Here is a 115,343-nt window from a genome sequence, read left to right on the forward strand (position 1 = left end):
TTTCTCAGCCCTCCCCGTCTTCGACCCCTCCCTTTCGCGAAACAAGATGGCGCTTACCTTCGCGTGAGCACGCGCTGCGCGGGTATCTTGCGCCAGATGAAACGGTGGATCGTCCTGGGGCTTGCCTTGCTTTCGGCAAGCGCCATTGGCGAGCGCATCCTCCTCATCCCACTCGACAGCCGGCCGGCGGCAGGCCAGTTTGCCCAAATGATCGGCAAAATGGCCGGTGTTAGGGTCGAGCTGCCTCCCGCGGAACTTCTGGGGCGTTTCACGACACCCGGGCAATCCGACGCCATCCTCGATTGGCTTCGCGACCAGGACTATTCGGACGTGATCGCTACCGTCGTCAGCACCGACATGGTCGCCTATGGCGGGCTCATTGCGAGCCGCGTCAACGACGTGCCGCTCGAAACGGCCACCAGGCGCATTTCCCGCCTCGCCATCATCCGACAGCGCCATCCAGACACCGCCTTCTACGGGTTCTCCTCGATCACGCGCCTCTGGCCGACTGCCACCAAAGCCGCAGCAGCCTGGCGGCTGCAACTGGCCAAATACGAGGAGATGAAGGACCGCTATCGGAGGACGCTTTCTGAGGACGCCCGCCGTTCGATGGAGAACCTCCAGGCCAAGATCCCGCCGATCGAGATCCGTAACTACGAGGCCACCCGCGAGCGCAACCACCTGCTCCAGCGAACCCTGCTCGGTCTCGTAAGGGATAAGGTCCTCGATTACCTGGTGCTCGGACAGGACGACGCCCAGCCTTACGGGCCGCACGTTCCCGAGCAGCAGCAGCTTCGCACCCTCTGCCTACGCTACGCCATCAACCACAAGGTCTACCTTTGCGAGGGCATCGACCAGCACGCCAATGTGCTCACCAGCCGCGCCCTGCTCACCCACTACAATTGGGCGCCAAAGGTCCGAATCGTGTACTCAGACTCAAAGGGCGTGACCAAGGTCGCGAACTACGAATCCAAGATTGTCGCTCAGAGCCTGCAGGACCAGCTCTTCGCAAGTGGGGCGACCCCAGCGCCCGCGGGCACCGATTACGACTACTCGCTCTATCTGAACACGCCGGACCCCGACCCCGACGAGCGCCAGAAGTTCGTCACCGAGCTCCAGCAAGAGATCGATCAGGGCTTCCCCGTCGCGGTCGCCGACATCAATCTGGCTCGCGACGGCACCGCCGACCCCGTGCTTTTTTCAGCGCTCTGGGAAAAGACCCGAATTATGAAGCTGCTGGCCTATGCCGGATGGAACACCGCGGGCAACACGATGGGCACGGCGATCCCGGCGGCCAACGCCTATCTCTTGGCGCGTCGGCTGCGAAGCGACCCACAAGGCCGCGAAGTGGCGCAACGAGAGTTCCTGCTTCACCGCATCGTCAACGACTACGCTTATCACAAGTTCACGCGGCCGGAGGCCTATCGCATGATCGACAGCACCCTCCGTGCCAGCCGCGACGAGATCTACGATGCAGACTTCCAGCGGGTGCAAACCCTGGTGCAAACCAGCCTGACAAAGCACCTTCAGGAGTACTTCAAAACGCAGTTTCTTGGGAGGCGCTTCTTCGCTGGAACGAGCCAAGCGGAGATCACGGGCCTAGAGGACGTCCGCATATTCCTTCCTTGGCCGAGGGCGTTTGAGGTTCAGATTGAGTTCACCATGCGCACCGCGCCGGTCGGCGGCGGTTAGGGGCTTCCTTTGAGGGCTCGATCTCGCCTCACTGCATAGGGTGCAAGAGGATGCGCGAGGGTGAATGAGGGTGAGAGGGAGAGGGGGCGCGGGCGAGTGAAGGGATGATGGGATGAGGAGTGGGACCCTCCCTTGGTTTTGCGAATCGAATCGGAGGCAAGTTTGGGGGTGAGAGGCAATGCACCCTTTGTGGCTCCGGCCGCCTTTGTGTCTTTGTGAGAGGTAACTATGGTCGCCCACACGGAACTGTTTTTCTTTGGGCAGGCTTGGCGGTTACCGTTCCCCTCATCCCATCATCCCATCATCCCTTCTCTAGATCCAGTCCCAAACAACGACAAAGGGCAGGTTCCTGAAAGCAGGAACCTGCCCTTTGTCCCTCGGTCCCTCCGTCTACCTATAGACCTTGAAAGCGGCCTGGTCGGTCGTGAACTCCCAAAGGGTGGTCACGTCCGAGAGATAGTCGATCAGGTCCACACGCGCGCGGAGCTTCAATGTCCCTGCCTGGATGAACCTGAGAAAATTCGAGGTCAGCGTCACGGTCTTTGCGGTCTCTGAGAGCGGGGCGGCGCCTTGGAACACCTGCTCGAACTTGTTCAGATCCCAATCAAAGAAGAAGATCCGCATCAGCCGCCCGTCCACGTTCACCCTTGAAGTGAGCAGGAACTCCAGCTTCGTCGGGTTCGAAATCGGGGACGTGCAGTCCACACTCAAACGGACCGGAGGAATCAGGTCCGCGCCGGCCGAAACCTTCAACTTCATGCGGTTCGCATCCACCGCCGCCAGCGAAGCCAGGTCGCCAGAAATAAGGTTGCCAAGCTTTGAGAAGGCCGTGGGTGGCAACACCTTCGAAGGCCAGAGCACGTTCAGGTTCTGGCTCTTGACAACGCTCCTGAAGGTCGCCCGGATCGAGGATGAAGCGTCGCTGGCCACGTTGAGCGTCGTGATCGCAAAGGCCGCCGTGCTCGCGCCGGCAGGCACCGTAACCGTCGCTGGGACCGTCGCCGCCGCCGTGTTGGAACTGAAAAGCGCCACCACGTAGCCTCCCGGTGGGGCGTTGCCGCTCATATTCACATGCCCCGTCGTACCCGCGTTGCCGATTACGGTCGTCGCGTCGAGCGTCACCGAGTTCAGCACCACGGGCGTGGTGACCGTCCAGCTTTGAATCTCGACGTTCCATCCTTGACTGCCGTCGCACACCATGGCGCAGCCCCAGAAGGTCGTGTCGTCGTTGGGATCTACCGTGACGGCGAAGTAGTCTCCCCATCGGTTGTTGGTGTTGTTGCCATAGACCGAGCCTGCCCCACTGGTCAGAAGGAAGGGCGTTCCCATCGTTCCGGCAGCGTCGGTGGTCTTCCGTCCAGTTGCCATCATGTCGGCCACGATGGACGAAGAGCACCTCGTGAACAGCATCGAGATGTCGTTGAACTCGTTCGTGAACACCGCCGGCATGATGTAGTGAACGCTGGTGCTCGCGTTCGCTACGTTGCCCGATTGCGCCAGCGTCGGCGACGAAGACGGGTAGTTGTTGGTGTTCACCTCGTACCAGCGGCTGCGGTACTGAGGGTTCGAATAGGTTCCCTGCGAAAACACGAGCTTCCCACCGCGCCAAACGGCAGTGAGGATGCGCCCGTCGAGAGGATCGAGCCTATGCCCGCCGGCGCTCTGCGCGTATCCGGGCGGGTAGCCGTACGATGGCACGGAGAGGCTGGTCTTGGTGATCGTGGGAGTTCCCAGGATGTCCGTGAGAACGTGAATGCGCATCGACGACGTATTGATGTCGCTCGCCATGTAGATTCGGTCCGCATTCGGATCCATCATCTGGGCCGGCTGAACGCCGAAATTCGCGGTGTCGATCGTGAAGTAGCTCACGGTCGCGGCACCGCCGCTTAGCACGGAGCTCTTTCGCACCAGGATGTGCTCGACGCCCAGGTAACCGGGGTCCGTGGAGGGACCGGTCAACTGGAACAGGTTGCCACACGAGAGGTAGCCATCCTTGTTGTAGCCGACACCCGGATAGTCGAGCCAGTAAGTCGAGGAGCTAAAGGAGACCCTTGCTTCAAGGCGATACGCGTACCACGTCCCGTTCGGATCGTTGTTGTCCGAGACCGCGAGCAGCAGCTTCGAGATCGACGAGCCAGTCTGCTCGAGCGCGACCACCACAAAGCGGTTCGCCAGCTTGTCGTAATAGCACTTCGGGTCAAAGACGAAAGAGCTGCCGGTCACGCCCGTCGAAGCAAAAAAGGTCGTGAGGTCCTGCCTAAGCTGCTCGGTGCCGCCCTTAGTGTAAAGGCCGATATCCGTGTTGGTCGTGACCACAACGTGGTTCGGCCCAACGGCCAGCGTGGGGTCGGCGGGGACCCACCCGGTGAACGTGATCGAAGTCCATAGCGCGCCACGCCCCGACAGGCCGGCATAGTCCTCGACTTCACCGGCTTGGATCGAGTTCGAATCGGTGGATTCCAGACGCCATGGCGGCCGGAACCGGTTCCCGACGGGCCTTTCCATGGGTGCAAAGTTGCGAACGATGGGAGGGAAGAACTGATAGGTGGAAAACCTGGACGCAGGCACCTTTTCCGTGCGCGTGACACGGAGCACCTCGTCGTCTTTGGTGGGACCGGCCAGGGCAAGCCCAACCGCACACGCCGACAGCAACGAAGTCAAAGAGAGTCTTAAGAGCATACAGAACCTCAATTCAAATAAAGATAAGCATTTGGGGCGAAACGAATACGCGCCCGTCGAGGGAGACCTTTCATTATGGACCGCAATTCTCCCAGCCCCCAAGAAGTCGCCAGGCAAAGACGCCGCGCCTCGTAGTTTTGCGGGGCGATCCGGGTGCGGCAAGCGTCCCATGGATTAGGGTAAATGTTGAGGCTGAGCGCGGCTCTGCTCGCGCGCTTGGTCCTTGTGGGGAATGGCCATCGAGCGATCGGTGGGGACCGGCGTGAGGGCGCCTCGCAAATAGATCGATCCCGGAACCTACTTATGGCCGCCGTCGCTCAAGAAACCACCGTCAATCTCACGATCAACGCCGTCGAAATTGCCGTTCCCAAGGGCGAGCTGATCGTCGAAGCCGTCAAGCGGCTGGGGCTTGAAATCCCCGTCTTCTGCTACCACCCCAGGATGAAGCCGGTGGGCATGTGCCGAATGTGCCTGGTCGAAGTGGGTTTCAAGCAGCCGGACGGCTCGGTCCGCATGATGCCCAAGCCCCAAGCCGCCTGCACTTTGCCGGCTTCCGAAGGGATGGTCGTCCTCACCGACAGCGAAGCCGTCCACCGCGACCGCAAGGGCGTCCTTGAGTTTCTGCTGATCAACCACCCGCTGGACTGCCCGGTTTGCGACCGTGGCGGCGAGTGTCCCCTCCAGAACAACACGATCTTTTATGGGCCGGGCACCAGCCGCTTCGTCGAAGCCAAGCGCAACGCGCACAAGGCGTACCCGCTCTCCGACTACGTGACCCTCGACCTCGAACGCTGCATCCAGTGCGGGCGCTGTGTGAGGTTCACCGAGGAGATATCCGGCGACGGCGAGTTGGCCTTTCGCTTCCGTGGCGCTCAGATGCAGCCCTCGACCTTCGGGCTCAAGAACTTCGACTCCAAGTTCAGCGGCAACGTCATCGAGATTTGCCCCGTGGGCGCGCTGACCAATTCCAAGTACCGCTTCCGAGCCCGGCCCTGGGATCTGCAGACGTCGCCGGCGATCTGCACGCTCTGTTCCAACGGCTGCAACGTGTGGATGGACTGGCGGGTCGGGCAGATCATGCGCATCAACGGCCGCACCCATGAAGGCATCAACGAAGAGTGGACCTGCGACCTTGGCAAGTTTGGGCATGACCGGTTCAACGCAGACAGCCGGCCCACCCAAGTTCTGATTCGAAACAGCGACCACCTGGCGCCAAGCAACTGGGGACCCGCCTACAAAGAGATCGAAGCCGCCTTTGCCAAAGGCGGCGCCAAGGTGGCGGCTTTGGCAGGCGGCATCCTCTCGAACGAGGATAGCTACCTCCTCCAGAAGCTCTTTCGCCAGACTTACATGAGTGCAAACCTGGACCACCGCTTCACAGCAACCTTGCAGAAGCCCGAAGATCGTCTGGAATCCAAGCTCGGCATCGCCCAGGTTCAGGATTCCATTGCGAGCTTCGAGTCCAAGTGCGCAGTGTTGATCTTTGGCTCCTCCCTTGCCGACGAGGAGCCGATCCTCTTCCTCAGGGTCCGCAAAGCGTGGTTCAATAACGGCGCGAAGGTGATCGTTGCGGGTTCGCAAGCCACGGACGCCGACAGCTTTGCGCACCTGGTGCTGCGCTGCAAGCCGGGAACCGAATCGGCCCTCGCCAACGGTCTGCTTTCGGCGGCCATCGAGAGCGGCAATGCCAAGGTCCCCGATGCCACCAGGAAGGCGCTTGCCGAATTCACACCTGAAAGGGTAGAGGCTTTGACGGGGGTCTCCGCCGCGAGCCTCCGCGAAGCGGCCTCAATGATGGGCCCGGGCGCGGCCGTGGTGACAACCCACGGACTCTTCAACCTGGACAACGCGCAGGGGGCGCTCGAAATCCTTGGCGGGCTCGCGATGACGACGGGAGCCAGCTTCAACTGCTGTTCCCGCGAGGCCAACCACGAGGGTCTCGTATGGATGGGAGTGCTACCCGACAGGCTCCCCGGAGGCGCGGCTATCCCCACATCGGATCGGGGGCTGAACACCCACGAGATTCTCGATGCGGCGGCCTCGGGAAAGCTCAAAGCCCTGTGGCTGGCTGGGGTGGACCCGTTCAAGGCCCATCCGGACCGAAAGAAGGTCGAAAAGGCGCTTGAGAACGTGGACTTTCTGGTGGTGCAGGACTGCCTGGACAATGAAGCGATCCCCTATGCCTCGGTCGTGCTGCCGATGGCGGCCCCAGCCGAAACCGAGGGCAGCTATGTGAGCATGGAGCGCCGGGTGCAGGCATTCGGCCCGGTCCTGACACCCAAGGGAGATGCCAAACCTGCATGGAGGGTCTTCGCCGATCTTATACTGAGGGCCACGCCCCAGAGGCCGAGCTTCGATGCGCGGGAGATTCGGGCCGCCATCGCCGAAGAGGCTCCTGCGTTCGCCGCCGCGATCGACATCGCCGATGAGGGAGTGATGCTGGGATGATCGAAGCCATTTCCAACCTGGATCCGCTTCTGCAAGCCCTGATCCGGGCGCTGCTTTTCGTAGTTCCAACCTTGTTGATCGTTCCCGGCTTCATCTGGTGGGAGCGAAGGCTGCTTTCCTGGATGCAGGACCGTTGGGGGCCGAACCGGGTGGCGACTTTTACTTTCGGCAAGAAGTTTCCCATGGCGGGCCTTCGCGGCAAAAAGCTGAAACTCTTCGGATTGCTTCAGCCCATCGCCGACGGCATCAAGCTCTTTACCAAAGAGGATTTCACCCCCAAGGCGGTGGACATCCTCATCTATTTCATCGCGCCTGCGGTCGCGCTCTTCCCCGCGTTCGCCCTGGGAGGCACCATCCCCTGGGGTCCCACTCATGACCACGCTTACATGGTCCTCACGCCCGTCGCCGACGTAAGCATCGGGGTGCTCTACGTGATGGCGGTGAGTTCGCTCGGAGTCTACGGCATCGTGCTTGGCGGCTACGCGGGCAACAACAAGTACTCCCTGCTTGGTGGCTTACGCTCCAGCGCGCAACTCATCAGCTACGAGCTCGCGATGGGCATGGCGCTCGCGGCGATGGTCACCGCCACCGGCTCGCTCCGCATGACCGAAATGGTCAAGGCGCAAGAGGGGCCGCTGTGGGGGTTCATCCCGCAGCTTCAAAACTGGTTCATTCTCACGCCGTTCGGGTTCATTGCGGCCATCATCTTTGGCATCTGCATGGTCGCCGAGACGAACCGTGCGCCGTTCGACCTGCCTGAAGCCGAAAACGAGCTGATCGCCGGCTATCACACCGAGTACAGCTCGATGAAGTTCGCGGTGTACTTCATGGGTGAATACGCGGCGATGTTCGTGTTCAGCCTAATGTTCGCCGCGGTGTTCCTGGGTGGTTACAACCTTCTGCCGGTGAACTTCCATGAGCTGTCGGCCAGCGTGAGTCATGTTGCATTTCTGGCATGGCTCTCTCCCATTCTCGATTTCTTGGGAGAGATGAATCCGACCCTGGCCCCCCTCTGGTTCATCGGCAAAGGCTTTTTCGGCATCACGATCTACATTTGGATTCGCGCGACCCTCCCAAGGCTGCGTTACGACCAGCTCATGAACCTGGGGTGGAAGGTGCTTCTGCCGGTGGGCCTCGCCAACTTCTTGATCGCGGCGCTCTGGACGATGGTCACCTCGACCCGGGACGTCAAGACCGGCTGGCTGGCCTGGCTGGCCGCATTCGCCGGGTGTTTCATCCTCTATCACGGCCTCAAACGCGCGTTTGCGAAGAATTTGGAATCCAAATACGGCAAACGGACGATTCGCCTGGTCGACCAGAAGCCCGGGGCGGTGGAAGGATGAGGCGATTGCGGATTGCGGATTTCGGATTGCGGATTTTGGGTCGCGATGGGCGATGCGCGATGCGCGATTGGGACCCGGCCATCCTAATGCCTAATGCCCTAATGCCTAATGCCTTAACGCCTCGCCCTTCGCCCTTCGCTTCTCTAGGAGTTCCCAATGCCCTTTGAGATGACCGGCCAAAACATGATGGCGCTACTGCTCGCGCTGATAGCCATGGCGAGCTCCGCCGGCGTCGTGCTTATCGGCAACGCCATTCGATCGGCGCTCTGCCTGGTCGCCAGCTTCTTCTGCCTCGCGTTCCTCTATTTCATCCTGAACGCCGAGCTTCTCGGCATCGTGCAAATCGTGGTCTACACCGGCGCGATCATGGTGCTGTTCTTGTTTGTGGTCATGCTGCTTGCCATTGGAGGGCCGGACGCCCTGACTGAATCGAGAGACCTGAAGCGGCTCTTGGCGGCGCCGTTCGGCGCGGCCCTGTTCGTGCTCGTGATGATGCAGGTGGTCCTACCGCTCCAGGCGGTCGCGGAAGTCGAGCCTTTAGCGAATGCCGGCACGCCCGAAGCGCTCGGCAAGGTGCTCTTCACCCAGTATTTCTGGCCCTTTGAAGTGGCGAGCATCCTGCTCCTGATCGGCATCGTCGGCTCCATCCTGCTGGCGAAGAGGAAGATATGAGGGGAGAGGCATTAGGCGTTAGGGCATTGGGTGTTGGGTGTTGGGTGATGGGTAGTCAGGTGGACCCCGGTTCCCCATCGCGCATCGCGCATCGCACATCGCACTCTGGCATCAGGGCATTGACCCCGCCTTCGCCCTTCGCGCTTCGCCCTTCGCCTCCGAAGTCAGGCTTTGAGGCATTAGGCATTAGGGGGACCGTATCCCCTTCGCCCTTCGCCCATCGCCCTTCGCGGAATGTAATCCGCACTTCGCGTTTCTCAATCCGCAATCCGCAATCGCCAATCCGCAATCCGGAGGTCCTGCGTTGAGTCCCCTAGTCATCTACCTCGCTCTCGGCGCATGGATGTTCATGTGGGGTGTGATCGGCGTCGTTTCGCGCCGGAACCCCATCGTGATCTTCATGTGCATCGAGCTCATGCTGAACGCGGTGAACCTGACGTTCCTGGCGTTCGCCCGCTATCAGCCCTCGATGATGGCGACTCAGGCCAACCAGGTTTCGGGCCATATGGCCGGCCAGATGATGGTCATCTTCGTGATGGCGGTCGCCGCCGCAGAAGTCGCGGTGGGCCTTGGCATCATCATGGCGATCTTCAGGCTGCGCGACAGCGTGGACGTGGACGAAATGAACCTGCTGAGAGGATAGGAAGAGAATGGAGAACTTTTCGCTGATCTGGTTCGTGCTCTTCCTCCCGCTGGCGGGGTCGCTCTTTCAGGCGCTCTTCGGCGGACTGGTGTGCAAGATCCGCCCGAAAGACGGCAAGCAGATCATGGGCGCCATCGCGGTGCTCTCGATCGCCGGCGCGTTCGCCGTCGGCGCTTATCTGACCTACCAATTGGTCCAACTCCCCGCCGAACAACGCACGATCCAGCCCCAAGTGCTCTTCGATTGGATCGATCTGCTCGGGCTCAAGGTGCCGTTTGAGGTGCTGATCGACCCGCTCTCGATGACCATGGTGCTGGTCATCACCGGCATCGGCGCGCTGATCCACCTCTATGCCACCGGCTACATGGCCGAGGAGCGCGATTACACCCGGTTCTTCACCTACCTGAACCTGTTCATCAGCGCCATGCTCATCCTGGTGCTGGGCAACAACCTGCTCCTGATGTTCATCGGCTGGGAGGGTGTGGGCCTCTGCAGCTACCTGCTCATCGCCTTTTGGTATAAGGACATCAATAACGCCAAGTGCGGCAACAAGGCGTTCATCGTCAACCGCATAGGCGACTGGGGACTCACCCTGGGCATCTTCCTCCTGGCCTGCGCGATGACCGGCGAATTCGCCCACCGCGGCGAGGGCGCCGCGAGTGGACGCTGGCTCAGCTACGACGTGATCCTGAGCGCAGGCGAGCAAGTGCTCCGCAACCAACCCGGGCTCGCCACCACGATCGCGCTGCTGCTCTTCGTCGGCGCGTGCGGCAAGTCGGCCCAGTTCCCGCTCTACTTCTGGCTGCCCGACGCCATGGCCGGCCCGACCCCCGTCTCGGCGCTCATCCACGCAGCTACGATGGTCACCGCCGGCGTGTTCCTGCTAAACCGCATGCAGTTCGTCTTTGTGATGGCGCCGGCCGCCATGGGCATTGTTGCGGTGGTTGGAGCGTTCACCGCCCTCTTCGCCGCGCTCATCGCCTTTGGTCAAACGGACATCAAGAAAGTGCTCGCCTATTCGACGGTGTCTCAACTCGGGTTCATGTTCGTGGCCTGCGGCGTCGGCGCGTTCTGGGCGGGCATGTTCCACGTCATTACGCACGCGTTCTTCAAGGCCCTGCTCTTCCTTGGCTCCGGCGCGGTGATCGCGGCGATGGCGCACGACCAGGACATGCGCCACTACGGAAACCTCGCCAAATACATCAAAATCACCTCGTTCACGATGATCGTCGGCTGGCTGGCGATCGCCGGTGTCTCGATCCCAGGCATCTTTGGCTTGGCGGGCTTCTATTCCAAGGAAGCGATCATCGGTTCGGCGATCCACCACTCCGAGGCGACGTTCTTCGGAACTCCGGTTGCGCCCTACCTCGGCTGGGTGCTGCTGGCTGTGGCGGGTCTCACGGCGGCCTACATGACCCGCCTCATCTGGCTCACGTTCTTCAGTGGCGAAGAGCGCTGGCGGCAGTTGGCCCCTGCGCATGGCTCGCACGATCTGCACACGGCGCACGCGGCTCACGCCTCCCATTCGTCTGACATGTCCGACCTGTCTGACTCGTCCGACAAGTACCACGGGAACAGCCACTCCCACGACGATCCTCACGGCTTTTTCTACACCGACGAGGAGGTTGCAGCCCGCGAACTCCATGAGCACCACCACGCGCTCGACGCCGAACACGTGCCCAAAGAGGTGTATCCCAGCATGTGGATCCCCCTTGTCGTGCTGGCGATCCTCTCCGTAGGTGGCGGCTACGTCCTGAACCCGATCCTCGAAGGATGGCTCTACGGTGGCGCGACGGGGGCCGAGCATGAGGGCTTCCCGAGCCACATGACGCTCGTTCTCATGTCCACCGTTGTGGCGCTCTCCGGCATCGTGTACGGCATCTTCGTCTACCGCAAGGGCCTTCCGAAGAAAGAGGGCGACGAGAAGGACTGGAGCCGGTTCCGCCGCTCCGCAGGCGCGCAGTTCGGCTATGACGGGCTGGTCATGGAGGCAGGAATTGACGGAGGCGGCGCCATCGCCAACTGGTTCTGGCGCTTCATCGACGCGACGGTCATCGACGGCTTCTACAACGCCACGGGTTGGCTCGCCTCGCAGGTGGGATATACGCTCAGGCTGATACAGACTGGCGCGGTTCGCGCCTACGCGCTGCTGATGCTCGTGGGCGCAGTCGCAATCCTCAGCTCGTTCTGGTACGCACTGCAGCAGATGGGAGGACCGAAGTGAACGAACCTAACGGATTTGGCATCCTCACATTGCTCACCTTCCTTCCCCTGATCGGCGCACTGATCATGATGGCGATGTCGGACAAGAACGCAAAGGCGCTCAAGTACTTTGCACTGTTGGTCACGGCGGCAACGTTCGGCGTTTCGATCAAGGTCCTTCTCGAGTTCAAGGTCGGCAGCTTCCACTTCCAACTCACCGAGTTCGTCAAGTGGATCGATTCGCTCGGCATCCACTACCGGATGGGCGTAGACGGCATCAGCATCTGGCTGGTGGTGCTCACCACCTTGCTCAGCTTCCTGTCGGTCTGGTTCAGCTTCTATGTGAGCAAGCGCGTGAAGCAGTACCTGATCGCCATGCTCATCCTCGAAACCGCCATGCTGGGCGTGTTTCTCTCGCTCGATCTGATCCTCTTCTACACGTTTTTCGAAGCGTCCCTCGTGCCCATGTGGCTGCTCATCAGCATCTGGGGCGGCGAGCGAAGGATCTACGCGGGCCTCAAGTTCTTCCTGTTCACGTTCGCCGGCTCGATCTTCATGCTGATCGGCATGATCGCGCTCTACCTCTTGCAGCGCGACCACGCCGGCATCAACAGCTTCAGCCTGCTCGACATTCAGCAGAACGTGGCCAATGGCCGCATTTGGGCCGGGGCGCTTGCCATCCAGCCATGGATCTTCTGGTCGTTCGCGGTGGCCTTTTTGGTCAAGTGTCCAGCATTCCCGTTCCACGTGTGGCTCCCCGATGCTCACGTCGAGGCCCCCACCGCCGGTTCGATCATCCTGGCCGGCGTGCTGCTGAAGATGGGTACCTACGGGTTCCTCCGGTTCGTGATCCCGCTCTTCCCCGACGTCCTGCCCCAAATGGTGCCCTACATCATGACCCTGGCGGTCATCGGCATCATCTATGGCGCGATCGTCTCTGCCGTCCAGCCGGACGTGAAGAAGCTGGTCGCCTACTCCTCGGTCTCCCACATGGGCTTTGTGTTGCTTGGCATCTTCTCGCTCACCCATTCGGGCATGATGGGTGGCTCGATGCAGCAGCTCAACCACGGCATCAGCACGGGTGCGCTCTTCCTTCTCGTTGGGCTCATCTATGAGCGGCGGCACACGCGCCTCTTCAGCGAGTTCGGCGGCCTAAAAGCCCAGATGCCGATCTATGCGGCGATCTTCCTGATCGTCATGCTCTCCAGTGTGGGACTCCCAGGCACCAACGGGTTCATCGGCGAAATCCTGGCAATGTACGGCGCCTTTGAAGCCTGCTTCTTCGGGCAGTTCGGCCTGAGCCTCCCCTACGCGGTGATCGCCGGCACGGGCGTGATCCTGGCTGCGGTCTACCTCCTCTGGATGTTCCAAAAGACCTTCTACGGCAGGGTGGAGAACCCCGCCAACAAGAAGCTCAAGGACATCAAGCCCTGGGAAATCGCCCTCTGCGCGCCGTTCGTCATCCTTATCTTCTGGTGCGGTTTCTTCCCGACCTCCGTGCTCAAGCCGATGGAGGCCAGCATCGCGGCCACCCGCATGATGGCGCTGAACGTGCCCGGCGAACGGCCCGTGTGGAACGAGACCGACAAGGACATCGACGACAAGGGCAACCTGCGTAAGGTCACCTACGACTACAAGGGTGAGCCCACCTGGGGCAAGATCATCGCAGTCGGCAAATATCACTTCGGCAACGAGGATCGCCCCGGAACGGGAGAGAATCAGCCAGGCAAGATCGAGGGTGAAGGCACCGCGCCGCAAGGGGAGATACACGCGCAATCCGGCATTGGAGGCAGTCAGTGATCCCTGAATCCTGCATCGCGAGTTTCGCGCAAAAGGATCCCGCCACCGAGCGCTTCTTCCTGAAGTGGCCCGGCGAGACACCCGAGGGTGTGCGCGTCGTGGTGAACCCGTTCGGCAAGGCGCTTGCCTCGGGCATCGACCTCAACGTCCGAGTCGAGGACCCCTCCGATACCACTCTGGCGTCGCTCTTCGAGGCCACACGCCAAGAACTCGCTGAGGCCATCGTCGACGACACCCGCGCCGTCCTCTACGTGCTCTTCGGGGCAGCCGAGCAATGGTGTACGCCGATGCAGTTCGGCGGGCACTACCTTGAGGTCGAGCGCGAATTGCTCGCGCCCACCTTTCAGAAGGTCCCAGTGTTGCTCTGGATCGTCGGCGAAGAGGGCACGTACCTCGACTTCGTCGCCGACCTTCCGACGTGCTTCATCGGGTGGGACATCCAGGCCACAGGCTTTCCGATCAGCGCCATGCGCGCCGTGCGGTCTGGGGCAATCTTTGCCCAAGGCAACGAAGCCGAAATCGAACTGCATCCCCTGACCGGAGGTCGCACCATCACCGAATTCCTAACCTTGGAGGTTCAGCATGCCGCCTGCCGATAGTCTCGGCGCGCCATTCGAGGGGTTCCAGCCGCCCATCGTCACGATGGAATCGCTGGAGCCGGTGATGCCTGTCATCATCCTCTTCGTCGCCGGAATCATTGCGTTCCTGTTCGAGATGGTCCAGCGCAAGCGCAGCAACACCGGCGCGATCGCGGTGAGCCTGCTCGGCCTGGCCTATGCGGCGGCGGCCATCGCCAAGCAGTTCGACACCGAAGATGTCGAAGCGCTTTTCAGCATGGCGATGAGGGACCGGTTTGGTCTGGTTCTCCAGCTCATTATCGTGGGCTCCACCTTCACGGCGTTGCTCTTCAGCGAGGGGTACCTGCGCCAAAAGCGAATCAATTACGGAGAGCTCTATCCCCTTTCCCTCTGGGCGGCGGCGGGCGCGATGGTCATGGTGACCACCACCAACCTCCTCATGATCTTCCTCGGCCTCGAGGTGCTCTCTATTTCGCTCTACGTCCTAGCCGGCCTCAGCCGAAGCGAATCCAAATCTGAGGAATCCGCGCTGAAGTACTTCCTTCTTGGGGCCTTTGCCAGCGCATTCCTCCTCTATGGCATGGCTCTGTTCTACGGGGCGACCTACAGCTTGGATTTGCGGACAGTAACAGCGGCTCTTGCCCAAGACGAATCGGTCACGCGGGGCATCTTGATCGCTGGGCTGGGCCTAAGCATCATCGGGCTCGGATTCAAGAGCGGACTCTTTCCCTTCCATCAGTGGACCCCCGACGTGTATCAAGGCGCGCCCACCAGCGTGACCGCCTTCATGGCCGCCGTATCCAAGATCGCCGCCATCGGGGTGCTCTACCGTGTTCTTGACGCTTGCTCGGCGGTCTCGGACATTTGGATGCCGACGATGTTCTGGATCGCGATCCTGACGATGACCGTCGGCAACCTGGTGGCTCTGGTCCAGCGCGATGTAAAGCGTGTGCTCGCCTATTCCAGCATCGCCCATGCGGGCTACCTGCTCGTCGCCGTTCTGGCGCACGCGCGCAAGCCCGAAGAGATCGGGTTCGGCAGCACGGCGTTCTATCTGCTGGCCTATAGCGTGATGACCGTTGGCGCGTTCGCCGTGATCTCGCTGGTCGCGAAAGACGGCAAGGAGGGCACGCGCGTCCAAGACCTGAACGGCCTGTGGAAGCGCTCGCCGGGCCTCGCGGTTGCGCTCGTGATCTTCATGATCTCACTGATCGGCGTGCCGGGCACCGCTGGCTTCATCGGAAAGCTGCAAATCTTCCAGGACGCCGTGGACGCCGGCCTCACCCCGCTCGCCATTGTGCTTGGTGTGAACTCCCTGCTCAGCATCGCGTATTACTTGCGCATCGCCCAGGCAGCCTTTGTCACCGAGGAGATCGAGGAATCCGCGCCGGTCGCCCAGCCCACCACGGGCCTTTCGGTCGCGACCTTCCTCTGCGCGGCGAGCGTGGTTCTGGTCTTCGTGTTCGTGTCGCCAATCTCGTACATGATCAACGGCGCGGGGGACGAGGGCAAGATCGTCTCACCCGAGCACCGCAAAGCCCCCATCCGGCCAAGCGGGTTTCAGGAATAGGCCCGGACGGGCGCCCGCAACGAAGCGCCCGATGGTGCCCCCAATGGAGCGTCCAATGAAGCGCCCCGATCTTCGGGGCACCCCGGTCCGCTGACATCCCTGTCCGCGCGCCCAATCGGGAACACCATCGCCCCCATATTCGTCTTTTGCATAAGGCGCGTTCGCGCTGCCTGCGGCGCATGCGCCCCAAGAGGGTAGCCATGGAAGCTGCGTCCTGGGTCGATCGTAAGTTGTATCCGTTCGAATCCCATTGGTTTCAGTGGGAGAGGTACAAGCTCCACTACGTGGATGAGGGCGAGGGCGAACCGATCGTATTCGTCCACGGCTCTCCTGGCTGGAGCTTCTCCTTCCGCGATGCGATCAAGAGCCTGTCGGGTTCCTACCGCTGCATCGCTCCCGATCATCTTGGGTTCGGGCTTTCCGACAAACCCCCTGGAACGACCTTTCGGCCCGAGCGCCAAGCCGAGATCTTCGAGAGTTTCCTCCACCGCCTCGACCTGAAGGGCATCACGTTGGTCGTGCACGGCATGGGTGGGCCTATCGGCCTTTCCTATGCGCTCAAGCACCCGGACAACGTGCGCCATTTCGTGGTGATGAACAGCTTCCTTTGGCCGCTCGACACCCGACCTGGCATCCAGAAGGCGGTGAAGTTCGCCAAGTCCGGCCTGGGCCGGGTGCTTTATCAGAAAGCAAACTACGCTCCTATCGGCGAGTTGTTCCTGATAACCAAGGACCGCCAGAAATTCACGAAGCAAGTCCGCTCCCAGTACAACCGTCCCTTCGCCGACAAGCGCCAACGCGACGCCCCTTATGCCTACACGAAGGCGCTGCTCGATTCCTCCGGCTGGTTTCAAAGCCTCTATCAGCAGCGCGATGTCCTAAAGGACAAGCCGGCCCTGATCTGCTGGGGTTCGCTCGACCCTTGGCTGACGAACGACGACTTGGAGCGCTGGACCTCGATCTGGCCCGAAGCCGAGGTGCATCGCCTGAGGCACACGGGCCACTATGTCCCCGAAGAGCACGGCGCCGACGTGGCAGCCTTCATGGACCCGTTCCTGAAGGACTTGGCCACCTGGAGCCCCACAAGCGTGATGCTGTAGGACGGGTATCGTTCTCGCATGGCCAAGGAGGGACACGCCGCGCTGGATTCGCCGTCCGTTGCGATGCTTGGCGTGCTCACCTTCGTCGGTGAGTGCACGCTCATCCTTTGGGACGTCCTGAAGCGCCTCTTCCGTCGGCCCGTAGAGTGGCGCGAGACCGTCAGCCAGATGGCGTTCATCGGCGCGGCCTCCGTGCCCATCGTGCTCCTCACCTGCTTCTTCTCCGGCGCGGTGCTCGCGCTCTACACCTCCGAGTTCTTGCTCAAATACAACGCACAGCAGTTCGTCGGGGGCACCATCGGCCTCGCGGCGGCCCGCGAGATCGCGCCGGTCATGGCGGGCATCATGGTCGCGGCCCGCGCGGGCTCCGCCATGGGCGCCCAGATCGGCACGATGGCCGTGACCGAGCAGGTGGATGCCCTGAAAATGCTCAGCGTCCACCCCACCAACTACCTGGTCATCCCGCGCGTGGCGGCCTCGGTGCTCATGCTGCCGGTCTTGGCGCTGGTGGGCATGTATGCGGCAGTCGGCGGGGGGCTCTTGGTGGGCATCTCGTCGGGCGTCTCTTCGGGGACGTTCCTCCAGTCGCTCCAGCAATACGTGATCCCGCACGACTTCGTGGGCGGGCTGATCAAGACCCCGTTCTTCGGGCTGATCATCGCCGTCGTCGCCTGCCAGCAGGGGCTGAGGACGGCCAACGGCGCAGTCGGCGTGGGCCGCGCAACCACCAACACGGTGGTCATCTCGATGGTCCTGGTCTACGTGGCGAACTATTTCCTGGCTGCGGTGCTGTACTAATGAGTGTTGGGTGAGTAGGACTTACTCATGGTATACTCACTCCGTGAGCAAGCGACTGCAGGTGTTGATATCGGACGAAGAAATGGCTCTCATCAAGCGTAGGGCGGAAGGAGAGCATCTTCCGGTGGGCCAATGGGTTCGCAAGTCACTGCGCCAAGTCGCCGAACAGAGGAGCTCCAAGACCTATGAGGAGCGTATGGCCGCTCTTGAAGAGGCCTCCAAAGTCAACGCCCCGACCTGTGACATCGACCAGATGCTCCGCGAGAGCGAGAAAGGCTACAAGATTGACCTTCCTGGACTCTAATGTTCCGATGTACCTGGTAGGTGCGCCGCACCCCAACCAGGTTGCTGTTCGCCGCATCTTGCAGGGGCTCGCCGCACGGCAAGAGAGACTCGTGACCAACGCCGAGGTCTACCAGGAAGTACTGCACCGATTTCGGTCGATCAATCGCATGGAGGTGGTACCACATGCCTTCAAAGTCCTCTCGAAGCTGGTGGACGAGGTCTATCCCATTGAGATCGAGACCGTTTTGACGGCCAGCGAACTGGTCGTTCAGTACCCCGCACTTTCGGCTCGGGATGCGATCCACCTCTCGGTGATGACATTGAAAGGAATCGAATCGATTGTCTCATTCGATTCAGGCTTTGATTTGGTGCCAGGAATCCAGCGGCTTTCGTAAGGGAGGGCTTCGCAAAAGCGCCACACGAGAGACCTGCTATGATGCCATGAAGAGGGGCCTCGATGGTCTGTCCGTGTTGCTCTGAACCCATTGCATACCGCCAAGTCTGGTGGCGGCTCGGCAGATTCCGCTGCCCAAAGTGTGGATGCGATCTGAAAAAGGAGCTGAATATCCCGATTTGGGTTCGGGTATTGTCACTTACCTTGCTGCAAGGCCCACTGTTCCTGGCGATCTTCCTACCTAGCCAAGCCACCCGGACAGCTTTTGTCTGCGGATTTCTCTTGTCCCTTGCCATAGCTACCTGGGCTGACAAAGTCTATCTATCACTCAAGACATTCCACTAGACCGGACACGTCCCCTTCGGACTCCGCCTCACCATCGGCACCTCGATCTTCCTTCTGCCGCTCAGGTAATCCGCCGTCACCGAGTTCTTCGCCTTCATGACCTCTTCCGGTGTGCCCTCCGCGACCACCCAGCCGCCGTGCTCGCCCGCGCCGGGACCCAGGTCGATCAGCCAGTCGGCCGCCATCATGGTCTCCTCGTCGTGCTCCACCACGATGACCGTATTCCCCAGATCGCGCAGGCGCACCAGCGTATCAATGAGCTTGCGGTTGTCGCGCTGATGCAGCCCGATGCTCGGCTCGTCGAGGATGTAGAGGCAACCCATCAGCCCCGACCCGATCTGGGTCGCCAACCGAATACGCTGGGCCTCGCCGCCGGCCAAGGTTCGCGCGTTCCGGTCGAGGGTCAGATAACCCAGCCCAACATCCAACAGGAACTTCAGGCGCTCCAGAATCTCCTTGATCGCGCGCTCGCCGATCGCCAACTGGCGCTTCGTCATGCGCTTCGGCAGTGAATCGAAGAACGTCACCGCGTCCTCGACCGACATCCGGCTCACCTGCGACACGTCCTTACCGCCGACAAACACGCTCAGGCACTCCGGCTTCAGCCTCCGCCCTTCACAGGTCGGGCAGGGCTTGGTGGACATGTACTGCGCCAAGTCGTTCTTCACCCACTCGCTCTCGGTGGTGTCCAGGCGCTTCCTGAGCGAGGCCAGCACACCCACCCACTCCGTCTTGAACTTCCGCTCGCTGCGGCCCCAGTGCATATGCACTTCGATCTGCCCCGGCAGACCCTCCCAGACCGCCTTCATGCCCTCCTCAGGAATCTGCGAAGCCGGCAGGCTCGCGTCGAAGCCGACGGTTCGCCCCACCGCATCCAGCATGTCCGGCCACCACTCCTTCACCTCGCCGGACTTGTAGACGAACGGCACGATGGCTCCATCCCTAAGAGGCTTCGAAAGGTCCGGGATGATGAGCATGGGATCGAACTCGGTCTTGGTGCCCAGGCCGGTGCAATCGGGGCATGCGCCATAGGGCGAGTTGAACGAGAACATCCTAGGCTCGAGCTCCGGCATCGAGAACCCGCAGACCGGGCAAGAGTAGGATTCGGAATAGGTTCTTTCAGTTTGGGAGTCCGTTTGGGAGTGCGCGAGCTTGCTCGCGCTATCCTCCTCTGTTCCCGATTGCGCGAGCTTGCTCGCGCTTTCTCCATCTTGGGGCTGGCCCGCTTCGGGCATAGCGCGAGCAAGCTCGCGCACTCCCAAAGTACCGTCCGCACTTCTTCCTTCCCAACTCAGCGTCACCAGACCCTTGCCCATCTTCAGCGCCGCCTCGACCGAATCGGAAAGCCGCTGCTGGATGTCTTCCTGCACGATCAACCGGTCCACCACGACCTCGATCGTGTGCTGCTTGTAACGGTCCATTGGGATGTCGTCGGTGACCTCATACATCACCCCGTCCACGCGCACCCTCACGTAGCCCGAGCGGTTGATCTCCTGCAAGATGTGCTTGTACTCGCCTTTTCGCCCGCGCACCACCGGCGCAAGAACCTGCAGCTTGGTGCCGACAGGCATCTCGAGCACCGAATCCACGATCTGGTCGGTGCTCTGCCGCTCGATCGGGCCGTGGCCGTTCGGACAATGCGGCACACCGGTTCTCGCATAGAGGATGCGAAGATAGTCGTAGATCTCGGTGACCGTTCCGACTGTGGATCGCGGGTTGCGGCTCGCGCTCTTTTGGTCGATCGAGATCGCCGGTGAGAGGCCCTCGATATGGTCCACGTCGGGCTTGTCCATCTGCCCCAGGAATTGCCGGGCGTAGGCACTGAGCGACTCGACATAACGCCGCTGGCCCTCGGCGTAGATCGTGTCGAACGCAAGAGAGGACTTCCCCGACCCCGACAATCCGGTGATGACCACCAGCTTGTCCCTGGGGATCTCCACCGTAATGTTCTTCAGGTTGTTTTCCCTGGCCCCGATGACGACGATCTTGTCATGCGACATGAGGCTCCATTATACGCAGGATGGGTAGACAGGTGTGCGGCTGATCGCAAATGGCGTGAGAATTGTGATTGTGGTGAGGATGGTGAGAGTTGCCCCGGACCATCTCACACTCTCACCAGTCTCACCATTTTCACCCTATCGCCATTCTCACCACTCTCACGATCCCGGCCCATAATCACCTCATACCAATGGACCTGCCCCCTGCACTCTTCCAAATGCTTCCCCTGCTCGCTGCCGATACCGGAGGCTCCGCCCCCAATCTCACGGCATCCTGGGTTGGCATCGCCTGCATCGCGCTGTTTGCGGTGGCCTATCTCATGGTGATCGGCGAGGAAAGGCTGCGCCTTCACAAGTCCATGCCGGTGCTGGTGGCCGCGGGGCTGATGTGGCTGATCATCGGCATCGGGGTTTCCATGACTGGCGACTCAGAGGCCCTGGAAGCACCCATCAAGCGCTACCTCCTGGAGTACGGCGAACTGTTCCTGTTCCTGCTCGCGGCGATCACCTACGTCAACACCATGGAAGAGCGCGGCGTCTTCAGCGCACTCAAGTCCTGGCTGATCTCCAAGAACCTCTCCTTACGAGCGCTCTTTTGGGTGACTGGCGGTTTGGCGTTCGTGATGTCGCCCGTCGCCGACAACCTCACCACCGCTCTCGTCCTGGGAGCCGTCATGGTGACGCTCGGAAAGGGCCATCCCAAGTTCGTCGCGCTCGGCTGCATCAACATCGTGGTCGCCGCCAACGCCGGCGGCGCGTTCAGTCCGTTCGGAGACATCACCACCCTCATGGTGTGGCAATCGGGGAAGGTCCTCTTTCACGAGTTCTTTGCGCTCTTCTTGCCGTCGCTCGTAAGTTGGCTTATCCCGGCCGCCCTCATGACCCTAGCCTTGCCGAAAGAGCGGCCCGAACCGGCCGCCGAATCCGCCCGCATGAAGCCCGGAGCGCGAACCGTAGTGGTCCTGTTCCTGGCCACCATCACGATGACCGTGCTCGGGCACAATTTCCTCCACCTTCCATCAGCAGTCGGGATGATGGCAGGTTTGGGCATGTTGAAGGCCTTTAGCTATCTACGAAGTCGAACAGTCGCCCGCGCGCATACCGATTCCGACGATCCGAGCCTCCTATCGGAAATCGACGAGGACCGCCGCAGCGCGGCAACGTTCGACTCCTTCAAGCAGATGGAGCGCATGGAGTGGGACACGCTCATGTTCTTCTATGGCGTCATCCTTTGCGTCGGCGCGTTGAACACCCTGGGCTACCTTGCAGGGCTTTCAAACGGCCTTTATGGAGGGCTGGGGCCAACCCTGGCCAACTCCGCGATAGGCGTCATCTCCGCCCTCATCGACAACATCCCCGTCATGTTCGCCGTGCTTTCCATGAACCCGGAGATGTCCCATTCCCAGTGGCTCCTCGTGACCTACGCCGCGGGCGTGGGCGGATCGCTGCTCTCGATCGGAAGCGCCGCTGGGGTCGCCCTTATGGGTCAAGCGAAGAAGGAATACACCTTCGCTAGCCACCTAAAATGGACCTGGGCGATCGCACTGGGCTACCTGGCGGGCATCGGCGTGCATCTGGCCCTGAATGGGCGATAGAGGCGTCGCAATCCTGTGCGGATCTTTCTTTCGCAGCCTCGATACGTAGTATAGGACGGATAGGTCATATTCGCTCTATAGCCGACTGATTGACCCATGCCGCGACCCCTGAAGCCCACCGACTCCGTCGCCGAGAAGCTGAAGAAGCTCCCCGGCAACCCGGGCTGCTACATCTTCAAGGACGAAAACGGCTCCGTGCTCTACGTCGGTAAGGCGGTGGTGCTCAAGAACCGCGTCCGCAGCTACTTTCACCAGTCCACCAAGCACGCCATGCGCATCGCCCGGATGGTCGCCCGCGTGCGCGACCTGGAGTGGATCGTCGTGGACAGCGAGGTCGAGGCGCTCGTGCTCGAGTGCAACCTCATCAAGCAGCACCGGCCGCCTTATAACGTGCTGCTGCGCGACGACAAGAGCTACCCCTATGTGGTCATCACCAAGGAGAAATTCCCGCGGGTGCTCTTCACGCGCCGCGTGAGAAAAGACGGCTCGAAGTACTTCGGACCTTACACATCCGCCTACACCGTCCGCGAGACCCTGCAGATTCTCCACAAGGCGTTTCAGCTCATCCCCTGCGGCAAGAGCTGGTCCGGTGAGCCGGTTCAACGGCCTTGCCTCTACCATCACCTGGGCCAGTGCATGGCGCCGTGCGCCGGCATGGCCGACCGCAAGGCGTACCAAGTGGTGCTGGACCAAGTCACTCAGGTGCTCTCTGGCAAGGGCGAGGCCCTCATCTCCAAGCTGCGGTCTGACATGTCGGACATGTCAGACCGAATGGACTTCGAACGAGCTGCCGAAGTGCGCGACCAGATCGTGGCGATCGAAAGCATGATGCAGAAGCAGAAGGTGCTCGACACCGACCAGATCGACCGCGACGTGGTCGCGGTGGTCAAAGATGAACGCGGCTCGGCGATCCAGATGCTCTACGTTCGCGGAGGGAAGCTCATCGGCCAGCGGCAGTTCTTTCTCGACCGCTCGACCGAAGCCTCGCCGACCGAGGCCGTGCAGGAGTTCGTCAAGCAGTACTACGCCGACGCCCCCGAGGTGCCCCGCGAGATCCTGTTGCCGGTCGAAATCGAGGAACGCAAGATCGTCGAGGCGTTCCTCAGAAACAAGAAGGGCTCGGCGGTGCGCATCGAAGTTCCCGGCGGCGGCGAGGGGCTGGCACTGGTCGAGATGGCCGCTGCGAACGCCGAGCAAGCCTTGAGCGCTATGGCGTCGGAAATCAAGCAACAGGAACAATGGGCCGAGGAGGCGATCGTTGAGTTGCAGGAGGCGCTCGGCCTCCCCACGCCGGCTGAAAGGGTGGAGGGCTACGACATTTCCAACATCCAGGGCACGGCGCCGGTGGGTTCGATGGTTGTGGCGATCCACGGCACGGCAGCCAAAGCGGAGTACCGCCGCTTCAGGATCAAGTGGAGCCCCGAAAGCCCCAACGACTTCGCCATGATGAAGGAGGTCATCCTTCGCAGGCTTCGCGCCTATCTCGATGGGCAACCCAAGTTCGCCACTCTGCCCGACCTCATCATGATCGATGGCGGAAAAGGACAGTTGTCGGCGGCGCTGGAGGCTCGAGATTCGCTCGGCCTCACGGTGCCCATGGTCGGCTTGGCGAAGAAGATGGAACTGCTGTATGTTCCGGAGGATTTTCTGCAACCCCATTCCGACATATCGGACTTGTCAAGCGCGTCCGCCCTGTCTGACCCATCTGACCCGTCCGACACGTCCGACTCCGCCAAAGCACCAAAGCAGCTCCGCTTCCGCGAGATCGAACTCCCCCTCATGTCTCCGGGCCTGGTACTGCTCCGCCGCCTGCGCGATGAGGCCCACCGCTTCGCCGTCAGCTTCCACCGTAAGGTTCGCGACAAGCGGCTTTCGGCATCGGCCATCGAGGAAATCCCTGGAATCGGGCCCCGCCGGAAGCGCCTGCTGCTGCGAACCTTCGGCTCCCTGGAGGGTGTCCGCCGCGCGACGGTTGAGGAGATCGCCTCGGTCCCGACGATGACCCAAAGGCTCGCCGAGCAAGTCAAGGAATTCCTGGCGGAGGCGTGAGATCAGTTATGTTAAGTGGATCGAGTCAGAGCGTCAATCGAGATTCCAGAGATCGACTCGCAGATTGCCTATTGCTCTGGATGGAAAGAAGGGTGGGAAGTTACTGGCTCGATGACCAGATGACTGGCGAAGAGCTTTGGTTTCCGGAACCTCATGACGACGGTTACGAGCTTTGTTGGAGAATCGTCTGGGCTACCTATGACGACTTTACTGACCACGTTCTAGTGGCGGATGTCCCATCGCAATGGGAGCTGTTCTTGCGTGCCCTAGCTTTCCTCAGGTCGGACGTTAAGACGGGCCGCATTGCAGAGCGCTCGTGGTTCAGGTGGCCCGCGGAGGACAACCCAATCTGGCAGTGCCAGCCCTTCGAGACCCCAGAGCAATGGGCCTCACACCGGCATCTCGTTGCGGAGGAATCCAGGTGGGAGCCACCAATCGCGCTCAGTCGGTCTGCCGCAAAACAGTTAGCTCTTGCCCTGAAAGCCAAGTAACAGGCATCGCAGCTTCCGGCTTACGAAGCGGTAATGCCTCGTTGGCATGAAGCAGTACAATCCTCCGAATGGCACAAATGCACGACTATCCGGTTTCGGTTCGTTGGAGCGGCGGCAAGGACGGGGGCGGATCGGCCTCCTGCGGCAACACGGGAACCCAGTTCCCCCTCTCGATCGGCAAAGAGTTCGGAGGCCCCGGGGCGGGCACCAACCCCGAAGAGCTGCTCACCTCTTCGATCGCGGCCTGCTGGGCCATCACCTTCGGCCTGATCGCCGCCAACCGCAAGCTCCCCGTGGCAAATATCGAAGCCAACGCCGTCGGGCACGTCGAGCAGAACGGCATGCAGTTCACCTTCACAAAGATCACGCTCCGCCCCAAGATCACGCTCGAACCCGGCGCCACCGACGAGCAGGCCGCCTTGGCCTCCGACATGGCTCACAAGGCCGAATCCTACTGCATCATTACGGCTGCGGTCCGCGACAAGGTCGCGGTGGAACTGGAAGTCGAAGTGGTCAGGACGTAATCCGGCGCCCCCTCAACCGGTTCGCTTCGTTCACCGGCCTCTCCCCCTGGGGAGAGGTGGAGTGGGCCCCTCCCTTGGTTTTGCGCAGCGAAACTGAGGGAGGGGTTGGGGAGGGAGACTCCGGCGATCTGGGAACTGAAGACTAAGAGGACGGAGCAAAGGCGACCTATGGAGGTATCTCGCCAAGGTGCAAACGTGCACCAATGAGACCCAGCGAACCCATGAGCCAGACGGCGCCGGTCCTCGCGGTTCTCAAGGCAGACCAAGAGTCTGACCCACGTGTCTGTTTGACACAGGTTCTCGCCCACTCACTCACCCTCTCACCGGCTCACCGACTCACCCTCGTCCTCACGCATCCTCCATCGCCTTCCGCACTTCTGCCCCGGTCCGTTCGACTGCAAGGCCGCGCTCTATCGACTTCAGTGCGTCTAGCGTGTGGCTCCCCAGTCTCGCCTCACGAAGCCAGCCTTCGGCGAACTTGCCGCTTCGGATGCTCTCAATCGTTTCGCGCATCGCCTGGCGCGTCTCGTCGGTCACGATGCGGGTCCCTGCGGTCAGGCCGCCCCATTGCGCGGTGTCGCTGATCGCTTCGCGCATCCCCGCAATGCCGCGCTCGACAATCAAATCCACGATCAGCTTTGTCTCGTACAGGGTCTCGAAATAGGCGATCTCCGGCGTGTACCCCGCCTCCAGAAGCGTCTCAAACGCCGCGGAAATCAGGTTTGGGATGCCGCCGCAGAGCACCACCTGCTCGCCGAATAGGTCGGTTTCCGTCTCCTCGCGAAAGGTCGTCTCCATCAAGAGTGACCGCCCGCACCCGATCCCCCAAGCATAGGCGAGCGCCAAGTCCCTTGCCCGCCCGGAAACGTCCTGGTGCACCGCCACCAGTCCCGGCACCCCGGACCCCTCCTCATACTTGCGGCGAACCCCCGTGCCCACTCCCTTCGGGGATACCAGGACCACGTCGACGTCTTCCCTTGGGCAGATCATTCCCGACAGAATCGCGAACCCGTGGGCAAACAGCAGCGCCGACCCAGGCCCCAGCGCAATGCGCACAAACCCTTCATAGGCCTCCGCCATCTTCATGTCGGGCACGAGCATCGCGACAATATCCGCGCCCGCCACAGCCTCCTCGATCGGAAGAACCGAAAGCCCCTCGGCCTCCGCCGTCCCCCGATGGGCGCTGCTTTCCCTGAGTCCGACCACCACCCGCGCACCCGAGTCTCGCAAGTTCAGGGCCTGAGCCCGGCCCTGGTTGCCGTAGCCCACGATCGCCACGGTCCGATCGAGCAGCAATTGAGGGTTTGGAACGAGCGAACTGCCCACCTGTCAAACCTACCTCAACACGTTTCTTGGAAATTCTTTCAATCTCCGTATCGCCAAGGGCAGGCGTGCGTCGTATCATGCGAATACGCCCCCAATGCAGGACGCACAGGAGGGCAACCAACCTTGATCACAACCTATTTGCCATGGATCGCCATTGCCGCGGGAATCGCGGCCCTGTTCTCCCGAGATGGGCTCAAAGCCCCCCCTGAATCTCCACCGAAAAGTCCCCCGAATCGCTTGGTTTGGGCCATCCTTGGCCTTCTGGCGGCCGTGGCTCTCTGGGCGGGGTTCACCTACGCCAAACAGGCTGAGGACGTCAAGGTCACCGCAATCGGCTTCGTTGTCGGTCTGGCCCTTGCAGCAGCTTCGAACCAGATCGGCGGATCGGGCTTTCAGCGAGGCGCTTCACTGGCCGGACCCATCGGCTTGGCCGCGATCGCGCGTGGGCTGGGGTCGTTAGCGTTTGTGCCCGAGTGGCTGACTTCGCACGAGGTCGGACTGGGCGTCGGCGTCGCCGTAGGCGCATGGTTGTTGGCCAAGCCGTCAGATACCGGTTGGGCATGGAAAACCGCGGCCATCCTTGACGGAACTCTTCTGGTCGACTTGTTGGGTGAGGCCGGTCCCGGTGACCGCGCCGCCCACGCCGGCTTGGCGCTTCTGGTTGCCGGCTGCGTCCTGGCTTCGGCACTGCCGACCCTTATCACGGCCTCAAATCTGAAGAACAAGCTCAAAGAGAGCGGTACGGGCATCCTATTTGCCGCCGTGTTCTCCGGATTTGCCGTTCTCATCGCCACGCGGTATGTATGGATCGGCCACGTATGGCACATCGCACTCATGGCATCCGCATTGGCGTTGGTCGTGCATTGGTTCACCGCATCGGACAATGAGGGCTCCCCATACACCAGCCTGCTTGGGATGGTGATCTGGCTCGGAGTGGCGACGCTCGCGTTCGGGCTCTTGCGCGGGTTCGGCATGTCCATCGCGCTGCTAACGGCGGTGCTGGTCTTTCTAATCCTCGGCGATGTGCGCTCGATCGCCTCTCTCAGCCCGCTCGCGGCCATGACGGTCTACCGGGTCTTCAAAGAGTGGCACCAGAGCGCCGCAAAGACCCTGGACATCGGCCAGCACTATGAGCTGATCGGCTTCATCGCCGGGATGGCGCTGATCGCCCTGGCGCTCGAAATGCGCCAGCGGCGCCGCGAGCATCCCATCGCCAGCGGCGCGATGGCCCTGATGCTTATGGCCCTGCCCATTCTCACGGCGATCCTCCTCGGCGCGAAGGGCACGGTCGGGTTGCTCGTCGGATCCGGATTCGCCTATGTGGTCCTGGGATCGGCCCTGCATGGGCTCGCGCCGTTTGTGCTCCAAATGGGCTTGGGGCTGCTGATCGCGGGGACCTATGACTGGTACGCCTCGCTGATCGATCTGACCCGCGACCAAAAGGTCTTCGCCCTGGAAGTCGCCGTACCTATCGTCGCAGTCCTTCTTCTTTTGATTGGCTTCCTCACCAAACCGGTTGAACAAGCCCGGGCAGAGGCTTCGTAATGGCTACCCTCAGCGTGTTTGCATCGCGCCTGATGGCGCTCATCGTCGGCCTCGTCGTCTGCGTCGGGCTCCTTGCTGCCGGCATCAGCCGCGAAGTGCCCCGTGGCGGCCTTGATGGCAAGGTGGTCATGAGCGAGAACGGCAGGCCGCTCTCCGACCTTCGAATCATCCTTCGGGAAGAGAACCCCTATGACTGGGACACCCTTGAGCGGCTCCCGGATGAGGACAAGCCCAAGAGCTACGTCGAGTGGACCGACGACGAGGGTCGGTTCACCTTCCGGAATGTGAAAGCCGGCAACTACGAAATCGAGACCTACGCTGTGGCGCACGAGCTCAAGCCGGTCAAATTCGCGATCACCGAAGGCAAAGCGCAGCAGCTCGACCTCGAGATGAAGCCGGTCGCGCCGTATTTGAACCTCTACTCGAACCAGCACGTGTTCCGGACCGATGAGAAGGTCCAGGTGCAGCTTCACGGCTTCTCGCCCGAAGAGCAGATCCGCTTCACGGTCACCCAACTCAAGATGGAGATGCTCCCCGCCAAGGGTGCGCTCTACAACGCGATCGGCGGCCTGAAGAGGCAGGAAGCCGCGGCCAGGTCGATGCTGGGCGCCCAAGTCAGACAGGTAACCAAACCCATCAGCGAACGAACCCCTGAAGGCACGTTTGAGCAGTTCTTTGATCTCGGCGACCTGTCTGAGGGCGATTATTTCGTCGAGTGCCAGGTCGGGGCGCTCCGGACGAGCACCTGGATCAACGTGAGCCGCATCGCGATGGTCGCCAAGACTTGGGATTCGGGAGCCCTGTGTTTCGTCACCGACATCAAGACTGGTTCCCCGATCTCAGGCGCGGCGATCTATGCGCCCAAGGGCGGCCGTTTCGAACTCGCCGCCAAGAGCGGGCCGGACGGCCGCGCATCCATCGCGCTCAAGGGCCCTTCCGACAACTCGATGCTCCTCGCCAGGCAGGGCAAATCCACGGCGATCGTGGGCTTCTATGCCTCAGGAGGGGAGGGGGACGGCTCCCACCGCCTTTCGCTCTACACCGACCGCCCAATCTATCGCCCAGGCGACGAGGTCCAGTTCAAGGGTGTCGTGCGACAGCTTTCTGGGGCTCGATATGCCCTCTCGAAGGCCAAGGAAGTCCAAATCGAGATCCGCGACTCCAGCGAGACGCTAATCCAGAAGCAGACCTTGGCGGTTAACGCGATGGGCTCCTTCTCCGGCCACTTTGCCACCAGCAAGGAGGCCGAGCCTGGCGTCTACGGCATCAGAACTCAGATCGGGGAAGAGAAGCTCCCCACCAAATGGGTCTCCATCGCGGCCTACCGAAAGCCTGAGATCTCACTCACCGTAAAGCCCGAAAAGCCCAGCTACCAACGCGGCGACAAAGTGCGCTTCTTGGTCGAGGCGAAGTACTTCTACGGCTCGCCGGTGGCCGGGGCCGAAGTCACCGCCAACATCGGCCGCAGCCCGCACTGGGAGTGGTTCGGCGTGGATGCCGAAGAGGCAGACGAGTACGAGGAATACAACGACTCCTACGGCCACCGAGAGATGGGCGGCGAGTACCTCTCCGAGCTGAAAGCCACCACGGACTCGGAAGGCAGGGCCGTCATCGAGGTGGACACTTCGGATGAAGAGCAGTTTGGCCCTCAAGACTGGACTCAAGCCGACTCGATGGACCTCACGGCCTACGTGAGCCTGAACGACGGGGACAAATACGCTGACGCGACAGCAAAGACCCAGCTTTCCCAGGGCCTGGTTCGGCTTCACGTCGACACGCCTAGCACCCTTGCCGAACCCAGAAAGCCGATCGAGGTAGCCGTCCAGGCCGCCGAGTCTTACGGCGGCAAGCCCTCTGCCGGGCTTCGCGTCAAACTGGTTGCGGGCTATGAGGTGTGGACTGGAATTGAGTCCGTCTTCAAAGTGCAAGACACCCTTTTCGCCACAACGGGTTCCGACGGAAGGGCCCGGTTCCAGATAACTCCGAAGCACTCTGGAGACATGTCTCTTCGCGCTGAAGCACAAGACACAAGGGGAAACACCATCCGAACCTCCGAATGGATGTGGCTCTATGGCGGCGCGAGCGACGATCTTGGAAGCCCGAGGCAAGAACTCCAACTCCAACTGGAGAAGAGCCAATTCAAGGTCGGTGAATCGGTCAGGTGCCTGATTGTTTCGGAGGGTACGGGACAATCGGCGCTGGTCACTGTCGAGGGCGACCGTGTGTACAGTTCGCAGGTTGTTCAACTGGCGAACAAAGTGACCGAAGTTCAGGCGCCGGTCCTTGAAGAGCACCGGCCCAATGTGTTCGTAAGTGTCTGCTTCGTCTCCAACAAGAGGCTCCTTCAGACCGAACGCAGGCTCAAAATCGACCTTGCCCAACGGACGCTCGGCATCGCGATCTCGACGGACAAGCAGGTCTACAAGCCCGGCGACAAGGCCACCTATACGGTCCGCACAACAGGGCCCGACGGGCGCCCAATGCCGGCCGAGGTGTCCCTTGGCGTTGTCGACGAGGCGATCTACGCGATGGCGGCAGACACAACCGACCTGCTCCGCGACTTCTATCCCAAGCGCTACAACTCGGTCCAGACCAGCTACTCGTTCGAAGAGGTTTACCTGGACGGCGGCGACAAGGCGCCCGGCGATATCCAGATTCGAGAGGTGTTCAAGGACACCGCCTATTGGAACCCGGCGATCCAAACCAACGCCCAGGGTCTCGCCACCGTCACGCTCCAGCTCCCCGATAACCTGACGACCTGGCGGGCGACCGCAGTAGGCGTAACCTCGACAACCGAGGTCGGCATGGGCGTCGCCAAGGTCCGCGCGAAGAAGGACCTGATGGTGCGCCTGCAAGTGCCCGCCTACCTGGTCCAGGGAGACTCCCAGCGGCTCTTGGCGATGGTGACCAACGACACCGACCGAGACCAAAACGTCAACGTCCAGTTGGATTCGCCTCCGCTGCCCGTGCGCGGCGACCTCAGGCAGTCCGTCCACGTTCCGGCCGGTGAGACGCGGCCGGTTGAATGGGTCCTCAGCACCCCCGAAGCGGGTTGGAAGACCCTGACCGCCAAGGCGTGGACCGACTCGGCCTCCGACGGCGAGCGCAAGACTTTTGAAATCCGGCCTCACGGCAGAGAGTTCGTCTCGACGGCCGCAGGCGAAGTGCGCGGCAGCGCAAGCTTTCTCGCAAGCGTTCGCCCAGGCGCCGACCCCAACACGGGAAGGCTGAAGATCACGCTTTCGCCCACACTGGCCTCGGCGGTGGTGCAATCGCTGGGCGAGCTGATCGACTTCCCCTATGGGTGCGTCGAGCAGACCATGAGCAGACTCTTGCCGACCGTCGTCGTATCAAAGGCGCTCCAGGATTCCGGCCTTCCCCCAATCCCGCAGCTCAAACGCGTGCCCGCGATCGTCTCGGATGGGTTCACCCGGCTGAAGGCGATGCGTCACGATGACGGCGCCTGGGGCTGGTGGGAGCACGACGATTCAAACACCTTTATGACCTCGCTGGTCCTGGAAGGCCTTCACCACGCGGCGGAGGCAGGCTATCCGGCTCAAGGCATCGACACCAAACGAGCTCTGGACTGGCTCGCTCAGGCCGTGATGAGCCCGTTCCGCGATGGCCGCGACTGGTGGTATTTCGACGACGTCACGAGCCGCCTGTATGCCAACTACGTGCTCGCGCTCTATGGGCGCGACAAAGAAGCGCTGCAAGGACTGGCCTACGTGCCCATCAAGGACATGGGCCCCTACGAGACCTCGTTGCTAGCGCTGACCTATGGCGCGCTTGGCAAGGGGTACGAAAAGCTCCACGCCGATGCGCTCAAGGTGCTGGTCGGACAGGCGATCGAGGCCAACGGCGTGGCGCGGTGGCCCGAACGGTATTGGGGCGAAGAAGCCGGCGCCCGTTGCCTTCTGGCTCTCGCGTCGGCCCAGCCCAACCACCCCCTGATCCCGAAGGTGGTTCGGGGGCTCATGCTGAGCCGCAAGGGAGACATGTGGACCAGCACTCGCGACACCAGCTACGTCGTCGTTGCGCTCACCAAGTGGTGGCGCGCGACGGGCGGGGCTTCGCCAACGGGTTCGGTCAGCGTCAAAGTCAACGGCGCCATCGTGCAGACCCTCCAGCTCACCGCGTCTTCCATTATCGAGCCGGACCTTCAGATCACGGTCCCAATGGCTCAACTCCGTGCCGGAGATAACAGGGTCGAAATCGCTTCTACGGGAAGCGTCTGCTATTACTCTTCCGAGATGAAGCAGACGGTGATCGAGAAGAACCTCGCGCCGGTGAGCACCGACCCGGGCTTCTCTGTCCAGCGGGAGCTCTATCTGATGTCCGCGCAACTCCAGGATGACGGCAGGTACAGGGTCGCCCCCGGAAAACACCCCGTGACGATCGCCTCACGCGGCGACGTGCTGGAGTGCCAGGTCACGATCAAGAATGCCAAGGCGATGCAGTTCGTGATCCTGGAAATCCCGATCCCCAGCAACTGCGACGCGACGGCTCGGACGGAAATCGATCGCTGGGAAGAGTGGAGCTACGACTTCGATCAGCTGCAAATCAGTGACAACAAGGCAGCGCTCTTCCTTAGGCGGCTGGAACCCGGCGAGCACACCTACAAGTTCACCCTGCGCGCCCAAGCGCCGGGCGCCTCTTCGGCTCTGCCGGTTTCGGCGTACAACATGTACGATCCAACCGTTAGGGCGTACTCGGCCGAGACGCCCCTGGAGGTGCGAGGGCGATGAGGCGCGCACTTCACCTCAAATGGCCCCTTCTGGCCTGGATTGGGCTCCCAGCCCTCGTTGGGATCGGCTTGGCAAAGCAGCCTCAAGGCGAGGTCTGCATGGGCAGGTTCATGACCGTGCTGGAGGGACGAACTCCTAACCAGCGACACAACGCTCGTCTCGCCACGCGCGCGATCGACGGCGTGACCGTCCCCCCAGGAGGCGAGTTCTCGTTCAATGAACGGGTCGGAACCTGGTCGCGCGACACCGGCTATCGAAAGGCGCCGGTCAGCTTCAACGGCCAGCTCGTCTTGGCTTGGGGTGGAGGGGTGTGCCAAGCCTCCAGCACCCTTTACAACGCCGCCCTTCTCTCCGGGATGGACGTCACCGAACGGCATCAGCACCGCCACGCCCCGGGTTACGTCGCTCCCGGGCGCGACGCGGCAGTTGCCTTTCATGGGATCGACCTGCGGTTCCGCAACCCCAACCCGTTCCCGGTTCGGATTCGGGCGGCATTGAACGAGAACCGATTGGAATTCGGAGTCTTTGGCGAGCGTGCCCCTGAACACCGGGTCCGCATCGTTACCCAGGTGCGTTCGCTCGCTCTGCCCCGGACGATCGAGTCGGGCGGCGACGGCCCGTTTGCGCGGATTCGCAACGGCGGCAAGGCGGGCTTCGACGTGGCGACCTATCTGGTGAGTGGTGACCGTCGCAAGCTCCTTTCCACCAGCAGCTACCCCTCGATGGCACGGATTGTAGAGTACAGCGAGTGAAGGAGCCCCTCCCTTGGTTTTCACGAAGTGGAAACTGAGGGAGGGGTTGGGGAGGGAGACTGCGGCTTGGGAAAGATGAAGGGATGATGGGATGAAGCGATGTGGTGAGAGTCCCATCCCATCATCCCTTCATCTCTTCATCTCCCGCGCCCTCCACCGTCGGCACAAGCACCGCCGCCGCCATGGAAGACGCTGCTGCCAAAGCATACGGCAGCCAGGGCCTCACATCAAAGAGTACGCCCCCAAGGATCGGCCCGACAAAGAACCCCGCCGACCTCGCCGCCTGCAACAAACCGAACAGCTCGCCCTGGCGTTCCGACGGTGCGAGCACGCTTGCCGTCGACATCACCGTAGGATTGGCGATGCCCGTGCCAAACGCATAAATCGTGCTTGCCAGCATCAGCGCGATGAACCCCCTAAGGTCGTACGAGACGCCAATAGGAATCAGATTGCTCGCTATGAAGGGTGCCAGGGGGTTCAACCCAAGCCCGACGCTCTGCATCACGTAGCCCAGCCGCACCGTGGCACCTGCGCCCACGCGCCTTGTGATCCACGCCAAGAACACGCCCGTCGCCGCACCGAGCAACGACTCGTAGCCGAAGATGTAGCCAAACTCCCGCTGCCCGAAGCCAAAGAAGGCCTGGATCAGGCGCCCGAACGTCCCTTCGAGGCAGGCTAAAGAGAGCCAACCCGCCGAATAGACGAAGAACAGGCGGCGAATCTTCCCTTGCTCCGCAAGCAGCCCGAACCCGAACGCCCGCCGCGATCCTGGGCTGCGCATCTCCGCCACCGGCATCGAACGGACCCCGACGACGATCCACAACAGCGACGCCGTCGAGGCCGCCGCTGCGGCAAGCCCCATCAGGTAGTTGCCGCCCCTTGCGGCCAGTTCGCCGCCGATTGCTGGACCGCTGACCAAGCCGAGCAGGATCGCCGAGTTGACGCGGCCCATCGTGGCGCGCCGCTCCGATTCCGGCGTGATGTCCGCCAGATAAGCTTGGCCTACGACGACGTTGGCGGCGGCGAGCCCCGAAAGCAGGCGGCTAAACAAGATGATCCAAACGTTGTCAGCGTACGCGTACACCACCATCGAAAGCGCGGAGAGTGCCGTACAGGCCAGAAGCACGGGCTTCCTGCCGATTCGATCGCTAAAGCGTCCCCACTGTGGCGAGACTACGAACTGCGTCACGAAGTAACTCGAAAGGAGCGCCCCAATGAGCCAACCGGGCGCGCCAAACGCCTGCGCCCTAAGCTGGATGTCCGGAAACGCCATCCCGAACCCGACCAGGTCGAGAAAGATCGCGAGCAATAGGGGGAGTTCGCGCTTGGGCACGGATGGGAGCATTCTGACGCCTTCCCGCTGTCCCTCGCTTTTTTTTGGGATTGCTTGCGGAAAATGAGGAGTTGCGTTACAATGCCGCTAAGAGCTTTCGCCGAGGAGCTGCGTAGGTTCCGCTGGCAAAGAGGACGGCCATCGCCTGACCGGTTCTTCGACGTAAGTGGAGGACGCGATGCCGATTCATGGCCATCACATTTCCTTCAACAGAGGGAACATCCTGAACCTCACCACGGAAGAGGGAGTCTACGAGCTGTTTTCCGATGAGGCCATCTACTTTGGCCAGAGCGAAGACGATCCACGGGGCATTCGAGGACGGTTGGAAAGGCACCTCTCTGGCGAGTTGTCACCTGGACCGGAGATTGTCCGGGATTTTCGATTCGAGGTCAACTCGAGGCCGGATCACCGCGTCGCCGAATTGATCGAGGAGTACGTCCACGAGCACGGAGAGTATCCCCGGTTCAACCCGCCTGCCGAGGCGGAGAAGGTGGCTTGAGGCAGAAATGGGACTTATCGGCCCAAAGCGGGCGATAAGTCCCATTTCCTTGGCGCGGAAAGCGAAGCCTACTTGACTTCGACCTTGCCGCCGACCTCTTCGATCGCTTTCTTGATCTTGTCGGCCTCGTCCTTGGGCACGCCCTGCTTGATGGGCTGCGGGGCGCCATCGACCAGGTCCTTGGCTTCCTTGAGGCCAAGGGCGGTGAGCTCGCGCACGACCTTGATGACCTGGAGCTTCTGATCGCCGGCGGCTGCCAGGATCACGTCGAAGTCGGTCTTCTCTTCGGCTGCCGGAGCGGCTTCGCCGCCGCCGCCCATCATCATGGGCATGCCCATCATGGGGGCCGCGGCGGTGACGCCAAACTTGTCTTCGAGCGCCTTCTTGAGCTCGGAAAGCTCCATGGCGGTCATTCCTGCGATGTCTTCAACGATTTTTTCAACGGTGGTTGCCATTTTCTTGGGGACTCCTTAGTTCGTGGGCTCTTCGGCCGGGGCTTCTGCGGCGGGCTCGCTAGTGTCGGACTCGTCTGACACGTCAGACACGTCGGACACTGGGGGCTCAGCAGGGGTTTCCGCGGCTTCGGGCGCGGGTTCCGCGGAGGGCGCTTCAGCGGCCTCCGTCGACTCTGAGGAAGCTTCCGGTTGGGGGGCGTTTGTTGCTTCGTCTGACGCGTCAGACTTGTCCGACACGTCCGCCGGGGCCGCTTCCGCCGGCGCATCAGCCGTCGGCTCGCCGAACTTGTCGGCGACCGCATAGATCGTGCGGATCGGCTCGGCCACGAGGGCGTCGATAACGCCGACGAGTTGGGTCAGCGGCGCGACGATGGTCCCGATCACCTGGGCGATCAGCACATCCCGCGGAGGCAGCTTGGAAAGCGCCTCGACGCTCTTGGCGTCCATGACTTTGCCGCCAAACATGCCACCCTTGATCGTCAGACTCTTGTGGGTTTGCGCATAGTCGAACAGGGCCTTGCAGCAATCGCTCTCGTTTTCATAAACGAACGCGACCGCCGTGGGGCCGTTGTGGAACTCGTACGGCAGCGTATCTGCGGCCTCGCCCGCGGCGCGGCGAAAGAGCGTGTTTTTGACCACGTGCAGCTCGCCTCCCTTCGCCTTAAGGTTCTGGCGAAGCTGCTGCATCTCTTTCACCTTCAGCCCGCGGTAGTCCGCAAACACGAGGCCAGACGACTTGGAGTACCACTCCTTGGCCTGCTCGATCGTTTGCTCTTTCTGGGCAGTAGGCATAAGTTTCGTTTCCTTCGGAGACGCTTTGGTCAGTTCTGATAAGACCTATAGGTCCCATAGGGCCTATGAGTCCAATCCCGCTTGCGGCGCTCCACCCAAAAAGCACCTCGGGGCTTCCGCCAACCCAGTTGGCGAAAGCCCCGAGACGCATCCATCGATCCGACGGCCGACGCTGAACCCACAGGCCCAATCGGCAATCGTCAATCGCAAATCGTCAATTGACCTCGCCCCCTCGGCTGGCAGGACCCTTGCGGCCCTTTATGGCTTCACACCACCGGCTGTCTCCGGAGACAAGCGAGATTATGGCACTGGAGCGTCAAGCAAAGCAACTACGGCAAAGGCAGACCCATCGCCCCGAGCCAGCTCTTTAACTTCTGAATCCGGTTCGGGGTGCTGAAGTCCACCGAGAACGGCCGGCCGCGCGCATCGATCATCAGGCCGACCGTCCCGCCGATCAAGTTCGTCGTCTGGCTCCTCTGGCCCCGCGTCGCGTCGAACCGCTTCACGTTCACCGCGTTGCCCTTGCCCGCGCCCACGTCGAAGTTCTTCGCCGGCGTCACCGTCAATTCCGCCACTTCATCGGGCAACGGCACGACCTTGATCTCGCCGAAAGGCACGCTCACGTCGATGCCCTGGCCCTTCACGCTCACACATGGCTCGCCCTCTTTCGCCACCCCCACCGGCGCGATGCAGGTTCCCACGCGCACGATGCAATCGCGCTCGAACACCTCGCGCGCGGCGTCGTAGAAGTGCTCGGAAAGCACACCCAGGTGGGGCATCATGAAGATCGAGTCCACCGTCATCATCGTGATGCCCTCGGGCTGATAGGCGTCCATCATCATCAGCGCCGACTGCGCTCGGCTGGGAGCGTGCGAGAGCACCCCTCCGCTGCCGATGATCATGTCGAGCGCCATCATCTTGACCAGCGTCTCGCCGCCCGCCTTCTGGTCAAAGATCTGCCCCACGTCGCGCTGCTGCTGCATGCCCGTCAGGCCTCTCGCCAGGGACTTGTGGTGGATGAACGCCAACCTCAGCGCCTCGCGCGCGACCGCGTGCTCGATCAGCAGGTCTTCATAGGTCTGCGGGATCGTTGTCGGACGGATCATCTTGTTGCGAAGGCGGTTGCGAACCTCGGCGGGGTCGATCTCGAACGGTACCCACCGCGCGATATTCTCGATCCCTGCTTCTTTCAGCACGTTGCAGATCGAGTAGCTCATGCCGAGGTTTGCCGAGACTGTTCGGTTGTAGGTGCCACCAAACACGCTGAACACGTCGGTGGTCGCGCCGCCGATGTCCACGCCCAGCAGGTTGATGCCCTCCTGGTCGGCGTAGGCCTTCATGAGCTTCCCAACCGCGTTCGGCGTGGCCATCACCTCTTCGCTGGTCCAATCCAGCAGCTTGCTATAGCCCGGCGCTTGCTGCATCACGTGCTCAAGGAACATTTCGTGGATCTCGTCGCGGGCAGGGTCCAGGTTTTCGCGATCCAGCGTCGGCCGGAGGTTGTCCACGGCGTGCATGGCGATGTCCGCGCCGAGCACCTTCGAGACGTCTTCGCGAGCCTCCTTGTTGCCCGCGTAGATGATCGGCAGCTTCATGTCGCCGAAGCGCGGTTTGGGGTCGGCGCGGCGCACCACTTCCGCCATCTCGATCAGGTGGCTCTTCGTGCCGCCGTCGGTCCCGCCGGACATGAGGATGATGTCGGGGCGAAGCTCGCGTAGGCGCTTGACCTTCTGGTAGTCCTTCCGGCCGTCGTCTACGGCCAGCGTGTCCATGAGAATTGCGCCGGCGCCGAGGGCCGCGCGCTCGGCGGATTCCGCGCTCATGGCTTTGACGACGCCCGCGACCATCATCTGCAAGCCGCCACCGGCCGAGGACGTGCTGACGTAAAGGTCTGCGGCCTCCAGCGCGTTGCCGCGCGTGTCGGTGGTCTTGCCTTCCTTCTGAAGCCGCCAGATGTGGCCGTCCTTCATCAGCTTTCGGCGGCCCTTCGGGAAGCCCTCGGGAACCTCGGTTTCGGTGATCTCCTCGAGCTCGGTCACGGAGTTGAGCACGCCGATCGTGACGTCCTCGAACGGCTTTTCGACGGTCGTCGGGGCCTCGCCGCGCGCGGCTAGGCGGTACTCGCCGTTGGGTCCGCGCTCGATGAGGATGGCCTTGGTCGTGGTCGAACCGCAGTCGGTCGCCAAGATGCGCTGAATGTCCTGGGGCATAGAGCCTTATTATGGCTGGTGCGAAGGGCGAAGGGCGAAGGGCGAAGGGCGACGGGCGACGGGCGACGGAGGTGGAGACGGAGCGCTCCGATCATCGGAGCACCCCGGACCGCGGACATCCCTGTCAGCGAGCCGAATCCGTTCTCGACAGGCGTAGAATGGCAAGAGGAAGGGACCTGAGATGAACGCCCTCTTGCTATCAGCTTGCGCTTGCTTTTTGGTCAGAGATGATATGACTGGCAAGGAAGCACTCGCACTCATGAGCGCCAGAACCGCTTTGGCCCATGCGACCTACGACGTCCCTGAGAGTGCTTTTCATTTCGGCGGCGGAATGGACGTGTTGTTTCCCGTCGGAAGAGCTGATCGCATGTACATCGTGGCCGAGGAGTACCCTCACATCGATCTGCCCAACCGCCCCCTCGTGCTGATTAGTTGCTGGACGTTCCAAAAGAAGAAGCTCCACCGAGAATGGAAGGTCTGGTTCAAGCCTACCGTTTCCAAACCCTGGAAGCCGTTCAAACCCAGGCGTCCTTCCGCGGTGCGGCCGCGAGGCACCCTATCGCTGATCGCCGATGGTTGCGGTGTCGATGCTGGAAGTGGGACGAAGACCGGCCACTTTGTCGCTGACACGAAGTCCAAAGACTGGAACCTCGCACGTGTTGAACTGAACTACGCACAGACTCTGATCTGCTATGACTTCGCGGACTCCGTCGCACCCTACTATGGCAATGGCTATCTGGTCTTTCCGGACGGCAAACCGGGGGATCAATTGCCCGAGGCGAACGTGATCGAGACCAGCGAGCCCCTGCCCATGACACGCGCCGAACTCGACATCATCAACGCGCGACGCCGCAAGAAGTGAGCAGCGCCTGCATAGCTCTTCGCCCCTCGCACTTCGCCCTTCGCCTCTCCATCAGCAGGAACCCAGTTCCCACCCGTCGAACCTAATCTCAAGCTGCAAATCCCCAATCCAGGGAACCCGCACGACGCGGTGCACGCGGTAGGTTATACTGTCCGCACCGAGGGTTTTTTCGGCCCATTTGGAGTGTCAATCGCGCATGGCAGGAGTCGCCTTTAAGAACGTCACCAAGGTCTTTGGCAAAGACGTCATCGCCGTCAACGACCTGAATCTCGCAATCAAGGACAAGGAGTTCATGGTGCTCGTCGGGCCCTCCGGCTGCGGCAAGACCACCGCGTTGCGCATGGTTGCCGGCCTGGAAGAAGCCACCGGCGGCGACATCCTGATCGGCGAGGGCCGCGTGAACGACGTGCCGCCAAAGGACCGCGACATCGCGATGGTCTTCCAGAACTACGCGCTGTACCCGCACATGAACGTGTACGACAACATCGCGTTCGGGCTCCGGCTCCGCGAGCTCAAGGGCTTTTTCTGGCAGCTCGCCAACATGGCCGAGGCCAAGAAGATCAAAGAGGACATCGACAAGCGCGTGAAAGAAACCGCCGCGATGCTGGGCATTGAGAAGCTCCTGCACCGCCGCCCGAAAGAGCTTTCCGGAGGCCAAAGGCAGCGCGTCGCGCTGGGACGGGCGATCGTTCGCAAACCCAAGGTCTTCCTCATGGACGAGCCGCTCTCCAACTTGGACGCCAAGCTCCGCATCCAGACCCGCGCCGAGCTCATCCGGCTGCACCGATCCCTCGGGATCACCACCATTTACGTCACGCACGACCAGGTCGAGGCCATGACCATGGGCCAGCGCATCGCCGTCATGAAAGATGGCCTGCTCCAGCAGTGCGACGAACCTGAGACGGTCTACCGAAAGCCGGCGAACAAGTTCGTGGCGGGCTTCATCGGCGCGCCGCCCATGAACTTTATGGACGCCAAGATCGAGGTCTCTGGAGGCTCTACGTGGGTGGACGCAGGCGATTTCAAGCTTCCCCTGAACGGCGACGCGAAGGGCAAGGTGAAGGACGGCCAGGCGGTCACGCTCGGCATTCGGCCCGAGGCGATTTTCGATGCGGCGATCCCCGGCCACGTGAAGAAGGGCGAGCACAACGCGATCACCATGAAAGTGGACGTGATGGAGCCGCTCGGCCACGAATACACGGCCTACCTGAACATCGGCAGCCACAACATCATCGCCACGCTGGACCCCTCGACGAAGATCGAAGAGGGCAAGAGCTTCGAGTTCCTGGTGAATCTGGACGAGGTCCACGTTTTCGACGCCGAGACGGAAGTCGCGATTCGGTAGGGGGCGCTCATGCTTCGAGCCGGATTGCTGGTCTTGCTCGGAATTGTCCTGATCGGAATCTCGATCAAGCAAGGCTTGATCGACCAAAGAATACTGGGACGCCGTAGCTGGTCTTCAAGAGCGCAACGGCCCGAAGCGACGGGCTCCGACGCGAAGATAGGTGGGATCGTTGGCATTGGCGCCGGAATCGCAGCGATCGGACTGGGCGGCCTGGAGTTCACAAGGCTCAAGGCAGGCAGACCGTCACTCTTCCCAACTAAGAAACTGTATTGAAGTGGTTGCCTCTTTCATCAGGCAGCTGCCCATGTGCCGTAGAAGGTTCATATGCCCCTCGACAAGAACCAGATCAGAGAATTGCGCAAGGCGTACCTTGCACATAACCGCGAAGTGCTCGAGGAAAACCGCGCGGCCACCATCGAAGAGCGCTGGCGAAATATCTCAGTTGTTGAAGAGATGTGGGAGTCTCTTGGAAAGGAACGGCAGTCTCGAGACGACTCAGCCGTTCGCGAACGATGGCTCAAGGCTAAGCGGCGACTGCATGGATGACGAAGTCCAGCTTTCGCGGCTTTAGAGAGCTGCAATCAAAACTTAGCGATTCCTTGATGCGGCCAACTGTCCTTGTGCCTTTATTGGCGGGTTCGCCGTCGGACTTCAAACCGATTGCAGAAGCACTCGGGATGTGGACGCCCTGATAGGCGGGGAATCGCTTGACCTACGCAGTTTCTTGGAGCTGGCAGGCGAGTTTGGATTGAAGTCGAGGGTGCCGGATATTGAAGCTGATGCGCGTTTGATCTTGGTTTTGCGCCTGGTTGACGTTGAAACGAACGTTCCCGTTGACCTCTCAATGTCGTACACACCTTTCGAATTGGGCGCAATCGATGCAGCTGAGGACTTGCTTGTCTCCGGGGTCACGCTGAGGGTCGCTCGACCGGAAGACCTCATCATCATGAAGGCAATAGCCCACCGGCTTCACGACCTAAGCGATATGAAGCAGCTTCTGGATCACTATCCGACGGTTGACTTCAAAAGGCTTGAATACTGGATTCGACAGTATGGGGAGGCGCTCGATGAACCGGATCTTTGGGATAGGATAGAGCCCTTACTTAGGGACGTAAAGTGATTACAGCGGAAGCGCGGAAATCCAGTGGCCCGATTCCCTTCCTCTCCTGTCAATCATCTACCTTCCTGGCTGCCAACGCCTGCTCGCTCCAGGTAAACAGTGACGATGGATCCCAAAGACCTTCTCGCCAGGCATCTGGGCCAAGCCTCGCCGACTCCCGACGCCGACACCTCGTTCTATGCCGACGACGTCGTGGCGGAGTTTCCCTACGCACCACCTGACCACACCCGCAAGTTGGAGGGCGTCGAGGCGGTCGTCGCTTTCATGCGCCGGATCCCCACCTTTGCCGAGGACTTCGAACTGGGTGAACCGACGATCTACCCCACAGCCGATGGCTTCGTCGCCGAATACCACGGCGAGGCGACCTTCAAGTCGACGGGCCTGCGCTACGCCCAGGACTACGTCTCCTTCTTCACCGTCCGGGACGGCAAGATCGCGCGGATCAAGGAGTACTACGATCCGCTAAGGGTGCTCAGGGCGATGGGGGAAGTGGAGTGAGGGCATTAGGCATCAGGCATTAGGCATCAGGCATTAGGCATCAGGCTGAGGCGCACAACGGGGATAGGCAGATTAACCCAGACCCAACGCCTAACACCTGATGCCTACAAGCAAAAAAGCCCCAAGCCACGAATGACTTGGAGCTCTTTTCTTGAAAGCTCGTGACGCGAGCGATAAGTCGACCTTGAGTTGTCTCCGCTTCCGTGAAGCAGAGAGTTCGTACTCTTTAAGGAGGTGATCCACCCACACCTTCCGGTACGGGTACCTTGTTACGACTTAGTCCCCCTTACCCCCCTCACCTTCGGCCGCTCCCTCCTTGCGGTTGGGCCACGGACTTCGGGTGAAGACAATTCAGGTGACTTGACGGGCGGTGTGTACAAGACCCGGGAACGTATTCAACGCAGTATAGCTGACCTGCGTTTACTAGCGATTCCGACTTCATGTAGTCGAGTTGCAGACTACAATCTGAACTGAGGACGTATTTTTGGGATTAGCTCCACCTCGCAGTATCGCTGCCCTTTGTTGCGTCCATTGTAGCATGTGTGAAGCCCCAGGCGTAAGAGCCATGCTGACTTGACATCATCCTCACCTTCCTCCGGCTTACACCGGCGGTCTCTCATGAGTTCCCGACTTTACTCGCTGGCAACATAAGACGAGGGTTGCGCTCGTTGGCGGACTTAACCGTACACCTCACGGCACGAGCTGACGACAGCCATGCAACATCTGTTTTTGAGTCTCCTTGTGGGAGAGGGCCACATTTCTATGGCTTTCTCGCAATGTCAAACCTGGGTAAGGTTCTTCGGTTAGTATCGAATTAATCCACATGCTCCACCGCTTGTGCGGGTCCCCGTCAATTCATTTGAGTTTCAACCTTGCGGCCGTAGTCCCCAGGCGGGATGCTTAATGCGTTAGCTGCGACACAAGGGGGGTCGATACCTCTTACGTCTAGCATCCATCGTTTAGGGCGTGGACTACCAGGGTATCTAATCCTGTTTGCTACCCACGCTTTCGCGCCTCAGCGTCAGATAACGCCCAGTAACCTGCCTTCGCTGTTGGAGTTCCTCCCGATATCAATGCATTTCACCGCTACACCGGGAATTCCAGTTACCTCTGCGTTCCTCAAGCTCGCCAGTATGCGAAGCAGTTTCCGGGTTGAGCCCTGGAGATTTCACTTCACACTTAACGAGCCGCCTACGCGCCCTTTACGCCCAGTAAATCCGGACAACGCTCGCCCCCTACGTCTTACCGCGGCTGCTGGCACGTAGTTAGCCGGGGCTTATTCGCTGGGTACCGTCCTAAGTCTTTCCCAGCAAAAGGAGTTTACAGACCTAGATCCTTCGTCCTCCACGCGGCGTCGCTGCATCAGAGTTTCCTCCATTGTGCAATATTCCAAACTGCTGCCACCCGTAGGTGTGTGGGCCGTGTCGCAGTCCCACTCGGGGGGATCATCCTCTCAGACCCCCTACCCGTCGTAGCCTTGGTAAGCCGTTACCTCACCAACAAGCTGATAGGACATAAGCCGCTCCCAAAGCCGGTTGCCCGGTTTAATCCTCTGATGATGCCATCTGAGGGCCACATCTGGTATTACCCGCAGTTTCCCGCGACTATCCCAGTCTTTGGGGCACGTTGCTTATGCATTACTCCGCCGTTCGCCGCTAGGGCCGAAGCCCTCGCTCGACTTGCATGTCTAAGGCACGCCGCCAGCGTTCGTCCTGAGCCATGATCAAACTCTCCGAAAAAAGCGTTGCTTCAGTCCCGATCGAAACCGGGACGAAAAACCTTTTTATCGGCCGCACCGACATGGTCATCGGTGCATTTGACCGCTTTCAATTGATCTTTGACGAGGACGCTCATCCCTCAGCCACTTCTGACCGAGCAACGGCGTCTCGTAATAAACCTTACCGAACGCGTCACTATTGAGCTTTCAAGGATCTGCGGCCCCAGGCTGGGACAGCAATCGATATTATAGGCACGCCCCTTCACGGATGTCAAGGGTGAAAGGCGGGTTTTCCCACATTTTTGTGGTCTAGACCGGTTCGTCTGTCTTGAAACAGGGCTCCAAGTCCATTCCTCAAGGCTCTTGGCCCAGAGGTATGTCCAGTGATCGCTCGGCGTTCCGAGATATATTGATCCCGTGCCCAAAACACGGCTTGCCATTCTGATCGGCCCTAAGGGCCGAGGCACCAACCTGAAGGCGATTGCCCGGGCCTGCCAGGATGGGCGGCTCGAAGCCGAGGTGGCCGTCGTCATCTCGCCGGCCGGCGATTCGCCCGCCGCCCAGTGGGTGCGCGAACAGGGACTGACCCTGGAGCTCGTTTCGCCAAAGGCAGAAGCCTATGGCGGGGGCCTTCTGGCGGTTTTGCGCGCCCACAGCGCCGAATGGGTGTGCCTCGCAGGCTACACCCGCCTACTGCCCACCGAAGTGCTCAACGCCTACGCCGGCAGAATTCTGAACATTCACCCGGCGCTCCTCCCGAAGTACGGCGGCAAAGGGATGTATGGCTCGCACGTTCACGAGGCCGTGGTTGCGGCGGGCGAAACCGAGTCCGGTTGCTCGGTCCACCTCGTAACGGAGCGCTACGACGAGGGACCGATCATCTTTCAAGTCAGGTGTCCCGTCGAACCAGGCGACACTCCGGAGACTCTCGCGGCCCGCGTCCTGGAACTCGAGAAGCAGGCCTATTGGCAGGCGATCGCCCAGGCCATCAAGCGGCCACATTCGGCCTAACTGAATCCCCGGGGCGCCTTCTATAGTGCTTCGTTGCGGAAATCCCATAGGACTCTTTCACAGACTCCTCCGGCATGGCCCCGGAACGTTCAAAGACTGCTCTGAGACCACCTCGTAACGTTAGCGAACTTCGCTGCGATGACCCCGAAGGGCCAAAGACTGAGAGCCGGTTGTCGAGGACACCGGGCCAAACGGCCAATTCGCATCATCAAGCGCCCTGGAGGAATGCCAGAATCACGAAGCCGTGGTTTCTATGCGCCCCTGTTAAGATCGGAGCAACTCAACGCATGGACGATCCTCAGCCCGAAAGCAATGACATCGAACTGCAGAGCCCCCTGTTTGGGCTGCTCGGGCTTCCTTTCTGGCGCTTCGTCGCCAGGGTGATGCTCTTGGTGCTCGGCCCATTGAGGGTACGAAACAAACGCCAGATCCCCGGAGCCGGAGGCCTCCTCATCCTCTCAAACCACCTTGCAGACGTGGACCCCGTCGCGATCCAAGTCGGGTGCCCGCGCGCAATCTACTTTATGGGAAAGAGCGAGCTCTTTGAAATGCCCTTTCTGGGCCGTTTCCTTCACTGGTTTCGCGCGTTCCCGGTCAAGCGGGGCGAGCCGGACCGCACAGCGATCAAGAAGGCCGTCGCCTATTTGAAGGCGGGCCAAGCTGTCTGCGTCTTCCCGGAGGGCGAGCTCAGCGAGAGCTCCGCGCTTTTGCCCCTCAAGCCTGGCGTCGCCCTTATCGCCCGGATGGCCGATGTGCCCATCATCTGCGCCGGGATCAACGGAACCAACCGCATCCTCCCCTACGGCAGATTGCTCCCCAAACCCGCGTTTGGCGGCGTCTCGCTTCGCTGGGGAGAGCCGCACAAGTTCGAGAAGGGAGCGAGCGCCGAGGAGATCATGGGCTGGGTTGAACAGCAGCTTAGGTCGCTGACCGATCAGCCTCTTGTCAGTTCGCCCAATCCCTAGTTGATTTCAGGCACAAACTTGGCATAGGTTCGCTCATACGCCACCTCGAACCCGCAGGCCAGCATGTTGCGGCAGGAGTAGTTTGGGCTGTCCGGTTTGTCGGCGCCCGTCTCGCTGGTCACCCATTCACAACCTTCAGCCGCCGCTTTGCGAATCCGCGCCTCGATCAACGCACGCTGAAGCCCCTGCCCCCGAAAGTCCGGCAAGACGCAGCCCGCGCCGAGCCATCCGACCCCCTCGTAGGTGTAGAGAAAGGCGGTGCCGGCGGGCTGACCCAGGAGTTCGGCAAGGAAATAGTGGCAATGCTCGTCGGGGACGTCCGCCAGAAACCACTCCAGGGCAGCGGGAGGCATTTTGAACGCCTCGACGGCGACGCGGGCAAAGGTACTGAAATCCAGCACCGAAAGCTCGCGAACACGGGGGTCGGGCTTGGGCAAGGGCACGGATGTGGACCGGATGAACTTGGGATAGTCTTCACCCCGCACCATGCCTCGACGCCAAAGGCGTTCCTCATCGACGCCATGGGCGATGGGAGCGATCTCGACCGCCCAGTTCTGGTTGCCGAAGAACGCCGCGAGCTGGTCGAACTCCTCGTCCCCAAAGGTTTCCAGAAGCCCCAGCCCGTTGCACCGGTTGTAGAGCGGGTCATTAAGCGCATCACACTTTCCTGCCCAGGTGGAGCCGATCGGCAGCAGCCCCACGCCGAGCTTCTTGGCCACTTCGGGGCGGGTGTTGCGATAGATGGAAGCAAAGGCGGCAGCCTCGGCCATTTCGCACCGAATCAGGGTCTCGCGATCCATCGGGAGTGATTATGGTTGACAAATCTCAGCCAATCCTCGATACTTCGTCAATGGACAGTCGGTCCTTCGTTGTCGTCGCCCTGTGCGTGCTGGCGTCCTTGGGCTGCGGTGGCCAATCAGACATCGTAGGAAGCTGGACCTGCGAAAGCGAGATTGTGGTCAAGGACTCCACCTTTCCGGTGAAAGGCATCGACACATTCTCGATGGACGGAAGCTACCGGAGCGTCGCGCGTATTGAAAGTGCGCGTGGCCGCACTTTGGTGAGCAGCCAGACGGGCACTTGGACCCTGACTGGAAACAAGCTTACTGAAACGATCACGGACGTTCACTGGGACGTGGAGGGTGTCGTCGCAGGAGCTGAAGCGATCAAGGCAAGGCTCATGAAGAACCGAGATCAGATCATCAAAGAAGCAAACGATAACGGGCACTACGTGATCACTTGGGTCACCAAGAACTGCTTCTCTTATGTCAGCAACAAGAAAAAGTACGTCTACTACAGGAAGCAGGACTAGGCGCCATCGCAACAAGGTCGCTTTAGGTTGCCGTCGACGGAAAGCGGGACCTGGCTTCAACCCACAAACGGCCTTTGGAGCCAAGGAGCGCGAGTCTCCAGACTCGGCCCGGTGGCCGATCTTGGGGTTGGTTCAGGTGTAGCTCAATGGCACGTTACAGGGAAGAACGATCAGCCTACAGAACTCGGATTGAGAACTCCCCGTAGCATTGATTGATGGCTACCGCGACGAGGCTCCCGTCACCGTTTTCCGTGCCCCAAGCGCCCGATGGCGAGGCCTTCGAAGCGTGCATCCGCCGCCAAGGCACCCCGCAGCGCGTCCACATCGTCGAGCTGTACCTCGACTTCGAGGTCCAACAGGAGATCGCCCGCCGCTACGGCGTTTGGGACGGTCTCAGCCCTGAAGACCCCTACTATTGGCCTAAATGCCAGATCGCCATCCAGCGCTTCCTGGGCTACGATTACGTCACCTGGGGCCTCTGGCAAGACTGGAAGGTCCCGGGCCAGGTGGCCGAAGACACCGCGGGCCTAAAGAGGGAAGCAGGCCGCCGCTTCACCGACCATCAGCACGGCCCAATCATGAGTTGGCAGGACTTCGAACGCTTTGATTGGCCCGACCCCTCCAAAGCCGACACGTCGAGCCTCGAATGGCTGAACGCGAACCTCCCCGACGACATGTGCCTGATCGCAGGCGTGACCGGCCACTTTCTGGAGCAGCTTACGGCGCTCATGGGCTACGAGAACCTTTGCTATGCCCTGGCCGACGATCGCGCGCTGGTCAAAGCCATCGCCGACAAGGTGAACGACTACTACCTGCACCTTTACCGCACGGTGGTCCAGTTCGATCGAGCACGCATGGTCTGGGGAAGCGACGATTTGGGTTTTCGTACGGGCACCCTGATCTCGCCGGCCGACCTTCGCGAATTCGTGCTCCCCGCCCACAAGGCCGCCGCCGAGATCTTTCACCGTGCCGGCAAGCTCTACCTGCTCCACTGCTGCGGCCAAGTGCTGGACATCATGGAGGACTTGATCGAGGACGTCAAGGTCGACGCGAAGCACTCATACGAAGATACGATCCTCCCGGTCACCGAGGCCAAGCGCCTCTTTGGAGGCCGCATCGCCGTGCTCGGCGGGATCGACATGGACTTCCTGTGCCGGTCTACTCCAGATCAGGTTCGCGCTCGCGTGCGCGAAACGCTGGACATCTGCCAGCCCGGCGGCGGCTACTGCCTCGGCACCGGCAATACCGTCGCCAACTTCCTCCCCGTCGACAACTACCTGGCGATGCTGGATGAGGGGAGAAGGTGGGGAGATGAAGGGATAAAGGGATGAAGCGATGAGGGGAAAGCCCTTCGCCAATCGCTCTTCGCCCTTCGCCGCCGCCCTCTCCAAGCGCTACCGCGCAAGCTTCCGGGCGCTGCGCTCCCGCTTCAGATAGACGGTCACCGTGGCCGACTTTCCCGACGACGAAATAGCCGTCGTGAAAGTCATGCCTTCGCTTGAAGTCGGCACCAATTCGGAGGACATGCTCATGCCGCTCTCCGACCGCGCATAGCGGCCGACTCCGGTCTGGAGCGGACTCGCAGCCATCTTGTCCAGCACGAACTTTTCCGCGTCGCCGATGCGCTCTGCCCCGTGGAATTCCTGGAGCTCATAGGTCATGTCCGCGCTCTGGCGCCGGATCTGGAACTTCGTGTCGAACGGGAAATAGCCAAGCTCCTCGCGCGCCGCAGACGCCTCCAACGAAGTCATTCCCCTCGTGCTGACGTTCGTTTTGACAGGCCGCCAGGTACCCAGAAAGGCCGTATCGCGGAGCAGCGGCATGAACGATACGGGCCGCCAGAGCTGGTTCTGCTTGGCGTAATCGTACAGCTGGCTTGGGGTGTGCAAAGGCCACCAACTGGTGTCCAGGTCGATCTGGGCGCCCTTCCAGTAAGCGAAGTGTGGAAGGGAGATACAGTCGAGCTGAAGTCCGGAGCCATTTGCCGCCCGCCGCAGGATTTCGCCGACGTTCGTCGCCGCAAGCTGTCCGTGCTTGTCGTCATAGGGCACATGGGCGAGCGCGCACTGAAGGCCGATCTCAACGATCTTCCAGCGCCGAGAGTCCTTGTCCGGCAGCGAACTCCACTTGAGCGCCAGCCCCTTGTCGTTCTCAAAGCGCAGCGCGCCTGCAAGATCGAAGGTGGATAACCTGGGATAGTAAGCGTTGGAGCCCCCGTTGAAGTCTGTGAACTGCTCCACCATCGACGCCACCCTGACGCCGCGCCCCGGCATCGAATCGATCACCAAATAGCTGTCGAGCAGTTCAAAGCAGCCGCTTCGGATTGCCGCCTCTTCAAACGCCTTGGCATACCGCTCCTGCAGGTCACGGGGCATCATGCTCCAGCGTCCGATGTAGAGTCCCGCGTGCCCAGGACCGTACTCAGTCAGGTTGTCCACGACCACATCGCCAGGGACCATTCCGGTCATGTCGGCGTGTATCGACGCCGGGATAGTGAGCAGAATTAGCGCCAAAAGATGGCTGTACCCTCGCCTCATAGGGGTCTGCTTCCATGATTCCGTTGTCGCTGGACTTGGTATTGTTGCGGGGACCTGAGGCTCCCCACCCACCCAGCCACCCCAACTTCCACCCTACCATCCGTCCACCCTCCGTCCTTCCGCCCCTTGGTCCCTCTGTCCCTCGGTCCCCTTTTGCCTCCGCCCCTTTGTCCCTCCGCCACTCCACTCGAGCAGGAGCTAGTGGCAGCGAGCCAGAACCTAATGCCATGGCGTTCCTACCCGCCCTCCTGCTCCTCGGTGCCTATATGTCCTCAACCACAGTTCCCGGCCCCGCCTTGCCCTCCTTGTTCCCCCTGCCCCAAGAGATACAAATGCTCGCCGGCGCGCCGTTCGTCTTCGACAAATCCACGCGCGTCTACGACGCCACAGGCGACCACGCCTCCAGATTCCTCAAAGCCCTGGTCAAGAACGCCTCCAACATCGACCTCAAAAGTACTGAAGATCGTTCCGCCGTCGGCCAAAAGGGAACCATCGCCTTCGTCCCCGCCATGCCCGAAGACGGTGTCAAGCCCGAGGGATACAAGCTCACGATCAAGAACGGATCGGCAACCGTCAAGTTCGTCGACGACGCCGGCGCCTTCTACGCCGTTCAAACCCTCCGCCAGCTTCTCCCCAACTCTGTCGAAACCAGGTCTGCAACCGGCAATCCGCGACCTGCGACCCGTCTTGACCTCCCCAACCTCACCATCACCGACTACCCCCGCTTCTCCTGGCGCGGTATGCACCTCGACGTCTCCCGCCACTTCTTCCCGCCCGACTTCATCAAGCGCTATATCGACTTCATCGCCCTGCACAAGATGAACCGCTTCCATTGGCATTTGATCGACGACGGCGGATGGCGGATGGAGGTCAAGAAATATCCGAAGCTCACCGAAGTAGGGGCTTGGCGCACGGATACCGGCGAGGTTTGGCCCGGTGGCGCGTGGAACATGGGTGGCCTGGAGTTCCCGGGCAAGAACAGCGGCAAGAAGCTCTACGGCGGCTTCTACACCCAAGAGGAGATTCGCGACATCGTCAAATATGCCGCCGACCGCCACGTCGAAGTGATTCCCGAAATCGAGATGCCCGGCCACAACCTGCCGGCGATGATCGCTTATCCCGACCTAGGATGCGACCTTAAGGGCGCCGACACGGGCATGCCCAAAACCAACGTGTTCTGCGCGGGAAAGGACTCGACGCTCCAGTTCCTCGAGGACGTGCTGAAGGAGACAATGGACCTCTTCCCCACCAAATGGATCCACGTCGGCGCGGACGAAGTCTGGAAGGGCTTTTGGCAAAAGTGCCCCGACTGCCAGGCGCGCGTCGAGAAGGTCGGACTCAAAGGCGACCGAGCGACTGCAAACGGGTACCGCGCGGATCACAGCCCTGAGGAGAACCTCCAGAGCTGGTTCGTGCGCCATTACGAGAACTTCCTGTGGCGGAACGGGCGAACGCTAATCGGCTGGGACGAGATCCTGGAGGGCGGCCTCGCTCCCGGCGCGACGGTCATGAGCTGGCGCGGCATCGATGGCGGCATCGCTGCGGCCAAATCAGGCCACGAAGCGGTCATGTCGCCCACCTCGCACTGCTATTTCGACTACGGCTACGAGGGCACGAGCACCAAGCACGTCTATGGTTGGGAGCCGGTCCCAGACGTGCTGAATGCCGACGAGTCGAAGTTCATTCTCGGTGGGCAGGCGAACGTATGGACCGAGTGGATTGCGACTGAAGCGCGCGTCGAGTACATGATCCTCCCGCGCATGCTCGCGACCGCCGAAGTCCTCTGGCTCGACCCCAAAAAGAAGGACTGGGAGAGCTTCAGCAAGAGGATGGGGCCCTACTTCGGGCGGCTCGACGCACTCCAATGCACGTATCAGATGCCTGCGCCCGAGGTCCAATACGGCGCGGTCATCTTCAGCGACTCCGCCGAAGTGCCCGCCAAAGAGGTGCCCGGCATCCCGTTCAGCCTGCGCTACACCACCGACGGCACGAGCCCGGACGGGAAGTCGCCCGAGTACAAGGGGCCGATCCAGGTGAAGGCAGACACTCTGGTCAGCTTCGCTTATGTGAACAGCCAAGGCAAGCCCGGAGACGTCGCGCGCGTCTCCTGCAAGAAGTTTGTGCCGACGAACGACAAGTCCGAATTGCTGCAGGGCCTGAACGTCGAAGGCGTAAAGGGCGACTTCTCCAAGGTGCCCGATTTCGCCAAGCAGACGATTGCCTCATCGGGCTTTGCTTCCGTGATCAGCAACGCGGCTCTCGGCTTCGACCACGAGTACGCTTTGCGGTTCACCGGGTTCTTCGAGGCGCCTGCCGATGGGCTCTACACCTTTGCCCTCAGCAGCGACGATGGGTCGACCTTCAAGCTGGCGGGCGCGATGGTGGTGGACAACGATGGCTTGCATGGCATGGGTGAGAAGTCGGCGTCGATCCACCTCAAGAAGGGGCTCTACCCCATCGAATTGGGGTACTTCGAACAGCGCGGCGGCAAGGGCCTGAAGCTGATCGTCGAAGGCCCCGGACATCCTAAAGGCGAAGTCCCGGAAAGTCTGCTCTGGAGGAAGGGGCAGAAGCCTAAGCGGCAGGGGTCATAGATGGTGCCGCGACCCCGCAAGGGTCAGCAGAGAGTAGCCAGGGGTTGAGGCCCCCGGGCCGACACCCCTGGAGAACGCCACCCCCTTCCAATCATCCGGGACCCCGATAGGGGTCAGCAGAGAGTAGCCAGGAGTTGAGCGGAGCGAAACCCCTGGTAAGCGCAGGCCCTAAACCCCTCTGCACCCCGCAAGGGGTGCCACAATCCGCCATGCCCGCCACCTACGCGAGCCTCTATTTCCACCTGATCTTCGCCACCAAAGGCCGTGCACCCCTTCTACAACCTGAAATCCGTTCGCGCTTGCATGGCTATCTCGCCGGTTGCGCCAAGAACCTCGGAGCCGTGCCTCTCGCTATCGGTGGTGTCGAAGACCATGTCCATCTCCTGGTCTCAACCAAGACAACACACTGCATCGCCGACTTTGCACGTGACTTGAAGAGATCGGCTACGGTCTGGATGCAGCGCGAAATGGGGATGCCTAGCTTTGCATGGCAAGAGGGCTATGGGGTGTTCACTGTTGGGTTCCGTGGTTTGGACAGGGTCAGGGAATACATAGCGAACCAGGAAGAGCGCCACAAAACCGTTGATTCCCGGTCGGAGCTACTCTCGATCTGCCGCGAACTGGGTGTCGAGGTGGACATGAGATATTTCGAATAGGCTGTAGCACCCCTTGCGGGGTGCGGTTCCGTTTGGCCCGCCACCAGGGGTTTCGCTTCGCTCAACCCATGGCTACTGTCTTCTGACCCCTGTCGGGGTCGCGGGCTGAACCCAACCGCTAGCTCCGGTCTTCTGATCCCTGTCGGGGTGGCGCCAGACCGGTACGAAGGATGTGCGCCCTCATTCGAACTCGCGATTGCTAAGCAATTGAGTGATATCGAGGAGATCTTAATCGTCGATCAGCCATCAGAGTCGGTGCGATGGTTGGCTGATGGCTTCTGCTCGCAGTCGTCTTCAAGTTTGTCGTGAGCCTCATCCCAGAGCTGGCGTCTCACGCCATTCCGGATGGCATCAACCAGTGAGATTGAGAGCTTTCTCTTGGCTTGTTCATACACCGGCCCCTGTTCCTTGACTCAGCCTGCAGTTTCTTGAACGCTTGACTTCCTCCAGAAAGACGAGAACCCAACAGCGAGAGCCTTGCGGCGGCCGCGATAGCTAGAAATCCGCCAATGCAAACTACGTAGACCGACTTGGTGGGAAAGACAAGGGTTACTACCCAAACTGGAAGGAGGAACACTATGGCAAAAAAGAGCACCGCCAAGAGGAAGATGACTGCTTCTGCGATGTAATAGGGTTTCATCGGAAGTTCCCGGCTACGTGCGAATTCTATCTGAGCCATTCCTCCAGTCTTTGCTGAGCTCGCAAGCTACTTCAGCTTACTCCCTCGCCTCGCCAAACCCGCCTTCCCGCTTGGGCATGCGCTCCATGAGGAGCGTGACAGCCTCCAACGGCTTCATGCGCCCTTGAAGCACGGCTCCAATCCCCTCGAAAACCGGCATCTGGACCCCGTTGCGGCGTGCCAGCACCATTGCAGCTTCGGCCGTCGGCACGCCTTCGGCGACCTGGCCGATCTCGCCAAGCGCCTGCTGAAGTGTCCTTCCTTGCCCGACCGCCAGCCCGACGCGGTAGTTCCGACTGAGCTTGCTCGCCGCCGTGGCGAAAAGATCTCCCACGCCGGCGATGCCCAGAAAGGTATCAAGCTTGCCGCCAAGCGCCATACCCAGCAACGTCATTTCTCTGAGGCCGCGCGCAAGGAGGGCGCCCTTCGAGTTGTCCCCGAAACCCAACCCATCCGACATCCCGGCGCCGATGGCCAACACGTTCTTGAGCGCCCCAGCAAGCTCAACGCCAATGATGTCGTCGCTGATATACACGCGAAACGTGCGGCAGTTGAAGGTCCAGGCCACCTTTTCTGCGAGCTCTTCATGGGCGGAGGCGGCAACGGCGGCGGTCGGAATGCCACGCGCAATCTCAAGCGCCAGGTTCGGGCCGCTTAGCGCCGCGACTTTGGCTCCGGGACGCGCCTCCAGCACCGCATCGCTCAAGAGCTGGTTGGTCCCCACGGCGAGGCCCTTTGCGACGATCACGACGTTGCCACCCGACTCCGGAAGCATCTGCGCCGCGGCTTGGATACCGGCGGCGGGTGTGGCGAGCAGCCAGATATCGGGCGCACCGAGAGCGCCGGCTTCGAACACGATTTCGATCTCCTCAGGAAGGGCGAATCCGGGAAGGTGGCGCAGGTTTTCCCTCGCCGAGGCCAGCATCTCGAGGTGCTCGCGGTTCCGGCCGTGCAGATTGACCTGGTGGCCGTTCCGCGCCAGCAGAATCGAAAGGGCCGTGCCCCAGCTTCCCGCCCCGATCACCGCAACGTTCATTGTGTCGGATTATGGGCGATCCTCTGTCTCCCACCCCAACCCCTCCCTTCCCGACACGTCGGGACTCGGAGGCATTTTCCGCTTCGCGAAACACAGGAGAGGGGCACTCCGCCTCTCCCCTCGCGGGAGAGGCCGGTGAACGAAGCGAACCGGGTGAGGGGGGCTCAGACCCCTTCCTTCGTCAGCACCCCGTTCACCGTTCGCCAGATACCCTTCTCGTTGGAATTCTTGAGTTCAGGCGGCAATAGCTCGGCAGGAGCATTCTGGAAGCAGACCGGCCTCGCCCAGCGAAAGATCGCCGCTGTTCCGACCGACGTGAACCGTGAATCGGTCGCCGCCGGATAAGGTCCCCCATGTTGAAGCGAGGGGCACACCTCCACTCCGGTCGGAAAACCGTCAAAAACCACCCGCCCGGCTTTGTGCAGGAGCTCGGCCAGGAGGCTCTTCGTCAGTTCGCTTGCAGCGGGGCCGTGGATCGAGGCCGTCAGTTGCCCCTCCAGGCTCGCGGCCGCCTGGAGCATCTGCTCGGCAGACGCGCAGACCACCAGGATCGCGCAGGGCCCGAAGACCTCATCAGCCAAGCTGGAATCAGCAAGAAACGCCTCGGCAGTAGTCGAGAAGAGTGCCGGCGTCGCTTGGTGGGGCTCGCCCAAGGACCCGGCGCCCTTTGCCTCCAACCGCAGTTTGTCGTGCCCAAACAGCCTCTCCGCGCCCGACTGATAGGCATGGCAAATGGCCTCAGTAAGCATCGTCGCAGGCTTAACTTCCGCCAGTTTGGACTCCACTGTTTTCAGGAAGCGGGCAAGTCCCTCGCCCTGGACCGCAAACACCAGGCCCGGGTTCGTGCAGAACTGACCGACTCCCAATGTCAGCGAAGCCGCATAGCCCTCACCGATGGCTTCCGCTCTCGCCTCGAGCGCTTCCGGGTGCAGAAAGATCGGGTTGACGCTTCCCATTTCGGCGAAGCAGGGAATCGGTTCCTCCCGTGCGGCGCACACGTCGAACAGCGCTCGACCGCCACGCTTTGAACCCGTAAACCCAACCCCTTTGACCTCCGGGCGCCGCACGAGATCTTGGCTTCCGGCTTCGTCAGCATGGACCATCGAGAACACGCCCTGCGGCATTCCCGTGGCTTTCGCCGCACGCAGAACCGCCTGCGCCACCAACTCGGACGTGCCCGGGTGAGCCGGATGGGCCTTGACGATGACCGGGCAGCCCGCCGCAAGCGCCGAAGCCGTGTCGCCGCCCGCCACCGAAAACGCCAGCGGGAAGTTGCTGGCCCCAAACACCACGATCGGCCCGAGCGGCGCAAGCATACGGCGGATGTCCGGCTTGGGAAGGGGCTGCCGGTCCGGCTGGGCCGTGTCGATTCGGGCGTCCACCCAGGAACCCTCGCGGATCAGGCTGGCGAACATCCGAAGCTGGTTGGTGGTCCTTGCGCGCTCACCCGTGAGCCTGGGAATGGGAAGGGCCGTCTCCAGGTTCGCCCGTTCCAGCAGGGAGTCGCCCAGCGCGTCGATCTCCTCGGCGATCCTATCGAGAAACTCGGCACGACGCTCTGCGGGCAGTGCGGCGAACTCGTAAAACGCTTGGCCGGCCCGGTGCGCGGCGAGCGCACGTTCGTCAAAGGTCGAGAGCGCGAACGCAGGCGCCAGCTGCTCGCCCGTCGAGGCGTTGACGGCGTGTAAGCGATCCGCTCCCTCGCTGGAGGTGGCGAATCCTAGGTAGTTGCGTCCGGTAAGAAGGGTGGTGTCAAGCATAGCGTTCTGGGTCCATGAGTTCGAGCGGGATTTCGGGTTTCTGGCGAGTCAGGATCTGTGCGATGAGCCTGCCTGTGATGGGTCCGAGGCTCAGCCCCATCATGCCATGTCCCGTGGCGAAAAGGAGGTTTGGGAGGCGCTTGGTCCTCCCGATGAACGGCATGCCGTCGGACGAAACGGGCCGGTTTCCGCTCCAGACCTCGACGCCCTGGAACGCGGTGGGCGGGTAGGCGGGCAGATAGCGCTGGACCGACTTCCGAATTCCTGCGACCTTGGCCGCATTGATCGTCGAATTGGGCTTGCCGATCTCCATCGTGCCGCCAAAGCGCAGGCCGTCCGACATTCCAGTCACCGCGACCCGCGCTTCCTTGAGCAGGAGTCCACCGACAGGCATTTCTGTCGGCTTGGGTAGAGTCATGCTGTAGCCCTTTCCCGCAACCACCGGGAGATCGATACCGACCCGCTTCGCGAGTTCAGCACTCCAGGCCCCGCCGCAGATCACAAACTCGTCGGCCCCAAGCTCGCCCCGATCGGTCTGGATAGCCCGGACCATTCCTGATTCCGTTTTGAGCCCGGAAACCCGTGCTCGAAACTCGAAAGCGACCCCCATCTCTCTCAATCGGGCCCGCAGCCCATCCAGCACCAGTCCAGGCGTCAGGTTGGCGTCGTCGGGATAGCGGACGGCGCCCTTGACGGTGACCCTCAGGTTCGGTTGGCGCTCCTGAGTCTCATCTCCGGTGAGAACCTGGGCGCGGACCCCAAAACGTGCCGCGGCTTCCGCAACGTTTCTCTCGGCGCGTAGTCCCTCCTCGGTGGCGCAGAGCATCGCCATGCCGTGTAATTCCAGTCCGATGCCCCCCGGAATCTCCCTGTGCAGGTCCTCAAAGAGCGCCTTGCTGGCAAGGTGCATTTGAGCCAGCACGGGCGCGCACCGCTCCACGTGCACCTTCGTCCCGGCCCGCCAAAAACGATAGGCCCACTGAAGCAGGTCGCGGCCCGGACTGAGCGAGAACGAGAATGGGCTCTCCCGGCTCAGCATCATGCGCACGCCCATGCCGACCATTCCCGGCGCGGCAAGCGGCTCGAAATGGCTGGGCACGATCATCCCCGCGTTGCCCCACGAGGCGTTCTTGAAGCCCTCAGGTTCGTGGTCGATGACCTGCACTTCGAGTCCTTCGCGAGCGGCGTAGTAAGCCACAGAAAGCCCCACCACGCCGGAGCCGACAACAATTACTTTCGGCGAGTCCGCCATTCAGGTCCCCCTCAACGGTGTAGGAAGCCCGTCGCGAATGGGGTCGCTCCGGTCGAGCAAGAGATCGCCCTCAGCGGTCACCCACGCCCGGCCGGTGACGGTAGGGATGACTCCGTTACTGCGAGACCCGGAACCTCCATCCCCAACCCCTTCCCCCTCTCGCTGCGCTCCAAGGGGAAGGGGCTTTCGAACCTTGCCCCTGAAGACGCTGCCCGTGATGCTCTCAAGGACAATTTCCTCCCCTTCGGCGATCTTGCCATCCTCAAAGAGGCAGGCCAGCTTGGCGCTGGTGCCAGTGCCGCACGGCGACCGGTCATAGGCGCCGCCTGGGCACAGCACAAAGTTCTTGGCGAGGACACCCGGATGAGCCGACGGTCCGAGCAACTCGATATGGTCAATAAGCCCACCCTCAGCGCCGGTGACTCCTTCCCTCTCCAGGGCTTCGCGAACCTGCCAGCAAAACTCGGTGAGGGCGGCGGCGCGGCTCAGCTCAAGGACTTGCCCGTGGTCTTGGCACAGGTAGAACCAATTCCCTCCCCAAGCGATGTCGCCGGTGACGGTCTGCCCGGACGCCAGCCTCACGGGCACTGCTGTGCGGTGACGGTACGAGGGGACGTTCTCGAACGAAACGTCGCCCGATTCGTGAAGAGTCGCTACTACACGGCCCACGGGTGTGTCGAGCCCGATCGGGCCGGGTTCCACGCGCCCCAGGTGGCGCAGGGTCTCAACGACCCCGATCGTCCCATGGCCGCACATCCATAGTGTCCCAACATTGTTGAAAAAGATCACTCCTGCGACCGAATCCAGAGAAACCGGTTCTGTGAGCAACGCCCCGACCAACACGTCGGATCCCCGTGGCTCGTTCACGACCGCACTGCGAAACGCGTCAAACCGAGCGGCAAAGTCGGCACGCCGCGTTTCCATCGTCGCGCCGTCGAGGTCGGGTCCGCCATTGACGATCACTCGCGTGGGCTCCCCGCCCGTGTGAGAATCGACAAACCGAATCCGGCGAAGCGCTCCCATGCCCCTAGGCCGAGGCGGGCTCGGGGACCGTCGGCCGGTTCTCCATGCCGTGCCGAATGATCTTGAGCACGCGCTCGCGCTCCTCGCCAGAAAGAACCAATCTCGGCAGCCGGACCCACTCGCTTCCGAGCCCGGCCTCCTGGATTGCGAGCTTTATGTTCTGCACGAATTTTACGCCGACGTCGAGGTGCAGCAGCGGGGTGTACCAGCGATAGATCGTCCGCGCCTCCTCCCAGCGCCCCGCCATCATCAGTTCCCACAAGGCCTGGTTCTCTTTTGGGAAGGCCAGGCCAATTCCGGCGATCCAGCCCTCTGCGCCGAGCATCGCGCACTCGAGCGCTAGATCGTCCACTCCGGCAAAAAGCGTGTAGCGCCCTTTCAGTGCGTTCGCCAGATCGGTGAACCGCCTTGGGTCTCCGCAAGACTCCTTGACGGCCACCAGATTGTCCTGGTCCGCCATTTCGAGGAGCGTCTCGGGCAGCAGGTCCACATAGTAAGCGATCGGGTTGTTGTAGACGATGATCGGGAGCCCAGTTGAGCGGGCGACCGTGAGAAAGTGCGCCTTGGCTTCCTCGGCATCCGCACGGTAGGCCATTGCCGGCATCACCATGAACCCGTCAAGACCTGCTTTCTCTCCAGCTCGCACGTACCGACAAGCCTCCCCAGTTGAAAGCTCCGAAACGCCGCTGAGGACCGGCACCCGGCCACGAGAAGCTTCCATCGCGCAATGCGCCACCTGGAGCTTTTCTTCGTGGGTCAAGGCGTTGTTTTCGCCCAGCGACCCCAGCATCACCAGCCCAGAGACCCCCGAGTCGATCAGCGCCTCGATGTGCCGAGCCGTGCCCTCCAGATCCAGCGTGAGGTCTCTGTGGAATTGGGTTGTCACCGCCGGGAAGACTCCCTTCCAATTCACCTGCATACCCGTCAGTTTAGCGTCCCAGCCTCCGATCTGTCTTGCGGAGCTACGTCAAGGCCCCGCATAGGTCGCCCGCAAGGGGTCTGAGGAGAGGACCCTTGCATCGCCCATCGTTCTGACCTCGACAGGGGTCACAGTAGATTGGCCAGGAGTTGTAGCCGCAGGCCGACACCCTTGGACCGGACTCCTCCCAACCCCGCACCCCGCAAGGGGCGCCACATTCCGGCCCAGCGCCAAACGAGACCGCCGTTCGGGCTGATCCGCTCCCTTTTTCATATCGCGCCCGTCTCTACTTGTGCCAAAGGAGTGGCGGGCGCAACGGCCAGGACGGCCATCCACTTTGGAGGGGGAAGCAGCACTGATTTCGGCGGCCGGTTTGCCTCGGCCGCGCCCCTCTTTCATCAGATCGTCGCCGGATCCGGCCCTTATTCCCCTGCATGGACTCCGCCGGAGCACCATAATTCCACCATGTCGCTCGCTTCCAAGTGGTTCGGTTTTGGGCAGGACCCGCTCTTCGATCAGGGCGTTCGCGCCATGACGTCGAGCGACTTCGACACCGCCATCGAGTCCTTTGAGGCGGTGCTCCAGCGCGAAAAGGATCCCGGGCGCATGCAAACCATCCTGCGCAACCTCACCGAGTGCCATTCCCGCGTAGCCGACGCGGCCCTTGCGGTTGGAGACGCAGCCTCGGCGCTGGCCGCCGTTCGCCGGGCGCTTCGGCTCCACCCTTCCTACCCCGACCTGCACCTCAAGGCCGCCAAGGCCGCGTTCCCCGCGGGCGACTTAGAGGCGGAATCGGCATCGGTAGAGCAGGCGCTCAGGCTCAATCCCCGCTATGCCGACGCTTTGCTCTATAGGGCCGCGATGGCGATGCGGTCCGGCGACGCTTCAGCCTCCAAGGTTCACGCAAGCTCCGCTCAGGACGCTCAGCCGGCCTATGCCAACGCCGTGCGGGAGGCGATGGCGCTGGCAGAGTCCGGGGAGCTTCCAAACGCCGCGGCGCGGCTCTTTGCGGCGGTCGGCGCGGCAGCGGGAGATGCCAACACTCGCGCCATGGCTGCCGACGCACTGAGCAAAGACCGGCGCTACGAAGAGGCGGCCCGCGAATATGAGCTGGCCCTGCAACTGGCCCCGAATTACGCGGATATCCGGTGCAAGTTCGGCCAAACGCTTCTGGAACTGGATCGCGTGGAGGAGGCCGAACATGCCTTTCGCCAGGCGCTCGAGGTCAACCCGCGCTATGCCGAGGCCTGGGCCCAGTTGGGGATCGCGCTCAAGCGGCTCTCCAAGTCTGAAGAAGCCAAGACCGCGTTCACCGAAGCCCTCAAGCTCGACCCCACCCACCCGATTGCCTCAATTGAGGGCTCAAGACGCCGGTAGTCCCGCGTGCCTTCCTGAGCGGATTCCATCCCTTTTGAGAGCGGGAGGTAGAGCCTGGTAACCTTCCCTTCCCGCCGATGGTATTGCTCATCTCGACGACTCATAGGCCTGCAACCGACCTGGGGTACTTGCTTCACAAGAACCCCGGGCGCGCGCACAGGTTTGAACTGGGCGTTGGCGTCACGGCCGTGGTCTTTCCGGAAGCGACCAATGATCGCTGCACGGCAGCGCTGGTCCTTGAGGTCGATCCCGTCGGCCTTGTCCGAAACCGCCAAAAACCGAGTGGCGATGGCGGGCTGTTCGACCAATACGTGAACGACCGCCCCTACGCCGCCTCATCCTTGCTCTGCACCGCGATGGCCAAGGCCTTTGGTACCGCGATGACGGGCCGCTGCAAGGAAAGACCAGAATTGGCAGAAGCGGAGATTCCGCTCGAAGCGAGACTTCCCGTCGTGGCCGCACGTGGCGGGGAGACCTTTCTCAAAGGACTCTTTGAACCGTTGGGCTACGAGGTCGAGTGCTCGCGGCTGCCACTCGACGCCAGCTATCCTGAGTGGGGCGAAGGAAGGCATTTCGACGTCACGATCAAGGGTGTCAAGCGGATCAAGGATTTGCTGCAGCACTTGGCGGTGCTAATCCCTGTTCTAGATGATCAGAAGCACTACTGGGTCGACGAGCAAGAGATCGACAAGCTCCTGCGTAAGGGGGCCGGCTGGCTTTCCGCGCACCCCAAGAAAGAGGAAATCGCTCGACGATATTTGCGCCGACAGCTTCACCTTACGCGGGAGGCCCTTGCCCGACTGGTCGATGAAACCGACGATCCCGATCAAGAGGAAGAGGAGCGCGCCAGCGAGGAGCAGAAGCTGGAAAGGCCGATTTCCCTCCACGACCAGCGGCTGTCCGCCGTCCTAAGCACCCTAAAGGAGTCGAAAGCCAAAAAGGTGCTGGACATGGGTTGCGGCGAGGGCAGGCTGCTACAACTCCTCCTAAAGGAGCGCCAATTCGAGAAGATCGTCGGCATGGATGTGTCGTACTCCGCGCTGGAGAAAGCCCACCGGCGCCTCAAAGTCGAGCGCCTTTCGCCGAACCAGGCAAAACGGCTCGAACTCATCCAGGGCTCCCTGATGTATCGCGACAAACGCCTCGATGGCTATGATGCGGCGGCCATCGTGGAAGTGATCGAGCACCTGGATCCTCCTCGGTTGGCGGCTTTCGAGCGGATCGTCTTCGAGTTCGCTCGGCCCCGTACGGTCGTGATCACTACTCCAAACCGGGAATACAATGCCCTCTTCGAGAACTTGCCAGAAGATGGCATGCGACATCGGGACCATCGCTTCGAGTGGACCCGAGGGGAGTTCCGCGCCTGGACGGAAGGGGTCGTTGAGCGGCACGCGTATGGAGTGAAACTGCTCGAAATCGGCCCGCAAAACGCAAAGCACGGCGCGCCCACGCAAATGGCGGTGTTCGAGCGTTGAGAATCGAAATCCCCGATCCGTGCATGGTGGTGCTCATTGGCGCCTCGGGAAGCGGCAAGAGCACGTTTGGCAGAGTGCACTTCAAGCCAACGGAGATCGTGTCCTCGGATGGCTGCCGCGGGCTGGTCAGCGACGATGAGAACGACCTCTCGGCGACCACGGACGCTTTCGAGTTGGTTCACTTTTTGCTTTGCAAACGGCTCACGCGGAACAAGCTGACCGTCGTCGACGCGACGAATGTGCAGTTTGAGGCTCGCCGACCGCTGCTGCGGATCGCGCACGATTGCCATGCGCTTGGCGTCGCCATCGTTTTCAACGTTCGCGATGAGGTTTGCCACGAGCGCAATAGGTCGCGTCCGGACAGGCAGTTCGGACCTCACGTCGTGCGAAACCAGAACCGAGACCTGAGGCGGTCGCTTGGCCGTTTGCGCAAGGAGGGTTTCCGGCACATCTACATCTTTGATTCTCCTGACAAGATTGGCGACGTCGAGATCGTCAGAACGCCGCTCTGGACGGATCGAAGGCAGGAGCTAGGGCCGTTTGACATCATTGGCGACATCCACGGCTGCTATGAAGAACTGGCCGAGCTCCTTTCCGAGTTGGGATATGCGATTCAAACCGATTTCGCTTCGGAAGGTGAAGGGCCTGTTTCAGTCACGCCCCCTGCCGGCAGGAGGGCCATATTCCTGGGTGACCTTGTGGACCGCGGCCCAGACTCGCCGTCCGTACTGAAGCTTGTGATGTCCATGGTCGAATCCGGCGCGGCGTTCTGCGTGCCGGGCAACCACGACGTCAAGCTTCTTAGAAAGCTCTCCGGTAAGGACGTCCAGATCGCGCATGGCCTAGCTGAAACCCTAGAGCAGCTCGCAACCGAACCGCCGGAGTTCATCGAAAAGACCAGAACCTTTCTGGACGGCCTCGTGAGCCACTTCGTGCTCGATGAGGGCCGCCTGGTCGTCGCTCACGCGGGAATGCGCGAGGAGATGCAGGGCAGGGCCTCCGGCAGAGTTCGCGATTTCGCGCTGTTTGGTGAAACGACGGGGGAAACCGATGACTTTGGACTCCCCGTGCGCTTCGATTGGGCATCAGAGTATCGCGGAAAGGCACGCGTGGTCTATGGACACACACCTGTTCCAGAGGCCGAGTGGCTCAACCACACGATCAACATCGACACCGGATGCGTGTTTGGGGGGAAGCTGACGGCGCTGAGATACCCCGAGATGGAGTTGGTCTCGGTACCGGCGAAAAGGGGCTACGCAGAGTCCAAGAAGCCCTTCCTAGTTGCGCCCGTGGCCATGTCGGGACAACAGGCCCATGACGATGTGCTGGACATGGCTGATGTGCTCGGGCGGCGGCATATTCAGACCCGCCTTCGCGGCAGCGTCACGATCCGCGAGGAGAATGCGATCGCCGCCCTCGAGGCCATGAGCCGCTTTGCAGCAAATCCCAAATGGCTTGTGTATCTGCCGCCAACCATGTCGCCAACCGAAACCAGCTCGGAGGACGGTCTTCTGGAGCACCCTGCTGAGAGCTTCGCCTACTTCGCTTCGAACGGCGTGACCAAGGTGGTCTGCGAGGAGAAGCACATGGGTTCCCGCGCTGTCGCCGTCGTTTGTCAGAACCCAGATGTTGCGCGGCATCGCTTCGGGGTCGAGTCGGGCGAATCCGGGATCATCGTGACGAGGACCGGACGGCGTTTCTTCGATGACGAAGTGTTGGAGCGCGCCTTGCTCGGCCGGATCGCAAGTGCGGCCACTGAAGCGGGCCTCTGGGAGGGGCTGAATACTGGCTGGATGGTGCTCGACTGCGAGTTGATGCCGTGGTCCGCCAAGGCCCAGGAACTGCTCAAAAGGCAATATGCGCCCGTCGGAGCATCATCGATGGCGTCCCTATCGGCAGAGTGTCAAGTGTTCACCGAGGCTGCTCAGCGACTAAACGAGCCCGAACTTCAGGCGAAGCTGGAGGATACAGAGCGGCGACTGAGATTGGCGAGCGCCTATGTGGAAGCCTATCGCCGCTACTGCTGGAAGGTTGATTCGATCGAAGACTACAAGTTGGCCCCATTTCACTTGTTGGCAACGGAGGGGACGGTCCACGTTGACAAAGACCATTTCTGGCACATGGAGACCTTGGCACGGATTTGCAGTGAGGATCCGATCTTGCTCAAGACACCCTACAAAGTGGTTGAGACGATGAACCCCGAGAGCGTTGCAGAAGGAGCGGCTTGGTGGACGGAACTAACCGGAAAAGGTGGTGAGGGGATGGTGATCAAGCCGCTGACCTTCACGGCACGTGGCCCTAAGGGGCTGGTGCAGCCTGCAGTGAAGTGCCGTGGCAAGGAGTACCTCAGGATCATTTACGGGCCTGAGTACGACCTTCCGGGCAATCTTTCTCGGCTCAGGCGGCGGGGCCTCGCCACGAAGCGGTCGCTCGCCGTGAAGGAGTTCGCTCTTGGCATCGAAGCCCTTGAGCGCTTCGTCCGTCGGGAACCCCTTCGGCGCGTACACGAGTGCGTCTTTGGGGTTCTGGCGATGGAGAGTGAGTCCGTGGACCCACGGCTGTAGCTGAGAGGCCGCCCCCCGTGCCATAATCCTCCCGATATGATTCTCTGATCTTCCGGGGCGGGCCGTAATCCCCTCCGGCTCGCAGACCATCACGTTCGACCTTCGAACGGTCCTTGTCCCTTTTGGGCGCCTAGGACCTCCGACCTAAGAACCCGGGAGCTTCCATGAAATTCTTCGCCCCTTTGCGGCATCCAGGCTTCAAAAACCTGTGGCTCGGACAAGCCATCTCCCAGATGGGAGACGCCCTCTACTACATCGTCTTCATGTTCATGGTCAAGCGCGTGACCGGCTCGAACGCGATGGTCGGCTACGTCGGCGCCCTGGAGACCATTCCCTTCCTGCTGTTCAGCGCCTACTCGGGCATCTTGGCCGACAAGATCGACCGCAAGCGCATTCTGCTGGTGTCGGACCTGCTTTGCGGGTCACTCCTTCTGGCTTTTGCCGGGTTTGTGCTGCTCGTACCGAAGCCTCCTTTCGCCGTGATCGGGATTGTGGCCTTCACGCTTAGCAGCATCCGGGTCTTCTTTTGGCCCGCCAAGGGCGCCGCGATTCCGAGGCTCGTGCCCGAGGACGCCGTCATGGCGGCGAACGCCCTGAGCTCGATGACCCAAAACGTGATGTTCCTTGCGGGGCTGGGATTCTCAGGCATGGTGCTCGCGGGCCTGAACGCCCTCTCACCCACCTATTTCTTCGCCACCACCTTCGCCATCAACGCCATGTCGTTCTATGGCTCAGCGTTCTACATCGCGAAGCTGCCGAAGATCGAGCCTGAGAGGACGGAGGAGGTCAAGCACCCTATCCAGGAGATGCGCGAGGGAGTTCGCTACATCCGCGGGCGCTCCGAGCTGATGGCCATGCTGGGCCTCCAGCTCCTGATGACCCTCTTCATCTCGCCGTTCTTCCCCGTGTTCATCGCAACGAACGACGCCTGGTTCGGCGGCAAGCCCGAAACCTTGGCCGCGCTCGAAGCCGCGTTTTTCGCCGGTTTCACCGTCGGGTCGATCGTCGTCGGGTCGCTGAACCTGAAAAGGCCCGGACTCGGCTTTATCTGGGGCCTGGCGGCAACAGGCGGAACGGTCGCCGTGATGGCGCTGACGCCCAGCGTATGGCTCTTCGCTGCCTGCAACGTGGCTGCGGGATTGGCGGTGCCGTTCGCAAGCATTCCGATGACCAGCTACTTGCAGGTCAGCGTGGAGGATGCTTTCCGCGGGCGCGTCAACAGCGCGCTGAACATGGCCTGGATGGGCATGCAGCCCGTAGGGCTCGCGCTTGCCGGGGTCATGCTCGACAAAGCGGGCATCCTCAGGAGCTTTGCGATCATGGGCTCCGGGATGACGTTCGCGGCGCTGCTGGGGCTGGCACATGGGCCTTTTAGGAGATCTGAGATGCCGGCGGCTGCGGCCGAGACTCCCACAAACCAAGGGACCGTTGCCTCCCAGACCCTCGAAACCGCCGCAGCAACAGAATAGATTCAGCATAAAAGAAAAGCCCTGGACATCTCCAGGGCACCTTCTCATCTGAGTCTTGATGAGGCTTCAAGACCGTTTGCCGAGGCTATCGGCTGGATCGGCGCTTCGGTCCTTCTCAATCCGTCGCGCCTTTCCGGGTTCGATGCGATACCGGCGAACCAATGTCGGTACCGCTCTTTTTTGCAAGCGAGGCCGCTTTCGCGGCAAGCTCCAACCAAGCTAAAGATTCCAACTTGCCTGGACCGAACGACTCCGATCCGCCTTTCGATCCACGGTCTGCTCCGGGACAGTTCCCAGCGCTCTGACAGGTTCATTGTACAGCGGTTTCGTGAGCCTGAAAAGGGTTTGTGACAGGTAATAGTGCTAGGTTTGGGTCAATCCGGCAATGCTCGACATGCGTTCGAACACGATCGTTCGCCTTGCCTGACTCGCAGCATCGGGCGGTAGGTGCCCAGCTACAGCTTCAAGGCACTCCGTTCTTTCCAGCCAAGTGCGGAAATGGCTCTGAAGGAAATGGCGTAGGTCGGCATCTGCAGATTGGACCTCTTCTCCTAATTGCGCCCTGCCGTCAAGCAACATCACAATATCCTCAAAGTCCTTGCTGACATAAAAGTCGTCCTTGCCTCGATCTGCAAATGCCTCAACCTTGCACGCCAACGCAGTTGCAGCATCGGGAAGCCGAATTTCGAGGCCGTTTGCCAAGGGAGTTCGGGAGGCGTTCTCAAAAGCGTACTCATACCATCGGTTTGAGAAACCAAGCACATCTTCGGAAAGGGGCATGACATCAATCACGAGATCGTCCCTCCTGAACCTACAGATGACTTGGCTCTCAACGTCCTCTGCAAACCCGAGTAAGCGTATCCGCTCACAGTAGCCGTACCAGTCTGCCCTAGTGAAAGCCTCGCAAATGACGTCCACGTCCTCCGTTGGTCTTGGATCGCGGACCTGGGGTTCTGTGAGATACAGGCCGATAGCTGAACCTCCAACGAAGACCAGCTCTGAAGCAAGGTCCTTTAGCGCGATCACCGTTCTCTCCAGGAACGGATAGGCCGGAAATTCGAAGTTCATTGTGCCAGTCTGAGCCTCTTGGTTAGTTCTTCGATGGCCAGTTCGGAGACACGTGCTTGGCCGTCGCGAATGGCATCGACCAACACCAGCAGCTCATAGAGCGCCTGATCTAGTCGTGAAGCATCTGGCGCACTGGGCCAGATTGGTTCAAACTCCAGACCAGTAATTCCTCCAACTGGATGCGGCCAAACGGGTGGCGGAACCTGGCCTTGCCGAAAGCTGGAGACCAGAGGGGAGCCGGCAAAAGATGTGGGGAACCCGCGTGTGATTTGTCCGCGCTTTGGCGGAAAAGCGTACTTAACTCCATGAATCAGAAACTCCTGCAAGTTACGCCTGATGGGCCAACGTTGAATGTCGTCATATAGCCTTGCTGCGATACAAAACTGAATGGACTTGTGGATAACAGAGGGGCTCGTCCTAAGATCTGCGCCAAGGGAAATGTAACTCCACTCGGGCTTACTTGCTTTTCCCTTCTGTGGCAGGTGTTTGGGATTTGCCCCTCTTGGCCCAAGCTTCTCGGGATGTGCTAAGAGCTTCAGTAGTACCAATATCTCTGAACCTGAGATTGTCGCCATTTCACCGTATTATGGCTCATTCGCCATTCGCGAATAGCGAATGGGCGCGTTTTCAAGCTGCGTTTGCACTGCGTTCGCCATTCGCGAATGGCGAACGCTCTATCCCTCGCCCACCTTCAACACGCTCAGGAACGCTTCCTGAGGAAGCTCGATCTGGCCCACCTGCTTCATGCGCTTCTTGCCTGCCTTCTGCTTTTCGAGCAGCTTCCTCTTTCGCGTGATGTCGCCGCCATAGCACTTGGCGATCACGTTCTTGCGGAATGGCTTCACGCTATCGGCGGCAATGACCTTCGCCCCGATCGCAGCCTGAATGCGCACCTCGAACTGCTGCCTTGGCACCACTTTGCGTAGCTGCTCCACCATCGCCTTGCCACGGTGGTAAGCCGACGCCTTGTTCACGATGAAGCTCAGCGCGTCCACAGTGTCGCCGTTCAGCAAAATGTCCACCTTGGAAAGGTCCGACCGAATGTAATCGCCCAGGTCGTAATCAAAGCTCGCGTACCCCTTGGTGCTCGACTTCAGCCGGTCGTAGAAGTCCATCAAGATTTCCGCCAGAGGCAGGGTGTAGTAGAGGATGACCCGCGTCTGGCTCGGATACTCCGTGCGCTTATAGATGCCCCGCCGCTCCTGGCAGAGCGTCATCACCGCGCCGACGTATTCTTGCGGCACAAGGATGGTCGCGTTGATGGTCGGCTCCTCGATGAAGGCGATCTCGGTCGGGTTGGGAATCGCGCTCGGGTTGCTAATGTGCATGATCTCGCCGCTGGTGCGGTGGACGATGTAGTCCACGCTCGGAGCCGTGAGGATCAGGTCGAGGTCGAACTCACGCTCCAGGCGCTCGCGAGCAATGTCCATGTGCAAGAGACCCAGAAACCCGCAACGGAACCCAAAGCCCAGCGCCGTCGAGTTTTCGGGTTCGAAGTTCAGAGAGGCGTCGTTGAGCTGCAGTTTCTCGATGGCGTCCCGCAGTTCCGCATAGCTGTCGGTGTCCGAGGGGAAAAGTCCGCAGAAGACCATGGGCTTGGCGGTTCGATAGCCGGGCAGCGGCATGGCGGCGGGGTCATTCGCCCAGGTAATCGTATCGCCAACCGCCGCATCTCCAATGTTCTTCATCGCTGCGGTCACGAACCCCACCTCACCGGCTTCCAAGGTCTGCCCCACCTCCAGCGCAGGACGGAAAACGCCCACGGAGTCCACATCAAAAGTGGAGCCCGTGGACATCATCTTGATCTTGTCCTTGGGCTTGATCGAGCCGTCCATGACCCGGACATAGGCCACCGCGCCCTGATAGGTGTCGAAGTGCGAATCGAAGATAAGCGCCCTCAGCGGATTCTCGAAGTGCCCGCGCGGCGAAGGGATTCGATGGACGATCGCCTCCAGGATCTCGTCGATACCCTCGCCGGTCTTGGCGGAGCAGAGGATCGCGTCGCTGGCGTCGATGGCGACCGCGTGCTCGATCTCTTCCTTGGCCCGGTTCGGGTCCGCGTGCGGCAGGTCGATCTTGTTGACCACGGGCACAATCTCAAGGTTCTGGTTCATCGCCATGCCGGCGTTGGCGATGGTCTGCGCCTCCACACCCTGGCTGGCATCCACGACGAGAAGCGCGCCCTCACATGCCGCCAAACTGCGCGAGACCTCATAAGTGAAATCCACGTGGCCGGGGGTGTCAATCAGATTCAGTTCGTACGTCTGGCCGTTTCGCGCGGTGTATTCGAGTCGGACCGCGGTCATCTTGATCGTGATGCCGCGCTCGCGCTCGATGTCCATCGTGTCCAGCATCTGCTCGCGGGCAACGCCGCGGATCGCGCCACAACGCTCGATCAGTCGGTCCGCCAGAGTGGATTTGCCGTGATCGATGTGCGCGATGATGCAGAAATTGCGGATGTGGGACTGGTCCATGGAGGTGGAACGGGCAGCGTGCCCGAGATCCAGGTGACATGATCGTCCCGATCATGGTCCGGACTGGGGTCAATTGTACCGCTCCGGCACTTGTTGAAGGCCGAAGCGGACTCATCCTGCCAACTGGTGGATGCAAATGCAAAGACCCGTGAGCCCAATTGGGCTCACGGGTCAAGGCCGCGCCAGATTCCCCTCACCTATGAGAAGGATCCTGTCTCACCTTCAGGCCCGGCGACGCTTTCGGGATAGGGCCAGCAGGCCGATCCCGACCACGGCCAGCCCAGACGGTTCCGGTACGAACGCTGCGCATCGCTGCTCCAGCCAGTCCACATCGTCCTGGATGAACCGGACGCCTCGGCCGATTGAACCGTAGTAGAAGTTCTCTTGGCCACCCCCCTGATAGAGGTTGTAGCCGCCGTCTCCATAGACCTGGGTGAGAACACCGGTGATTCCGTCCGTATTGACCGGGTTGTTCCCGATCATCCCCGGAGCGCCATTCACCAGAAGCGGCCCCCCCGAGTCGCCACGGTTGCCCTGGCCCTCGCCGGCCTGAGAGTTGATGTCCCAAACCCACTCGACACGGTTGTAGGTATAGCCGCCTTGATTGAGGTTATTCAGGAACGCCGTGACCGTGTTATTGTAGTAGCGGTGCGTGCCAAACGCCTCATTGGCGTTGGCGTTGCTCCACTGAACGCCCACCTGAACGTTGTTCTGGTTCAACTGGTGGCCGCCGCGGCCATAGCCGTAACCCGTGAACGAGTAGTTGGCGATCGGCGCAGCGATCAAGCCCAGAGCCTGGACGCCCGCCAGATAGGCCTCTTGTGCCGCCGTGAGGGCGTTGGCGCCCCCGCCGCCCACACGGGCGCGAATCGCCATGAACGCATAGTCCTGAAGACCGGTGCGGCCCCCGTGGAAGATCACGCCGTTGTTGGCGCCGGTCGGATCGACGCTGAACCTGCCGCCGGTTGCCCCGTTGCCTTCAAAGCCGATGGTGATGCCCGCGTTGCCGGTCACCACGTGGTCCGCGGTCACAAGACAAAGGTAGCGATAGTCGCCAATGCGCTCGTTGTGAAAGATTGGCCCGGAACCAGACCCTTGGGTACCCAGTACGCGGATCACCTGATCCTGTGTGCCGGCGGCCACGGTCTGAGCCATGGCGTTGTTGCCCGAAACGAATGATCCCCAAGCCCCAGATGCCAAGATCGCGGCAGCGCCCATCCCGAACGCCGACCTGAAGCTGAGGTGCAAACGAACACCCTTCATGATTCCTCCTCAAATCCAAAACCACCGGCAAACGCGCCGGACAGAACATCCCAAGTGTAAAGGAATCCTGACCAAGATGCAAAGTATGTGGCCCCAAGACCCGCATAAATGCCAGGGGATCGGCGGGCGGTCCGAATACGATCGGGGGTCTGTATACTGCGCTCATGGTCGCCCCTCCCGACGAACCTAATGCCGGACAGCCGATTCCGACGGCAAGAAGCCCTTGGTCGTTCGTGCCTGTTCTTTACTACCTTCAAGGGTTGCCGGTGATGATCGTCCAAGGCCTGGCGGGAACGATGTACACCAAGATGGGGATAGAGGCGGGTCCCCTTGGGCTCTGGACCAGCCTCCTGAAGCTCCCCTGGATGCTCAAACCGCTTTGGGGGCCGCTCGTTGAGCTCAACTCAACCAAGCGGCGTTGGATCATCGCCATGCAGGCGCTGGTTCTGGTTAGCCTCGCGGCTGCCGCGATGGCGGTCCAGCAGCCGGCCTTCTTTGTTCTGACCCTATGCGCCTTTCTCGCGACGGCGTTCTTCAGCGCGACCCATGACATTGCCGCTGACGGCTTCTACCTTTTGGCGCTCGACCCCCAGCGCCAAGCGTTTTTCGTCGGCATTCGGTCGGCGTGCTTTCGGCTGGCCACTCTGACGGCCACCTTCTTTCTGGTCTACATCGCGGGCGACATGGAAGAACGGACGGGCAACATCCCCAAGAGCTGGACGACGGCACTCCTCATCGGCTGCGCGATCTACGGCGTTTTGGCTCTGGTCAACGCATTGGCCCTGCCCAGGCCGGCCGCCGACTCGCAAGGCCCGCTCAATGCCTCGTCGGAGGCCATGGCGCCGCCGTTCTTCATGGCGTTTGCAGCGTTCTTCAAGCAGGACCGGATTCTCTGGGTTCTCGCATTCATCCTGTTCTTCCGGTTTGGCGAATCCATGATCTCAACCATGTCGCCACAGTTCCTGCTAAGGCCCGAGGCCGATGGCGGCCTAGGCGTCTCCACCAAGGCATCCGGCGCCTATGGGGGAGCCGTCGGGGTTCTCGCGCTGACCTTCGGAGGCATCCTCGGAGGCTGGCTAATCTCGAAAAAGGGCATCCGGAGGACCATTTGGCCGATGGTGCTCGCGCTAAACCTGCCCAACCTCTTTTACATTTGGCTGGCCTCGTCCCATCCCGTCAACCGAATGGACCCCCTGCTCAGGAGCGCGCCGGAAAACCTGCCCGTTCTCTCTTTGGACTATTTGAACTACGCCGGGCAGGTGCTCTCCACGGCCGTCACCGACCCGGTTGGCATCGCGATCGCCGTGGACCAGTTCGGCTACGGGTTCGGGTTCTCCGCGTACCTGGTCTATTTGATGTACGTGTCCCAGTCGAGCCCTTACAAGACGTCCAGCTATGCGATCGCAACCGGGCTGATGGCCCTTGGGGCGCTCCTGGCGGGCTCAATCTCAGGGTTCATCGTCGACGCGATGTCCCACCAGCACCCCGGCCAGGGATTCCTGTGGTTCTTCTGGGTGGTCATGGGGTGTACGGTGCCCGGAATGGTGACGCTGTTCTTCATCCCGATGCACTACGAGGACCTGCACGCCAAAGCGGACCTGGACGGATAAGGGTGCTTGGGGCGATATCACCTCCCCCTCGAAGGGGGAGGTCGGAGAGCAATCGCGAACCGGGAGAGGGGGCCGGGCCTTACGAGAACTTGATCTTGAACGGGCGCTTCTGAAGCTCCTCGACGAAGCGAGTGCCGGTCATCGCCGTCTCATAGCGCAAGGCGCCTGCTTCCATCTCACCCGCGCCGATCGCATGGGCATAGATGGCGGCTGAGAATCCCGTCAAGCGCTCCATCGCCGTAAAGCCGGTGATGTCGTCTTCCTTATCGAATATGTCGATCTGGAGGCGCTTGGATTCACCGTTCTTGGTTCCAACGCCCACCATGCGGACCGCGCACAAGTCCTTGTCCTCGATCGCCGCCAGGCGGTCGCCGAAGACCTTGTAGAAAAGGTCGGCCGGGCGCACCTTACACCCGTGAATGTCCACCTGATCCAGGCTCCAAAAACCCCAATCCTTGAAGATACGCATCAGTTGACAGTGGCCGGGGTACCGGATGGTCTTGTATTCGTAATTGTCGACCCGGCCCTGAAAGGTGTAGGGCGCCGTGCTTGTGCCGCCTGAGGTCGTGAACGCCTCCATGTCGCCAAGCTCGTCTATGTGGAGGTCTTCAAGTTCGTCGAGCGTGTCGACAAGCACGATTTCGCCACTCCGCAGGACCACGGCCTTGTGGTCGTATTCGGCTACCAAACCCTCGACGTTGAAGGTCAGCTTGTAGTTGAACGGCGGGATCGGGTTCTGGGGGAGAACGCCGCAGTACATCTTAACGTGCTGCGCATGGTCCAGGTTCTCGATGGCGTAGCAGCCCAGGTTGTTCACCAGGCCCGGCGCAAGGCCGCAATCGGGCACCAGAGTGACGCCGGCTTCGCGTGCCTCCTCGTCCATCGCCAGCGTCTGCATGCTGATCTCGGTGTTCCCGCCAAGGTCGACCATGTTCGTCTTGCTCTCGATCGCCACCTTGGCGATCTTGGGGTGCATCCAATAGGGCACACAGCTCGCCAGCACATCCACGCCTTCCAGGAACTTGTGAAGGTTGGTGGGGTCGAGCGCGTTCACCTGGGCGGGCTCGCAGACCGCCGAGCCAACAAGGTCGTTGACTCTCCATGCGGCCTTCTTGGCCTGCTCGATGCACATGTCGCCCATATGGATCTTTGCGGGCGAGGCGTGCTTGGCGAGATCATAGGCAAGGGCTGTCCCCTGCATTCCTGAACCTAGAATTGCGTACTGTTTGCTCATCATCGAGTCTCCCCTCCTTCCATTGACGGCTCTTCGTGAGCCGCGGTCACACCCAAAAAAAGCGCCCCGTATAGGGGGGCGCATCAGGAACACCATTGTACCGAGGGGGGCCGGTGGCTCGCTGACCCCTCGGGAGGCGACAAGAGAAGTGCATCCCGTTCATCCCCTTCCTTCGCACTTCGCACCTCGCGCTGCCCCGTCCAGCCTTAGTAGCTGAGAACCTGAACACCTGAAAACCTGATGGCCTGAACACCTGAAGACTCGACAGCCTGAAAGCCTCACGCCCCCTCCCCAGACCCACCACCCCATCTCCCCCACCTTCCATAATCTCCCCATGAGTTCTGCCGTCGCCGAATCCTTACCGCGATGGGACCTTTCGGTCCTCTTCGACAGTCCCGAAGACCCACGTATTTCCGCAACCTGGGAGCGAATCCTACAGCGTGCACAAGACTTCGAAACGAACTTCAGAGGCAAGATCGAGAACCCGGACCTCACGGCCGCGACGCTGGCTTCGGCCATCGGAGAGCTGGAGTCGCTGGTGCAGCAGGCCTCCAAGCCGATGCATTTCTCCGAACTCTTGTTCGCGGCGAACACCGCCGACCCCAAGATCGGCGCGTTCCTGCAAGCTCAGCGCGAGAAGGCGACCGAGCTGAATGTGCGTGTGCTCTTCTTCGAGCTCGAACTGCAATCCTGCCCCGAAGACACCATCTCCCGCGCCTTGTCCGGAGACGAACTGTCCGCCTACCGCCACTACGTCGAGGTCGTGCGCAAGCTCAGTCCGCACCGACTCTCCGAGGCGGAGGAAGTCGTCCTCGAAGAGGCCGCGAATACCGGCACGAGGGCATGGGTCAGACTCTTTGAAGAGGTGAGCAGCAACACCGAGTTCACCCTCACAAACCCGGGCGACGGCACCGAAAAGAAGCTCAACCAGGAAGAAGTCCTGACGCTTCTCCGGCATTCGGATCGATCGATGCGCCAGGCGGCTGCCGACTCATTGACCCAGGGCCTCGCGGGCAACGAGCGCGTCATCAGCTTCATCTACAACACGCTTCTGCAGGACCACAGCGTGGGCGACCGGCTGCGAAAGCACCCCTATCCCGAGCACTCCCGCCACTTGAGCAACGAGCTCGATCGCTCGACGGTGGACCTGGTGGTCCGGCTTTGTAGGGAGCATTACAGCCTCGTGTCGCGGTTCTACACGGTCAAACGCCAAATTCTCGGGCTCCCGGAACTCACGCATATCGATCGCTATGCACCGCTCTTCGAAGCGGAGGAAACGGTCACCTGGGAGGAGGCGCGCAGCATCGTCTTGGGGGCCTTTGGCAGGTTCAATTCCACGCTCAAGGACCGCGCCGCGGAGTTCTTTGACGAGGGCTGGATCGACGCCGAGCCACGCTCGGGCAAGATGGGCGGCGCGTTCTGCAGCTACATAACGCCCGATACACATCCCGTCGTCTTGATGAGCTACCTCGGCAAGATGAACGACGTGATGACCCTCGCGCACGAACTGGGGCACGGCGTGCATGCCGCGCTCTCACGCAAGCAGAGCTACTTCAACTTCCACGGCACCCTTCCGCTCGCCGAACTCGCCTCCATCTTCGGCGAGATGCTGGTCTTCGAGGACCTGGTCTCCAAAGCGGAACTCAAGGACAAGGTCGCGCTGTACGCCGAGAAGATCGAGGGAATCTTCGCCTCCGTGTTTCGCCAGGCGGCCATGTTCCAGTTCGAGCAGGCGTGCCACACGGCCCGACGGGAGACCGGTGAACTCAGCCGCGAGCAGTTTGGCGCGCTGTGGCACGAGAAGCTCCAAGAGATGTTTGGAGACTCGGTCAAGCTCGGCGAGCAACACCAGATTTGGTGGAGCTATGTGGGCCACTTCTTTTTTGCGCCCTTCTATGTCTATGCCTATGCCTTTGGCGAACTGCTCGCGCTGGCCATCTACGAGCGTTCCAAGACCGCCGGCCCGGAGTTCGGGCAAAAGTACGTTCACCTGCTGGAGCTTGCGGGTTCGCTGAGCCCCAAGGACCTCATGGCGACCATCGACGTGGACTTGGACTCCGAAGCCTTTTGGCGTGGCGGGTTTGCGGTCCTGGAGCGCTTGGTGGGTGAATTTGAGGGCTACTGGAAAGAGCATTCCAAGTAGGCTCCCGGCCCGATCGAGAATCTTAATTCCAGCATCGCGAGCGGGAAGTCGGCCCTGGCAAGACTGCGGTCCAAATTGGGTTGGAGTTCAGATATACCTCCAGGGCAGCTTTCTGCCGCTCAGCGCGAAACAGAGGATCGGCGCCTGGGGTACGCGTACGCCCGCTCTTCCGGAGTAATCGGATAGGGTTTCTCCGTTCTGGGGAGCTTGCTGAAATCGGCGCTATAGCCGGTATTCGAGAGCTTCGTGATGACCTCCGGCACCCAGTCCAGATATCCTGACGCCACGCCCTTTGGGCCGACGAACAGACAATATGAGGCGTGGACGTTCGAGTGATAGAGGGCCAGCGGGATCGGGCTCTGAAGATCGGCAAGGGCCATCTTTGGAAGCGCCCCGATAATCCTCCCCTTTTCAGCCCAAACCCAAAGCGCCCCTGGGCTCTTGATCCTGGGTTCGACCCCCTTGTCGACAAAGACCATCCAGTCTTTGCGGATCTTCCCTTTCACTAGAGTCGTCCTGGAGATTCGCCACCGATCGCCGCCGGGTGAAGAGGTGTAGTAGTAGCGCTCGGTTGAGCTTCCAGCGCGAAACAGAATGAAAGTTCCGCCGAATTGACCAGTGTAGCCATGCTTCCAGAGCCCGGAGTTTGGGATGTCTCCGTATTGAGAGCGCTCCCTGCCGAGTTTGAGCGCCCAGGCCTCTTCGTCAAGCGTGGCCGCCTGAAGTGCAAGAACCGTGGCCAAGGTCATCCAGATCACATAGTAGAGACGTTGCGGCCCTTTCGGCGGTTTCTTGGCGGGAAGCGATAGATGACTTCACTTCTCCTCCTGATCCGGCTCTCCATGAAATTGACCACCCTAAGGCTTTTCCCCGCAAAGCAGCTCAACCAACATCAAGATAAGCCCGAACACGATGCAAAATCCTGGCAGGACGACCAGAACAGCGAACTGCATGTGCCTTCTCGGATACCACCTACCCTCACGCATCCGTGATCGAAGGATCTTTAGAGCCTGCTCCTGCATTTCCTCTTCGGTCAATGCTGCACCTCCGAAACAGCGCCGTTCAATAGGAGACTACGAGCGGCGTGCCAGTGCAGATTCATGGCACCTAAACTCGGACCGCTTCGGCCCTCTCACCCTCAACGCTCGCGAAGCCCCCTCCTTGGTTTTCGCTCCGGCGGAAACTGCTTCCGAGTCCCGACTTGTCGGGAAGGAGGGGGTTGTCGAAGTTCCCGCCGAGCGTAGCGAGGGGAACGAAGTCGGGAGGGGTGGAAACCGTCCCTCCGCCCCTCCGTCCCTTCGTCCCTCCGTCCCTCCGTCCCTTCCTCCCTCCGTCCCTTCGTCCCTTCGTCCCACCGTCCCGTCATCTCATCATCTCATCATCCCATCACTCCCTCATCCCCCGGCTCCTTTTCACCGGACTTGCGGGTCTTAACCATGGACTCCCCATGAAACGGCGCACCAAGATTGTCTGCACCCTCGGACCCGCGGTCAACTCGCGTGAACAGATCAAGGCACTCATTGACGCTGGGATGAACGTAGCCCGGCTCAATTGCTCGCATGGCGATTGGGAAACGAGGCGTCAATGGTTGACGTGGATCAGGGAGCTTTCACCCGAACTCTGCCCCATCGGCATTCTGGTGGACCTTCAAGGGCCGAAGTTCCGGATCGGGGACTTGGCTCAGGGGGGTCGGACCCTTCGGTCCGGCGAGATCGTCTCCCTGGCGCGAAGCGACGCCGACATCCCGGTGCCGCAAGAGGACATGATCGCGGCGATCGATCCCGGCAGCAGAATTCTGCTTGGAGACGGCGAGGTGGAGCTCAAAGTCACCAAAGAGACTGAAGGGGTCTTCGAAGCAAAGGTCGTTTCCGGCGGCCTGGTCAAGAGCCGCCAGGGGATGACCCTCGTCGGCAGGACCTTCGAGACTCCAGCGATGACCGACAAGGACCGCGAAGACGCTCGGATCGCCTGTGAATTGGGCGTTGACTTCATCGCCCTGAGCTACGTAAGGCGCGGCGCCGACTTCGACGAACTGCGTGCGATCACGCAGAGACTCGACCCTCAGGTACGACTCTGCGCCAAGATCGAGACCGCCCTGGCGCTCAAGAACCTGGACGAGCTCCTCGGCGCTTGCGACATGGCGATGGTGGCCCGGGGTGACCTTGGTCTTCAGATAGACCTGGAGGAGGTCCCGCTCGCCCAGAAGCGCATCATCCGATGCTGCAATGACCTCGGCAAGCCCGTGATTACGGCCACGCAGATGCTGGAGAGCATGCTCCATGCCCCCAGACCCACCCGCGCCGAGGCCGGCGATGTGGCCAATGCAATCCTCGACGGCACCGACGCCGTCATGTTGAGCGGCGAGACCGCCATGGGTGAATTTCCCATCGAGGCTTGCTCCACGATGGCCCGAATCGCCCGCGAAGCGGAGAAGCACTTCAACCACGAGTCCTGCATGTCTCGCTTTGGCAAGCGCAAAGAAGCTGATGTGGCCTCAACCGAGGCGATCGCGCACTCCGTTGTTTCCCTCGCCGATCTCACCAAGCCCGCGGCCATCGTCACCACGACGACCAGCGGCCAAACCGCTCGCCTGGTGAGCAAGTTCCGGCCCAGGGCGCCCATCCTTTGCGCGACGTCCCGCGCCAGAACTCACACGCAGATGTCGGTAGTTTGGGGGGTCGAGGCTGCACTCACGGAAATACCCGAATCAACGGATGAAAATGTCGCGCAGGCGATCGGTGCGTTCGTGCATCATAGACGTATCAAGGTTGGAGACACCGTGCTGGTAACGGCAGGGATGCCCGCAGGGACGCCGGGCAACACCAACCTGATCTTGAACCAGGTCGTAAAGTAGTCGACTGCACATCGCACATCGCACATCGCAAGGAAGGATTGAACCTTAGCCGCAGGTCTTTGGCCTGCGCATACTGGAGCAACATAACCGCCGGTTCCGTGCCGGCGAATTCTGGAAGCAGGGGAAAAGCCATGGGAAGGCGCTTAGCAACCAATCTTGCCATCGTCGTCATCGCCATCTTGGTGGGGCTCGGGCTTAGCATCAAGCCTTGGCAGGGCTACCGAACTCAAAAGGGGCTCGCCGACAAGAACGCCGCGGAAATGGACGCAGCCGAGAAAAGCCGTGAGGAGCTCGCAAGGAAGAAAGCCGATCTGAGCTCACGTCCTGGCCGCGAACTCGCAGCGAGAGAACTCGGCTACATGAAGTCCGGCGAACGCCCCGTGGAGGGTGGGACGTCCGAATAAGGGTTTGCTCTAACACTGATGGTCCTTCAACTCGCTGCCACCTTTCTTCTCGCCTCCCTCCAGACCGCGCCAAAGGACGCTCAGACTCGCCTGAAGGTCGGCGATGCCTGGACCTCCACCCTCACCCAGACCTTCCTCGTACCCGGGACCGAGGAGATCGTTGAGGGTTTCACCTATCGCGTTGAAGCAAAGGTCCTTAAAGCGACCACCAAGGGCCTTGAGGTCGAAGAGCGAACTGAACTCCTGGAGAGCCGCTTGGGGGACATCGTGGTGCCTCCACCCAAGGGCGCAACTCCCCAGATCGCAAAGGTCCTCGTCGGTTTCAACGGAGAACGGACCGTCGATCCCCCCACGATGGGCGAGCCACTCGAGTTCCGCCTCTCGCGGCTTCTTGGGTTCGTCGGGGCCAAGGCCGACCCGGCAGGCTCCGATTCCCGCTGGAGCGTGAAGCTCCCGGGCGCAGAGGGTCAGTCCGTTCCCGCCGCAACAGTGGTCTTTGAACTTACGGCAGGGGAGCAGTACAAGCGCAGACCCTCCACCTGGTATGCGGCGACGTTCCGCGAGGAGGGAGGAGGCAAACCCATGTGGGCCGCGGGGACCTTCGTGATCGACGACGCCACCAAGCTGCCGGTCGTGATCGAGGTGAATGCGGTCGATGCCTTGATTCCCGGTGGCGACGGAACGCGATACGACCTGCGACTCAGGTGGTCGACGGAGATCAAAGGGCATTAGGCGGGCTTGAAGTGCGGCGGCCTGACGCCGCTTTGGGAGCAGTCGGCCTCTACGACCATTAACTCCTCTCGGGTCGACACTCCCCTCACCCGGTTCACTCTGTTCACCGACCTCTCCCTCAAGTGGCGAGGTAGTTCAGCCCTTCGCCCTTCGCCCTTCGCCCTTCGCCCAAGGGAGCCTAGTTCAGTTTCTCAAAAAGCAACCTTTCAAGCTCCGTGCGCGCCGCTTCGTTCTCGATCCCCTCGAAGACCTCTGCCGCAAAGGCATACACCAGGATATTCCTGGCCTCGGATTCCGGGATTCCGCGAGACCGCAGATAGAACATGGCTTCCTCGCGAAGCTGCCCAACCGTCGCGCCGTGCGTACACTTCACGTCGTCAGCGAAGATCTCGAGCTGAGGCTTGGTGTTCACGCCGGCGGTCCTGCTTAGCAGCAGCGCCTGGTTGGTTTGCTTGGCGTCGGTCTTCTGAGCGTCCTTGTAGACGAAAATCTTGCCGTTGAACACGCCCTGGGATTTGTCCTTGAGAATGCCCTTGTAGACCTCGAACGAGTGGCAGTTCGGCACCGCATGGTCGATGCGCGTGTGGTTGTCTAGCACCTGCTCGCCCTCGCCGACATAAACGCCGTTCAGCGACGTCTCGGCATGCTCGCCACCCACCCAAACAAAGGAATCAAGGCGCGATGTCCTAGCGCCAAAAGCCGCCGTTGTGGACCTGTAAGTCGAATCGTGCTCCTGAGTGGCCGCCATCGTGCCAACGTGGTACGTGCCTTCACTTTCGAGCTGCAGTCGAACATGGTTCAACGCCGCGTGTGGCGCGAGGATCACTTCGGTGACCGGCGCGACGAAGCAGTCTCCTCGTAGCCCAATGTAGCATTCCGAGACGTCGGCAATCGCGTTTTCCTCAAGCACGATCAGAACACGCGGATAGACCTCGGCCCGGACGGCATCGTCGTTCGCCTGAAGAAACACGAACTGCACCGCAGCTTCCATGCTCTTTGGAACGAACAGGTAGGCGCCATCCTCGAATCGAGCGGTGTTCAGGTGGACGAACCGGTCATCGTTGAACGAGCCCAGCTTGCCTTCGAGCGTCGCGACCCTTCCGAGCTGGCCGACACCAGCCTCCAGACCCCTGGCCCAGGCCTCCTTCAGCGATCCTGCCTCGACACCGTCAGAAAGGTCGGACAGGTCTGCAACGTACCGGCCGTTCACAAAGGACTTCTCTCTCAACTCCTGCAAGTTACTTCCCCGCTCCCACAGCCTCTTCGATCCAGCCATAGCCCTTTTCTTCGAGTTCGAGCGCAAGCTCCTTGCCGCCCGTGCGCACGATTCGCCCGTCGACGAGCACGTGCACCACGTCCGGCACGATGTAGTTGAGCAGCCTCTGGTAGTGGGTGATCACCAGAAAGCCCCGGTTCGCGTCGCGCAAGGCGTTGACGCCGTCGGAGACGATTCGCAGGGCGTCGATGTCGAGGCCCGAGTCGGTCTCATCGAGAATGGCGACGCTGGGCTGCAGAACCGCCATCTGGAAAATCTCGTTGCGCTTCTTTTCACCACCGGAGAAGCCCTCGTTGACTCCCCGCGTCAGCATGTCGGCATCGAGTTCCAGCACTTTGGCCTTTTCCTTGGCGAGCTTGAGGAAGGCAAAAGCGTCAAGCTCGGGTTCGCCGTTCGCCTTCTTCACCGCATTCAACGCCGCGCGCAAGAAGTACGCCACGCTCACGCCGGGAATCTCGACGGGATATTGGAATGCCAGAAAGACGCCCTTGGCGGCTCGCTCTTCGGGGTCCATCTCTAGGATGTCCTCACCGTTCAGCAGAACCTGGCCCTCGGTGACCTCATAGCCGCCTTTGCCGGCGATCACGCTGGCGAGCGTGCTCTTGCCGGAGCCGTTCGGCCCCATGATGGCGTGGACCTTGCCCGCCTCGACGGTCAGGCTCAACCCCTTCAGGATCTCGCGGTCTTCAACTCTGGCGTGCAAATTTCGGATTTCAAGCATGGTCCACTTATGTAGTACGGGCGAATTCCGGGCATGTCGGCAGGCGACGGTACAAAAGGGGAAAGGCGGCCCTGGCCCGGAGAACAGGACCATTTTGAATCAATCCGTACTTTGGTGTCAAGAAACCCTGTTTGTAGGTCTTTGGGACAGAACCGGGAATCTTTGCCGAAACGTATGCATTATCATGGGCATGATGAGCGCACCTTGGAACTGGATTCTCGTCGGCGCATTGGCTTCGCTGGGTTACCTGGCCGTGGCGGGCACGCAGCAGAAGGGCCCCGACCCTCAGAGCCCCAAACGCAAGGACAAGCTGATCCTAACCGAGGCCGAGTGGAAGAAGCGTCTGACGCCGGAGCAATACCGCATCCTGCGCGGCGCGGGCACCGAGTCGCCCTATTGCAGCCCGCTCTATGACAACCACAAGATCGGCTCGTATCACTGCGTCGGCTGCGGCTTGGAGCTCTTCCGGTCGGACTCAAAGTTCATCAGCGGCACCGGTTGGCCCAGCTTTTTCCAGCCGGCCGACAAGGACGCTGTTTGGACCAAGCCGGACTATTCCTTCGGCATGAGGCGCTTTGAGATTCGGTGCTCGCGTTGCGACGGCCACCTCGGGCACGTGTTCGACGATGGTCCCAAACCGACGGGCCTGCGCTTCTGCATCAACGGCGAGTGCCTGAAGTTCGTCGAGAAGAAGGCGGAAGGGGACGGCGGAGCAGGCGGTTGAAAAAGAAATGGGGCGGATAACGGGTCTCGAACCCGTGACCTCCTGAGCCACAGTCAGGCGCTCTAACCCCTGAGCTATATCCGCCGCGTCGGGGATCGGATTGTACCCGCAGGCCATAATCCGTTCCATGGTCCTCATCGCCATCGGACTGGGATCGAACTGCGGCGACCGGCGGAGCTTCTTGACTCGCGCGGTCCAATCCCTCGATGGCGCCTTCAACCGCGTGGCCGTGAGCCACCTCTATGAGACCGCCCCCATGTACGTCCTGAACCAGCCCGCATTCCTGAACGCCGCCGCGCTGTATCGCACGGACAAGGGACCGCTCGAAGTGCTGGCCGTACTCAAAAGGATCGAAAAGGACTTGGGCCGCACACCCAGGGTGAGGAACGGCCCCCGAGAGCTCGACCTGGACCTGCTGGCCTTCGGAAGGGCGCAGCTTCGGTCCGAGCGGAACGGCAAAACTGTTTTGCAGGTGCCTCACCCAAGGATTCCTGAGCGCCGGTTCGTGCTCCAGCCGCTCGCCGAGATCGCTCCCGACCTGGTCCTACCGGGTCTCGGGCGCATCAAGGACCTGTTGGCCGCAACGGAATCGCAGGCCCAAGACGTCCGTTTGCTTGAAGATGCCGACCTTTCGCTATCTGGCGCAAGATAATGCCGGTACCAGGCTCGACGGCGAGATCGAAGCCTCGTCGCTGCGCGACGCCCAGTTGCGACTGCGCCAGCGGGGCCTAAATCCGCTCTCGGTGGCGTCATCGGCAACCGTGGCAGCTCCCCCAGCTCGGCGCTCCGTGCCCCCTCCGGCGATCCGCGCCCAGTTGGATTCCGTCGCGGGTCAAGCCGTCCAACCCGTCCAGACGGTCAAGACCAAGTTCGGTTCGGACAAGGACCGGTTCTTCATCTTCACGCAGCTCGGCAGCCATCTCAAAGCCGGCATTAACCCCGCCAAGGCGTTTGAGAACCTGTTGACCCACGGGACACCGGCCCACTTTCACGAGGCACTCCAACAAGCAGCTCGGAGCGGGGTCGAAGGAGGGAGCGTCGCAGGAGTCCTTCGCCGATATCCCTATCTCTTTCCCGATCACGTCGTGGCGCTGTATGGCGCAGGAGAACAGGGAGGATTCCTGCCTGAGGCCTGTGAGGCGATTGCCGCTCAAGCTGAGCAGGCGCGTAAGTTCGGCAGACCGTTCGTCTGGCTGAGCTGGCTGACGATCATGGCGCTGGTCTCCGCGCCGCTCGGGTTCTGGGTGGTGCAAAGCGGCATGGACGCCATGCGGCTGCAGGACCAGCAGGGCGGCACCCTACCGGGGATGCAGACTTACAGGGCAGCGCTGCTCGCCGAGCTCAAGTGGCCGATCGGTCCGGCGATGCTCGCCATGCTGATCCTTGGCACGGTCTTCATCCTCTGGTGGCGGTCATTGCGGGTAACGGCCCTGCGCCACAGGCTCACCGCCAGGCTCCCGCTCTCGGGCAAGCGCGGCTGGCACGAGGGCATGGCGCTGTTTGCGTGGACCCTTTCGCACCTGATGAAGGCGGCCCTTGCACCCCGAACCGCGCTCCTTTCAGCAGCCGACGCGATCCCAAACCACAGCGTGCGCGAGGAAATCCGGCAAATCGGAGCCGCCATGGGCGACAACACAGCACTTTCCGCCGCGTTTCGCGGCTCTGCCAAAATGCCACCCGAGTTTTTGGCGCTGATGCAGACCGGCGAAATGGTCGGAGACATGCCCGGGCAACTTCTGATCGTGTCCAGAAGCTGCAGCGAAGCTCAGCAGGAGGTTGAGACCCTCTCCAAATGGCGGATCGGGCTCTGGGCGATTCTCTTGATCGCGTTGGGGTTCGTGTTTGTGGCCTGGCTGCTCTATGGATACATGTATCCGCAGCTCTTCAAGATGTTCGAGGTCTAGCGCCGACCTTTGAGATGCCTTTTTGCGTCTTGAAATAGCAGCATGCCCGTTTTCGAATACCGCGGAACCAACCCGAACGGACAGCCCGCCAGCGGGACCCTTTTTTGCGCCTCGATGGGTGCGGCGGTAGAGGACCTCACCCAACGCGGCTTCACGATCGAGCACCTTCAGATCTCCTCCGGGCTCGGCGATCCGTTGGCCACTCAACAGTCCTCTCAATCGGCCCCGGCCGACACCGCACCGACGCAGGCTGGGGGTCAAGCGACCCAGCCGATGGCAATCGCTGGACCGGCGGCCCCGCCGCGCCCCGAAACGCCCTCAACCACGCCCCGCACGCCGACTTCCCCCGAAAACATCAGCCCGCTCGACGCTCCGCGCTCGGCCATGGTCACCGACTTCTTGGGCCACATCTTTGCCGTGCCGCTTCCCGCCCTGCTCTTCTTCTTTCGGCAGCTCGCCACGATGCTCAACGCCGGGGTGGGCATGGTGGGTTCGCTCGACACGCTGAGCACCCAAACCTCCGATCCACGCCTAAGAGCGGCCATCCAGGAGTTCCGCCTGCAGGCCCTGGAGGGCCGCCCGCTTACCTATGGCCTCTCGCGCTACCCCGAAATCTTCTCACCCCTGATGCTCAGCATGGTCCGCGCCGGGGAGGACGTCGGGCGGATCGACGAATCGCTGAAGCTGGTGGCCCGCCACATCGAAGAAGAAATCGCGCTGCGCAACCTCTACAAGCGCGTCACCTTTTATCCCAAATTCGTGGTGATCGCCTCGATCGCCATTGTGCTGGCAACCAACCTGATCCTCGGAGCTCTCGGCAAGGGGCCGGGGCTCTCCTCTCCGCTCACCGAACCGGCAACTTGGGTGGTGCTCCTACCGCTGATCGTCCTGGCGTTCTTCTTTTTCCGAGTCGGGGTCAAGCAGCCCAGGATTCGGGTCTTCTACGACCAGTTCATCCAGAAGGTCCCTGCGCTGGGAAAAACCATGCACCAGTTCGCGATGGCCAAGTTTGGACGTGCCTTTGGAACGCTCTATGCCGGCGGCGTGCCCATCCAGCGCGCGGCACTGCTGGCTGCCGACTCCTGCGGCAACGAGTACATGCGCCAGCTCGTCTATCCCGCCGCCAAGCAGATCGAGGAAGGCGGGAGCATGGCCGAGGCCTTTGCGCGCACCGGCGCCTTCTCGCCGATCGTGCTCGACATGATGCGCACCGGAGAGACCACCGGCAACGTGGACATGATGATGCAGAAAATGGCGGACTTCTATGAGGATGAAGCCAACACCCGCGCCATCCAGATGGGACACATCTTCGGCGTGGTCTGCCTCATCTGTGTCGCGATGTATATCGGCTATATCGTCTTCAGCTTCTGGTCGGGCTATGCCGCCGGCTTCGGCGGCGAGATGGGCTAACAACACACTACCTCGCCCCTTTTAGGAGAGGTCGGTGAACGAAGTGAACCGGGTGATGGGGCTATGGGAGATCGGTCCGAAGCGGGAAGCATCTTCGCTCTTAGCCCTTCGCGGGATAGGCGGCCGAGAAGAAACCACCTCGCCCCTTGCTTCCGAGTCCCGACGTGTCGGTAAGGGAGAGGTCGGTGAGCTCCGGCGAACCGGGTGAGGGGTCCCGTTCGGCGAGCCCTATTTCTCCTTCCGGAACAGCCACCGAAGCGCGTTCGGCATCTCGACCTGCCCGTGCTTCGCCGAGTGGAACCCCTTACCGTATACGAACTTGGTGTCATAGCCCCCGAACTTGAGGGCCGCCGCCATGTCCTGGTTGGCGATGGGCCAACTGCCGGCCGCGTTGTCCAGATCGTTCGAGCCATCCTGAAGGTACACGCGGATCGGCTTGGGCTCGCCCTTGCCGTCCCATCCCCTTCGTTTGCGGATGATCGCCGGGTAGGTGTTGCCACCGCCCACGCCGGTCGAACCGCCCTGCAGGTTCGCAAAGCTCCCGATCCAGCTCATCACGAGCCCAAACTTGTCCGGCCGCTCCCACGCCACGGTGAAACTGCAAATACCCCCGGAGCTAAGGCCCGCGACGCAGCGTTTCATCGGGTCCTGGGTGATCCTGAACTTGCTCTCGACTGTAGGCAGAAGCTCTTCAATAAGGAACCGGGCGTAGGCGTCCCCGAGCGAGTCGTATTCCCTTGAGCGGTCGGACCGCCCATCCGGAAAGGTGCCCGGTGTCACCAGGACCACCACGGTCTGCGGCAGGTCGCCCTGCGCGATCAAGTTGTCCATGAACGTCGGCACGTACTCGTGCGCCCACTGGCCGTCCTGAAAAACGATCAAGTTCGACTCTTTCGCCGGGTCGAAGCTCGCCGGCGTGTAGAGCCACCAGTCGTGCCAAGTGCCTCCGAAAACCTTGCTCGTCATCCTCGGCATCACCTCCAGCTTGCCTTTGGGCACGTTGGGCTGGGGTTTTGCTTCTTTGGGGAAGATGAACGCCTCGAGTTCCCGCGAATTGCCCTGCGCCCTTCCGTCCACCGTGTAGACCCAACGGAAGCACTCGCCCAAAGGTAACCTGGCCGCCCCCACAAAGAGCCTGCCTCGACCCACCTGGACCAACGAGATGGAGAAGTCCTCTGCGAGCGCCTTGACCGACGCCGATTTGGCGCCCTCTTGAACCCGAATCGCAAAGGCGAAAGTAAGCCCGTCGGCCTTGGCGTCAGCGCCGGTGGCGAGCTTGCCTACCCCGCCGAACCACGCCGTGAGCTCTTCCTCAACCTTGGCAGACCTCAGGCCGTCTTTCGAAGACAACGCTGACAGCAGCTTGTCGGGGGTCCAATCGGTGTTCTGGGATGGAGCAGCCATGGTGAGTCCAATCATCAGGGAGATCATCGTTGGTCAGGGGAGTTCGCCGCCTACATCGGAAGTCCCTTCTAAGCCTCTCGCACGTGAGCCACGACTTGAAGCTCCGTCGAATTGACCCCGCAAGGGTTCAGAAGAGAGTGGCCCGGGGTCGCGCCCCGCGCGCCCCCGGGTCCGCCGCCACCCAAATCCCAGCTCCCCGACGGGGTGCCACAACCTGGGAGCGACTCTGCGCAACTCTACTCGTTTGAGGCCGGTATCCTACGGGTTCCATGAAAGCGCCCACCGCTCTCCTTGCTCTGACCCTCGGCGGCCTACTCCAAGCCCAAGCTCCACTCAACCCCGCTCCCGAGAAGGTCGAGGAGCTTCACAAATACGAGGCTGTGACCCAGCACTCGATCACGATCGGCGGTCAGAAGATCGGCTACAAGGCGATCGCCAGCCACATGCCGATCCGCAACGAAGCCGGCGAGTTGCAGGGCGAGATGTTCTTCGTCGCCTATATCAAAGACGGTGAAGACCCCAAGACGCGGCCCTTGACCTTCGCCTACAATGGCGGCCCAGGCTCGGCTTCTCTTTGGCTCCATGTGGGCACCATCGGCCCTCGCCGCGTCGCGATGAACGAGGATGGCTCGATGCCAAAGCCGCCCTACCACGTGGTCGACAACGAAGAAACCTGGCTGCCAAGCACCGACATCGTGATGGTGGACGCGATGGGCACCGGCTACAGCCGCCTCGCCAAACCGGAGATGAGCAAGCAGTTCTTTGGCGTCCAGGCTGACATCCGGGCCTTCGCCGAGTTCGTTCGGGCTTTCCTAACTCGGTATGGCAGGTTCTCCTCGCCCATCTATTTGGCGGGCGAGAGCTATGGCGGCATTCGCACGGCCGGACTCTCCAATGCACTCTTGAACAACGGCATCGCCCTCAACGGCGCGATCATCATCTCGGGCACGATGAACTTTGGCACGCTCGACGCGGCGCGCGGCAACGACCTCCCCTATGTCGGCTTTCTTCCGACCCTCGCGACGACCGCCTGGTACCACAGAAAGCTCTCGCCCCGGCTTCAGAAGATGACGGTTGAGCAGGTCGCGGCAGAGGCCGAAGCGTTTGCGGGCGGCGAGTATGCGAGCGCGCTGATGAAGGGCACGGACCTGGCTCCCGAAGAGGAAGCGCGCATCGCCAAGCGCGTCAGCGAGCTTACCGGCATCAAGGAGAGCTTTGTCCGCGCCGCGCATCTTCGCGTCTCCGATTGGCGGTTCTACAAAGAACTGCTGCGCGAATCCGGCCAGACGGTCGGGCGACTGGATTCGAGGCTCAAAGGCACCGACGCCGTCGAAGTCGGCGACGGACCAGACTACGACCCGAGCAGTTCAGCGATCGGGCCGGTTTTCTACGCCAGCATTTGCGACTACCTCTCGAACGAGCTGAACTACAAGACGGAGGCCAAGTATCGCATGTGGAACACCGATGGCGGCGAATGGGAGCAGGATCAGGGCGCGATCACCGACACCACCGAGGCCCTTCGTCAGGCGATGGTCCAGAACCCCCACATGAAGCTGATGATGGTCTACGGCTGGTATGACCTGGCTTGCCCGTTCTACGCGGCGAAATACAGCCTACGGCACATGGACCTGAAGAGGCAGGCGCTCGACAGGATTTCCTGGCAGTACTACACCGCCGGCCACATGATGTATATCGAGGCGGCCTCTCGCATCAAGCTGGCGAAGGATGTCGCTGCGTTTATCGGGGGAAGTAAATGAAACCATCGGCGATGCGCGATGAGCCCCCTCCTTGGTTTTGCGAAGCGAAACTGCTTCCGAGTCCCGACATGTCGGGAAGGAGGGGGTTGTCGAAGATCCCGCCGAGCGAAGCCAGGGGAACGAAGTCGGGAGGGGTGGAGACAACGCCACAACACCAAATACCTGATAACCTGACCACCTGACGATCAGATCGCCCTCACAACCCTCACCACACTCACCATTCTCACCATCCTCACCAGTCCCCCCATGAACGTCTACATCTCCGCCGACATCGAGGGCATCACCGGAATCGCCTCCTGGACTCAGGCCGAGGGGCCGACCACTGAGGCCTATGACTTCGCTTTTGCCAGGCGGATGTACACCCACGACGTGAACGCAGCGATCCGGGGCGCCCGGGCAGCCGGCGCCAAGCGCGTGGTGGTCAAGGACTCCCACGGTTGGTGCAAGAATCTGCTGGTCGACGAGCTGGAACTCGGCACAGAACTCATCTCGGGCTACGGCGCCATGCCTGCCGGAATGATGGAGGGGATTGGTGGCGATGACTCGTTTTCACCTGAAAACCTGAAAACCAAGACACCCGGCACTACTCCAATTCCTCCTTTCGACGCCGCGATTCTTGTGGGCTACCACGCCATGGCGGGCAAACGAGGCCTAATGGCCCACGCTTTGGTCGGCGGACTCCACCGCTTCTGGATCAACGGCAAAGAAGCCGGCGAGATCGCCTATTCCGCCGCCACCGCAGGCGCTTTTGGCGTCCCGCTCGTCGCCGTAACCAGCGATGACTGCGGATGCGCCGAGGCAAGCGCTCTGAACATCGGCATCCGGACCTATGCCGTCAAGGCCGCCATGGGCCGCTTCATGGCCTGGATGAAGCACCCCAGCGAAACCGGCCCCGGCATCGAAAAGGCCATCAGAGATGCTGTGGCGAACGCCAAGCGGATAGCCCCGGTGAGGTTTGAGGGCGAGGTCTCGATGAAGATCAGTTTCCAGAACGACAATCTGGCAGAACTGGCCTCACAGATTCCTGGTGTCTCGCGCCCGGAGCCCTACGTCCTCGAATGGTCCGCCCCCAGCTTTCTGGAAGCGGCAGCCATGGCGCAATTGGTTTTCGATACGTCGCGTGCAGGAAGGGTGCTGGAGAGGTAAGGGGTTGAGAGCTCGGGCCCGAGGTCAGAGGTCTGAGGTCCGGAAGCCACCTCGCCCCCTGGGGAGAGGCGGTGAACGCAGTGAACCGGGTGAGGGGCCAGCGTGAATCCAATCCTGGCGGCTAGGCAGCCGGCCCCTCGTTGGTCTTTCAGACTGGGGCTCACCCCTTTCGTATCCCCGCTGAAAAGATGCAGGGGATGTCGCCGATCTGGGCAGACAGGACCATCTGCAGACTCACGGGCGAGCCATCGGACTCCGTCTCCTCCTGAATGAAAGCCACCAGCTTTGGCGAGCGGAACGTGAACACCATGACGTCATCGAACACGCGGCGCTCATCGGCAGGGACAGCTGAAATCCTCTTCTGCAGATCGCGCACATAGACCCTGGTAAGGTCCGCGCTCTTCGGGCCATAGGGCTTGGGCAGCCTGACCGCCATGCGCAAGGTGTCGCCTTCGATCATCCAAACGGACTTCTCGACCCCGGCATTCAAGTACACACGGACGTCGTCCACCCAAGATGCCCAGTCCCAGCCCGAGTACTGGCCGTGGCCCGGGCCGGTTGTGAGTTGAACGTGGAATCCCGGTGTCGTTTGGGCTACGGCGAGCTGCAACGTCACCGGTTGCCAGCGCGAGTCCACGCTCAAAACATCAATTCCGGCGACGGGCCCGCTGTCGGCTTCGGTCCCAGTGCCAATGCCCAGGTTCAGCCACTTGTTGTCAGCGGCACCGCCTCGCGGGGAAAGCACCCACGTGGCCAGGCGGATGATGCCGCCTGCCGGAACCGGTGTATTGAACCGCTTGTCATAAAGCCCGCCATATTCGCGGTGATAGAACTTAAGTGACTTCGAGCCCGAATGGGCCTCCTCGCCGCTCAACTCGGCGTAGTTGGGACCGTTGGGCTGTGGTTTCCAGGCCCCAAGGCCGGATTCGAAGTCGTCGAAGAACCCTCCTCCACGAACAAAGGCCTCATTCAAGAACGGCACGTCGAGGAACTCCGCACTGCTCTTGGCATCCACGGTGGGCACCAGCAGGGCGATTCCTGCAAATCCTCCGAGCGCGATCCCAAGCACCAGAGTCAACGAAGTTCCGCCGGCAAACATCAGCCAGCGAAAACCAGGGCTGGTCCTTCTCGAAGAGGAACTGCTGGATTCACTGCGAGGCCGTGAACTCGCCAGCAGCACTTCCGCTCCGGCCATACCCTCTGGGTCCGCAACAAGCAGCGCCATCGCCGCATCAAGCCTCTGGGACTTCGCCAGATTCGCCGCGCACCCGCTGCACGACTCAGCATGCTGCTTGATCTCGGCCAGCAAAGCGGGCGGGAGCTCCACCGGAGCACTCCCAGCCAGCGCCTTTCTAACGTGTCGGCAGGTCATTCGAACACCACCTCCATTTTCTCGCACACCGAACGGAACCTCCCCCGAGCCCGCTTCAGTCTTTGCTTCACCGCTTCCTGCGTCAATCCCAACTTCTGTCCAATCTCCTCAAGGCTGTAGCCCTCGGAGTAGACCAGGCGCAGTACCTCCGCCTGCGGTTCAGGCAGATGGGCCATGACTTCACCCACGCGCTGCCTTAGGAACCGCGCCTCGATCAACCGTTGGCCGTCCGGCTGCCCCGGTTCGCTCCCGTCCGACCTTTGTCGCTTCACATCCGACTCGACAGCCTCCAGCGGCAGTTCCCTCTTCTGAAGCCGGAGCCGGTCGATGAAGAGATGCACGAGCGAGGTTCTCAGGTAGGGCCACAGGTCGCGATTCTGGTCCAGCCCGTCCTTTCCTGCGGCGTTGGCCATGGCCTGGTGGGCCAGGTCGCAGGCGGACTCGCTGTCGCCCTGGCACAGCCTTAGGGCCAGGCGCTCAAGGCGCCTGGCGTGAAGGGCTGTGCCACCCCACCGGTTGTGGTCCTCTGAATCCTGCTCGAGCATCTTTCCCGGCCCCGCCGGCTCTCTTCTTCACTTAGGATACGGGGAGAGGGGGATTAGGTGTCGGGTGACACCGTACGGTCAAGTCCCCGTGCTTTTATTGGCGGCGAACCCGCCCTGGAGGATATTTTGGTTTGCTTCAAACGACTTACTGCTCTAGCATTTCTGACACTTGTCGGCCCCGCTGCAAGGCCAGAGGCACTTGATATTGTCTGGAGCGTCAATGCTCTTGGACCGTATTCGGGCCAGTTTGCCCTCGCGTTCTCGCCAGACGGACAGTACGTTGCTTCAGGCGGGTCCAATCCTTGGACGAGCTCTGACGTCGCTATCCACATTCGAAGTGCCGCCGATGGAGCGCTTGTCCAGGGCCTTGGCGACCCCAATGAGTTCCCCACGAGAATCCGCTTTTCAGCTGATGGCTCCCGGATGGCCGTAACAGGTGGCACGGGTGGCGGAGGTGATTCCGTCACCGTTTGGAACACCTTAGGCTGGACCGTCTATCGTTCCTGGAGCTGGAGCCCCCTCGGCATCTCTGGCGTGGCCTTCTCGCCGCAGAATCGTGACCTGGTGGCAACAGGAGTAGATCATGGGGATTCACGGGTCTGGGACCTGTCTGGTGGCTCGCCGGCAACGGTTTGGGCAGCCAGCCATGGAGACACGGTTGCAGGCGTTGACTGGTCACCTACTGGTAACGTGGGTGTGTTCGTCGGCGGGGGCACCAACCCCTATGTTCAAGTCCGAAACATGGCGACAGGAAGCGTCCTCGCCACACTGTATCACCCCTCTGCGCCGCTCTATGACGTTAAGTTCAGCCCTGATGGCTCTACGTTCGCCACTGCCGGCGGGCCGAGCAGCGGAGGCGCCATCGTCGTCTGGAGCAGCGTGTCCTTGACAGAACTGAGGCGCATCCACATCCCTTCAGGAAACGTTCAGTCTCTTTGCTTCTCCCCTGACGGAACGATGATCATGGGCGCATGTCAAGACAACACTGTCCGAGTCTTCGACTCCGCCTCGGGGTTGGAGCTTCATGCTTTCGACACTTCGACCTTGAGTGGAGCGTTCCCTTATGCCGCGGAGTTCTCCCCCGACGGGCGGACCTTTGCAGTCCTGACTTGGGATGGTGTTGTTGCACTGGCCCGCATGCCAAATCAGGACTCCGACTCCGACGGCCTCACGGACTCAGACGAGACCAACGTCCATTTCACAGATCCATACGACTCGGACACCGACGACGACGGACTGCTGGATGGCACCGAAGTTGACATGGCCAACGGCTCCGGTTGCCCGAACCCACTCGATCCTGACTCCGACGATGATGGGCTCTCTGACGGAGCCGAAGTGCAGCTTGGCACGAGCCCCTGCAACCCGGACACGGATGGTGACGGGATTGGCGACGCCACCGATCCAACCCCAACCGTTCCCGGAGCAACGAACTCCTGGATCGAAGCGTTTGTCCGGGACCTCTCCGAAGAAGTGGGAGCGTTCAACCTTGGCTTGATCCAGGCGCCCAACGGAAACGCCGCCAAAGGCCGTCGCAATGCGATGAGCAATATGCTCGCCAATGCGGCCAACAAGGTCGCGATCGGTGACCGCTACGGCGCGATTGCCGATCTACGCGACCTGCTCAAGAAGATTGACGGCGACCCATCACCCCCGGACTGGATGGTGGACTCTCAAGAAAAGGACGACCTGTATCAGTACGTGACGTTAATGATCGCGCTGCTTTCGATGCCGTAAAGTGACTCGAGTAGCTCCGAACGAATTGTCGGAGCTACCCATCCCACCTACACAGGCCGCAGTGGCAACTGCATTTCGCCCTCTTCCCGGCTGGGGGGAGGGTGACGTCTTTGCGCTTGTAGGTCGGGATGCCGGCGATGTTGGCGATGGCGGCAGACGGGGTCTATGCATTGGGGTTGGGCTCTATGGCTTCGGCCGTGCGCGGTCCCACGCGACCGCAGGGACAGCGGCAAAAGCTGTGCTATCATAGAATTCTCAGATTCTGGTGACACGATGCTCGACCTCCGCAACATCCATTCCTTGACCGACTTTCTTCGCAACCATAAGCGACACGTTCAGAGGCTGAAAGACGGCGCCGTGCCGGAAGTCCTCACGGTGAATGGGAAGCCAGAACTGGTCGTCCAGAGCGCCGAGAGCTACCAGGCCCTGCTCGACCGACTCCAGCACGCGGAGAGTGTTGCCGGCTTGCGGCTCGCCTACGGGCAAGTCCGGGAAGGCAAGACGCGGGAGTACCGAGAGGCGATGGACGAATTGAGAGCCCAACATGGCCTTTCGGATTGAGATCACACCGCTGGCGCTCGCTGACATTGCAGACTGCGTCAGCCACTATGCCGTCGAAGCGTCGCCCTCAGTGGCTAAGAAGTGGCTCCAGGGCCTGGACTTGAGGATCGAGTCGCTCCGCAAGATGCCGAGACGATGCTCCCTCGCCCCTGAGCGCGACGACCTTGAGTTTGAAGTCCGCCAGCTACGCTTCAAGTCGCACCGGGTGATGTTCTTGGTTGAGGGCGACAAGAGGTCGGGCATCGTCATCATTTTGCGCGTGTATCACAGCGCTCGCCGTCCAATTGGCAGGACCGACATCGGGTTGTGATCACCCATCCCATCGGCACAGGCCGCAGTGGCAATTGCATTTCGCCCTCTTCCCAGCCGGGGGGAGGGTGACGTCTTTGCGCTTGTACGTCGGGATGCCGGCGATCCGGTCGATCGCGATGACGACGTAGGGGGAGGAGGTGTTTAGGTTCTGGGTGTTCAGGTTTTGGGTGTTGGGTGATGGGCCGGACCAGGACTCTGAACCCTCAGACCTTGGACCTCGGACCTCGGACCTATCGTCCCTTGGTCCCTCTGTCCCTTGATCCCTTCCCTGCTGACTCACGACGTACGTGACCTCCAGGTTCGCGGCGTTCTTTCGGACGATGCTCTCCACATACACCGAAGCCCCAGCGCCCAGCTTTCCGGTGTTGATGGCCATCAGCCGCTGCTTGACCCAGTCGATCCCCTTCGGCGCGGACTGCGGAGCGTTTCCGGTGTTGCGAGCCCAATAAGTCTGCCACGAGGCTTCGTTGTCCATCACGTTGGTCTCAAACCGCTCGAACCGGCTGTCGTTCCCCTGCTTGTAGGTTCGCCACTGAATGTTCTGCAGCGGGTCGAACGGGTTGCCGGTGAATCCGGGAGTCCCGGAGATGAAGTAGCCCAGCACCTGCCACTCGCTGCCTCCATGATTGCAGTAGCAGCAGCAATGGCAGCTCCCTTCGCCCCAATCGATGCCGGCGCGGCCCTGCACCGTGCGCTTGCTAAAGGAGACCGTACCCGGCACTCGCGGAAGGCGAATCATCACATAAGGGCAGGTGAGCGCCTGCGTCACAGCTTGGCCAGGCGGCGGAGTGGCCTCGACGTAGTAGATCGTCACGTCGTAAGGGCCCGTTTGGCGCACCCCTTCGACGTAGATCTCATAGCCGCCCGTCCGCCGCAGCCCCAAGGTAATTCCAACGACCATTTCTTGAGTGAAATCCACGTCTTTCGGCGCGGCCGCGGTGGCCTCGCCGGTCACCGATTGCCAGTAGGTTTGCCAGGTCGCACCGTTGTTAACGACGACGGTCCGTGGCGCTTGGAAGCGGTCGTGGTTGCCCTTCTTGTAGGTGCGCCAGGGGATGGCGTTCTGGGTTGCGTAGCCTGCGCCGATTTGAGCGCAGGCGCCCGCCACAAAGAGCGCCAATAAGGTCAAAAGCGTGAAGCCTCTCACAAGGATGGAGACGCTTGAGGGCAGCAGATGTTTCAGAGGCGTTCGGGGAACGGGAAGGGTCCGCCAGCGTTCGAAGCAGACTCGGGCCGAGTGTGTCAGAACGCAGCCTCGACAGCGATCAGAAAGTCCGAAATCCGAAATCCGAAATCCGCGTCCTGAAGGTCGTTCTCCCAGAAAAGGCGGGGTGAACCCCGCCCTCCGTTCAATCTCGCCGGACAAAGCTCGGGCAGCCAACATGATCGACGTCCAAACACCCACTACCCACCATCCAACACCTGACAACCTGTCAACCTGAACACCTGAACACCTGACCACCTGAACACCTGACAACCTGAACACCCCTCCTACCCCAGACCCCGTTTCCCGGCTCCAGAGGTAAAACAAACTCATGAACGCCGGATTCCAATCGTGGCTCGCCAGCAACCTCCAAACCCTTAAGGACCAGAACCTCTACAAGGTCCCCCGCATCCTTGAGACCCCAGCGGGCGGGCGCGTGAGGATGAACGGCAAGGAGGTGGTCAACCTCTCCAGCAACAACTATTTGGGGCTGGCGAACCACCCCAAGGTCCGCGCAGCGGCGCTAAAGGCGGTCGAGGAGTGGGGCGTCGGCGCGGGAGCGGTGCGGTGGATCGGCGGCACCATGGCTATTCACGACGAGCTCGAAATGCGCCTCGCCAAGTTCAAAAAGACCGAGGCTGTTCTGGTGTTCACCTCCGGGTTCACCGCCAACTCGGGCTGCATTCCCGCCGTGGTTTCCGATAAGGACGTCATCATCTCCGACGAGCTGAACCACGCCAGCATCATTGATGGCGTGCGCCTGGGCTCCGCCAGCTATAAGAAGTCCGAGGGCTGGGTGTATCCCCACAAGGACCTGAACGGCCTCGAAGACTGCCTGAAGCGCGCCACCGAGAAGGGCTTCGCCAAGAAGATGATCATCACCGACGGGGTATTCAGCATGGACGGCGATATTGCCCCTCTGGACGGCATCGTGGGCTTGGCCGAGCAATACGACGCCTTCGTGATGGTGGATGATGCGCATGGCTCGGGCGTTCTTGGCGAGCACGGCGCGGGCACCACCAGCCACTACGGGCTCTATGGCCGCGTGGACATCCAATTGGGAACGCTCAGCAAGGCGCTCGGCGTGGTCGGTGGCTACATCGCAGGTTCTGCGCTGCTCAAGGACTGGCTCATCAACCGAGGCCGTCCTTACCTCTTCAGTACGGCGCACCCTCCGATGGTCGCCGCGGCACTGATCGCCGCGCTCGACGTGATGGAGAACGACCCCGAGCCGATGAGGAAGCTCTGGGACAACACTCGATGGTGGAAGAAGGCGCTGCAGGAAGCCGGATTCGACACGATGGGCTCGGAAACGCCCATCACGCCGGTCTACATCGGTGATGAGGGCGCCGCCCAGGAGACCGAGAGGCTACTCTGGGAGGAAGGGGTCTACGCGCTTTCGATCGTGTTTCCCACGGTGGGCCGGGGCAAAGCGCGCATTCGTACGATGCCGAACGCAACGCACACTCTCGAAGACCTAGAGTTCTGCCTTGGGGCGTTCAAAAGGGTGCGGGACAAGCTGACGGTCCGCGCATAGGCGCCCAGACACGGGCATTCTGATTGTGCCTGGCCGCATTTTGTTTGCGGCGCTCCGGCAATTCGCCCTTCGCGCCTCGCCTATCGCGATTCACGACTTCTTCTCGTGACTGCTCTTCAGCTTCCAGCGCAGGGGGGTGCCCTCCAAGGGGTACTTCTTGCGGAACTGGTTCTCGATGTAGCGCAGGTAGGAGAAGTGCACGATCTCGGGATCGTTGCAGAAGAGCGCGAACGTCGGCGGGCGGGTGGCCACCTGGGTCGCGTAATAGACCTTGAGGAACTTGCCCTTGGTCGAATAGGGCTTTGAGAAGAGCGCGTCTTGGATCAGGCGATTGAACGGCCCCGTGGCGATGCGAAAGTTGTAGCTGTCCAGAGCCTTGAGCACCGTGTCGAGCACCGGCTCCAGCCCCGCGCTTTCCTTGGCGCTGGTGAAGCACACCGGCGCATAGGAGACCTCGGGCAGTTCATCGCGAATCTGCTGCAGGAACGCTTTCTTCTCGGGTGATTTCTGCTTGGGTTTCCCGTTAGGCGGCTCTTTCACGTCCCATTTGTTCACCGCGATCACCACGGCCTTGCCGCCGTCATGTGCGAGCTTGGCAGTGCGCTTGTCGCCGTCGGTGAGCCCGGCGTCGCCATCCACCACGATCAAGCCCACGTTGGCCCGGTCGAGCGCCTTCATCGCGCGGTCCACCATGTAGTATTCGATGCTGCCTTGGATCTTGCCGCGTCGCCTTAGGCCTGCGGTATCGATCAGGCGGAACCGCTCGTCGCGATAGCTGAGCAGCGTGTCGATGGCGTCGCGGGTGGTGCCCGGGATGTTCGAAACGATGGCGCGCTGCTCGCCCGTGAAGGCGTTCAGCAGCGAGGACTTGCCCACGTTCGGGCGGCCCAAAATGGCGAGCCGAATCTCATCGGGCTCTTCTTCGTCCTTCTCCACTTGCGGAAGCTCTTCGACGATGCGGTCGAGCAGATCGGCCACCCCTTTGCCATGCAGCGACGAGACCATGAAGATCTCACCCAAACCCAGCGCATAGAACTCGCCCGCGTTCGCGGCGCGCTGCGGGTTGTCGGTTTTGTTGACCACCACTAGGATCGGCTTCTTGCTGCCGCGCAGGCGGTTGGCCAGTTCCCAGTCGTCGGGCGTGACGCCGGCAGTCACCTCGGTGAGGAAGAGGATGGTGTCAGCCTCTTCCATGGCGACTTCGGCCTGCACGCGCACTTGCTCGATCTGGTCCTCGACGACTGCGGCGCGGCGCTTGATGAGCCGGTTGAAAAAGGTGCTCTTTCCGACGTTCGGGCGCCCCACGATGACGACGACGGGGAGTTTGGTGGCCATGGCGTGAACCCGAATGGCGCTTGCTTGGAGGGGAATGTTGAGAAATGCAGTCCCAGAGCACGCTGGACTACCATCGTTGAACCTAAGCCACCCAGGCGTCCCGCCTGGGCGACGCCCTTCTCAACAGCCCCTGGTGGGCCGCGCAGCAGGAGCAGGGTACCTGAACGGCGGCCCGGCCCGGGCTCACCGAATCCTCGCCGGCCCGACAAGACTCTTTACTCGTGGGTAAAGTTTGATGCTCAGGATGCCCAACTTCAGAAGCGCATGGATGATGCTCGGCGTCGGTCTCGCCACGGGTGCGATGGCCGACGACACCGCCCTAACCGGGCCGATGGGCAGAGGCAACTGGTATGTCGGCGGATTCCTCGGGCAGTCGATCCCAATCCTGGGGTCTGACGAGGTTCGACGGGGAGGCGCCTTCAGCCTCCAGTACGAGCGCAAGGATCCTCGGATGACCTACCGGGGGTTGTCGGGTTCTTTTGTGCTGGAAGGCTATCTACATTCGACGGTCGGGGGCGCCAAGGGCTCGACCGAGCACAATCGGCTCAACACGCTCGGGTTCCTCGGGATGGCGCGATGGCGTGGGGAAAGGGACTCGCGAGGCTACGCTCCGTATGGGGCGGTGGGCTGGGGGATCAGCTTTGGGAACCGGACGACGGTGGACCTCGACAGCAAGGTCAACTCGACGCCGGTGATCGAGGGCGGATTGAGCTACGCGCCTCCAGGTCAGGAGTGGCTATTCGGGCTGAGGTGGCTACATGCTTCGAATGCCGGCCTAAAGGGCCGGAACCAGGGGCTGAACGAGGTTCACGTGTTCGTCGCGAAGAGGTTCTAGTTAGGGGAGGTATGGCGTCAGGCATTGAGCATTGAGGCATTAGGGCATTAGGGCGTTGACGCGTTGGGGCGTTGAGCCTTGGGCCAGATGGGGGCGCACCGCGCCGAGTCCGGGAGCCTTGGGGCGGGAGAAGCTGCGCAATACAATCCTACCATTCCCTCATCTCACCCTCGCTCACCCTCGCTCACCCTCACGCATCCTCATGCGATTCAGGCTCCGGGTCTCCCTCGGCGGCTGCATCTGCGGGCTCGACGGGAGCAGAATCGGCCTCCACACTGAATCGGAACCGCGCGTTGCCGAAGGCGATTTGGTCGCCGTCCTGCAATGGGGCCGAGTCGACTTTCTCATAGTCCGATCGAAGCACGTAGGTGCCGTTGGAGGAGCCCAAGTCGGTGATCGCCCAAGCGCCGTGCTCACACTCGATCTTCGCGTGCTTGCGCGATACATACCGCCCCTCGTCGATCACCCCAAGGTCCACCTCGACCGGACCGACCGCCGGGTCGAACCGCCCAACCACGGCGGGCGCGGCGAAGGGGAAGCGCTGATCGGTCTCGACGCCTCCGCGGATCAGCGTGAGGCAGCCCCTTGCGGCGGTCTCCGCGCAGGTCGTGTCGGCAGGTACGGAACTCTCTTCCGGCTCGGTTCCAGCGACGTCATCCAGCAATTCGTTTTCTGCCATGGCTCTTACCCCGTATTATGGCGAGGAGCGCAAAGGCTCCCAGGGTCAGCGCCGAAACCGCCAACCCTGGCACCAAGGTGCCCAGGTCGACCTTGATCGCGTCGCTTCCCCTACCGATAGGGACAGTCAGGTAGGGGTTATCGGTTCGCAGACCGTAAACCATCAGGCCCAATGCTGCCGACGAACCCAGCGCGGTAGAGACCCAAATGGCCGTGCCCGTCACTCGCGATCTTGGGAAGAGGCCGTAGGCCATGCAGACCGGGATGAGCAGCCCACCCACCACCGCCCCGCTCCAGCTATACCAAAGCTGCACCACGCTTTGAACTTGGATCGCGACCAGCACGGCGATCCCGCATCCGACACCGACCCCGATTTTGGACCACCGCGTCACTTCAGGGCTATCCGGCGCATTGCGGAGCCTGCCGACGATCTCGCGCCCGAGGGTCGCGCCCGCCACAAGGGCATAGCCCACCATGGCGCTGAGGATCGTGCCGAGGAGGCCGCAGAGGAACAGCCCGCGCAGCCCGGGAGGAAGAACCTGGTCGGCAAACCTGGGAAAGGCCAGCAGCGGCTCCGCCTGCGCCCCATCTGAGGATCCGAGGGCATAGAGCGCTGTGCTGATGCTGAGCAGGTCGAACACGAACCAGCATGCCACGCAGATCCAAAGGCCCTTGCGGCTGGCGGCGGGACTTTCCGCGCTCGCGACCCGTTGGTGAAAGCCCGGATCAACGAGGGTCCATGCTCCAAGGATGAAGAACGAGACCACCTGGATCGGCCCAACTCCCCCGGTGAGGGTGAGCTGCTCGGGCGTAAAGGCCCTGCGCCAGATCTCGGAGGCGTCCAGATGGGTCAGGCACCATCCCAGCATCGCGGCGAACCCGACGTACATCGCGATGAAGGCGAGGATCGACACGCGTACGTCGGCGAGCAAGCCCCCCCGATAGAGAAAGAGGGTACCGACAAGGGTTGCGGCGACGATCGCCCAGGGCGTTTCAATGCCGGCCAAGTGCGAGACCAGAAGCCCCAGCATCAGCACGTGAGCCGCCGGGACGGCAAGCAGAAGCAGAAGCACGGCGCCGACGAGGCCGGTGGCCTTGCCGAACCTCGCGTGAAGGCGTTCGGGGAGGCTGATTTGGGCTTCTTGCCTCACCTTTCCGGCGAAGAACACCGCGTAGAGTCCCCCAAAAAAATAGTAAGGAACCCCAATCAGGAGCCACGCGCCCGTGCCGTAATAGCCGACGGATTCGGAAACGCCGAGGATGCCGCCGTACCAGGTGCTCACGAGGGTCGCCACAAACATCGGGAGGGTGAGCTGCCTGCCCGCAGCAAGGTACTGAAGCACGGAGTGATCCCTGAGTCTGGCGGAGAACCCTAAGACAAGGATCGCGCAGAGGAACAGCCCGACGACGGCGGCATCAATGCCTGTGAGCTGCGCGAGGGGAAGGAGGGTCACCAGATCGGAGCCTCCTCCTCGAGAAGCTCTACCACGAAGAGCGCCGCACCTTCGAGCACGCGGGCCGAGACATGGTCCGACGTGGCGCGGTTCGAAATGCTCCTCTTGCCCAGCGGCGCCAGTCGCACATCCTTCAGCGGCCACTCCACGCCCTGAAGACTGACGCCCTCGGTCTCCGAGAGCGGAAGCAACGAGACGAGCCTTCCCGGTTTGGTGGACACCTCCACATAGTCGTCCGCTTTGAGGACCCATCCGATCCCGGTCCGCAGGGCCACGCGCACAGCGAGCGGCGATTGCGCGGCGGAATAAAGGGTCGAAAGCAGGTGGTCGATCCGGTCGCCCTCGACGGCGGCCAGTGTGATGGCGTCGAACCCCCGGGCCTCCGCAGCCGAAAGAAGCTTGTCGCAGTCGGTCCGTTCTTGGTCGTCGTCTTGGACGAGTGTGGTACGCCCGGTGGCGGCCCACGCCGCGATCGTGGCGGGATTTTGCGCGGAATCCATGTCGCCGATGACAAGGTCCGGCTGGACGCCGATCAGGGCCAGGAGATCGGCGCCGGCGTCGGCCGCGAGGAGTTCGTCGGCGCCGTCGGCCCACTTCTTGAGAAGGGAGGTGGACATGTCGTTACCTGCGAGAACACCCAGGACGTTGACACCCATGGCCCATTCTAGACCGAGCCATGAAAAACGCTGAAAAAGGATGAAAAATCGTGATTGAACAAGGGGCTGGGAGCATCCTAACTAAATCCTAACAATTGGCGGTGCTCTTCGCCCTTGTACCCAGGGATCGGAGACCCATATCATGTTGTTGGGCTGTGTATACTCCGGTCCTTACCCCGCCCATCCGAGGTCCTTTTTGGGTCTGGATGCGCTCTTGTTGACGTTCGTATGGACCAGTATTCTTTGGAAGATTCCGATCTGCAGATTCGCTTGCGCGGCGCTTGGGAACAGGTGTTGCGGCGTCTCGGCTCCGACACACCGCCGGCTTGGATGGACCGGTTTCTCAAACCCCTCGTACCCGTGGAGTGCGCCGACGGGCTGCTCGTGATGACAGCGCCCGGGAAATTCGTTTGCGAGTGGGTTTCAAAGCGCTATCGCGAGAAGCTACAGGCGATGTGGAGCGATGAACTAGGGGAGGAAATCGAGCTGGAACTGGTCGCTGAGCCAAGGGAGCGGCAGACGCCGATGGCGGCAACCAGCTCCGGCCTTGCGCCCGCCGCGACCGCGGTGGTCGCGATGCCCGCGACCCCAGAACCCCAGAAATTCAAGCTGATCGACCGCTATAGCTTCGACACGTTCATCGTTGGGCAGAGCAATCGGTTGGCGTTCGCCGGCGCTCAGGCCGTCGCCAAAGACCCCGGCGGCAAGTACAACCCGCTGTTCATCTACGGCGCTTCCGGGCTCGGCAAGACCCACCTGCTGCACTCGATCGCTCGGGACATCTGGAAGCGAGACCCGCGGTTCTTGCTCGTCTACATGTCCGCGCAACAATTCGCCGAAGAATTCGTTCAGGCGCTGCAGAACAACCGCATCGACCAGTTTCGGCGCGCGCAGAGAAACGTGGGCGTTTGGCTCCTCGACGACATCCAGTTCATCGCCGGCAAGGAAAAGACGCAGGAGGAGGTGTTCCACACCTTCAACTATCTGCACTCGCTCGGTAAGCAGATCGTCATCTGCTCGGATCGGGCGCCTCGGGAATTGCACTTACTGGATGAGCGGCTGCGATCACGCTTTGAGGCCGGCCTCGTGGCGGACGTTCAGCTTCCGGACACTGAGACGCGATGCGCGATCGTGCTCAAGAAGGCGGAGCAGGAAGGGATCGCGCTTGCCACAGACGTTGCCATGCACCTTGCAGAAAGCGTCCCGGGCAACATCCGAATTTTGGAGGGCGCCCTGACCAAGCTGGTGGCTCAAGCGAGCATCGAAGGCCTAGAGCCGTCGGTGGAGCTTGCCACCAGCATCATCGAGGCGTACTACAAAAACCACGGCATGCAAAAGCCGGGCTTTGAGCAAATTGTCCAGGCGGTCAGCAGCCATTTTAAGATCAGTATCGACGAGATTCGCGGCCACTCGCGTAAGGCGCCAATCGTTCACGCACGCCATGTGGCGGTGTTCATCACGAGGGAGCTTACTGGGGACTCCTGGAAGCACATCGGGGCGCTTTTTGGGGATCGCGACCATACCTCGATGATGCACGGCTACCAAAAGATCAGCGAGATGATGATTCGGGACCGCGATTTGCGATCGTCGGTCAAGCAGCTGATCCGCAACCTTTGCCCTGAGATGTAATGCGGTGTGGCCAAGTGCAGGCTCTGCACGGCCACCTTGCCTGCTCGGCCAAGCTCAAAACTGCGGGTTTGGGGGCAGGGCTTCGGTCTTGACGCCTCCTTAGGCGGATCGCCTGATGGGAGAGAGCGTCCACAGCGCCGCTCCAGCGATGATCAGCAAGAGCAGCCCGGTGTTCTCAGCGCTGAGGAAGGTCGCGGGGACCAGCGCCGAGAGCAGAAGGGGTGTGGCGATGCCCCAAGCTTCTCTATGTTTGCCCCCGAGGGCGCCGAGACCCGCAAGCGCCGCTCCAAGCAAGGGGCCGACGAGCAGCCCTGCCACCGGGCCGATGTAGGGTGCGAGCACGAGAGGCGAGCCGAACCCGAATCCGAGCATCACGGCGGCGCGCGCCAGGCGGGCGGGGCCAAACCTCACCCCGCGGGCCATGCCTCCTACAACCAAGGTCGCAAGGCCAATGAGCAACGCGAACGGCGCCATTGCCAGGGCCTGCAGGGACCCATCGCTGGTTGACGAGTCCTTCTGAAATTTGAGCCCGATACGCTGCTGGGAAATGACGTCTTTGAGCTGCCAGGTGGCGCTCGTCTCGGAGCTGCTGACGGGCTGGATGCTGCCGCGAACAAAGCGAAGAGGCATCTCGGACGTCACGTCGAGACGAAGGCTCTTGACCCTCCTGCGCTGGGACCCGAGGTCGTATTGCCACTGTGTGCCGCCGTTTGCCCGAAACGTGGCCACAGCCTTCTTCGTGGCGCCGGCGTTGACCGTGCCCTCCCAGACATAGGCGTCAGTATCGGGGTCCTGTCGGACCTCTTCCCCGTCGATCTTCACGCTCAGGTCCCGGATTGTGCCGCCATCGGGTAGCGGAAATGAGAACCGGCCCAGGATGGCATCAGGTTGGCCGTTCTTGAATGCGAACTCGCCCTCGAAAGCGATTTCGAACCCATCGGTGCCCGAGGGTTTGAACGTGGCTTTCAGCGTGGACTGCTCAAACGGGATCGGCTCCTCGACCTTTTGGGTTGCTTCGCGTGTGAACACGACGTCCTGCCCACTCTGCCGGAAAGTGTCCCGGAGGCGAATGATGCTCTCGGCCGTGGGATCGGTGAGATATGGGGAGAGGACGCCGATGCCCTGTTCCCCGATCGTCTGCAGGAAGCTCGGAGGCAGCGTGAGGGTACGGGTGTAGGTTTTTTCACTAATGGAGGCAGCCGCGGGCCCAAACTGATAGACCGGCGGCGCGTCCTCGGTTGGCCTCCGGGTGGCCTCCGCGGAGTCCCGCCACTCCATGTTGGTGCGCGCAAGGCCCGAGAGCGCGCCCAACCCATGCCAAAAACACACTACGAGAACCCCGACGCCAAGGTAGCCCCAGGCTCGCGCGCCCCAACCGCCCACGGACGAAAGCCGGCCCTTGAGCCCTTCGGGATCGCGATTGGCGGCGATCGCCCCGGCAACGGCCGCCAGCCCCAGAAGAACGGCGATGGGCAGCGCAGCCTCTAGGAGCAGATTACGAACTCCCTCCAGCCCGGCAATGAAAGCCTGGACGATCGCCTGACCCATGGTGCCCAAGTCTATACCATTGCCCGAGCGATTGTGGTGCAATTATCTGCAAGATGCCTTGACATGATAGGCAACGTTCGTCTACACTTTCCAAATCCCAGTTTGCGCTGGAGGAGGAAGAATCGATGAGGAAACTTGGACTCTTTTTCGTTGGACTCGCCACGATGGCGCTCGCCGCACCTCGCCAAGAGGGCATGATGCCGCCGCCCAAAGAACTCGCTGCGCTCAATTACATGCTTGGGAGTTTCACGGGCAAGATGGACTTCTACATGGGGGGCCCCAACCCGACTAAGTCGAAGGGCTCGGTTCGCACGGCCAAGACGATGGGCGGAATGTGGGTCGAAGGCCATCACACCTACGATATGGGCGGCATGAAGATGGATGGCAGGCAGCTTCTCTCTTACGACCCCGCCAAGAAGCAGTACGTCGGCTATTGGTTCGATCAGGCGGCGCCTGGAGCCATGGAATTGAGCGGGAACATCGCGGGCGGCAAGCTCGTGCTTATCAGCAAGCCGACACCGGTTCCCGGCATGCAGGGCGATCAGGTGTTTCGGGCGACCTACTCGAAGAAGGGCGCCAAGAGCTATGACTTTCGTCTTGAGATGAAGAGCGGCGACAAGTGGGATCCGATGATCGTGGGAGTCTATACAAAGAAGTAGTCCCACGTTTGGGAACCCTGGGGCGGGCGATCAGGTAGTTTCAGCTACCGCTATGACGACTCGATTTCCTGCCCTAGCCCTGCTTGCCGCTGCAGTCTGTGCCGTCCAGGCACACGCTCAGCGGGCCAACCCATTTGCTCCGCCGCAAGCCTCGCTGCACTATGCGCCCGATCGCACCTGCGATTTGCAGCACCTTGAGGTGTTTGTCGACGTGGATTACGGCAAGCGCACGATCAAGGGCACGGCGATCAACACGCTGAGCCCCCTGCGCAACGGGGTGGCCGAGGTGCTGCTGCACGCGGGCACGGGGCTCAGTGTGTCTGGGGTGAAGGTCAACGGCGCCACGGCCGCCTTCCGGAGAAACGGCCGACAGCTTTTTGTGTCGGTGCCCAGAGTCGCCAAGGGCGGCAAGCTTGTGATCTCGATCGCCTACTCCTCGATCAACTCCCAAGGGCGAGGGTTTGGGCAAGGGGGAGGCGGTTGGCACTGGATTCAGCCTGGGAACACCGGCATCAAGACGCGCGTCGGCTTCTGGACGCAGGGCGAATCGGAATACAACTCCGAGTGGGTGCCCACCTGGGACTACCCCAACGACCTCGCCACCAGCACCACGCACACGACGGTCCAAGCCGATTGGGACGTCATCGGCAACGGCGTCCTTTCCCAGACCAAGCTCAGCCCCGACAAGAAGCGCAAGACCGTAACCTGGCACATGGCGCTGCCGCATGCCACCTATCTTCTGGCCATTTACGGCGGGCCTTTCGACATTAAGAAGGCCAAGTGGGAGGACCGCGAGCTTTGGTACGTCGTCCCGAGGGGAGAGGGCTACCTGATCGACGACTCCTTCGGCGATACCCCCGACATGCTGACGTTCTTCTCGCAACGCGTCGGGTTCAAATATCCTTGGCCAAAGTACGCCCAGTGCGCCATGTACGATTTTGGCGGCGGCATGGAGAACGTCAGCGCCACCAACCTTGGCGAGGGTGCGCTTTCCGAAGCCCGCGACGGCTTTCGGCGCATGGCGAGCTTGAACTCGCACGAGCTCGGGCACCAGTGGTTTGGCGATACCGTCACCTGCAAGGACTGGGGGGACACCTGGCTCAACGAGAGCTTCGCCACCTTCATGGAGACGATCTACATGGAGCACAGTCGGGGCCGTGACGCTTACCTCTGGGAGGTCGAGGACAACACCCAGGGCTATCTGCAGGAGGCGCGCCGGTACAAACGGCCGGTGAGCACGAAAATGTACTCAAACGGGGATGCAATGTTCGACTCGCACTCCTATCCCAAGGGCGGTACCATCCTCCACACCCTGCGCAAGTATCTGGGCGATGAGAGCTTCTTTGCGGGGCTCTCGGCTTACCTAAACAAGTGGAAGCACACGCCCGTAGAAAGCGCGCAGCTTCGGCGGGCGATGACGGAGGCCACCGGAATCAACTGTGAGCCGTTCTGGGCGCAGTGGATCGAGAAGCCTGGGCACCCGGTACTGGACTACACGTGGACCCATGACGCCGGAAAGCTGAAGCTGACGGTCAAGCAAACGCAAGACACGAGCGACGGAACCCCCATCTACGACATCCCCGCAAAAATCGGCTTTGTTGCGCCCGGGGCGTCCGCTATGACGTTTGCGCCCGTGCATCTGAGCAAAGCAGAGGAGACCTTCGAGATCCCGATGGCGGCCAAGCCCCTGTGCGTGGTGCTGGATCCGGAGCACGACTTCCTCCGCGAGATTCCGAATCTGCATTGGGCCGATTCAGAACTGCCTTCCATCCTGCAATTCGCGCGAAACCCGTCGGATCGATCGGAGGCTATGCGTCGGATGCTCCAGAACCCTTCCGATGAGAACGTCCGGCTCATCGTAGCCGAATTGGCCAAGGACCTGAACCCGCGCCAGCCGGTTTTCCGCCAGGTGTTCGGCCTTTCGAACCTCGACAAGCCAGAACTGAGGAGCTTCTGGATGCAGCAGCTCAACCACCCGAACATGGACCGCCAAGCCCAGGCCGCCTCGGCCCTGGCCAGGCTTCCATCCGATCCGGGCACCGTCGCGCGGTTCCGCGCGCTGATCAACGACAAGACGGCGATCCAGGTGGTCACAACCTGCATCAACGCCCTTGCGAAGTGGGACGCAAAAGCCAACGCCGACGTGTTCAAAAAGGCTCAGGGCATCAAGGACCGGCGCGGACGCATCAAGCGCGCCGCCGATTCGGCGCTCTCTGGCGGCTAGGAATCTGCCAAAGGACGGAGTAGCACGGGCGTCTCGCCCGTGTTCGCCGGCTACATCCATGGGGCGGCGAGGACGCCTTGTGCAACAGCGTCCTATGGCGCAAACGCGAGCCACCAGGGCACGGCTAGGCCAAGACCGGGCACCAGCCACAGGAGCCCGGTCCAAGCCGGTTTGTCCATCGTCTCGGCGATCCCCATCCAGACCAGCGCCATCACGATCCAGCTCACCCAGGGAATCAGCAGGGCCAAGAGCCAGTAGCTATCCCACCCCGCAATGTTGAGCATCAGCCAGCTGTTGCCAATCGGAACGAACGCCAGCCATGCGTTCTCCTCACCAGCGCGCTTGGCGATGAAATAGAGCGGGATGGCGTTGAGGGCCCACATGCCCAGCAGAATCCCGAGCGCAAGGTCAGAGGTCAACGATTCAAGCATCGGCGCACCTTCGTTGAAGGATACGCAGCCCGGACCCCCAGGGATGCGGCAACTTGCCAGGCCTCAGAACTTGATCGTTCGCTTGTCGGCCTCGGAACCCAGATTCCACACCTGAACCTGGCGTCCAGACTTCCACTTGAGCTCTGGACAATCCCACCAGGGCAAGGTCTTTCTCGCCAGCACCTTGGCCGTCCTGGTATCGACGATCCAAGCGCGCATCGTTCTTGGCGTTTTGGGGTTCTCGCTTAAGTCTTGCGGGCTCTCAAAGCCCATTACAAACCGGCCGTCGGGCGAATAGCCATAGGTCGAGCCCTCGCTGATGTTGTCGCTGCAATCCAGGTCTTTTCCATCCATCGTCGCTGCGTGAAAGGTCGTCCCACACCCACACTCGCTGCCCGAGGTTTCCATGAACGCTTTTGGCAAACGAAGATCGATCGGCTTTCCATCAAGGACGAACCTGATCTCAGAGATACAGAGGTCCCGGTCCATGCCTCTTGCCACCTCGTCAAAAAGGAGTTTCAAAGTCGAATAGCGCTTGCGGGGGAGGCTTATCTTTTGCCAGCCCATGTAGTCCTCAAGCTTGGCCTTTGCCACCAGGTTCCTGGCATATTGCGCCTGATTCTCGGCGGTCATGACGCGCAGGGCGGTTACCCGGTCATTGCGATAGAAAGTCTCGACCGACTTGTTGTAGCCGTTCATGATCTCGATGCCATCGAGGAGGATCGGCTTGGTGAACTCAAAACCGATCGCCTTGTTCGTGCCCCAGGTGTCTTTCGTCGAGAGGTCATCCTTGCGTAGCGGGACCGACTTGAAAACCCAGGCCGTCGTGGGGTCCCCGTCGAGCATCGCCGAAATCGGATAGCCCTTGTACTTCGAGCCCCGGAATAGGTCTTCGCTGGTCATCACCGTTAGCTCCGGCCAGACCGCGCAGGTTGGCGAATAGTCGGCGGCCGCGCACGCAGCGACAGCCAAGAGCCCAAGCGACAAAAGCTTCATGTCGATACCCTCACGCTTTGGACGGCGCGTAGGCCGAGGGGTTACGAGAAGCCGAGACGCGACTCCGCCGTTTCCGTTACGTCCTGGCGCCCCCTAGAACGGAACCATCACCTTAAGAATCGGATAGGTGCTTCCCACCGGCAGGCTCTCCCCGAGCAGCCCCCAGCACGCCACACCGTCCATCGATTCGGGTTCGAGCATGTTGAAGATGAGGATCCCCAGGGGCTGCGACGACTTGACCAAGAACGACCCCGCAGGGAACTGGCGCTCAACCTCAGCGAAGGTCCCCTCCAACCGAATGAGCCGATGCCCCTGAAAGGCGCTGGGCGCGACCGCGCACTCGGACACCGTGAAGGCCTGGCCCTTGCCGCTCCATCCGGACTCCAGACGCTGGACCTCCACCCCATGGCGCATCAACAGGCGCGCGACATTCGCTTGGTCCGGTCCAAAGACGTAGGCCGCCGGGAACCTGGCCGTCTTGGCGGCCCTGAAGCGGTCGAGGACCTCCATTTCGACCGTCTTCAGATACTTCGGGGCCTTGTTTCTTCCGACCGGGTCGTCCGCCTTCGGGTCCTCCAGCAGGATGCCCTCTTTGCCGCGCGAGACCATCTCAAACCGAACCCCCATCTCCGGCGCCTTCTCGGGGTGTTTGCCCCACTGGACCACCTGCTCGTCGGCGTTCTTCACCATGCGCATGACCCTCGTATGGTCGGCGAACAGGCGGTCCAGGCAATCCCGAAGAAAAGCGTGGGTGACCTTGATCCGGATTTCGAACGGCTGGAAGCTCGCCGCCTCGCTGAGCAGCGGGATACGATTTCGGATCCCGGCGTAGTTCGAGCAATAGCGGGGCTCATAGCCGAACGTTGCGAACACCAGCTGCCCGTCCCGTCGCTCCACGTTGCCATAGTCCTGGACTTCCCAGCCGCGCCGTGCCTTGTTGGTCCGGCGAAGGTCCGCCAGAAGCTCGTCCTGGGCGTACTTTCGAACGGTCTCAAAGGTCGTCGGGTTCAAGGGTGGCGAGTAGGTTTCCCAGTAGCCATGGCGCGTCCCGTCGGTGGTGTGCAGGTCAAAGCAGACGATGGGATCCCATTTGACATACACGTGCTCCAAAACGGCCCGCCACTCGTTCGATTCAGCCTTCATGCAGTCGCGGTTCAGGTCAAAGCCCTGCCCATTGGCGCGCTCACCCACCGGGTCCGGTCCATCCTGCGAGCCTCGGTTTCGGTTCAACGGGCCGAACTTGTCGTTGCCGTCGATGTTGTAGATGGGGTCCACGAGGAACACCATCTTGTCGAGGTATTTGTCCTTCGGGTTCTGGGCAAGCTCCCTGAGGAATTGGAGCGCCGCCTCTTTGCCTTCGACCTCGCCGGCATGGATGTTGGCCTGGACATAGACCACCATCAGCCCCCGCTTCTTCGCTTCGTCTGGATCGATCGCCGGGTCCTTGGCGACGATGACCAGCGGCATGTCCTTGCCCGCCGGGCTCTTCCCAATAAAGGTGAACCTCATGTTCGGCGGATTCTTGGCCTTGAGCGCGTCGAGAAAGGCGATCACGTCGGCGTAACTGGACGTGTTGGCGTAGTTGGTAGCCTCCGCCTTGGTCTTGGGCCAGTCTGATTGGAGGGCCGCGGGATGCCCAGCGAGTATCAGCGCGAGTGCGGTTTGCGCGATCACCATGATGGCTACGCTACCCCAACGGCAAAGAACCCCGGCCACTGGGAGGCCGAGGTTCTACGATGCGGAAGGCCAATGAGCCTACTTGCGTCGGCGTCGGAGCACGACCAACGCGCCACCGGCGAGCGCTGCGATCGACGCGGGTTCAGGAACCGCGTTATAGGTCACATCGTCCATCACGAAGAAGCCGTAGGCGTTCGAGACGACCTTAACCTTGTCCACCATTCCGCCGTAGCCGGAGCCCAGCCAGGTTGGCGTCGCGCTCGTATTCATCGAGCCGCTCGATGCCACCAGGTTGCCGTCATCGTAAAGGTCGAAGGACACGCTCGTCGAGTCTTGGCCGGCGAACCAGGCGCCGTTGAACACGACGTCGCTCGAGAACTCGAACACGCCGTTCGAGTACGAATATACGCGCTGATGCAGCGAATGGGCGTTATAGGGATTCTGGTCCCAATCGTAATGCTCCCAGCCGCCAACCGACCAGGTAATGCCACCGTAGCCATCTGCCACCGCAGCCTGGCCCGAAAGATCGTCGAAATTCACGATCGTCGCCTGCGAAATGCCGACGCCGACCACGGACAACAGCATAGCTGCAAGAATCTTCTTCATTGATATCTCCTTTTCCCCCAAGTCACTTTGGAAGGGGTCCACTGACGGGACCATCACATTCAATATTAGAGCCAAACGCGTTATGCGGCTGGCCTGTGTACTGGCAACAATGCCTGACTTTGCCAAAATCCTCGCAAGGTTGCTTAGCTCAAGAAGGCGAGGTGCATCACCGATCAAACAAGAAGCCTGAATCGTGAAGCTTGTTCTCTTTGCCGTCGTTGACGGCGAAGCGCCCGCCGGCCACGATCCGCGCCGCACCAAACGCCCCGTCCTTCCTAAGGGCGTAGAAGTTCAGGTCGAAGTTGGGGCGCCCGGGCCGGGTCAGCAGGCGAGGAGACTTGGTTTGGTCGCACACCCGCTTCAGCACATCCAGGCACGCCTCCATCGGCGTCATGCCGTCCTTCATGTTCTCGACCACCGTCCTTCCACCGGACACAAGGATGTTCGCTTCTCCACGGCCCGTCGAGCCCGCAGCGCCCACTTCGCCGTCCACATAGAGCCCCGCGCCGATGATGGGCGAGTCGCCGATACGCCCCGGAAGCTTCCATGCCAGGCCACTGGTGGTCGTGCATCCCCCGAGCTCGCCCTTGTCGTTCAGGCACAGGCAGCTGATGGTGCCCGTGGGCCGTTTGCGGCCCGAAAGCGTGCCTGTGTCGTCGATCGCCTGGATCGCCGCGCCAAAGTCGGCCTTGATCTCCTCGTCGTCGAGCCAGTCGTCCTCTTTGCTCAGGGTGGTCTTCCAGCGAAGCCAGGCCCTTCTGGCCCGATCGGTGAGCATGTTGACCTCTTCGAATCCCATCTGCTTGGCAAAGGCTAGGGCTCCAGCACCAACCAGCATCACGTGGTCGGTGCGCTCCATGACGGCTTTTGCGACCCGGGAGGGGGTCTTGATGTTCTGGATGGAGGCCACTGAGCCCGCGCGCATGGTCGGACCGTGCATCACGCAAGCGTCGAGTTCGACAATGCCGAGCTCATTCGGGAGACCACCGTAACCCACGCTCATGTCGTTCGGGTCTTCCTCGACGATCACCACTCCCTCGACCGCCGCCTCGACCGTGTCTCTGCCCTGCCGCATCAGCGCCACGGCCTTTTCGGTCGCTCGCAGACCGTTCGCGCTGGAAATGGCGATGGGGCCCGGGGCCAGACCTACCCCCGATGGACCCAAGGAGGAAGGCAAAGCCAGCCCGCGCGAAGCGGCGAGCGCCGCTCCAGAGGCAAGCCCCACGCGCACAAGTTCTCGGCGAGAAAGATCGTTCGAATTCATGTGCCTTGGGTTCGATGGCCCGCTCGCCGTGTCCTCCCTGAAATGCGCCGGCGAAACTGGGCCGATGGACCCCACTTGTGGAACAACCCTTGCATACGGGGCTCTTTTCGTCCTAACATGCAGACGTAGGCGTCCCCACGCCCTCGCGCCAAACGAGCGGTCCGCGAGGGACTCCGGAGGATTCCATGTCGACGCAAACCATCGCAAGATCGAATTCCGAGCCTTCCAGCCTGCAAAACCGGCGCGCCGGTAAGGGGCTGCTGGGCGCCGTCATCGGTGCGGGGCTGGTCGCGGTGCTTGGCTTCGCGGCCTACAAGACCTTCTTGAGCCGAGCCGGAGAGGCCGCCACGCTCTACATCCCTTCGGACGCCGGAGTGGTGGTCACGGTCGACCTGACCCCCAGCGATCGCCAGCTAGAGACCTTCGACAAGATACAGAAAGCGATCCACGACAACGGTCTGGACCTCAAGCTGGACGGAATGCTCAAGCGGTTCATGGACAAGGACCCCTTGGGCGCGGAGCTCAGGCCGTTCTTTCGGCGCAACTACGCCATCGCGATTTGGCCCGACAAAGATGCTGAGGCCGCGACCGTTTCGCTGTTTGCCGTCGAAGACCCGGCTTCGGTTCAGGCCGTGCTGGGAAAGCACGTCAAGCCCGACGGCGACGGGATCTTTGCCCTCAAGAGCCCTGCCAACACCTATGCCGCCGTGATGGAGGACTACCTGGTTGCCGGCAACTCAAAGCAGGCGATTCAGAGAGTCCAAGCGGTCCACGCCGACAAGGGCTCCTCCGTAGCGTCGCTGCCGGCATTTTTGGAAGCCCGTCAGGCGCTCCCGAAAGACGCAAACGTGATGGTCTTCGTCTCGCCGAAAGAGATCTCCAAGATGGCCAGCAATGCCGAGATGTTCGCGGCGCCGATGAGCTCG

The 115,343-nt window shown here is 61.4% G+C and carries 92 protein-coding genes, 1 tRNA gene and 1 rRNA gene (1 of these 94 cut by a window edge); 55 read left to right on the forward strand and 39 right to left on the reverse strand.

The features are described 5' to 3' along the window. Positions 1–96 precede the first annotated feature (96 nt). Positions 97–1,692: a DUF4127 family protein gene (locus HZC36_03080; GenBank protein ID MBI5705956.1), complete on the forward strand. Its 1,596-nt coding sequence runs from the start codon at positions 97–99 to the stop codon at positions 1,690–1,692. Between the two features lie 390 nt (positions 1,693–2,082). On the opposite strand, the gene HZC36_03085 is transcribed toward HZC36_03080, so the two are convergent. Then, the gene (locus tag HZC36_03085) at positions 2,083–4,371 is read right to left on the reverse strand and encodes a hypothetical protein (protein ID MBI5705957.1); all 2,289 of its coding nucleotides are present in this window, start codon (positions 4,369–4,371) and stop codon (positions 2,083–2,085) included. Between the two features lie 303 nt (positions 4,372–4,674). On the opposite strand from HZC36_03085, the gene nuoG reads away from it, so the two are divergent. From nuoG to HZC36_03145, 12 genes are all read left to right on the forward strand, one after another. After that, complete coding sequence (nuoG, locus tag HZC36_03090) at positions 4,675–6,819, forward strand: NADH-quinone oxidoreductase subunit NuoG (GenBank protein ID MBI5705958.1); 2,145 nt, start codon at positions 4,675–4,677, stop codon at positions 6,817–6,819. Further along, positions 6,816–8,162: an NADH-quinone oxidoreductase subunit H gene (locus HZC36_03095; protein ID MBI5705959.1), complete on the forward strand. Its 1,347-nt coding sequence runs from the start codon at positions 6,816–6,818 to the stop codon at positions 8,160–8,162. The genes nuoG and HZC36_03095 overlap by 4 nt, the downstream gene beginning before the upstream one ends. Before the next feature lie 156 nt (positions 8,163–8,318). Then, the gene (locus HZC36_03100; GenBank protein ID MBI5705960.1) at positions 8,319–8,834 is read left to right on the forward strand and encodes an NADH-quinone oxidoreductase subunit J; all 516 of its coding nucleotides are present in this window, start codon (positions 8,319–8,321) and stop codon (positions 8,832–8,834) included. A 304-nt stretch (positions 8,835–9,138) separates the two neighbouring features. Continuing rightward, entirely contained in the window at positions 9,139–9,477 is a 339-nt protein-coding gene (gene nuoK, locus HZC36_03105) for an NADH-quinone oxidoreductase subunit NuoK (protein ID MBI5705961.1), read from the forward strand. Positions 9,478–9,484: 7 nt separating this feature from the next. Next, positions 9,485–11,701 (forward strand): NADH-quinone oxidoreductase subunit L, encoded by a 2,217-nt coding sequence (gene nuoL, locus HZC36_03110; GenBank protein MBI5705962.1) that lies wholly within the window; start codon positions 9,485–9,487, stop codon positions 11,699–11,701. Next, complete coding sequence (locus tag HZC36_03115; GenBank protein MBI5705963.1) at positions 11,698–13,479, forward strand: NADH-quinone oxidoreductase subunit M; 1,782 nt, start codon at positions 11,698–11,700, stop codon at positions 13,477–13,479. Before nuoL ends, HZC36_03115 begins: the two co-directional genes overlap by 4 nt. Next, entirely contained in the window at positions 13,476–14,078 is a 603-nt protein-coding gene (locus HZC36_03120) for a hypothetical protein (GenBank protein ID MBI5705964.1), read from the forward strand. The genes HZC36_03115 and HZC36_03120 overlap by 4 nt, the downstream gene beginning before the upstream one ends. Then, entirely contained in the window at positions 14,062–15,627 is a 1,566-nt protein-coding gene (locus HZC36_03125; GenBank protein MBI5705965.1) for an NADH-quinone oxidoreductase subunit N, read from the forward strand. The genes HZC36_03120 and HZC36_03125 overlap by 17 nt, the downstream gene beginning before the upstream one ends. A gap of 200 nt (positions 15,628–15,827) precedes the next feature. Further along, positions 15,828–16,727 carry an alpha/beta fold hydrolase gene (locus HZC36_03130; protein MBI5705966.1) on the forward strand — a complete coding sequence of 300 codons (900 nt, stop codon included), beginning with the start codon at positions 15,828–15,830 and terminating at the stop codon, positions 16,725–16,727. 18 nt (positions 16,728–16,745) lie between these two features. Beyond that, a complete protein-coding gene (locus HZC36_03135; protein MBI5705967.1) occupies positions 16,746–17,525 on the forward strand; it encodes an ABC transporter permease in 780 nt (259 codons plus the stop codon). A 43-nt stretch (positions 17,526–17,568) separates the two neighbouring features. Continuing rightward, complete coding sequence (locus HZC36_03140; protein ID MBI5705968.1) at positions 17,569–17,829, forward strand: hypothetical protein; 261 nt, start codon at positions 17,569–17,571, stop codon at positions 17,827–17,829. 7 nt (positions 17,830–17,836) lie between these two features. Then, positions 17,837–18,205 (forward strand): type II toxin-antitoxin system VapC family toxin, encoded by a 369-nt coding sequence (locus HZC36_03145; protein MBI5705969.1) that lies wholly within the window; start codon positions 17,837–17,839, stop codon positions 18,203–18,205. A 340-nt stretch (positions 18,206–18,545) separates the two neighbouring features. On the opposite strand, the gene uvrA is transcribed toward HZC36_03145, so the two are convergent. Next, the gene (gene uvrA / locus HZC36_03150) at positions 18,546–20,549 is read right to left on the reverse strand and encodes an excinuclease ABC subunit UvrA (protein MBI5705970.1); all 2,004 of its coding nucleotides are present in this window, start codon (positions 20,547–20,549) and stop codon (positions 18,546–18,548) included. Positions 20,550–20,737: 188 nt separating this feature from the next. Between uvrA and nhaD the strand changes: the two genes are divergently transcribed. The 3 genes from nhaD to HZC36_03165 all read left to right on the forward strand — a co-directional run bounded on the left by nhaD (position 20,738) and on the right by HZC36_03165 (position 25,205). Next, positions 20,738–22,141 (forward strand): sodium:proton antiporter NhaD, encoded by a 1,404-nt coding sequence (gene nhaD, locus HZC36_03155; protein ID MBI5705971.1) that lies wholly within the window; start codon positions 20,738–20,740, stop codon positions 22,139–22,141. 96 nt (positions 22,142–22,237) lie between these two features. Then, positions 22,238–24,190, forward strand: a complete 1,953-nt coding sequence (uvrC, locus tag HZC36_03160) for an excinuclease ABC subunit UvrC (protein ID MBI5705972.1) — start codon at positions 22,238–22,240, stop codon at positions 24,188–24,190. A 559-nt stretch (positions 24,191–24,749) separates the two neighbouring features. Then, positions 24,750–25,205: an OsmC family protein gene (locus HZC36_03165; protein ID MBI5705973.1), complete on the forward strand. Its 456-nt coding sequence runs from the start codon at positions 24,750–24,752 to the stop codon at positions 25,203–25,205. A gap of 348 nt (positions 25,206–25,553) precedes the next feature. Here HZC36_03165 and ilvC read toward each other — a convergent pair whose 3' ends face one another. Then, a complete protein-coding gene (gene ilvC, locus HZC36_03170; GenBank protein ID MBI5705974.1) occupies positions 25,554–26,531 on the reverse strand; it encodes a ketol-acid reductoisomerase in 978 nt (325 codons plus the stop codon). A gap of 123 nt (positions 26,532–26,654) precedes the next feature. Between ilvC and HZC36_03175 the strand changes: the two genes are divergently transcribed. From HZC36_03175 to HZC36_03185, 3 genes are read left to right on the forward strand one after another with little or no spacing between them, the layout of a single operon-like run. After that, positions 26,655–28,076 carry a hypothetical protein gene (locus HZC36_03175; protein ID MBI5705975.1) on the forward strand — a complete coding sequence of 474 codons (1,422 nt, stop codon included), beginning with the start codon at positions 26,655–26,657 and terminating at the stop codon, positions 28,074–28,076. After that, a complete protein-coding gene (locus HZC36_03180) occupies positions 28,076–32,824 on the forward strand; it encodes a hypothetical protein (protein MBI5705976.1) in 4,749 nt (1,582 codons plus the stop codon). The genes HZC36_03175 and HZC36_03180 overlap by 1 nt, the downstream gene beginning before the upstream one ends. Next, entirely contained in the window at positions 32,821–33,576 is a 756-nt protein-coding gene (locus HZC36_03185; protein ID MBI5705977.1) for a VanW family protein, read from the forward strand. Before HZC36_03180 ends, HZC36_03185 begins: the two co-directional genes overlap by 4 nt. A 121-nt stretch (positions 33,577–33,697) precedes the next feature. Here HZC36_03185 and HZC36_03190 read toward each other — a convergent pair whose 3' ends face one another. Continuing rightward, positions 33,698–34,909 carry an MFS transporter gene (locus HZC36_03190; GenBank protein MBI5705978.1) on the reverse strand — a complete coding sequence of 404 codons (1,212 nt, stop codon included), beginning with the start codon at positions 34,907–34,909 and terminating at the stop codon, positions 33,698–33,700. Between the two features lie 178 nt (positions 34,910–35,087). On the opposite strand from HZC36_03190, the gene HZC36_03195 reads away from it, so the two are divergent. Then, positions 35,088–35,408, forward strand: a complete 321-nt coding sequence (locus tag HZC36_03195; GenBank protein MBI5705979.1) for a hypothetical protein — start codon at positions 35,088–35,090, stop codon at positions 35,406–35,408. Between the two features lie 68 nt (positions 35,409–35,476). Here the strand turns inward: HZC36_03195 and rplL are convergent, their stop codons facing one another. The 3 genes from rplL to HZC36_03210 form a co-directional block, all read right to left on the reverse strand. After that, a complete protein-coding gene (gene rplL / locus HZC36_03200; GenBank protein ID MBI5705980.1) occupies positions 35,477–35,863 on the reverse strand; it encodes a 50S ribosomal protein L7/L12 in 387 nt (128 codons plus the stop codon). 15 nt (positions 35,864–35,878) lie between these two features. After that, a complete protein-coding gene (gene rplJ / locus HZC36_03205) occupies positions 35,879–36,655 on the reverse strand; it encodes a 50S ribosomal protein L10 (protein MBI5705981.1) in 777 nt (258 codons plus the stop codon). Between the two features lie 329 nt (positions 36,656–36,984). Continuing rightward, positions 36,985–38,865 carry a glutamate mutase L gene (locus tag HZC36_03210; GenBank protein MBI5705982.1) on the reverse strand — a complete coding sequence of 627 codons (1,881 nt, stop codon included), beginning with the start codon at positions 38,863–38,865 and terminating at the stop codon, positions 36,985–36,987. Positions 38,866–39,124: 259 nt separating this feature from the next. On the opposite strand from HZC36_03210, the gene HZC36_03215 reads away from it, so the two are divergent. The 5 genes from HZC36_03215 to HZC36_03235 all read left to right on the forward strand — a co-directional run bounded on the left by HZC36_03215 (position 39,125) and on the right by HZC36_03235 (position 42,690). Next, positions 39,125–39,727: a hypothetical protein gene (locus HZC36_03215; GenBank protein ID MBI5705983.1), complete on the forward strand. Its 603-nt coding sequence runs from the start codon at positions 39,125–39,127 to the stop codon at positions 39,725–39,727. A gap of 196 nt (positions 39,728–39,923) precedes the next feature. Further along, positions 39,924–41,072, forward strand: a complete 1,149-nt coding sequence (gene ugpC, locus HZC36_03220; GenBank protein ID MBI5705984.1) for a sn-glycerol-3-phosphate ABC transporter ATP-binding protein UgpC — start codon at positions 39,924–39,926, stop codon at positions 41,070–41,072. A gap of 324 nt (positions 41,073–41,396) precedes the next feature. Further along, complete coding sequence (locus HZC36_03225; protein MBI5705985.1) at positions 41,397–41,618, forward strand: hypothetical protein; 222 nt, start codon at positions 41,397–41,399, stop codon at positions 41,616–41,618. A gap of 82 nt (positions 41,619–41,700) precedes the next feature. After that, entirely contained in the window at positions 41,701–42,192 is a 492-nt protein-coding gene (locus tag HZC36_03230) for a nucleotidyltransferase (GenBank protein ID MBI5705986.1), read from the forward strand. Positions 42,193–42,297: 105 nt separating this feature from the next. After that, on the forward strand, positions 42,298–42,690 hold the full coding sequence (locus tag HZC36_03235) for a nuclear transport factor 2 family protein (GenBank protein MBI5705987.1): 393 nt from the start codon (positions 42,298–42,300) through the stop codon (positions 42,688–42,690). A gap of 225 nt (positions 42,691–42,915) precedes the next feature. Here HZC36_03235 and HZC36_03240 read toward each other — a convergent pair. Continuing rightward, positions 42,916–44,425, reverse strand: a 16S ribosomal RNA gene (locus HZC36_03240). Positions 44,426–44,815: 390 nt separating this feature from the next. On the opposite strand from HZC36_03240, the gene HZC36_03245 reads away from it, so the two are divergent. Together HZC36_03245 and HZC36_03250 are read left to right on the forward strand one after the other, a co-directional pair. Further along, positions 44,816–45,418 carry a phosphoribosylglycinamide formyltransferase gene (locus tag HZC36_03245; GenBank protein MBI5705988.1) on the forward strand — a complete coding sequence of 201 codons (603 nt, stop codon included), beginning with the start codon at positions 44,816–44,818 and terminating at the stop codon, positions 45,416–45,418. Positions 45,419–45,705: 287 nt separating this feature from the next. Next, positions 45,706–46,383, forward strand: coding sequence for a 1-acyl-sn-glycerol-3-phosphate acyltransferase (locus tag HZC36_03250; GenBank protein ID MBI5705989.1), 678 nt, complete (start codon positions 45,706–45,708; stop codon positions 46,381–46,383). Here the strand turns inward: HZC36_03250 and HZC36_03255 are convergent. After that, positions 46,380–47,183 carry a GNAT family N-acetyltransferase gene (locus tag HZC36_03255; GenBank protein ID MBI5705990.1) on the reverse strand — a complete coding sequence of 268 codons (804 nt, stop codon included), beginning with the start codon at positions 47,181–47,183 and terminating at the stop codon, positions 46,380–46,382. The two genes, HZC36_03250 and HZC36_03255, sit on opposite strands and share 4 nt — an antisense overlap. A gap of 50 nt (positions 47,184–47,233) precedes the next feature. Here HZC36_03255 and HZC36_03260 point away from each other — a divergent pair, with 50 nt between their 5' ends. Then, complete coding sequence (locus HZC36_03260) at positions 47,234–47,695, forward strand: hypothetical protein (protein MBI5705991.1); 462 nt, start codon at positions 47,234–47,236, stop codon at positions 47,693–47,695. 215 nt (positions 47,696–47,910) lie between these two features. Continuing rightward, a complete protein-coding gene (locus HZC36_03265; GenBank protein MBI5705992.1) occupies positions 47,911–49,026 on the forward strand; it encodes a uroporphyrinogen-III decarboxylase-like protein in 1,116 nt (371 codons plus the stop codon). Positions 49,027–49,089: 63 nt separating this feature from the next. Here the strand turns inward: HZC36_03265 and HZC36_03270 are convergent, their stop codons facing one another. Then, a complete protein-coding gene (locus HZC36_03270; GenBank protein ID MBI5705993.1) occupies positions 49,090–50,232 on the reverse strand; it encodes a hypothetical protein in 1,143 nt (380 codons plus the stop codon). Positions 50,233–50,564: 332 nt separating this feature from the next. Between HZC36_03270 and HZC36_03275 the strand changes: the two genes are divergently transcribed. After that, complete coding sequence (locus tag HZC36_03275) at positions 50,565–52,826, forward strand: family 20 glycosylhydrolase (protein MBI5705994.1); 2,262 nt, start codon at positions 50,565–50,567, stop codon at positions 52,824–52,826. A gap of 209 nt (positions 52,827–53,035) precedes the next feature. Beyond that, positions 53,036–53,482, forward strand: a complete 447-nt coding sequence (gene tnpA / locus HZC36_03280; GenBank protein MBI5705995.1) for an IS200/IS605 family transposase — start codon at positions 53,036–53,038, stop codon at positions 53,480–53,482. 331 nt (positions 53,483–53,813) lie between these two features. On the opposite strand, the gene HZC36_03285 is transcribed toward tnpA, so the two are convergent. From HZC36_03285 to HZC36_03310, 6 genes are all read right to left on the reverse strand, one after another. After that, positions 53,814–54,122, reverse strand: coding sequence for a hypothetical protein (locus HZC36_03285; protein ID MBI5705996.1), 309 nt, complete (start codon positions 54,120–54,122; stop codon positions 53,814–53,816). A 76-nt stretch (positions 54,123–54,198) separates the two neighbouring features. Further along, positions 54,199–55,197 carry an NAD(P)-dependent glycerol-3-phosphate dehydrogenase gene (locus HZC36_03290; GenBank protein MBI5705997.1) on the reverse strand — a complete coding sequence of 333 codons (999 nt, stop codon included), beginning with the start codon at positions 55,195–55,197 and terminating at the stop codon, positions 54,199–54,201. A gap of 164 nt (positions 55,198–55,361) precedes the next feature. After that, positions 55,362–56,957 (reverse strand): aldehyde dehydrogenase (NADP(+)), encoded by a 1,596-nt coding sequence (locus tag HZC36_03295; GenBank protein MBI5705998.1) that lies wholly within the window; start codon positions 56,955–56,957, stop codon positions 55,362–55,364. Beyond that, the gene (locus HZC36_03300; protein ID MBI5705999.1) at positions 56,950–58,209 is read right to left on the reverse strand and encodes an FAD-dependent oxidoreductase; all 1,260 of its coding nucleotides are present in this window, start codon (positions 58,207–58,209) and stop codon (positions 56,950–56,952) included. Before HZC36_03300 ends, HZC36_03295 begins: the two co-directional genes overlap by 8 nt. Beyond that, the gene (locus HZC36_03305) at positions 58,210–59,232 is read right to left on the reverse strand and encodes a proline racemase family protein (protein MBI5706000.1); all 1,023 of its coding nucleotides are present in this window, start codon (positions 59,230–59,232) and stop codon (positions 58,210–58,212) included. Positions 59,233–59,236: 4 nt separating this feature from the next. Then, the gene (locus tag HZC36_03310; protein MBI5706001.1) at positions 59,237–60,151 is read right to left on the reverse strand and encodes a dihydrodipicolinate synthase family protein; all 915 of its coding nucleotides are present in this window, start codon (positions 60,149–60,151) and stop codon (positions 59,237–59,239) included. 465 nt (positions 60,152–60,616) lie between these two features. Here HZC36_03310 and HZC36_03315 point away from each other — a divergent pair, with 465 nt between their 5' ends. The 4 genes from HZC36_03315 to HZC36_03330 all read left to right on the forward strand — a co-directional run bounded on the left by HZC36_03315 (position 60,617) and on the right by HZC36_03330 (position 67,036). Further along, on the forward strand, positions 60,617–61,528 hold the full coding sequence (locus tag HZC36_03315) for a tetratricopeptide repeat protein (protein MBI5706002.1): 912 nt from the start codon (positions 60,617–60,619) through the stop codon (positions 61,526–61,528). A 77-nt stretch (positions 61,529–61,605) separates the two neighbouring features. Then, positions 61,606–63,003, forward strand: coding sequence for a 3' terminal RNA ribose 2'-O-methyltransferase Hen1 (locus HZC36_03320; GenBank protein ID MBI5706003.1), 1,398 nt, complete (start codon positions 61,606–61,608; stop codon positions 63,001–63,003). Beyond that, entirely contained in the window at positions 63,000–65,567 is a 2,568-nt protein-coding gene (locus HZC36_03325) for a polynucleotide kinase-phosphatase (protein MBI5706004.1), read from the forward strand. Before HZC36_03320 ends, HZC36_03325 begins: the two co-directional genes overlap by 4 nt. A 164-nt stretch (positions 65,568–65,731) precedes the next feature. Further along, positions 65,732–67,036, forward strand: a complete 1,305-nt coding sequence (locus tag HZC36_03330) for an MFS transporter (protein MBI5706005.1) — start codon at positions 65,732–65,734, stop codon at positions 67,034–67,036. Positions 67,037–67,399: 363 nt separating this feature from the next. Here HZC36_03330 and HZC36_03335 read toward each other — a convergent pair whose 3' ends face one another. The 4 genes from HZC36_03335 to HZC36_03350 form a co-directional block, all read right to left on the reverse strand. Further along, positions 67,400–68,104: a nucleotidyl transferase AbiEii/AbiGii toxin family protein gene (locus HZC36_03335; protein MBI5706006.1), complete on the reverse strand. Its 705-nt coding sequence runs from the start codon at positions 68,102–68,104 to the stop codon at positions 67,400–67,402. Further along, positions 68,101–68,586 (reverse strand): hypothetical protein, encoded by a 486-nt coding sequence (locus HZC36_03340; GenBank protein MBI5706007.1) that lies wholly within the window; start codon positions 68,584–68,586, stop codon positions 68,101–68,103. The genes HZC36_03335 and HZC36_03340 overlap by 4 nt, the downstream gene beginning before the upstream one ends. 192 nt (positions 68,587–68,778) lie before the next feature. Further along, positions 68,779–70,578, reverse strand: a complete 1,800-nt coding sequence (gene lepA, locus HZC36_03345; GenBank protein ID MBI5706008.1) for an elongation factor 4 — start codon at positions 70,576–70,578, stop codon at positions 68,779–68,781. A gap of 222 nt (positions 70,579–70,800) precedes the next feature. Beyond that, the gene (locus tag HZC36_03350; protein MBI5706009.1) at positions 70,801–71,841 is read right to left on the reverse strand and encodes a PEP-CTERM sorting domain-containing protein; all 1,041 of its coding nucleotides are present in this window, start codon (positions 71,839–71,841) and stop codon (positions 70,801–70,803) included. A gap of 164 nt (positions 71,842–72,005) precedes the next feature. On the opposite strand from HZC36_03350, the gene HZC36_03355 reads away from it, so the two are divergent. Then, positions 72,006–73,451 (forward strand): MFS transporter, encoded by a 1,446-nt coding sequence (locus tag HZC36_03355; GenBank protein MBI5706010.1) that lies wholly within the window; start codon positions 72,006–72,008, stop codon positions 73,449–73,451. Between the two features lie 79 nt (positions 73,452–73,530). Here HZC36_03355 and HZC36_03360 read toward each other — a convergent pair whose 3' ends face one another. Continuing rightward, positions 73,531–74,688 (reverse strand): saccharopine dehydrogenase NADP-binding domain-containing protein, encoded by a 1,158-nt coding sequence (locus HZC36_03360; protein ID MBI5706011.1) that lies wholly within the window; start codon positions 74,686–74,688, stop codon positions 73,531–73,533. A 331-nt stretch (positions 74,689–75,019) separates the two neighbouring features. Here HZC36_03360 and HZC36_03365 point away from each other — a divergent pair, with 331 nt between their 5' ends. Further along, a complete protein-coding gene (locus HZC36_03365) occupies positions 75,020–76,828 on the forward strand; it encodes a M3 family oligoendopeptidase (protein ID MBI5706012.1) in 1,809 nt (602 codons plus the stop codon). Positions 76,829–76,947: 119 nt separating this feature from the next. On the opposite strand, the gene HZC36_03370 is transcribed toward HZC36_03365, so the two are convergent. Beyond that, positions 76,948–77,577, reverse strand: coding sequence for a hypothetical protein (locus tag HZC36_03370; protein ID MBI5706013.1), 630 nt, complete (start codon positions 77,575–77,577; stop codon positions 76,948–76,950). 698 nt (positions 77,578–78,275) lie between these two features. On the opposite strand from HZC36_03370, the gene pyk reads away from it, so the two are divergent. From pyk to HZC36_03385, 3 genes are all read left to right on the forward strand, one after another. Beyond that, positions 78,276–79,682 carry a pyruvate kinase gene (gene pyk / locus HZC36_03375; GenBank protein ID MBI5706014.1) on the forward strand — a complete coding sequence of 469 codons (1,407 nt, stop codon included), beginning with the start codon at positions 78,276–78,278 and terminating at the stop codon, positions 79,680–79,682. 131 nt (positions 79,683–79,813) lie between these two features. After that, the gene (locus HZC36_03380) at positions 79,814–80,086 is read left to right on the forward strand and encodes a hypothetical protein (protein ID MBI5706015.1); all 273 of its coding nucleotides are present in this window, start codon (positions 79,814–79,816) and stop codon (positions 80,084–80,086) included. Between the two features lie 18 nt (positions 80,087–80,104). Beyond that, positions 80,105–80,818, forward strand: a complete 714-nt coding sequence (locus HZC36_03385) for a hypothetical protein (protein ID MBI5706016.1) — start codon at positions 80,105–80,107, stop codon at positions 80,816–80,818. Positions 80,819–80,996: 178 nt separating this feature from the next. On the opposite strand, the gene sufD is transcribed toward HZC36_03385, so the two are convergent. Both sufD and sufC read right to left on the reverse strand, forming a co-directional pair. Next, complete coding sequence (gene sufD / locus HZC36_03390) at positions 80,997–82,055, reverse strand: Fe-S cluster assembly protein SufD (GenBank protein MBI5706017.1); 1,059 nt, start codon at positions 82,053–82,055, stop codon at positions 80,997–80,999. Between the two features lies 1 nt (position 82,056). Further along, the gene (sufC, locus tag HZC36_03395) at positions 82,057–82,815 is read right to left on the reverse strand and encodes a Fe-S cluster assembly ATPase SufC (GenBank protein ID MBI5706018.1); all 759 of its coding nucleotides are present in this window, start codon (positions 82,813–82,815) and stop codon (positions 82,057–82,059) included. 193 nt (positions 82,816–83,008) lie between these two features. Here sufC and msrB point away from each other — a divergent pair, with 193 nt between their 5' ends. Further along, complete coding sequence (msrB, locus tag HZC36_03400) at positions 83,009–83,539, forward strand: peptide-methionine (R)-S-oxide reductase MsrB (GenBank protein ID MBI5706019.1); 531 nt, start codon at positions 83,009–83,011, stop codon at positions 83,537–83,539. Positions 83,540–83,547: 8 nt separating this feature from the next. Here msrB and HZC36_03405 read toward each other — a convergent pair. Continuing rightward, positions 83,548–83,623: transfer RNA gene (locus tag HZC36_03405), tRNA-His, on the reverse strand. Positions 83,624–83,666: 43 nt separating this feature from the next. On the opposite strand from HZC36_03405, the gene folK reads away from it, so the two are divergent. The 3 genes from folK to HZC36_03420 are packed head-to-tail and all read left to right on the forward strand — an operon-like array spanning position 83,667 to position 86,853. Continuing rightward, positions 83,667–84,191: a 2-amino-4-hydroxy-6-hydroxymethyldihydropteridine diphosphokinase gene (gene folK / locus HZC36_03410; protein ID MBI5706020.1), complete on the forward strand. Its 525-nt coding sequence runs from the start codon at positions 83,667–83,669 to the stop codon at positions 84,189–84,191. Then, positions 84,160–85,443, forward strand: coding sequence for a type II secretion system F family protein (locus HZC36_03415; protein MBI5706021.1), 1,284 nt, complete (start codon positions 84,160–84,162; stop codon positions 85,441–85,443). Before folK ends, HZC36_03415 begins: the two co-directional genes overlap by 32 nt. 42 nt (positions 85,444–85,485) lie before the next feature. Continuing rightward, entirely contained in the window at positions 85,486–86,853 is a 1,368-nt protein-coding gene (locus HZC36_03420) for a type II secretion system F family protein (protein ID MBI5706022.1), read from the forward strand. A gap of 228 nt (positions 86,854–87,081) precedes the next feature. Here HZC36_03420 and HZC36_03425 read toward each other — a convergent pair whose 3' ends face one another. Next, the gene (locus HZC36_03425) at positions 87,082–88,257 is read right to left on the reverse strand and encodes an esterase family protein (protein ID MBI5706023.1); all 1,176 of its coding nucleotides are present in this window, start codon (positions 88,255–88,257) and stop codon (positions 87,082–87,084) included. Between the two features lie 269 nt (positions 88,258–88,526). Here HZC36_03425 and HZC36_03430 point away from each other — a divergent pair, with 269 nt between their 5' ends. Continuing rightward, complete coding sequence (locus tag HZC36_03430) at positions 88,527–90,014, forward strand: peptidase S10 (GenBank protein MBI5706024.1); 1,488 nt, start codon at positions 88,527–88,529, stop codon at positions 90,012–90,014. A gap of 246 nt (positions 90,015–90,260) precedes the next feature. Then, a complete protein-coding gene (locus tag HZC36_03435) occupies positions 90,261–91,160 on the forward strand; it encodes a M55 family metallopeptidase (protein MBI5706025.1) in 900 nt (299 codons plus the stop codon). A gap of 160 nt (positions 91,161–91,320) precedes the next feature. Here HZC36_03435 and HZC36_03440 read toward each other — a convergent pair whose 3' ends face one another. Then, complete coding sequence (locus tag HZC36_03440) at positions 91,321–92,532, reverse strand: hypothetical protein (protein MBI5706026.1); 1,212 nt, start codon at positions 92,530–92,532, stop codon at positions 91,321–91,323. Beyond that, on the reverse strand, positions 92,529–93,077 hold the full coding sequence (locus HZC36_03445; GenBank protein ID MBI5706027.1) for a sigma-70 family RNA polymerase sigma factor: 549 nt from the start codon (positions 93,075–93,077) through the stop codon (positions 92,529–92,531). The genes HZC36_03440 and HZC36_03445 overlap by 4 nt, the downstream gene beginning before the upstream one ends. Before the next feature lie 423 nt (positions 93,078–93,500). On the opposite strand from HZC36_03445, the gene HZC36_03450 reads away from it, so the two are divergent. The 3 genes from HZC36_03450 to HZC36_03460 all read left to right on the forward strand — a co-directional run bounded on the left by HZC36_03450 (position 93,501) and on the right by HZC36_03460 (position 95,682). Beyond that, positions 93,501–94,811, forward strand: a complete 1,311-nt coding sequence (locus HZC36_03450; protein ID MBI5706028.1) for a hypothetical protein — start codon at positions 93,501–93,503, stop codon at positions 94,809–94,811. 273 nt (positions 94,812–95,084) lie between these two features. After that, positions 95,085–95,372 (forward strand): type II toxin-antitoxin system Phd/YefM family antitoxin, encoded by a 288-nt coding sequence (locus HZC36_03455; GenBank protein MBI5706029.1) that lies wholly within the window; start codon positions 95,085–95,087, stop codon positions 95,370–95,372. Next, positions 95,356–95,682, forward strand: coding sequence for a type II toxin-antitoxin system RelE/ParE family toxin (locus HZC36_03460; protein ID MBI5706030.1), 327 nt, complete (start codon positions 95,356–95,358; stop codon positions 95,680–95,682). Before HZC36_03455 ends, HZC36_03460 begins: the two co-directional genes overlap by 17 nt. Here HZC36_03460 and HZC36_03465 read toward each other — a convergent pair whose 3' ends face one another. Beyond that, positions 95,683–96,813, reverse strand: coding sequence for a protease complex subunit PrcB family protein (locus tag HZC36_03465; GenBank protein ID MBI5706031.1), 1,131 nt, complete (start codon positions 96,811–96,813; stop codon positions 95,683–95,685). A 406-nt stretch (positions 96,814–97,219) separates the two neighbouring features. Between HZC36_03465 and HZC36_03470 the strand changes: the two genes are divergently transcribed. Beyond that, positions 97,220–98,425: a glycine C-acetyltransferase gene (locus HZC36_03470; protein ID MBI5706032.1), complete on the forward strand. Its 1,206-nt coding sequence runs from the start codon at positions 97,220–97,222 to the stop codon at positions 98,423–98,425. Positions 98,426–98,515: 90 nt separating this feature from the next. Here the strand turns inward: HZC36_03470 and der are convergent, their stop codons facing one another. Beyond that, positions 98,516–99,760, reverse strand: coding sequence for a ribosome biogenesis GTPase Der (gene der / locus HZC36_03475; GenBank protein MBI5706033.1), 1,245 nt, complete (start codon positions 99,758–99,760; stop codon positions 98,516–98,518). A gap of 244 nt (positions 99,761–100,004) precedes the next feature. On the opposite strand from der, the gene HZC36_03480 reads away from it, so the two are divergent. Then, on the forward strand, positions 100,005–100,595 hold the full coding sequence (locus tag HZC36_03480) for an acyloxyacyl hydrolase (GenBank protein ID MBI5706034.1): 591 nt from the start codon (positions 100,005–100,007) through the stop codon (positions 100,593–100,595). A 190-nt stretch (positions 100,596–100,785) separates the two neighbouring features. Here HZC36_03480 and HZC36_03485 read toward each other — a convergent pair whose 3' ends face one another. Genes HZC36_03485 through HZC36_03495 form a run of 3 tightly spaced genes read right to left on the reverse strand, consistent with a single transcriptional unit; the run spans position 100,786 to position 103,383 of the window. Beyond that, positions 100,786–101,274, reverse strand: coding sequence for an FHA domain-containing protein (locus HZC36_03485; GenBank protein MBI5706035.1), 489 nt, complete (start codon positions 101,272–101,274; stop codon positions 100,786–100,788). After that, positions 101,249–102,727 (reverse strand): hypothetical protein, encoded by a 1,479-nt coding sequence (locus HZC36_03490; protein MBI5706036.1) that lies wholly within the window; start codon positions 102,725–102,727, stop codon positions 101,249–101,251. The genes HZC36_03485 and HZC36_03490 overlap by 26 nt, the downstream gene beginning before the upstream one ends. Further along, positions 102,724–103,383, reverse strand: coding sequence for a thiamine diphosphokinase (locus HZC36_03495; protein MBI5706037.1), 660 nt, complete (start codon positions 103,381–103,383; stop codon positions 102,724–102,726). Before HZC36_03495 ends, HZC36_03490 begins: the two co-directional genes overlap by 4 nt. A gap of 228 nt (positions 103,384–103,611) precedes the next feature. Between HZC36_03495 and dnaA the strand changes: the two genes are divergently transcribed. Continuing rightward, positions 103,612–105,012 carry a chromosomal replication initiator protein DnaA gene (dnaA, locus tag HZC36_03500; protein MBI5706038.1) on the forward strand — a complete coding sequence of 467 codons (1,401 nt, stop codon included), beginning with the start codon at positions 103,612–103,614 and terminating at the stop codon, positions 105,010–105,012. 99 nt (positions 105,013–105,111) lie between these two features. Here dnaA and HZC36_03505 read toward each other — a convergent pair whose 3' ends face one another. Next, a complete protein-coding gene (locus tag HZC36_03505; protein MBI5706039.1) occupies positions 105,112–106,560 on the reverse strand; it encodes a hypothetical protein in 1,449 nt (482 codons plus the stop codon). Positions 106,561–106,685: 125 nt separating this feature from the next. On the opposite strand from HZC36_03505, the gene HZC36_03510 reads away from it, so the two are divergent. Then, on the forward strand, positions 106,686–107,219 hold the full coding sequence (locus HZC36_03510; GenBank protein MBI5706040.1) for a DUF1579 family protein: 534 nt from the start codon (positions 106,686–106,688) through the stop codon (positions 107,217–107,219). Positions 107,220–107,271: 52 nt separating this feature from the next. After that, the gene (locus HZC36_03515) at positions 107,272–109,443 is read left to right on the forward strand and encodes an aminopeptidase (GenBank protein MBI5706041.1); all 2,172 of its coding nucleotides are present in this window, start codon (positions 107,272–107,274) and stop codon (positions 109,441–109,443) included. Positions 109,444–109,535: 92 nt separating this feature from the next. On the opposite strand, the gene HZC36_03520 is transcribed toward HZC36_03515, so the two are convergent. From HZC36_03520 to HZC36_03540, 5 genes are all read right to left on the reverse strand, one after another. Further along, entirely contained in the window at positions 109,536–109,874 is a 339-nt protein-coding gene (locus HZC36_03520) for a hypothetical protein (protein ID MBI5706042.1), read from the reverse strand. 63 nt (positions 109,875–109,937) lie between these two features. Continuing rightward, positions 109,938–110,870, reverse strand: coding sequence for a hypothetical protein (locus HZC36_03525; protein MBI5706043.1), 933 nt, complete (start codon positions 110,868–110,870; stop codon positions 109,938–109,940). 93 nt (positions 110,871–110,963) lie between these two features. Further along, positions 110,964–112,547 (reverse strand): hypothetical protein, encoded by a 1,584-nt coding sequence (locus HZC36_03530; GenBank protein MBI5706044.1) that lies wholly within the window; start codon positions 112,545–112,547, stop codon positions 110,964–110,966. Between the two features lie 78 nt (positions 112,548–112,625). Then, positions 112,626–113,153 (reverse strand): PEP-CTERM sorting domain-containing protein, encoded by a 528-nt coding sequence (locus tag HZC36_03535; protein MBI5706045.1) that lies wholly within the window; start codon positions 113,151–113,153, stop codon positions 112,626–112,628. A 166-nt stretch (positions 113,154–113,319) separates the two neighbouring features. Then, the gene (locus HZC36_03540; protein MBI5706046.1) at positions 113,320–114,417 is read right to left on the reverse strand and encodes a N(4)-(beta-N-acetylglucosaminyl)-L-asparaginase; all 1,098 of its coding nucleotides are present in this window, start codon (positions 114,415–114,417) and stop codon (positions 113,320–113,322) included. A 185-nt stretch (positions 114,418–114,602) separates the two neighbouring features. On the opposite strand from HZC36_03540, the gene HZC36_03545 reads away from it, so the two are divergent. Next, positions 114,603–115,343, forward strand: partial view of a DUF3352 domain-containing protein gene (locus HZC36_03545; GenBank protein MBI5706047.1) — the 5' portion only. 1,194 nt of this gene lie beyond the right edge of the window; only the first 741 of its 1,935 coding nucleotides appear in the window; its start codon is at positions 114,603–114,605; the stop codon falls past the right edge of the window.

The sequence above is a fragment of the Armatimonadota bacterium genome, from assembly GCA_016223145.1.
Taxonomy (GTDB): Bacteria; Armatimonadota; Fimbriimonadia; order Fimbriimonadales; family Fimbriimonadaceae; genus Nitrosymbiomonas.

Excerpts from the sequence above, each read along its gene's own strand:
- HZC36_03080 (MBI5705956.1), top strand. The coding sequence starts at position 97 with ATGAAACGGTGGATCGTCCTGGGGCTTGCCTTGCTTTCGGCAAGCGCC.
- HZC36_03085 (MBI5705957.1), bottom strand. The coding sequence starts at position 4,371 with ATGCTCTTAAGACTCTCTTTGACTTCGTTGCTGTCGGCGTGTGCGGTT.
- nuoG (MBI5705958.1), top strand. The coding sequence starts at position 4,675 with ATGGCCGCCGTCGCTCAAGAAACCACCGTCAATCTCACGATCAACGCC.
- HZC36_03095 (MBI5705959.1), top strand. The coding sequence starts at position 6,816 with ATGATCGAAGCCATTTCCAACCTGGATCCGCTTCTGCAAGCCCTGATC.
- HZC36_03100 (MBI5705960.1), top strand. The coding sequence starts at position 8,319 with ATGCCCTTTGAGATGACCGGCCAAAACATGATGGCGCTACTGCTCGCG.
- nuoL (MBI5705962.1), top strand. The coding sequence starts at position 9,485 with ATGGAGAACTTTTCGCTGATCTGGTTCGTGCTCTTCCTCCCGCTGGCG.
- HZC36_03125 (MBI5705965.1), top strand. The coding sequence starts at position 14,062 with ATGCCGCCTGCCGATAGTCTCGGCGCGCCATTCGAGGGGTTCCAGCCG.
- HZC36_03130 (MBI5705966.1), top strand. The coding sequence starts at position 15,828 with ATGGAAGCTGCGTCCTGGGTCGATCGTAAGTTGTATCCGTTCGAATCC.
- HZC36_03135 (MBI5705967.1), top strand. The coding sequence starts at position 16,746 with ATGGCCAAGGAGGGACACGCCGCGCTGGATTCGCCGTCCGTTGCGATG.
- HZC36_03145 (MBI5705969.1), top strand. The coding sequence starts at position 17,837 with ATGTACCTGGTAGGTGCGCCGCACCCCAACCAGGTTGCTGTTCGCCGC.
- uvrA (MBI5705970.1), bottom strand. The coding sequence starts at position 20,549 with ATGTCGCATGACAAGATCGTCGTCATCGGGGCCAGGGAAAACAACCTG.
- nhaD (MBI5705971.1), top strand. The coding sequence starts at position 20,738 with ATGGACCTGCCCCCTGCACTCTTCCAAATGCTTCCCCTGCTCGCTGCC.
- uvrC (MBI5705972.1), top strand. The coding sequence starts at position 22,238 with ATGCCGCGACCCCTGAAGCCCACCGACTCCGTCGCCGAGAAGCTGAAG.
- HZC36_03165 (MBI5705973.1), top strand. The coding sequence starts at position 24,750 with ATGGCACAAATGCACGACTATCCGGTTTCGGTTCGTTGGAGCGGCGGC.
- HZC36_03180 (MBI5705976.1), top strand. The coding sequence starts at position 28,076 with ATGGCTACCCTCAGCGTGTTTGCATCGCGCCTGATGGCGCTCATCGTC.
- HZC36_03185 (MBI5705977.1), top strand. The coding sequence starts at position 32,821 with ATGAGGCGCGCACTTCACCTCAAATGGCCCCTTCTGGCCTGGATTGGG.
- HZC36_03195 (MBI5705979.1), top strand. The coding sequence starts at position 35,088 with ATGCCGATTCATGGCCATCACATTTCCTTCAACAGAGGGAACATCCTG.
- rplL (MBI5705980.1), bottom strand. The coding sequence starts at position 35,863 with ATGGCAACCACCGTTGAAAAAATCGTTGAAGACATCGCAGGAATGACC.
- rplJ (MBI5705981.1), bottom strand. The coding sequence starts at position 36,655 with ATGCCTACTGCCCAGAAAGAGCAAACGATCGAGCAGGCCAAGGAGTGG.
- HZC36_03210 (MBI5705982.1), bottom strand. The coding sequence starts at position 38,865 with ATGCCCCAGGACATTCAGCGCATCTTGGCGACCGACTGCGGTTCGACC.
- HZC36_03215 (MBI5705983.1), top strand. The coding sequence starts at position 39,125 with ATGAGCGCCAGAACCGCTTTGGCCCATGCGACCTACGACGTCCCTGAG.
- ugpC (MBI5705984.1), top strand. The coding sequence starts at position 39,924 with ATGGCAGGAGTCGCCTTTAAGAACGTCACCAAGGTCTTTGGCAAAGAC.
- HZC36_03225 (MBI5705985.1), top strand. The coding sequence starts at position 41,397 with ATGCCCCTCGACAAGAACCAGATCAGAGAATTGCGCAAGGCGTACCTT.
- HZC36_03235 (MBI5705987.1), top strand. The coding sequence starts at position 42,298 with ATGGATCCCAAAGACCTTCTCGCCAGGCATCTGGGCCAAGCCTCGCCG.
- HZC36_03250 (MBI5705989.1), top strand. The coding sequence starts at position 45,706 with ATGGACGATCCTCAGCCCGAAAGCAATGACATCGAACTGCAGAGCCCC.
- HZC36_03255 (MBI5705990.1), bottom strand. The coding sequence starts at position 47,183 with ATGGATCGCGAGACCCTGATTCGGTGCGAAATGGCCGAGGCTGCCGCC.
- HZC36_03260 (MBI5705991.1), top strand. The coding sequence starts at position 47,234 with ATGGACAGTCGGTCCTTCGTTGTCGTCGCCCTGTGCGTGCTGGCGTCC.
- HZC36_03265 (MBI5705992.1), top strand. The coding sequence starts at position 47,911 with ATGGCTACCGCGACGAGGCTCCCGTCACCGTTTTCCGTGCCCCAAGCG.
- HZC36_03270 (MBI5705993.1), bottom strand. The coding sequence starts at position 50,232 with ATGAGGCGAGGGTACAGCCATCTTTTGGCGCTAATTCTGCTCACTATC.
- HZC36_03275 (MBI5705994.1), top strand. The coding sequence starts at position 50,565 with ATGCTCGCCGGCGCGCCGTTCGTCTTCGACAAATCCACGCGCGTCTAC.
- tnpA (MBI5705995.1), top strand. The coding sequence starts at position 53,036 with ATGCCCGCCACCTACGCGAGCCTCTATTTCCACCTGATCTTCGCCACC.
- HZC36_03285 (MBI5705996.1), bottom strand. The coding sequence starts at position 54,122 with ATGAAACCCTATTACATCGCAGAAGCAGTCATCTTCCTCTTGGCGGTG.
- HZC36_03290 (MBI5705997.1), bottom strand. The coding sequence starts at position 55,197 with ATGAACGTTGCGGTGATCGGGGCGGGAAGCTGGGGCACGGCCCTTTCG.
- HZC36_03295 (MBI5705998.1), bottom strand. The coding sequence starts at position 56,957 with ATGCTTGACACCACCCTTCTTACCGGACGCAACTACCTAGGATTCGCC.
- HZC36_03300 (MBI5705999.1), bottom strand. The coding sequence starts at position 58,209 with ATGGCGGACTCGCCGAAAGTAATTGTTGTCGGCTCCGGCGTGGTGGGG.
- HZC36_03305 (MBI5706000.1), bottom strand. The coding sequence starts at position 59,232 with ATGGGAGCGCTTCGCCGGATTCGGTTTGTCGATTCTCACACGGGCGGG.
- HZC36_03310 (MBI5706001.1), bottom strand. The coding sequence starts at position 60,151 with ATGCAGGTGAATTGGAAGGGAGTCTTCCCGGCGGTGACAACCCAATTC.
- HZC36_03315 (MBI5706002.1), top strand. The coding sequence starts at position 60,617 with ATGTCGCTCGCTTCCAAGTGGTTCGGTTTTGGGCAGGACCCGCTCTTC.
- HZC36_03320 (MBI5706003.1), top strand. The coding sequence starts at position 61,606 with ATGGTATTGCTCATCTCGACGACTCATAGGCCTGCAACCGACCTGGGG.
- HZC36_03330 (MBI5706005.1), top strand. The coding sequence starts at position 65,732 with ATGAAATTCTTCGCCCCTTTGCGGCATCCAGGCTTCAAAAACCTGTGG.
- HZC36_03335 (MBI5706006.1), bottom strand. The coding sequence starts at position 68,104 with ATGAACTTCGAATTTCCGGCCTATCCGTTCCTGGAGAGAACGGTGATC.
- lepA (MBI5706008.1), bottom strand. The coding sequence starts at position 70,578 with ATGGACCAGTCCCACATCCGCAATTTCTGCATCATCGCGCACATCGAT.
- HZC36_03350 (MBI5706009.1), bottom strand. The coding sequence starts at position 71,841 with ATGAAGGGTGTTCGTTTGCACCTCAGCTTCAGGTCGGCGTTCGGGATG.
- HZC36_03355 (MBI5706010.1), top strand. The coding sequence starts at position 72,006 with ATGGTCGCCCCTCCCGACGAACCTAATGCCGGACAGCCGATTCCGACG.
- HZC36_03360 (MBI5706011.1), bottom strand. The coding sequence starts at position 74,688 with ATGATGAGCAAACAGTACGCAATTCTAGGTTCAGGAATGCAGGGGACA.
- HZC36_03365 (MBI5706012.1), top strand. The coding sequence starts at position 75,020 with ATGAGTTCTGCCGTCGCCGAATCCTTACCGCGATGGGACCTTTCGGTC.
- HZC36_03370 (MBI5706013.1), bottom strand. The coding sequence starts at position 77,577 with ATGACCTTGGCCACGGTTCTTGCACTTCAGGCGGCCACGCTTGACGAA.
- pyk (MBI5706014.1), top strand. The coding sequence starts at position 78,276 with ATGAAACGGCGCACCAAGATTGTCTGCACCCTCGGACCCGCGGTCAAC.
- HZC36_03380 (MBI5706015.1), top strand. The coding sequence starts at position 79,814 with ATGGGAAGGCGCTTAGCAACCAATCTTGCCATCGTCGTCATCGCCATC.
- HZC36_03385 (MBI5706016.1), top strand. The coding sequence starts at position 80,105 with ATGGTCCTTCAACTCGCTGCCACCTTTCTTCTCGCCTCCCTCCAGACC.
- sufC (MBI5706018.1), bottom strand. The coding sequence starts at position 82,815 with ATGCTTGAAATCCGAAATTTGCACGCCAGAGTTGAAGACCGCGAGATC.
- msrB (MBI5706019.1), top strand. The coding sequence starts at position 83,009 with ATGAGCGCACCTTGGAACTGGATTCTCGTCGGCGCATTGGCTTCGCTG.
- folK (MBI5706020.1), top strand. The coding sequence starts at position 83,667 with ATGGTCCTCATCGCCATCGGACTGGGATCGAACTGCGGCGACCGGCGG.
- HZC36_03415 (MBI5706021.1), top strand. The coding sequence starts at position 84,160 with ATGCCGACCTTTCGCTATCTGGCGCAAGATAATGCCGGTACCAGGCTC.
- HZC36_03420 (MBI5706022.1), top strand. The coding sequence starts at position 85,486 with ATGCCCGTTTTCGAATACCGCGGAACCAACCCGAACGGACAGCCCGCC.
- HZC36_03425 (MBI5706023.1), bottom strand. The coding sequence starts at position 88,257 with ATGGCTGCTCCATCCCAGAACACCGATTGGACCCCCGACAAGCTGCTG.
- HZC36_03430 (MBI5706024.1), top strand. The coding sequence starts at position 88,527 with ATGAAAGCGCCCACCGCTCTCCTTGCTCTGACCCTCGGCGGCCTACTC.
- HZC36_03435 (MBI5706025.1), top strand. The coding sequence starts at position 90,261 with ATGAACGTCTACATCTCCGCCGACATCGAGGGCATCACCGGAATCGCC.
- HZC36_03440 (MBI5706026.1), bottom strand. The coding sequence starts at position 92,532 with ATGACCTGCCGACACGTTAGAAAGGCGCTGGCTGGGAGTGCTCCGGTG.
- HZC36_03445 (MBI5706027.1), bottom strand. The coding sequence starts at position 93,077 with ATGCTCGAGCAGGATTCAGAGGACCACAACCGGTGGGGTGGCACAGCC.
- HZC36_03450 (MBI5706028.1), top strand. The coding sequence starts at position 93,501 with ATGGCCGTAACAGGTGGCACGGGTGGCGGAGGTGATTCCGTCACCGTT.
- HZC36_03455 (MBI5706029.1), top strand. The coding sequence starts at position 95,085 with ATGCTCGACCTCCGCAACATCCATTCCTTGACCGACTTTCTTCGCAAC.
- HZC36_03460 (MBI5706030.1), top strand. The coding sequence starts at position 95,356 with ATGGCCTTTCGGATTGAGATCACACCGCTGGCGCTCGCTGACATTGCA.
- HZC36_03470 (MBI5706032.1), top strand. The coding sequence starts at position 97,220 with ATGAACGCCGGATTCCAATCGTGGCTCGCCAGCAACCTCCAAACCCTT.
- der (MBI5706033.1), bottom strand. The coding sequence starts at position 99,760 with ATGGCCACCAAACTCCCCGTCGTCGTCATCGTGGGGCGCCCGAACGTC.
- HZC36_03480 (MBI5706034.1), top strand. The coding sequence starts at position 100,005 with ATGCCCAACTTCAGAAGCGCATGGATGATGCTCGGCGTCGGTCTCGCC.
- HZC36_03485 (MBI5706035.1), bottom strand. The coding sequence starts at position 101,274 with ATGGCAGAAAACGAATTGCTGGATGACGTCGCTGGAACCGAGCCGGAA.
- HZC36_03495 (MBI5706037.1), bottom strand. The coding sequence starts at position 103,383 with ATGGGTGTCAACGTCCTGGGTGTTCTCGCAGGTAACGACATGTCCACC.
- dnaA (MBI5706038.1), top strand. The coding sequence starts at position 103,612 with ATGGACCAGTATTCTTTGGAAGATTCCGATCTGCAGATTCGCTTGCGC.
- HZC36_03505 (MBI5706039.1), bottom strand. The coding sequence starts at position 106,560 with ATGGGTCAGGCGATCGTCCAGGCTTTCATTGCCGGGCTGGAGGGAGTT.
- HZC36_03510 (MBI5706040.1), top strand. The coding sequence starts at position 106,686 with ATGAGGAAACTTGGACTCTTTTTCGTTGGACTCGCCACGATGGCGCTC.
- HZC36_03515 (MBI5706041.1), top strand. The coding sequence starts at position 107,272 with ATGACGACTCGATTTCCTGCCCTAGCCCTGCTTGCCGCTGCAGTCTGT.
- HZC36_03520 (MBI5706042.1), bottom strand. The coding sequence starts at position 109,874 with ATGCTTGAATCGTTGACCTCTGACCTTGCGCTCGGGATTCTGCTGGGC.
- HZC36_03525 (MBI5706043.1), bottom strand. The coding sequence starts at position 110,870 with ATGAAGCTTTTGTCGCTTGGGCTCTTGGCTGTCGCTGCGTGCGCGGCC.
- HZC36_03530 (MBI5706044.1), bottom strand. The coding sequence starts at position 112,547 with ATGGTGATCGCGCAAACCGCACTCGCGCTGATACTCGCTGGGCATCCC.
- HZC36_03535 (MBI5706045.1), bottom strand. The coding sequence starts at position 113,153 with ATGAAGAAGATTCTTGCAGCTATGCTGTTGTCCGTGGTCGGCGTCGGC.
- HZC36_03540 (MBI5706046.1), bottom strand. The coding sequence starts at position 114,417 with ATGAATTCGAACGATCTTTCTCGCCGAGAACTTGTGCGCGTGGGGCTT.